This window comes from Alkalihalobacillus sp. BA299 (genome assembly GCF_017745675.1).
In the GTDB taxonomy this organism is placed as follows: Bacteria; Bacillota; Bacilli; order Bacillales; family Bacillaceae_F; genus Alkalihalobacterium.
In genome coordinates this window covers 173,014-288,356 of the sequence record NZ_JAFLJM010000004.1, presented here as the reverse complement: position 1 = coordinate 288,356, position 115,343 = coordinate 173,014, and the positions used below count along the sequence as shown (strand labels likewise).

The following is a 115,343-nucleotide window of genomic DNA, read 5'->3' as shown; positions in this document are numbered from 1 at the left end:
TCTCTGACGGAATACGTTGGGTACTTGGTGAACAATCAGCTAAATCACTACGCGGTTCAAAAATGGAAGACATTATATTTGCAGGTAGTGATACGAGAAAGCCTTTAAACTTTGCAGAGATTACATTAGTTCTTGATAATCAAGATCAACATTTAGCCATAGATTACACGGAAGTAAGTGTTACACGGCGTGTATACCGCTCAGGAGAAAGTGAATACCAACTTAATAAGCAAACATGTAGGCTAAAAGACATTGTTGATTTATTTATGGATTCTGGCCTAGGTAAGGAAGCTTTTTCTATTATTGGACAAGGAAAAGTAGAAGAAATCCTCAGCAGTAAAGCGGATGACCGCAGAGTCATTTTTGAAGAAGCTGCTGGTGTGCTTAAATATAAAAATCGAAAGCTCAAGGCTGAGAAAAAACTGTGGGAAACTCAAGAAAATTTAAACCGGGTTGAAGATATTCTTCATGAATTAGCAGGTCAAATTGAGCCACTACGCATTCAATCATCAATTGCAAAAGACTACTTAGAAAAGAAAGACGAATTAAAAGAAGTAGAAGTGGCTTTGATGGTTTATGAAATTACTGAACTTCATGAAAAATGGACAAAAGAAAAAGAAAAGCTACAAAGCTTAGAACAAAGTCGTGATGAACTTTCTCAAAAAATTAAGCAAAAAGAAGAGACTTCTGAAACAATACGCACTGAAATGCGTCAACTTGATAACTCCTTAAACCAACTTCAAGAAGAATTGCTTCAAGCAAGTGAGACGTTAGAAAAAAGTGAAGGGCAAAAAGAAGTATTAAAGGAACGAAAAAAGAATTTTCACTATAATCGTGACCAACTCATTAAAACGATCAATGATCTTAAGGAAAAAAAACAGCTCCTTGAAAAACAGCTTGCAGACGAAAAAGAATTACTCAGAAAAATGGAAAAAGAGTTTCAAGACAAAAAGAATGAGTTAAACGATAGAAAAGAAAGGCTTGCTGTAGCACAAGAAGATCTAGAAAGTGAACTGGATCGTTTGAAGTCAGACTACATAGAAATCGTAAATGAGCAAGCATCGATCCGAAATGAGATCCGCTACTTAGAAGAGCAAGTCGCTACATCGAAGCGGAAAAAGAAAAGATTAGTTGATGATAACGATCAGCTAATACAATTACGTAAACAAGTGTTGAGTAAGAAGGAAGATTACGAACTACTTGTTAATCAACGACAAGATGAACTACACGAAATCGTAGATCAATACCGAGCGTTAGAAGCAAAGCTTGAAAAGTTAAATAAAGAGTATGACACTCGTCAATCACAGCTGTATGAAGCATTTCGTTTAATACAACAAGTCCGGTCTAGGAAAGACGTAATTGAAGAAATGCAAGCTGATTTTTCGGGCTTCTTCCAAGGCGTTAAGGAGATATTAAAAGCTAGAAATAAACATTTACAAGGAATTGTTGGTGCGATAGCTGAGTTAATTAATGTTCCCAAGCCATATGAAACTGCGCTTGAAATTGCTTTAGGGGGAGCGACTCAACATATCGTTGTTGAAACGGAAGGTGCTGCGAGACAAGCGATTTCGTTTTTGAAAAAAAATGGATTTGGTCGAGCTACATTTTTACCGTTACCTGTCATTAAAGGAAGAGGTGTTAGAGCGGACATAATTCATCAAATTGAAAACGATGAAGCCTTTATTGGAGTCGCATCCCAACTAATCGAGTATGATAAACGCTATGAACAGGTGATGGGAAATCTATTAGGACATGTTATAATTGCAAAAAATTTAGAGGGTGCAAATAACTTGGCTCGAAAAATCGGCTTTAGTAATCGTATCGTTACGTTAGAGGGAGATGTTGTTAACCCAGGAGGCTCAATGACAGGAGGAGCGATTAAGCAAAAGACGACACCTCTACTTGGACGGCAACGAGAATTAGAAGACTTAACAGCAAAGCTTACTGGAATGGAAGAAAAAACATCCAAATTAGAAACATATGTAAAAGAGCTCAAGCAACAGTTACAGGAAAATGAACAAAAACTACTGCAATTGAGACAATCTGGAGAAGCTGCTCGAGAGTTTGAACGAGAAGCAAGAGACCTTCTGCGTGAAGTTGAATTAGAAGAGAAAAGTGTGAACGAACGGCTAGCTTTATTTGATAGAGAACAAGACATGCTTTCAAAAGACGAAGAAACAGCTGAACGTCGCTTAGAATCGCTATCGACTGAGCTTGAGCAATCCTCTGCAACAACCGCTCTTCTTGAAAGTCAAGTCAAAGAAATTGAAGCAAAAAAAAAGTTACAGCAAACATCAAAGGAAACGATGCAAGTTGAGTTGACCGACCTTAAAGTCAATATGGCAAAAGAAGAAGAGCGGCTGGTGAATCAGCGTGATACAGTCACCCGATTTATGGATGAAGTTGAGGAAGTAACTTCGGTGTTAAAAGATACAGAAGAGCAGTATTGGTTACTTGAGCATGAAATGAGTGATAATACGAGTGGTGAGGACCATCTTGAAACGAAAATAGAAGCAAGCCGCAAGAAAAAAGATCAAACCATTTCATTCATTAGTCAGATTCGAAATGAGCGTATTGAAAAACAACGTGTATTAGATGAAGTAGAAGAAAGTTTGAAAATCGAAAAAGGTCATTTGAAATTATTGCTTGATGAATTACATCAATGTGAAGTACTAACAAATCGCTACGATGTTCAACTTGATAATCGTTTAACACTACTGCGTGAAGAATATGAGTTAAGTTATGAGGCCGCACAAAACGAACATCCTCTAATGCTACCTGTTGAGGAAGCAAAGACGAAAGTGAAATTAATAAAACTCGCAATCGAAGAGCTTGGAACGGTAAACTTAGGAGCGATTGAAGAATATGAACGTGTCAGTGAACGTCATCAATTTCTTCATGAGCAAAAAGAAGATTTAGTGATGGCAAAAGAAAATTTATTTAATGTTATTATGGAAATGGATGAAGAAATGACAAAACGCTTTAAAGATACATTTGATCAAATTAGCGCTCATTTTAAAGTCGTCTTTAAACAGTTATTTGGCGGTGGGCATGCAGATTTAGTATTAACAAACCCAGAACAACTTTTAACAACAGGTGTTGACATTATGGCTAGACCACCAGGGAAAAAGCTTCAAAACCTTGCTTTATTGTCGGGTGGAGAGCGTGCATTAACAGCGATCGCACTCCTATTTTCCATTCTGAAGGTAAGGCCTGTACCATTTTGTGTACTAGACGAAGTAGAAGCAGCTTTAGACGAGGCTAATGTTAACCGTTTTGCTTCTTACTTAAAAGCATTTAGTGGACAAACTCAATTTATCGTCATTACCCATCGTAAAGGGACGATGGAGGAAGCCGATGTGTTATATGGTGTAACGATGCAAGAGTCAGGTGTGTCTAAGCTTGTTTCTGTTAAATTAGAAGATACGAAAGAATTGATTGAGAACTAAGGAGGAAATACCATGAGTTTTTTTAAAAAGTTAAAAGAAAAAATTACGGGGCAAACGGAATCTGTTACAGAAAAATTTAAAACGGGTTTAGAAAAGACACGGGATTCGTTCGTCGGTAAAATGAATGAACTTGTTGCTCGCTATCGTAAAGTAGACGAAGATTTTTTTGAAGAATTAGAAGAACTGTTAATTAGTTCAGATGTCGGCGTTGCAACGGTCATGGAATTGATTGATGACTTAAAAGATGAAGTTAGACTTCGTAATATTAAAGATACATCTGAAATACAACCTGTCATTTCAGAAAAGTTAGCTGAACTTCTGCAAAAAGAAGAAGAAGACACGTCGCTTAATATCCAAGAAGATACGATGACGGTTATATTATTTGTTGGCGTAAATGGAGTAGGAAAAACAACGACAATTGGAAAAATGGCCCATATGTTTAAAGAACAAGGAAAATCTGTGTTACTAGCTGCTGGGGATACATTCCGTGCTGGTGCGATCGAGCAGCTAGAAGTATGGGGGGAGCGAGTTGGCGTTGATGTTATTAAACAGCAAGCAGGAAGTGACCCTGCGGCCGTAATGTTTGATGCTGTTCAAGCAGCAAAATCAAGAAATGCTGACATCCTCTTATGTGATACTGCCGGTCGTCTGCAAAATAAAGTTAACCTCATGAAAGAGCTGGAAAAGGTAAAGCGAGTCATCGAACGAGAAGTACCAAATGCACCCCATGAAGTTCTTCTCGTATTAGATGCAACGACAGGACAAAATGCAATGAGCCAGGCGAAACAGTTTAGTGAAACAACGGATGTTAGTGGGATTGTATTAACGAAACTTGACGGAACAGCTAAAGGTGGAATTGTACTTGCAATTCGTCATGAATTAGATATTCCAGTAAAATACGTCGGTTTAGGTGAAAAAATGGATGACTTACAGCCATTTGATGCTGAACAATTTGTTTATGGACTTTTTAAAGACGTGCTTGAAGAAAAGCTTGAAGAAGAAGAAGAGGCAAATTCGTAAGAAAAAAGGTCTTTCAAGAAAAAAACTTGACACTCATTTTCTTTTCGTGTAGTATGTTCTCTTGTAAAGGGAATTCACTTAACAAGGGGATGGTCCGTTTGCTCGATAAAACCTTAAGGATGAACTATTTATTCGACTTCTATCAGTCCTTATTAACATCTAAGCAACGACAATATATGGAACTCTATTATTTAGATGACTTCTCCCTAGGTGAAATTGCCGAAGAATTTGAGATTAGCCGTCAAGCCGTCTATGATAACATCAAGCGGACTGAGGCAATGCTAGAGGAATACGAAGCAAAATTATCGCTCCTCGAAAAGTTCGAGCAGCGTTCCAACTATATTGCACAGTTAAAATCGGCAATCTTAAAACCAGAAGCGACTCCTGAAGAGATCATGAGCGTCATCGAAGCTCTTGAAAAACTAGAGTAGGAGGCGACGGCCAATGGCATTTGAAGGTTTAGCGGAACGACTGCAGAGTACGATGCAGAAAATCCGTGGTAAAGGGAAAGTAACAGAAGCTGATGTTAAAGAAATGATGCGAGAAGTTCGACTTGCATTATTAGAAGCGGATGTTAATTTTAAAGTCGTAAAAGAATTTATTGCACGTGTGAAAGAACGTGCCATCGGACAAGAAGTATTAAAGAGCTTAACTCCCGGTCAACAAGTTATTAAAGTCGTTAACGAAGAACTAACAGCTTTAATGGGCGGAGAACAGAGTAAAATTGTAGTCGCTAGCAAGCCACCGACAGTTGTCATGATGGTCGGTTTGCAAGGTGCTGGTAAAACGACAACGACCGCGAAATTAGCCAATCACTTACGGAAAAAACATAATCGTAATCCGATGCTCGTAGCTGCGGATATTTATCGGCCAGCAGCAATTAAGCAGCTAGAAACATTAGGGAAGCAGCTAAATATGCCTGTGTTTTCTCTTGGTGATCAAGTAAGCCCAGTGCAAATCGCTGAAGAAGCGATTAAAAAAGCAAAAGAAGACCATAATGATTATGTTATTATTGATACTGCAGGTCGATTGCATATTGATGAAGAGTTGATGGATGAGTTAAAACAGGTGAAAGAAATTGCAAAGCCTGATGAAATTTTACTCGTTGTTGATGCTATGACGGGGCAAGATGCAGTTAATGTGGCTGAGAGCTTTAACGAGCAGTTAGATATTACTGGTGTTGTATTAACTAAGCTTGATGGAGATACTCGTGGTGGTGCTGCATTATCGGTTAAATCGGTAACCAATACTCCCATTAAATTTGCGGGTATGGGTGAAAAAGTAGACCAACTTGAACCGTTCCATCCTGAGCGAATGGCATCAAGAATTCTTGGCATGGGTGATGTATTAACTTTAATTGAGAAAGCGCAAGCAAATGTTGATGAAGAAAAAGCGCGTGAGCTTGAGAGAAAAATGCGAACGATGGACTTTACGTTTGATGATTTTTTAGAGCAGCTTGATCAAGTTCGAAATATGGGCCCACTAGATGAAATTCTAGGTATGATGCCAGGAATGAATAAAATGAAGGGCATGAAAAACCTGCAGGTCGATGATAAACAAATCGGCCGTGTAGAAGCAATTGTCCGATCCATGACGAAGCAAGAAAAGCAAGACCCAAGTGTTATTAATGCGAGCCGTCGTCGTAGAATTGCAAAAGGAAGTGGGACGTCAATTCAAGATGTAAACCGTCTTTTAAAGCAATTTGAAGACATGAAGAAGATGATGAAGCAAATGACGAACATGGGGAAAGGGAAGAAAAAAGGAAAAATGCCTTTTAAATTCCCATTTTAAATTTAGTTTTTCATTTTTTCCTAGTTGCAAGCTAGTGAAAATTACTATAATATAAATTATTGTGTGAAATTATTTGGAGGTGTACAACGAATGGCAGTTAAAATTCGTTTAAAACGTATGGGTTCTAAAAAAGCCCCATTTTATCGTGTAGTTGTAGCAGATTCTCGCGCACCGCGTGATGGACGTTTCATTGAGGAAATCGGTACTTACAATCCGCTAACTCAACCAGCAAAAGTTGAAATTAAAGAAGAAAAAGCTTTAGACTGGATGTTAAAAGGTGCAAAGCCTTCTGACACAGTTCGTAACCTCTTCTCTAAAGCTGGTATTATGGAAAAGCTACACAACGAAAAAAACAGTAAGTAATCAGCATTATAATCGAGTTCAAAAAGGAGGACAAAAAGAGCCGAGAAGGTCGAGGCGACGAAGCTTCGAGTAGCACAGTGTATATTAATAAATACATGAGCAACGCAGAAGCGAGTCAACGAAGAGACTCGACAGCTATTTTTCCCGGACTTTTTGAACAACCTTATTATGTCTGAAAAGAAAGGGAATGCAATGAAAGAGTTAGTTGAACATATTGCAAAGGCTCTTGTTGACCATCCCGAAAGAGTTCATGTCACAGAAACGACTGATAACCAATCTGTTCACCTTGCATTGTCAGTTCATCCTGACGATATGGGCAAAATCATTGGAAAGCAAGGGCGCATAGCCAAAGCTATTCGCTCTGTCGTTCATGCGGCTGCGACCAATACAAATAAGCGTATCCGCATTGATATTGTTGACGAAGTAAAAGGGTAGGGGGAAACCTCACCCTTTTATTTTTGTATAAGCTTCTATAAAATAAAAGAAGACATAGTCAAATAGTGAAGAAATTGACCCTTTTGATAAATGAGGTGAAACATGAAGGTAATAAAAACAGTTGCTATAAAGCAAGTCTTAACGGAAAAAAGAAAAGATCAACTGTTAAATGAATTACACTTTGAAAAGGAACAAGTCGTAAAAGAATTAGAACAATTAAAGTTTCAACTACATAAAAAAATAAAGCAACATTCAAGTCATGAACAAAATCATAGCTTGAGAAATAGTTTTCAAAAAGAGATTAAACAGCGAGAAGAAAAATTGAGAGGAATCGATTTTAAAGTCCATCAACTGAATAAACTAGAAATTGGTACAGAATTGCGGGATGGTACAGTTCAATCGATCTGTGAAGTAAAGATTGGCGATAATTGGGATGATATTTTTTCAGAAGCAGAAATTATTATTAAGGATGGAATTGTTCACGAAATTAGAAAAGGATGAAACGAACATGACAAAGTGGTTTAAAGTAGGTAAAATCGTTAACACCCATGGTATTCGAGGGGAAGTACGCGTAATTTCGACGACGGACTTTGAAGAAGAACGTTATGCTAGTGGTGCAGAGCTTTACATTGAACATCCAGCACTGCCTGAAATGACACGAGTTATCGTTGAAACTCACCGTAAGCATAAAAACTTTGATTTATTAACGTTTGAAGGTTATTCAAACATTAGTGAAGTTGAAAAGTTCAAAGGTGGACTTTTAAAAGTATCTGAAGCAGCACTAGGTGAGCTTGAGGAAGGGGAATTTTATTATCATGAAATAATCGGGTGTCAGGTTTATACCGAGGAAGGTCGAGAACTCGGTAAAATAAAAGAAGTACTGTCGCCTGGGGCTAACGATGTTTGGGTTATACAATCAAAAGAAGGTGGAAAAGACATATTAATTCCATATATTGATGATGTTGTCAAAGATGTAAACATCACTGATAAAATAGTGACAATTGAATTACTTGAGGGGTTAATTTAAGTGAAGATAGATATCTTGACGTTATTTCCAGAGATGTTCACCGGTGTATTTGGAGCTTCTATTTTAAAGCATGCTGCTGAAAAAGGACATGTTTCATTTAATGTTGTCGACTTTCGGAATTACGCAGAAAACAAACATAAGAAGGTCGACGACTACCCTTATGGTGGGGGAGCAGGAATGGTATTAATGCCCCAACCAATTTTTGATGCAGTTGATGATTTAGTAGAGACGCAGCAAAAGTCAAAACCAAGAATTGTTTTATTGTGTCCACAGGGGGAACGCTATACGCAAAAAAAAGCAGAGCAGCTTGCTCAAGAAGATCATCTCATTTTAGTTTGTGGTCATTATGAAGGGTTTGATGAACGTATTCGTGAGCATTTAGTTACGGATGAAATATCGATCGGTGATTACGTATTAACGGGCGGAGAGCTTGGAGCGATGGTAATTACCGATAGTGTCACTCGACTTTTACCAGGTGTATTAGGAAATGAGACTAGCGCTGTTACTGACTCGTTTTCAACGGGATTGTTAGAACATCCGCACTACACGAGACCTGCTGATTTTCGCGGGCTGAAAGTGCCTGATGTTTTATTATCGGGTCATCATGAAAAGATAAAAGAATGGCGCTACGAACAGTCTTTAAAACGAACGAAACAACGCCGTCCGGACTTATTAAACGAATAGTTGGCATTACATTCGTTAATTTCTAAATAATTACTTGTTCTATAATGAAAAATATGTTATTATACTCGTTGTGGCTATGGCCCATGATTACGATGTTCCGCTGCAGGTAGAAAGACTGTTATGAGCATCTTGGATGGAAGGAGGGGAATAGGATGAGCAATATTATCCGTGAAATCGCTAAAGAACAACTACGCACTGATATTCCAGCGTTTCGTCCTGGAGACACTTTACGTGTACACGTAAAAGTTGTTGAGGGTAACCGTGAGCGTATTCAGGTGTTTGAAGGTGTAGTCATCAAGCGTCGTGGAACAAGTGTCAGTGAAACTTTTACTGTACGTAAAATTTCTTATGGCGTAGGTGTTGAGCGTACATTCCCATTACATTCACCGAAAATCGATAAGATTGAAGTGAAGCGTCGCGGTAAGGTACGTCGTGCTAAACTTTACTACTTACGTAACCTTCGTGGTAAAGCAGCGCGTATTAAAGAAATTCGATAATTGTATGACAAAAAGGAAGGGGCTTGATTATCAAGCTCCTTTTTACACTTTATGATAATTTTTGAACTAATAGATAAGACGTCATTTTGATTTTGTAACTTTGTCGAAAATCGTGTTTTCTAAATTAAGTTGTGATATGATCTAAGATAGGGAAGAAAAATTATTCCTCATAATAGATAATATATATTGTGGAGGATGGACTATGAATTTTGGGAGAAGCGAAACGTACGAGTGGATAAAAGCAGTTCTGATTGCTTTACTGTTAGCTGTGCTTATTCGCTATTTTTTGTTTGCACCAATTGTAGTTGAAGGAGAGTCAATGGTTCCTACCTTACATCATAGTGACCGTATGATTGTTAATAAAATAGGGTATACCATTGGGGAACCTGAACGATTTGATATTATTGTTTTCCATGCAAGTGAAGAAAGTGACTACATAAAACGAGTAATTGGCTTACCAGGAGATACTATAGAATTTATTAATGACACTTTATATATTAACGGTGAAATCTATGAAGAGCCTTATTTGGATGAATTAAAAGAAGAAATAAATGATGGTTCAACACTTACATACGACTTCACATTAGAAGAAGTTACGAATTCGGTAGTTGTTCCTGAAGGCTATTTATTTGTTATGGGTGATAATCGCAGAAGAAGCTTAGATAGTCGGGATATTGGTTTTATACCATATGATGAAGTAGTGGGAGAGGCTAATTTTGTATTTTGGCCGTTCTCTGATATTCGAATTGCAAAGTAGGTGTTAACTATGACGATACAGTGGTTCCCAGGGCATATGGCCAAAGCTCGCCGGGAAGTGACAGAAAAGCTAAAACTGATTGATGTCGTCATCGAGTTACTAGATGCACGTGTTCCAATGTCATCAAGAAACCCAATGATCGATGAGATTGTGACAAATAAGCCGCGACTTGTTTTATTAAATAAAGCTGATTTAGCTGACCCTAAAGTGACTGATCAATGGAAACATTATTTTACAAAGCAAGGTGTAAAAGTTCTAGCCATTGATAGCCAATCTGGTAAAGGAGTTTCAGCTATTAGCCCGAGCTGCAAAGAGCTTGCATCGCCATTACTAGAAAAGATGCAAGCTCGTGGGATGAAGCCAAGAGCGATACGAGCCATGATCCTCGGTATACCTAATGTTGGAAAAAGTACATTAATTAATCGCCTTGCGGTGAAAAAGATTGCTAAAACAGGAGATCGACCGGGTGTAACAAAACAGCAACAGTGGATTAAAGTTGGGAATGAAATGGAGCTTTTAGATACACCAGGAATTTTGTGGCCTAAATTTGAAGATCAAGCAATCGGTTTTCGTTTAGCGGCAACTGGCGCGATAAAAGATGAGTTACTTGATTTTCAAGATGTCGCATTATTTGTACTTAATTATTTAAAAGAGCGTTATGAAGGACAAGTGAAAGAACGCTTTAAACTTGATACAATTCCAGAGGATGGAGTACAACTTTTTGACGAAATTGGCAGAAAGCGTGGATTTTTACAAAGTGGTGGTTATATTGATTACGATAAAACTGCCGAGGTTATTTTACGCGAGCTTCGTTCTGGAAAATTAGGAAGAATTACGTTAGAAACACCAGATGAGTATCTATAATGTGGATTTACGCAGTGGTCTGCCATCATTGATCACTGCGTATTTTCTTTTTTTGTCGTAGAATAAAGGAATTTCACTTTTCATGGTTACTTAATAAAAATATGACAGTAACAAACCGATATAATAAGTAAGACTAAGAGGAGATAAATTAAATATGAACCAGTTTACAATTAAGCAAATCGAAAAATTATTGTTTCAAAATGAGAATGAACTATCCGATGAACTATATCAAAGTATTCAAAATGATGAGCGAAAAGGTGTTCAAAAGCTCATTGAAAAATATCAAAAACAAATAGAAAAAGAAGAATTATTGCGTGAAATGTTTGTTGAGATGAGTCAATACGAATATAAACTTCGTGACGAAGGAATAGAATGGATTGCAGGTATTGATGAGGTTGGTCGTGGTCCATTAGCAGGACCTGTTGTTTGCTGTGCGGTGATTTTGCCGAGGGACTTTTTTTTACCGGGTTTAACCGATTCTAAAAAACTATCAAAAGAAAAAAGAGAAGAATTTTTTCAAATTATTCAAAATGAAGCAATTACTTTAAATACATCTATTATTTCTGCCAAAATTATTGATAACGTCAATATTTATGAAGCGACAAAACAAGGGATGATAGAGGCTATAAAAGGGTTAGATAAACAGCCAGAGCATTTATTAATTGATGCTATGAAACTACCATTATCGATACCACAAACTTCAATTATTAAAGGAGATGCAAGAAGTGTCTCAATTGCTGCTAGTTCTGTTGTAGCAAAAGTAACAAGAGACCGTTATATGCAGCAGCTTGGTAATAGCTATCCAAAATATGGTTTCGAGCGTCACATGGGGTACGGAACGAAAGAACATTTACAGGCGATTGAAACATTAGGGATTATTCAAGGTGAGCATCGATTGAGTTTTAGTCCTGTAAAAGAAACTATAGCAAAGTAGTTAATGTAAGGGGGTGTCCTGTTGTTTAATAAGATTCAGCAATTAGGTCAGAGAGTATCTAATCTAAAACCACAAAAACTTCACCTTTCCCAAGGCCAATTGTTTCAAGGGAGGATTATGAAATTTTTCCCAAACAATATAGCGGCACTTCAATTAGGAAATATTACGGTTTCTGCGAAGCTTGAAGCACCATTAACAGCCGGACAAACGTACTGGTTAGAAGTTGTGCGAGCAGGAGGTGTTCCACAACTAAAAATTCTTGATCATAATGCTGTTCGTAGAGACGGACAACAAACACAAGCTCAAGTTCTACAACAGCTTGGTATTTCATGGAACAAAGTAAATGAAGTATTAATTCGTCACCTTGCTACAGAGCAAATCCCCTTTACGAAAGATGTATTTGAAAAAGCAGCTCACTTATTGCAACAATCTGGTTTAATAAATAAAGAAGGTCTTCAAATTTTAACGATATTATTCCAGAAAAATTTTCCGATGACACTAGAAAGCTTCTATGCCATAAGAGCGATGAACTATTCACAAACACCACTGCTCTCCCAAATAGTTGAACTTCATTCTTCGTTGCAGCATTTAGAGAAGGAAAATTCTGATTTACGACCTTATTTAAACGGATTACAAATGGTGATGAAAGAGATGCAAATACCTGAGGGGAAACATCCGTTTATTCAATTACTTTATTCAGCTTCTTCAGGAGGTACCTCAGGAGTTGATCGTGAAGGTGCAATTCAGCTTTTACATAGAACAGGTATAATGGCAACGAATATTACAGTCGATCAATTATTTGAGCAATTCAAGGCGCAATTGATTGATCCAGTAAATCAACAAAAGGTAGCGAAATTATGGCCAACATTGCTCCAAAATGAGGCTGGACCAACGTCTCTACATTCTTTAGACGGAAAGACGCTTTTCCAAGTTCTTCTTCCACGTTTAGAACAACCAGTTGCTAAAGTAGATCAACAACAACAACTTCAATTACTTTTGCAATTATTTCAAAGTAAAGTGAATGCAACCCAAATAACCGAGCAGTTATTACGTATACAACGTACATTACCTGAATTGTCGACTAAGGAAAGTGATGCGTTAACATTTATGTTGAATCAATCTGTTCATAATGAACACAAAGGTGAACGTTCCACGATAGCTAGTCAATTGTTACGAATGATAGCAAGTGTCGGCTATTTGCATGAAAGAGAACTTGCTCAATTTTTTCAAGCCCAAACAACTGCTAGTAATAATAATTATGGAGAACAGCTAAAAAGTCTATTGTTACAACTTAACCAATTACACCTTTCTACAGCGATGAAGGATAAGGTGGATTTAATGATCCAAAGAATAACAGGTCAGCAAATGCTAGCGCAAGAAATGCAAGGTCCTATTTTGCATACGTTTTTACAAATTCCGGTACAACTTGGTGAATGGCAAACTGAGCTTACCGTGCAATGGGAAGGGAAAAGGACACCTGAGGGAAAAGTCAATCCTAATCATTGTCGAATCCTTTTTTATCTAAATTTAGCGCATTTAAAAGAAACGATTGTTGACGTACAAATTCAGCAGAAAATAATTACCTTACAAGTGTTTAATGAGAATGAACGACCTGATATATTAATCAACACACTGCAACCTTTGTTAAAAAAACAGCTTGCTGAACTAGGATATACACTTTCTAATGTGAAGTGGATCCATTATAAAAAGCAACAATTAATGAATGGTCCGGCTCAAAAAGCATATACACAAAGATACGAATATGAAGGGGTGGATGTAAGAATATGAAAAATGGAAAAAAAACACAAGCAGCTATTGCGCTTACGTACAATGAATCATCAGACGATGCCCCGCGTGTCAAAGCAAAAGGAAAAGGTTTTGTTGCACAGGAAATTATTGCCCTAGCAAAGGAAAACCAAATCCCGATCCAAGAAGACACATCTTTAGTTGAGTTACTTAGTCAAATAGAGATAAATGAAACCATCCCAAGTGAATTATACGAAGTAGTAGCTGAAGTTTTTGCATTTATATATCGAATAGATAAAAATGTAGATTAACAATTAATGTAATCGAACGAGTAAACTTACGAAAAAAGTGTACATACGATTTTACAAGTACTAAAACGAAACTCCTTTCATTCTTTCAAACTCGTTGGACATACTACATGTAGATGCTAAAAAGGAGTGAGACGATGTCTAAAAGGAATTTATTAGTTGTTCCTGAATGTGAACAAATGCTCCAAAATTATCGTGAAGAAATCGCAATGGAATTTGGTGTTCACCGAAGTATTCAAGAAATGGATGCGATTAGTCGAAGTATGACAAAGAAAATCATGTCAAAGACAAACAAAAATAATGAAGTGGAGGAGTGTGAATAATGGGGAAGGATAGAGAGTTTAAACCTAACCCAAAAACACCTTTAGATTATTGGGATGAAAACGTTGACCCTGCTCAATTGTCAGGTGATCATTGGGTTCAAGAAGAGAATGCTCCATTAGAGAATAAAGGGTTTGCTGATTCATCTGAGTGTGAAGTAGTCGAAGAAAAAATGACACCCCCTGGTTCAATGTTTATGCATCCGTCGATTAATGTCACTTACGGTAACGATGGATTAACGGGAACTCGACCAAAAAAAAGAGAAAAAAACAGGAAATGAAGAGAATAACAGTGAAAAATGAAGAAAATGTGTCTATTTTTTAAATTTTTGGAGGGTTAATCCCTCCAAAAAAATTTAAAAAGTGTTAAAATAAAAAAGGAATTTGACAATTCATCACGAAATATCTGTATTGGACAGGCATGTAGTCAAGTGTCTATTCAAAATGGATACAATTGATAGGAGGATGGAGAGAGAATGAATATCCACGAGTATCAAGGTAAAGAGCTCCTTCGTAAATACGGAGTAGCAGTACCAAATGGAAAAGTGGCTTTTTCTGTGGAAGAAGCAGTTGAAGCTGCAAAAGAATTAGGTTCTAGCGTTAGTGTTGTAAAAGCACAAATCCACGCCGGTGGCCGTGGTAAAGCAGGCGGTGTCAAGGTTGCTAAAAGCCTTGATGAAGTTCGTACATACGCTCAAGAAATTTTAGGAAAAGTTCTCGTTACTCACCAAACAGGTCCAGAAGGAAAAGAAGTAAAGCGCTTACTTATTGAAGAAGGTTGCGATATTCAAAAAGAATATTACGTAGGACTTGTTTTAGACCGTGCAACTTCTCGTATTGTTATGATGGCTTCTGAAGAAGGTGGAACGGAAATCGAAGAAGTTGCAGAAGCAACTCCAGAAAAAATCTTCAAAGAGTATATTGATCCAGCTGTAGGATTACAAGGATTCCAAGCTCGTAGATTAGCTTTTAATATTAATATTCCTAAAGAACTAGTGAATCAAGCTGTTAAATTTATGATGGGTCTTTATCAAGTGTTCGCAGAAAAGGATTGCTCAATCGCAGAGATTAATCCGCTTGTTACTACTGGAGATGGGAAAGTAATGGCACTTGATGCAAAATTAAACTTTGACTCAAATGCTTTATATCGTCAAAAGGATATTTTAGAATATCGCGATTTAGACGAAGAAGACTTAAAAGAAATTGAAGCTTCAAAATATGACCTTAGCTACATCGCGTTAGATGGTAATATCGGTTGTATGGTTAATGGTGCTGGACTTGCGATGGCAACGATGGATATCATTAAACACTACAAAGGTGATCCTGCTAACTTCCTTGATGTTGGGGGCGGTGCTACTGCAGAAAAAGTTACAGAAGCATTCAAGATCATCCTTTCAGACGAAAATGTTAAAGGAATTTTCGTTAACATTTTCGGTGGTATTATGAAGTGTGACATCATTGCACAAGGTGTAATTGAAGCTACAAAACAAGTTGGCTTAGAATTGCCACTTGTTGTACGTCTTGAAGGAACAAACGTAGATAAAGGTAAGAAAATTCTTGAAGAGTCTGGTTTAAACATCACTTCAGCTGACTCTATGGCTGACGGTGCACAAAAAATCGTATCTCTAGTGAAATAGAAAGGCGGGACGTGGAGAATGAGTATCCTTATTAACAAAGATACAAAGGTTATTGTACAAGGGATTACTGGTGCTACAGGTTTATTCCATACGCAACAAGCGATTGAATATGGTACAAATATTGTAGGTGGAGTTACACCAGGAAAAGGTGGAACAGAAATCGAAGGTGTTCCTGTATTTGATACAGTTGAGCAAGCAGTTAAAGCAACAGGTGCGAATGCAACAGTTATTTACGTACCACCTGCATTTGCAGCAGATGCGATTATGGAAGCAGTCGATGCAGAGCTTGATTTAGCAATTTGTATCACTGAAGGTATTCCTGTAAACGATATGATTAAAGTTAAACGTTTTATGGAAGGCAAGAAAACTCGTCTAGTTGGACCAAACTGCCCTGGTGTTATTACACCTGAAGAATGTAAGATCGGTATTATGCCTGGTTATATCCATAATAAAGGACATGTAGGTGTAGTTTCTCGTTCTGGTACATTAACTTATGAAGCAGTTCACCAGCTTTCAACAAACGGCATTGGGCAATCGACTGCTGTTGGTATCGGTGGAGATCCTGTTAATGGAACAGACTTTATCGATGTATTAAAGCTGTTTAATGAAGATCCAGACACTTATGCAGTGATTATGATCGGTGAAATCGGTGGTACGGCAGAAGAAGAAGCTGCTGAATGGGTTAAAGCTAACATGACTAAACCTGTAGTTGGTTTCATTGGCGGACAAACAGCTCCTCCAGGTAAACGTATGGGACATGCTGGTGCAATTATTTCAGGCGGTAAAGGTACGGCTGCTGAAAAAATTAAAACAATGGAAAGCTGCGGTATTAAAGTAGCTGAAACTCCATCAGTTATGGGAGAAACTCTAATCTCTGTTCTTGAAGAGCAAGGTCTTCTTGAAAAGTGTGTTACGCATAAAAACTAAATGATAGTAAGAGGCTGTCCTGTCAAGAGTTAGGCATTATCTCCTATATTATGTTGGAGGTGCCTGTTACTCTTGGCTCAGCCTCTTTTTTGTAGTTTAAATATTTAATTTAAAATAAGGTGATCAAATGGAAGTTGTAAATAAACGATTAATTCATATGAACCACTGCCGCGGTGTAGGCTGGAAGACTATTCATTCATTTTATGAACACGATCCAACATTTGCTAAAGTATATCAGTTATCTCCTACTGAACTGATTACAAAATTTTCAATGAAGCGAACCCATGCTGAACTTTTTTACTTAGACCTCCATAACTTGAATATTGACAAAATAATTCAGAAATTGAACTTCCATCAAATTACTCCAATAACGAGATTTAATCCTCTATATCCTCCTCTGTTATTAAACATATTTGACCCTCCTTGGATCCTTTATTGCAAAGGAGATTTAAATTTTTTATCAACACAAAAAACTCTTGCTGTTGTTGGTACAAGAAATCCTTCGTCAAACGGACTTCATAGCATTGATAAACTATTACCCTCAATTATTTTGAACCAGTGGACGATTGTGAGTGGCCTTGCTGAAGGTATTGACACGAAAGCACATGAACTAACAATCGATTTAGGCGGTCAAACGGTTGCTGTTCTAGGCTCGGGTCTATTCCATATATACCCTAAAAAAAATGTTTATCTTGCCAAACGAATGGAAAAGTATCATTTGTTAATTTCCGAATATCCTCCTCATCAGAAGCCCCAAAGATGGCAATTTCCAGCTAGAAATCGAATCATTAGTGGTATGAGTAGAGCAATACTTGTCGTAGAAGCAAAAGCAAAAAGCGGAGCGCTAATTACTGCAGACCAAGGTCTTGAGCAAGGAAGGGAGATTTTTGCTGTTCCGGGTTCTATTTTGGAAGAGAGAGCGGAGGGAACAAATCAATTAATTCAAAATGGAGCGAAATTAATACAAAATGCAAGTGATATTTTAAGCGAATTAACTTATTAAAAGGCTGTTTTCGTAAACTTTGTTGCTTTTGGACCGTTTTTTGAAAATAAAATAGCCTTTTCAAGACAAATTCATTTGTCTGAACGGCTATTTTATTTTCAAAACCTTCACGCTATGCGTGAAGAGCCAAGCATCCGCATGGCTTACGGTCCAAAAGCTAAAAGCAACAATCTCTGAGGAAAGAGCCTATTAAAATTAGGAGAAAATGTTCAATATTTAAAAGAAAATTATAAGTAATGTTTGACAAATGCTAAAAATGTATTTAATAATAGGGAAGATTTATATTAATCCTCAAAGGGGGAGGAAACAGAACATGGCTGATTACTTAGTAATTGTTGAATCTCCCGCAAAAGCCAAGACGATTGGTAAATACTTAGGTAAAAAATACACAGTTAAAGCGTCCATGGGACATGTACGAGATTTACCGAAAAGTCAAATGGGAGTAGACGTAAATGAGGGCTTCAATCCTAAATATATAACTATACGGGGAAAAGGTCCTGTACTAAAGGAGTTAAAAGCAGCAGCTAAAAAGGTTAAGAAAATATATCTCGCAGCTGACCCCGATCGTGAAGGTGAAGCAATTGCTTGGCATTTAGCGCATAGTCTTGATATTGATGATACATCCGAGTGCCGAGTCGTATTTAACGAAATCACCAAACAAGCGATTAAGGATGCTTTTAAAACCCCCCGATCAATTAATATCGATCTTGTCGATGCCCAACAAGCACGACGAATCCTTGATCGATTAGTAGGTTATAATATTAGCCCAATTTTATGGAAGAAAGTAAAAAAAGGCTTAAGTGCGGGAAGAGTGCAATCGGTAGCTGTTAAAATGATTATCGATCGAGAAAATGAAATTAAGGCATTTATTCCAGAGGAATACTGGAGTATTCAAGCGAAATTTTCAATGAATAATGAAAGTTTTGAAGCTAAGTTTTATGGAGTAGGATCAAAGAAGGTCGAGTTAAAAACAGAGGCTGAAGTTAACGATGTTCTTGGCAAGTTGAAAGGTGACCTTTTTATAGTTGAATCGGTTAAAAAGAAAGAAAGAAAGCGGAATCCTGTTGCACCATTTACTACTTCTTCGTTACAGCAGGAGGCTGCACGTAAATTAAACTTTCGTGCGAAGAAAACGATGATGCTCGCCCAACAATTATATGAAGGAATCGATTTAGGAAAAGAAGGTACAGTCGGTTTAATTACATATATGCGTACGGACTCTACACGTATTTCTGAAACTGCAAGACAAGAAGTAAAGTCTTACATTGAAGAAACGTATGGTAAAGAGTATACTCGTCAAGGACAAAGAACTGTCAAGCAGGATAAGAAAGCACAGGATGCTCATGAAGCGATTAGACCAACTTCTGTATATAAAGACCCTAAAACAGTAAAAAGCTTCTTATCTCGAGACCAATTTCGCCTTTATAAGTTAATTTGGGATCGACTTGTAGCAAGTGAAATGGCACCTGCTATTATGGACACGATGACTGTCGATTTAAAAAATGAGGATGTCGTGTTTCGGGCAAATGGCTCGAAGGTAAAATTTGCTGGATTTATGAAAGTATACATTGAAGGCAATGATGATGGAAAAAATGAAGAAGACCGTTTTTTACCGAACTTAGAAGAAGGGAAGTCGGTGAAAAAGGAAGATATTACACCGAATCAACATTTTACACAGCCGCCACCAAGATACTCAGAAGCACGACTAGTTAAAACTTTAGAAGAGCTCGGCATTGGAAGGCCATCTACATTTGCCCCAACACTGGATACGATCCAACGTAGAGGCTATGTAGCTCTAGATGAAAAACGATTTGTACCAACTGAACTTGGTGAAATTGTCATCGAATTAATCCATGAATTTTTTCCGGAAATCTTAGATGTTGACTTTACAGCAAAAATGGAAAATGACTTAGATGCTGTCGAAGACGGGAAAGAAAATTGGGTTCAAGTCATAGATGGTTTTTATAGAGGGTTCGAAAAGCAAGTTAAGCATGCTGAAGAAGAAATGAAAGAAGTCGAGATTAAAGATGAGCCTGCTGGAGAAGATTGTGAGAAGTGTGGACATGAAATGGTTTATAAGATGGGGCGATTCGGGAAATTTATGGCTTGCTCTAATTTCCCAGATTGCCGAAACACAAAGGCCATTGTAAAAGAGATCGGCGTAAAGTGTCCTTCCTGCCATGAAGGGAATATTGTTGAGCGAAAGAGCAAAAAACGTAGAATATTTTACGGATGTGATCGCTTTCCAGAATGTGAGTTTGTTTCATGGGATAAGCCAATTGCTAGAAAGTGTCCAAAATGTGAGCAGATGCTTGTTGAGAAGAAAACGAAGAAAGGTGTACAAGTACAATGTACATCTTGTGATTATAAAGAAGAGACAAATTAGTGAAATGAATTGAAAGTAAGGCTTCTGTAGTATATGATATTAGAAGTCTGACATCTTTATTGTACACAATTCAATTAAATAGTGGCTTTATGATCATAATTAGGGTGGCTTTTTAGGAGATATCGATGTTCATTAAAGAGCCATCCTAAAAGGTATGAAAATATAGTTGCGATCAATAGCTTCATTAAAGTACGGAGGTTTAAAGATTGGAGACAATACATATTAACGTTATAGGTGCAGGTTTAGCGGGGAGTGAAGCTGCTTGGCAAATTGCAAATCGAGGAATTCTTGTGCATTTATATGAGATGCGTCCTGTTAAACAAACACCTGCACACCATACTGAAAAGTTTGCTGAACTCGTCTGCAGTAATTCTTTGCGTGCCAATACACTTACGAACGCAGTGGGTGTTCTAAAAGAGGAAATGAGGATATTGAATTCCGTGATTATTTCATCAGCTGATGCCTGCTCAGTTCCTGCTGGAGGTGCTTTAGCAGTAGACCGACATGAGTTTGCTGAACGAGTGACTAGCGAAGTTCGTAACCATCCACTTGTTACAGTTATGAATGAGGAAGTTAGTGATATTCCTGAAGGACCAACGATTATCGCAACAGGTCCATTAACATCTGAAAGCCTTTCTAAAAAGTTGAAAGACTTAACAGGTGAAGAATATTTATATTTTTATGATGCTGCAGCTCCAATTATTGAAAAAGACTCAATCGACATGGATAAAGTATACTTAAAATCGCGTTATGATAAAGGAGAAGCTGCTTACTTAAATTGTCCTATGACAGAAGAAGAGTTTGATCGTTTTTATGAAGCATTAATCGCAGCTGAAACTGTTCCTCTTAAAGAGTTTGAGAAAGAAATTTTTTTTGAAGGATGTATGCCCATAGAAGTAATGGCACAACGAGGAAAGAAAACAATGCTTTTTGGTCCGTTGAAACCGGTTGGTCTTGAACATCCAGAAACAGGGAAAAGACCTTATGCAGTTGTCCAACTTCGACAAGATAACCAATCAGGAACGTTGTATAACATCGTTGGTTTTCAAACGCATTTAAAATGGGGGCCTCAAAAAGAAGTGCTAAAGCTTATTCCAGGTCTTGAGAATGCAGAAATTGTACGTTATGGTGTTATGCATCGAAATACATTTATTAATTCACCAAGAGTATTACGGCCAACATACCAGTATAAAGAAAGAGATGATTTATTTTTTGCTGGTCAAATTACAGGTGTGGAAGGATATGTTGAGTCTGCAGCATCCGGTCTAATAGCAGGTATTAATGCAGCTAGGTTTGTAGAGAAGAAGGAATTATGTGTTTTTCCTGAAGAAACAACGATTGGAAGTATGGCCCAATATATTACAACAGCAAACCCGAAAAACTTCCAACCGATGAATGCAAACTTTGGATTGTTAAAACCATTAGATAATAGAATTAAGAATAAAAAAGAGCGAAATGAAACATTAGCTAACCGAGCATTAGAAACAATTCAGAATTTTGTGAAAAAAATGTAAATTTCCTTGAAAGAGCTACTAAGTTGTGGTACAATTTAGTAGCTTTTGTGAGGTGTTGATATGGAAGGTACATCGATTCAAAAATTGATTGATGATTTTGTGTTTTATCTTCAAGTCGAAAAAAATTGTTCCAAATATACAATCGATAATTACCTGTTAGACATTGAAGGCTTTGTAACGTTTATGAAGAAAAATAACGTGACGGTACTTTCTTCGGTTACCTATCATTTGGTGAGAAGTTATTTAACAGTTTTGCATGAACAAAAGTATGCCAGGTCTTCAATTGCAAGAAAAATATCGGCATTACGTAGTTTCTTTCGGTTTTTATTAAGAGAGAAAAGAGTGGATGAAAATCCATTCTCTGTCACTCATTCTCCTAAAATGGGAAAACGGTTGCCTACTTTTATGTACGAAAAAGAAATTGACCAGTTATTCTCTTCATTCGATGCCAATAAAGTCCTCGATCAACGGGATAAAGCGATACTGGAGTTGTTATATTCATCAGGTTTGCGAGTAAGTGAATGTTGTCAATTAAAGATAGAAGATATTGATTTTTCAATTGGAACTGTTTTTGTTATTGGGAAAGGTCGAAAAGAACGATATGTTCCGGTTGGTAGTTATGCACTTGATGCACTTCAACAATACATTGAAGACGGTAGAACGAAATTATTAAGTAAGTCAAAGTTAGGGCGACACGAAGCGTTATTTTTGAATTTTCGAGGCGGTCCACTAACAGACAGAAGTGTTCGAGATATACTCAAGAAACGAATTGAAAAAGCTTCACTATCAATGCATATGAGCCCTCATATGCTGCGACATACATTTGCAACACATTTATTGAATAATGGAGCGGACTTACGGGTAGTCCAAGAATTATTAGGGCATACACATTTATCTTCTACCCAGATATACACTCATGTTACAAAGGATAGACTAAAAGATGTATATATGAAACACCACCCAAGAGCATGATACATATCCAACTCAAGTATCCATATATTACAAGGCAGTCATCTTAAGGAACTATTGAATTTACTTATCTCTTATGAGGGGGGTTCAGCATGGCAGAAGCAAATTTTCATGCGACAACGATTTTTGCTATTCAACATAATGGACAATGTGCAATGACAGGTGACGGACAAGTAACATTTGGTAATGCAGTAGTTATGAAACACACCGCTAAAAAAGTAAGAAAGATTTATCAAGGAAAGGTGATTGCTGGGTTTGCAGGATCTGTAGCTGATGCATTTACATTATTTGAAAAATTCGAAGGGCGCTTAGAGGAATACAACGGAAATCTTCAGAGAGCAGCGGTTGAACTGGCAAAAGAATGGAGGAGTGATAAAGTTCTTCGAAGATTAGAGGCAATGTTAATTGTTATGAATAAAGAACATTTATTACTCGTTTCTGGTACTGGTGAAGTTATAGAACCAGATGACGGAATTTTGTCGATTGGTTCTGGTGGGAATTATGCACTTTCAGCAGGACGTGCATTAAAAAAACATGCACCCCAACTTTCTGCAAATGAAATTGCGATGGCTGCACTAGAAACAGCAGGCGATATTTGTGTATATACGAATAAACAAATTGTCATCGAAGAACTGTAAAAACTTTGAGAGCGGAGGATGTTGAGATGCAAAATAACTTAACGCCAAGACAAATTGTTGAACGTCTAAACCAGTATATTGTAGGTCAAGAGTCAGCAAAGAAATCAGTAGCTGTTGCGCTTAGAAATCGATACCGTCGGAGCTTACTTGATGAAAAGCTTCGTGATGAAGTTACACCTAAAAATATATTAATGATTGGCCCTACAGGTGTTGGGAAAACAGAAATTGCTCGTCGGCTTGCCAAGTTAGTAGGTGCTCCTTTTGTAAAAGTGGAAGCGACAAAGTTCACAGAAGTAGGATATGTTGGAAGAGATGTTGAATCGATGGTTAGAGACTTAGTGGACACGTCTATTCGTATCGTGAAAGAAGAAAAAATGAATAGTGTACGTGATAAAGCAGAAGATCAAGCGAATCAAAGAATTGTCGATTTACTTGTCCCATTAGCAAAAAAACAAACGCAATATAAAAATCCGCTTGAAATGCTCTTTGGAAATCAGGGACAACCTGTCCAGGAAGCAAATGAATCAAGCGAAAGTCAAGATATACAACAAAAAAGACGCCAAACAGCACATAAACTAGCATTAGGTGAGCTTGAAGATCATATTGTTACGATCGATGTTGAAGAACAAACATCTGGTTTCTTAGATATGTTTCAAGGTTCCGGTATGGAACAAATGGGAATCAACATGCAAGATATGCTCGGCAGTATGATGCCCAAAAAGAAAAAGAAACGTCGCCTAACGGTTAGAGATGCTCGTAAATATTTAATTGAAGAGGAAGCGCAAAAGCTCATTGATATGGATGAAGTAAATCAAGAAGCTGTTTCAAAGGCAGAACAACTGGGTATTATTTTTATTGATGAAATTGATAAAATTGCTGGGAAAAGTCAAAATAGCGCTGATGTTTCCCGTGAAGGGGTACAACGAGATATTCTTCCTATAGTAGAAGGATCGACAATCGTTACAAAATACGGTCCTGTAAAAACAGATCATATATTGTTTGTCGGTGCAGGTGCTTTTCATATGGCAAAACCATCAGATTTAATCCCAGAATTACAAGGGCGTTTTCCGATCCGGGTAGAACTATCTAATTTATCAATTGATGATTTCGTTAGGATTTTGGTAGAGCCTGATAATGCATTAATAAAACAATATATAGCTTTACTAGAAACAGAAGGTATAAAAGTAAAGTTTTCTGACGAAGCTATTCATAAGATTGCGACAATTGCAACGGATGTCAATCAAGATACAGAAAATATCGGTGCTAGGAGATTGCATACGCTTTTAGAAAAATTACTTGAAGATTTATCATATGAAGCTCCTGATATTACATTAGAAGAGATTGTAATTACACCAGCTTATGTTGAAGAAAAGTTAGCAACGATCGCAAAAAATAGAGATCTGAGCCAATATATATTATAGTATGGATTTTTAGGAGGAAAAGGAATGGATTTACTAACAAGAACTAGAAAAATTAATGAGATGCTACAAAAGTCTGGAGGCCAGCACGTTAACTTTAAAGATATGGCTGAAACATTGCGAGATGTAATTGAAGCGAATATCTTTGTTGTAAGTCGTCGTGGAAAATTACTTGGTTTTTCAATCAAACAGGAAATTGAAAACGAGCGAATGAAAAAAATGCTAGAAGAAAGACAATTCCCTGAAGAGTACACAACAAACTTATTTAGAATTGAAGAAACGAGTGCGAACTTGAATATTGAAAGTGAATATACTGCATTTCCAGTAGAAAACAAAGATCTTTTCGGGTCTGGTCTAACAACGATTGTACCGATTTTAGGTGGAGGTCAACGACTAGGTACGTTAGTTTTAGCTCGCTTAAATAAATCATTTGATGATGATGATTTAATTTTAGCTGAATATGGTGCGACTGTAGTAGGTATGGAGATTCTTCACGAAAAAACACAAGAAATTGAAGAAGAAGCACGTAGCAAAGCTGTCGTACAAATGGCGATTAGCTCATTATCGTACAGTGAATTAGAAGCTGTTGAGCATATCTTCGAAGAGCTAGAAGGTAAAGAAGGTTTACTGGTAGCAAGTAAAATTGCAGACCGAGTTGGTATAACAAGATCTGTAATTGTTAACGCATTACGCAAGCTTGAAAGTGCTGGTGTCATTGAATCTCGTTCGCTTGGCATGAAAGGCACATATATTAAAGTATTAAATGATAAGTTTTTAGCTGAGTTAGATAAAATTAAGCAAGGATAATCGCAGTAAATAAAAAAGAAGTCGACTCATTATATTTGAGTCGACTTCTTTTTACGTTTTGCTGTTTTAATAAAAAATACTGGGTTTGGCAAATTGTCATTATTTATTAAGTAGGCTATCTACAAGGTATAGTAATATAAACCTAAGTAAAAAAAGCAAAAATACATTAAAAGGAAATGAAAAATACACGTTTTTTTACGTATTTTATATTATAATATACACAGTATTACACAATCCGACACACTTACCCATATTCCTTTCGATTTATTAGGACTATTGTTTAGTTTTTTTTGTAGGTCTTTATGTTTGAATTATAGCCGTATTGAAATGATTATTAGACATTTAGTATAAGATCAATTACAATTTATTAGCAGGATTAGCCAATAAATGAGTAATTATGACAAGGAGCGACTAAAATGAATTTATTTTCAAGTCCTACTTTTAGTACGCTTGAAAGAGCGTTAGATGGTTCGGCTTTAAAGCAAAGAACAATTTCTCAAAATATCGCAAATGTGGATACACCGAATTATAAAACGAAAAAAGTAAATTTCCAACATACATTAGATCATGCAATTTCAAAACAATCCATAGAAGCTAATAGGACGGACGAACGTCATATGAATTTTAGCATAGGTAAACAGAGAGAAGCCTATGTTACTAGCGTAAACAATTCGATGTACAATCATAATTTAAATAATGTTGATATTGATAAGGAAATGGCAGATCTTGCGCAAAATCAAATCTACTATAACGCTTTAATCGACCGGTTGAACGGACGTTTTAATAGTCTTCAAACAGTAATAAAAGGTGGGAAGTAAAGGTGACGATATTTAATGGATTAAATATTTCTGCGTCTTCATTAACAGCTCAAAGGTTAAGAATGGATGTCATATCAGCGAATATGGCTAATGCAGAATCAACTCGAGCACACTTTGTAGATGGAGAATGGCAGCCGTATCGCCGTAAAATGGTTGTGATGCAACCGAACCAACAAAACTTTTCTTCATATTTAAATAAAGCAATGAATCATTCAGATAATCCGGGTGAGGGTGTAAAAGTATCACGGATTATTGAAGATCAAACACCCTTTAAAATGATGTACCAACCTGAACATCCAGATGCAGATGAAGATGGGTATGTGAAGCTACCAAATGTTGACCCGTTAAGAGAGATGGTAGACTTAATGAGTGCAACTCGCTCTTATGAAGCGAACGTAACAACTTTAAATGCGACGAAGAATATGCTAATGAAAGCATTAGAAATTGGTAGATAAGGACTGATGATTAAATGGATATGAATAAAATTACATCACCTTTTGCTGTACGAAAAGAGCCTTTTGAAACACAAATGGTAAAACGGACTCCAGCGGAAGCGCAAAATCAGTTTAAAACCGCCCTTAGCGATGCGATAAAAAACGTAAACAAAATCCAAAACGAATCTTCTGAAGCAACTTTACGACTTGCTCGTGGAGAAGCAGAAAATCTTCACGATGTTATGATTTTAGGACAAAAAGCGAGTATTACTTTACAGGCTACAGTAGAAGTCCGTAATAAAGTAATCGAAGCGTATCAAGAAATCATGCGCATGCAGGTATAAGAACATAATTAATGATAGTATTTGTCGCATAGGTAGGAGGGCACATGAACGATAAGTTAGTACAATATAAAGAAAAAAGTATTGTCTTCTGGAAGGAGCGAACTAGTGCCCAAAAGGGTATTATTATCGGCTCTATTTTATTGTTAATCACTATATTTATATTATTAACCATTTTTGGAACGAGATCAAATTTTGTTCCTTTATATAGTAATTTGACTGTACAAGAAACAGGACAAATTAAAGAAACTCTAGATGCAAGGGGTATTGCATCTGAAATATCAGCGAATGGAACAACGATTAGTGTTCCAGAAACGATGGTTGACACGTTAAAAGTAGAGCTCGCTGCAGAGGGAATACCGACAAGTGGTAGTATTGATTATGGCTTTTTTAAAGATCAAATGGGAATCGGTATGACTGAAAATGAATTTTCCCTTATGGAAAGAGCAGCAGTACAAACAGAATTAGGAAACTTAATTCGAAATATTGATGGTGTAAATAGCGCCAATGTAATGATCACATTACCAGAGGAAAGAATTTGGGTTTCTGATGAAATAATGACGGCTTCAGCATCAATTGTTATTAATACCGCCCCTGGATACCAGTTAGAACCGAAACAAGTTCGCGCTCTATATCATTTAGTATCCAAGAGTGTTCCAAATCTCCCTATAGAAAATATCGTCATTATGAACCAAATGTTTGAGCATTTTGAGTATAAAGATGAAAACTCCCAAGATTACTCAACAATGACCGCTTACGAACATCAAAGAAAAATTAAGCAGGATATTGAAAGAGATATACAACGTCAGCTTACACAAATGCTTGGAACGATGATGGGCCGTGATAGTGTATTAGTCTCTGTGACAACGGATATTGATTTCACTCAAGAAAATCGTCAAGAAGAGCTTGTTTCACCTGTTGATGGAGAAAATATGGAAGGCTTAGCTGTAAGTATTGAGCGCATTACAGAAACTTATGAAGGTGAAGAGGTACCTGAAGGTGGAGTAGCAGGTACGGGTGAAACGATACCAGGATATCCAGGTCTTGTTGGTGGCGGTGGCGGCTCCTATGAGAAAGTTGAAGAACGAGTAAACAATGATGTAAATCGCATTCGACGTGACATCGTGGAGAGTCCTTATAAAATTAGAGATTTAGGAATTCAGGTCATGGTTGAGCCTCCTGAAGGCCAAGAAGAACTACCAATTGAACGACTGAATGATATACAACAAATATTAAGTACAATAGTTCGGACAAGTATAGATAGTAATTTAGCAAATCAATTAACACCTGAAGAAATTAATGACAAGATCTTTGTTTCTTCTCAAAAGTTTGAAGGGAAAATCGAAATTGACCCAATTGCAGAACCAACAATACCTTCTTGGTTATATGTTGTTGGTGGTATTTTAATCACTATTATTATTCTATTAATCTTTTTATTGGTGAGAAAGAAAAAGCAACATGCAGTAGAAGAAGAAGCTATTGAAGAGCTTGTTAATGAAGAAGTACCTGACTTACCAAATGAGGAAGATAGTATTTCAGCTACTAAACGAAAACAACTTGAAAGAATGGCAAGAGAAAAGCCAGACGAATTCGCTAAGCTCATTAGAACGTGGCTTACAGATGACTAGGAGGGGGATTGTATGAGTGCGATAAAAAAAGGAAGCTTATCAGGACGTCAAAAAGCTGCTACCCTCCTTATATCACTAGGACCTGATGTGTCAGCACAAGTATATAAACATTTAACGGAAGAAGAAATTGAAAAATTAACGTTAGAGATTGCAAATGTACGAAAAGTTGATAGCTCATTAAAAGAAGAAATATTAGACCAATTCCACCAATTAGCAATTGCTCAAGATTATATTGCTCAAGGGGGGATTGGTTATGCGAAAAGTGTTCTTGAAAAAGCATTAGGCGAAGGTGAGGCAATGGAAATCATTAACCGCCTAACTTCAACACTGCAAGTTCGTCCATTTGACTTTGCTAGGAAAGCAGACCCTTCGCAAATATTAAATTTTATTCAAAACGAACATCCACAAACGATAGCTCTAATATTATCTTATTTAGAATCTGTACAAGCAGCACAAATACTGTCTGAATTACCTCAGGAAGTACAAGCAGATGTTGCAAAACGTATTGCGCTAATGGATAGTACATCACCAGAGATTGTAAATGAGGTTGAAAGTATATTAGAGCAAAAGTTATCAGCAACTGTGACACAAGATTATACAGATGCTGGTGGTATTGAGGCAGTAGTAGAAGTGCTAAACAGTGTTGACAGAAGTACAGAACGAACAATACTAGATGCACTTGAAATTCAAGATCCTGAACTTGCAGAAGAGATTAAAAAGAGAATGTTTGTGTTCGAAGATATTGTTACTCTTGACAATCGTTCCATTCAACGAGTTATACGTGATGTTGAAAATGAAGACTTACAGCTATCACTTAAAGTGGCAAGTGATGAGGTTAAGGATATTGTCTTTACGAATATGTCACAGCGTATGGCTGATACATTTAAAGAAGAAATGGAATTTATGGGGCCTGTCCGTTTACGTGATGTAGAAGAAGCACAATCTCGTATCGTCGCAGTTATTCGTCGACTTGAAGAAGCTGGTGAGATTGTCATTGCCCGTGGTGGAGGAGATGATATTATTGTCTAAAATCATCAAGTCTTCTTTTGCTACACCAGAAAATGGTGGATCAAAAACGATAGCGATAAAGAAAATCAATCGATTTAGTTCAATTGAGGATAATATTGAAGATGGAAACCATGTTAATAAAAACGTGGAAGATACTCACGTTCAAATGCAAGAACAAGCAATACAAATGTTACAACAAGCCGAACAACAAGCACAGCGTATCATCCAAAAGGCAGAAGAGGCTGCACGTCAAGTTCGTGAACAACTAGAGATAGAGCGTAAACATGTAAATAACGAGCTCGAACAATTGAAGGAACAGTCCAGGCAACAAGGATATGAAAATGGTTATGAGCAAGGTTTAGAGGCAGGTAGACTACAGTATGAAGAAGCAATAGCTCAAGCCCAAAATATTATAGAGGCTTCGAAAAAAGATTACCTTGAAGTGATTGAGCAAGCACAGCCTACGATTATTGAACTCGCATTTACAGTCTCACAAAAGTTAATAGGTAGTGTAGTAAATGCTGAAGATGAGGCTTGGATAAATCTTGTCCAAGAAGCGATCCAGGAAGTGAGAGACCAGGACGAAGTGAAAGTGTTTGTTCACCCAAGTTGGTACGAGCGGACACTTCAGCAAAAAAATGAATTATTGAATTTGTTAAGTCATGCCGAGCAGTTATTTATTTATCCTGATCCTCAGTTAAACGAATATGGGTGTGTTATTGAAACACCATTCGGTCGAATCGATGCAAGTATGGATAGCCAATTAACAGAGCTTAAACACTTACTTCTTGAGAAACTGAAGGAGGGGTAGCATGCAAGCATGTGATCTAATTAGTATCGTTCCCCAACTTAATCCATATAAATGGTATGGGAAAGTAACGAGAGTCGTCGGATTAATGATCGAATCTAAAGGTCCACAAGCTTCGATTGGTGACCTTTGTTATATCCATATTGGGAAAAACCAAAAAGCAAAAGTAATGGCTGAAGTTGTCGGCTTCCGCGAGGAACATGTCCTCCTTATGCCTATTAATGGCACAGGTGAGATTTCACCAGGAAGTTTAGTAGAAGCGACGAGACATCCTCTAGAAATTAAAGTTGGTTCAGGCTTAATTGGAAAAATTATCGATGGTTGTGGTCAAACAATCGACCACTCACAGTTGCCAGATGGGTTATCTACTTTTCCGACTGATAATGCCCCTCCCAATCCATTAGAACGGCCGAGGATTACAGAGCCTATGAGTATTGGCATTCGATCTATTGATAGTGTCCTCACGGTAGGAAAAGGTCAAAGGATCGGTATTTTCGCAGGTAGTGGTGTAGGTAAAAGTACATTGTTATCGATGATTATTAAAAATTCTGATGCTGATTTAAACGTCATAGCTCTGATTGGAGAACGAGGTAGAGAAGTTAGAGATTTTATTGAACGAGATTTAGGAGAAGAAGGACTTAAGAAAAGCATAATAGTCGTTGCGACTTCAGATCAACCTGCGTTAATGCGAGTTAAAGGAGCAATGACAGCAACTGCAATTGCGGAGTATTTCCGAAGCCAAGGCATGAATGTGAACTTAATGATGGATTCTGTAACAAGGTTTGCGATGGCTCAACGTGAAATTGGACTTGCTGTTGGTGAACCACCGACGACAAAAGGATACACTCCTTCCGTTTTTGCGATGTTGCCGAGGCTATTAGAGCGATCGGGAACGAGTGTAAACGGGTCAATTACAGCATTTTACACCGTACTTGTCGATGGTGATGATTTGAATGAACCGATTTCAGATGCAGTTCGCGGTATATTAGACGGACATTTTGTATTAGACCGAAAGTTAGCTAATAAAGGACAATTTCCAGCTATTAATGTATTAAAAAGTGTCAGTCGTGTTATGCATGATATCGTTCCACAGTCTCATCTGGTCGCAGCTGAACGATTACGAGCATTGCTCTCAACTTATTATGAGTCAGAAGATTTAATTAATATTGGTGCTTATAAACGGGGATCCTCAAGAGATGTTGACATGGCGATTCAGGCATTCCCAAAAATAATTGCATTTTTAAAGCAAGGGATTAACGAACAAAGTAATCTTGAAGAAGCGGTAACTATGTTACAAAAACAGTTTGCGAAAGGTGAATAGTGTATGTCATTCCGCTATACTCTCCAAAAGGTACTTGATATTAAAGAACGAGAAAAGCAAGCATCAGAAAATGAATTTAGTAAGGCGACAAAGCAATTTGAAGAAATGGCGATACGCCTATATGATTTATTGAAAAAAAAAGAAGACTTAGAATCTAGCTGCCAACGACAAATGAATGAAGGAATTCCAGTCCATCAACTTCAACAGCATCAAACTCTTTTGATGCGGTTAAATATGGATATTGAAAGACAACAACATTCAACGAATTTGGCACGAAATACAATGTACCAAAAGCAGAAAGACCTTGTTGACGCTTCAATTGAATTGAAAAAATATGAAAAAATGAAAGAAATAAAGCATGCAGAGTATATTGAAGAACAAAAACGGATCGATAATATGCGGATGGACGAAATATCTTTACAGCTATATGTAAACCGCTAAAAATAAGGTGAAGCTTATGAGTAATGATAAAGAGTATAGTAAGGTTCAGTGGTTCTTTTTTGTAATTTTCATCCCAACTATTTTTGCGATCGTTTTATTTGCGGTTATTCTTATGTTCTTAGGAGTTGATCTGAAAGAAAAAGCAAAAGAAGTTGGGGGAAACCTTCCTTTTTTAGATGAATATTTCAAAGAGGAAAAAGAAGAAGAGAACTTAATCAACATTGATGAACTACATGAACAAATTTCATCACAACAAGCCCAAATCGCTCAATTAGAACGACAGCTTTCTAATAAAGATGAAGAATTACTTCGACTTCAACAAGAAATAACGTCATTAGAGGAACAAGTTGAGTTACAAGAAGAAGCTACTGTTGAAGTGATGCAAGAATTGAAGGAAATTGCAAAAACTTATGAAGCTATGTCCACAAAAAATGCTGCTAATATTTTATCTGAACTTCCAACATCAGAAGCGCTGCTTCATATGTCGCAGATTTCAACACAGGCCAGAGCTGGGATACTTGCTAAAATGGAAGCAGAAAAAGCTGCAGAAATTATCTCATTGCTAGCTAATCAATAGTTTATTATGGTTTGAAAGGAGGTGAAACCATGAACATCGTAGGAGTCATAAATCCTAGTCTGTCAATGGGTGGAGTTGGATCAAATGAAGCTAGAGGTACATCAGATAGAAAATCTTCATTCTCCCAAATTCTAGGGAGTTTACCTGTTGATCATGATCGTGGAGACAAAGTGCATCAGCTCACAATAGAAACGGGAATAGATGATCAAGAAGATGCTGAAGAAAAGTTATTAGCTGTATTACAAAGTTTGGCTGCGGTAATTCCATTTGAAGAGGGATTTTTAACAAAGGATAAGCTTAACGATTCGGATGTGAGAGACTTACTCTTATTATTACCAGAGGAACTTAAGTTAGAAATTGAAAGCATCTTTCATAGTGAATTGCCAATTGAAGCTCTTTTACAATCCGTTGATGTATCTAAACAGCCTGCCAACATGCTTACTTTCTTAATTACATTAAAAAGATCATCATCAGACCGGTTATTTTCTACAAAACAAGACTTTACCCAATTTATGAAACATATAGAGCAACTGTTCAAAACAGTTGAAACTCTAAATACTGCTGAAATAAAAAATCCAAGAGATGTGATTCTACAATTAATACAAGCATTACAAAAGGAAGAACAACGTGTGAATCAAAGTCAATTTCTACAGTCTTTAATGCAAAGAATGCGTATTGGGGAGAACAAACAGGATGGTCCACAGGGAGTTACTATTAATACTGATGGCCAAAGTATGTCTCGTGTTCAACAATTGGTCATACATATTGGTGAGCAGCCGACAAGGGAAGCCGAGCAACGACAATTTCTTCGGCAATTTCAAGAAATACTAGGACGCGGAGTCTTTAAAAACTTAAATAATCAATCACAAATTTCAATTAAACTGTTTCCAGAACATTTAGGGCGTTTAGACATTCGTATTTCGCAAATAAATGGTGTAATTACGGCACGTATCCTTTCTAGTAGCAGTACTGCACGAGATTTAATTGAGTCTCAACTACAGCAGCTTAGGCATGCTTTTTCACAACAACAATTGAATGTTGAACGCATTGAAGTAGCCCAGCAACAACAGCAATTAGCAGGAGATTTAAATAGAGATGGTCAAGGAAGACAAGGAGATCGAGATCAAGACGAACAGCAAGAGAAAGAAAGTGAGATAGATAAAGAATCATTTTCTCAATTACTAGATGAACTTACAATAAATGAGAAAGTTTAGGTGTTAAGTATGTACAATACCGTAGACCCGAGTCTTTTTTATGATAACCGTCCTCGTGATGTCAAGAAAACGGGAGAAGGAAACTTAGGAAAAGATGATTTTTTAAAAATTTTAATTACTCAGTTACAGAATCAAGATCCGACTAATCCGATGGATGATCGTGAATTCATTTCGCAAATGGCTCAATTTTCATCGTTAGAGCAAATGACAAATATGAATAAAACGTTAGAGAAATTTATTGCAGCGCAAACTGAAAACAAGTTAATTCAAAATAGTCATTTAATAGGGAAAGAAGTTCAATGGCAAAAGCATGACTCATCATCTGAGAGCGAATTAAAAACAAATGTCGTTAAAGCCGTCCGTCAACGTGATGGAGAGGTTTCTGTTCAATTAGACAATGGAAATTGGATCGTTGTTGATCAAATTAAACAAATTAGTTCAGGTGCTAAAGAAACGAGTGAATAGGAGGTGAAGTGATGGACCCTCATATATATTCACAAAAACTAAGACCACTGCCTCAAGTACCTTATTCTAAAAAAAGCATATCGCAAATGAGGCAAGGAAATTTCCGTGACATTTTACAAACAGAGATCAACAGCAACAAAGGAATAAAACTTAGTAAACACGCTGAAAAGCGCTTGCATGAACGAGGAATTTCCATCGATGAAGACAAATGGACTGTTATCCAAGACAAATTAATCGAAGCTAAATCTAAAGGCATCAATGACTCTCTAGTTGTGTTAAATAATGCAGCTCTAATAATAAATGCAAAAAGTAATACCGTTATTACTGCATTAGACCGGGACGAAGCAAGCACACAAATTTTTACAAACATTAATGGAACGATTCTTATTGATTAGAGGCTGGACCGAAATGGAAGCCTGAGGTTGTGGAATGATAGAAACAACCATTGAATTATAACAATGAAGGGGACATACACATGCTACGATCAATGTATTCTAGTATTGGTGGATTAAAAAACTCACAAACAAAGTTAGATGTTATTGGGAATAATATTGCCAATGTAAACACATTTGGATTTAAAAAAGGTCGAACAACATTTCAAGATATCATGAGTCAGCAAATGCGTGGTGCAAGTACTCCAACTGAAAACCGTGGGGGAACAAATCCGATGCAGGTTGGACTAGGAGGAACGATTGCAACAATTGATACCATTCATACACAAGGAAGTATGCAAACGACAGGGCGATCACTTGATGTTGCTGTCTCAGGAGACGGTTTTTTCGTAGTTAATAATGGGAATTTAAATTCCTATACACGTGCAGGAAATTTTTATTTAGATGAAAACGGAACGCTTGTTAACGGAGACGGTCTTCGCGTAATGGGGTATGGTTTACAAGCAGGTACAACTGATCAAATTGATTTCACTCAAATTCAATCTTTGCAAATTCAAGCAGGAAGCCAAATGGCACCTGAAGCGACAACAAATATTTCATATAAAGGTAACTTTAATGCTGACCGACCGCCTGTTGGAAGTGCAGATGGTGGTACTGCATTAGTTAATGAAGCGGATGAGTTAACTCAGCAACAAATCAATGATGCAATGAAGAGTGGATTTATCATTACGCATGAAGTTGTTGATTCACTAGGAGCAACTCACAATGTAAAGCTAGCGTTTCAAAAAACAGCCACTGGAGAATGGACAGTCGGGCTGATTAGGCCTTCCATTGATCTTAACACGCGAGAACAAAACCAAGATCCTATGACAGGGCAGTTGTACTACACATATGAAAGATTAGATAGTGAGGATACTCCTTTTCCTGGTTTGACAGATGACTTCATTAAATTTGGAGCGAATGGATATGTGATCCAGGATGATCCAAACGCTGTTAATACTAATTCTATGAAAGAAGTAAACTTAACATTAAATTTAAATGACCGTCCACTCGGAGCAGGGGATTACAATGGTGCTGAAGATCTTCAGTTAACGTTTGACTTTTCAAAATTCACTCAATTTTCAGGCTCGAATACTGCTGATGTGGATAATGTCACAGGGAATATTGACGGCTTTTTAGATAGCTTTAATATTGGACAATCGGGTGAAATTGTTGGTGTTTATTCTAATGGCCGTGTACAACTTCTTGGCCAACTTGCGCTTGCAACATTTAATAACCCAGGTGGATTAAATAAATCAGGGAATAACACGTATCAAGCATCTAACAATTCTGGGCAGCCAAACATTGGTATACCAGGGGAAGGTCGTGGAGTGCTGATGGGAAGTTCATTAGAAATGTCTAACGTTGATATTTCAGAGGAATTCACAGAAATGATCGTCGCTCAACGGGGCTTTCAAGCAAACACTAGAATTATTACAACATCCGATGAAATCTTACAAGAGCTCGTTAACTTAAAACGTTAATATAGTATTTTTCCGTAATTGGAAAAGGGCTACTTTTGGTTCCAAAAGACATTGACGGATAGGAGGAAGGGGACTGGTCATGTGATTATGTTCAAGTTATTAGTACTGTTCATGAGCTGTTCTCCTAATTGTAATTATGATTAAGTTAACTAGATTAAATAATAGTACATTCTTATTAAATGCGTTATTAATTGAACAAGTTGAAGCTTTTCCTGATACGACCATTACACTTGTCAATGGAAAAAAGATAGTAGTGCTTGAGTCACTTAACGATGTTATGCTTAAGACAAATGAACTATATCAAACGATCGGTCTTGCTTCAATTTTTAGTAAAAAAGATTCGGAGGGTTCTTGATTGTTTAAAAATAAATTAGTGAATATCATGATGATTCTCCTCGTTTCTCTTACATTAATTGGAGTTGTTACATTAGTACTTATTAATTATTTATCAACAGAAACTAACGATTCTGGAGAACCGACTATTGATGAGATAATTGCTCTTTCTTATGATACACCTGAGTTAACGACAATGTTATTAAGTAATGAATTTGCGAAAGTCCAATTTAAAATTCAAGTTGATAACAAAAAGGCATTATCAGAGATTACTAAACGAGATTTTCAAATTGAAAATATTATTATTCGAGAGTTAGCTGGGATGAAGTCATCTCAACTTTCTGGCTCAGAAGGTATAACTCAATTAGAAAACCAGTTGAAATTTAAAATAAATGAGTTGATGACAGAAGGTATCGTCGTTGATATATATACTCGACGATTAATTGTTCAATAAACGTCTGTAATAGTTTGAGAGGTGAGGCTCTTGGCTGACATTTTGTCACAAGGTGAGATTGATGCACTTTTATCCGCGCTTTCTACTGGAGAAATGGATGCTGATGAACTGAAGAAAGAGGAAACAGAAAAGAAAGTTAAGGTATACGATTTTAAAAGGGCTTTGCGGTTCTCGAAAGATCAAATAAGAAGTTTATCGAGAATTCATGAAAACTTTGCTAGATTATTAACTACTTTTTTTTCTGCCCAGCTGAGGACATTTGTTCAAATTTCAGTTGCTTCGGTTGACCAGCTACCGTATGAAGAGTTTATACGTTCAATACCAAAAATGACGATATTAAACGTCTTTGAACCCTATCCGTTAGATGGTAGATTTTTAATGGAAGTGAATCCGAATATCGCTTATTCTATGCTTGATCGATTATTAGGTGGTAAAGGGGTTGCCGTCAATAAAATCGATAATTTAACAGAAATTGAAACTCGAATTATGTCACAATTATTTCAACGGACGTTAGAAAGCTTTACAGATGCGTGGTCTTCGGTTGTTGAATTAGATCCTGTAATGGAAGATATTGAGGTTAACCCTCAGTTTTTACAAATGGTTTCCCCTAATGAAACGGTTGTTGTTATTTCACTTTCGACAACGATTGGAGAAACATCAGGAATGATTAACTTGTGCTTGCCACACGTTACGTTAGAAGAAATTCTTCCGAAATTATCTGTCCATTATTGGATGCAAACGAAGAAAAAACAACGGCAGCCAGGTGAAGTTGAGGCATTAGAAGCTACAGTTCGTAAAGCACCATTACTGATCCAAGCAGAGCTTGGACGATCAGAAATTACAATTCAAGAATTTTTACAGCTCAGCACAGGTGATGTGATTGAGTTAGATCAAAATATTAATGAGTCTCTGTTAGTGACTGTAGGTGGGGAGCATAGATATAAAGCTCAACCTGGAAAGTCGAAAAATCAGCTGGCTATTCAAATAACAGAGGTTATGGAGGAGGCACTAGAAGATGAATGACGATATGCTTTCCCAAGAAGAGATTAATGAGCTCTTAAGGGGAGTTGGAATCGACGACGATGACCAAACCTCAGATGAAGATGTAAATAATCCTGATACCTTAAGAGTTGAAGATTATTTATCTGCTGTTGAACAAGATGCATTAGGAGAAATCGGGAATATTTCGTTTGGTAGTGCAGCTACAGCACTATCTACTTTACTTAATCAAAAAGTGGATATTACAACACCTCAAGTGTCGGTAATTAACAGAAACACATTAGATGAGGAGTTTCCACAACCCCACGTTGCGGTGTCTGTTCAATATACTGAAGGTTTTGAGGGAATGAATTTACTTGTTATTAAAACAACAGATGCTGCAATTATCGCTGACCTAATGCTTGGTGGTGACGGCTTAACCCCCTCTGAGGATTTAGGTGAAATGCAAGTTAGTGCAGTACAGGAAGCAATGAACCAAATGATGGGGTCTGCTTCTACTTCTATGTCGACGATTTTTAATAAGAAAGTGGATATTTCTCCGCCAGGAATTGATTTAATGAATATTCCTAGAGAAGAAGGTATGGAAAGTATTCCAAGTGATGATATATTAGTCAAGATTTCGTTTAGACTAAAAATTGGTGAGTTAATCGACTCTTCAATAATGCAATTAGTCACGGTAACTTTTGCAAAGCAGTTAGTTGAAGAACTGATGAATCCACCACAGCCTGTTCCGATGTCTGAACAGGCAAAAGTACAAACAATGCCTGAACGACCAGTACAAGAGTTTATACAACAAACACAACCTGTGCAACAGAAGCCAATGGAACAACCGATGCATGAACAATCAGTCGCACAATATGAACAGCCACAATATGATCATCGTGGTCAACAACATTTAGGCTCACAATTTCAACAACGGCAAGTTGATGTACAACCGGCTGCATTTTCAAGCTTTGAACCACCTGAACTAACGCAAAGTGAGTCAAACAATTTAAACATGTTACTTGATATTCCACTACAAGTGACAGTAGAGCTTGGCCGAACGAAAAGGTCAATTAAAGAAATTTTAGAATTTGGTCAAGGCTCAATTATTGAGTTAGATAAATTGGCAGGTGAACCAGTCGATATATTAGTGAATCAAAAATTAATTGCAAAAGGTGAAGTCGTTGTTATCGATGAGAATTTTGGTGTGCGCGTTACTGATATTGTGAGTCAACAAGATAGAATAAAAAATCTCCGTTAAAATACGCGCGAAAAGTTGAATGATTTCGATTGTTGAAATAATTACTATATGTTTGGACAAAGTGAAAGGATGAACGATCATGTCAGGGAAAATATTAATTGTAGATGATGCAGCTTTTATGAGAATGATGATTAAAGACATACTATCAAAAAATGGTTTTGAAGTCGTTGGTGAAGCAACAGATGGTGCACAAGCTGTCGAAAAATATAAAGAGCTTTCACCTGATTTAGTAACGATGGATATTACAATGCCTGAAATGGATGGAATTACTTCTTTAAAGGAAATTAAAAAAATTGACCCAAATGCAAAAGTAATTATGTGTTCCGCAATGGGACAACAAGCAATGGTAATTGACGCTATTCAAGCAGGTGCGAAGGATTTCATTGTAAAACCATTTCAAGCCGACCGTGTGTTAGAGGCAATTAAAAAGACATTAGGTTAAGGAAGGGTGATAGTCCCTTGTACCGTAATTATTTTTGGATTGTTTTTAGTTTATTTATCGTTTTAACTATGAACTTTAACGAGCCAGTTCTAGCTTCGCAAACTGGAACTGGCTCCGTATTTGATGCTTTACCAACCAATGACCATAAACAAACTGACGGTGAGGCAGTGGAACCGGCGCCAACTGACACTGAACCTGAGCTTAAAGATAATACGCCAATACAGGATACAGCTGAAACATCATTTGATAATGGGACAAGTTTCTTTATGTTATTATTACAAATGATTGCTGCTCTAGTTGTCATCATTGCATTAATTTATATCATGTTGCGGTTTGTAAGTAAACGGACGCGATCTTTTAGAGAGCACCAAACGATTCAAAGTATTGGAGGCGTACCATTAGGAACAAATCGATCATTGCAGATGATTAAACTAGGTAATCGTATTCTAGTCATTGGAGTTGGAGAAACGATCCAACTTATAAAAGAAATTGATGATAAGGCTGAAGTTGATAAAATATTAGCTCAACAAGAATCAGAGTTTGAACGAATCGAACAGCCATTAACTAAAGCTTCAACGTGGATTAACCAACTCGTAACAAAAAAAAGGCAGGATAGTAAGGAAAATACGCTCGACTTTAGTGAGTTATTAAATAAACAGTTAAAGGATGTTTCTAAGTCGCAAAAACAAATCCACGAGGCGATGAAGGAGCATAAGAAATGACAGAATTTTTCCCGATATTTACTGATGAACCAGAGAACTTAGCCACTACCATTCAAATATTATTATTGCTAACAGTATTATCTTTAGCACCGAGTATCCTTATTTTAATGACTTGTTTCACGAGAATTGTGATTGTCCTTTCTTTTGTACGAACGGGTCTAGCTACACAGCAGATGCCGCCTAATCAAGTTATTATTGCTTTAGCACTATTTATTACATTTTTTATCATGGCACCTGTATTTGCAGAAGTAAATGAACAAGCGCTATCACCGTTATTAGCTGAAGAAATTAATCAAGAGGAAGCATTTGATCGAGCCGTGGTACCTATGAAAGAGTTTATGTCAAAGCATACACGCGAGAAAGATTTAGCTTTATTTATGGGTTATGCAGGGATGGACAGACCACAAACACTTGAAGATATACCATTGACAGCGCTTGTACCTGCATTTGCTATAAGTGAATTAAAAACAGCCTTTCAAATTGGCTTCTTTATTTTTATTCCATTTCTTGTCATTGATATGATCGTTGCAAGTGTGTTAATGGCTATGGGGATGATGATGCTACCTCCAGTTATGATTGCCTTACCTTTTAAAATATTATTATTTGTGATGGTAGATGGATGGTATTTAATCGTTCAATCTTTATTACTAAGCTATAGCTAACCCAACTATAAAAGTAGGTGAATTCTTTGAGTGCTGAACAAGTTATTTCTCTAGCTGAAAACGGAGTATGGACGGTTTTAATGGTAGCAGGACCGCTACTGTTAATTGCATTATCCCTAGGGTTACTTGTAAGTATTTTTCAGGCGACAACACAAATTCAGGAACAGACGTTGGCTTTTATTCCTAAAATTGTAGGTGTATTTGTTGCCTTAGTATTTTTTGGTCCGTGGATGTTATCTCAATTGATCAATTTTACGTACCATATTTTCAATAACTTACATCGGGTTGTAGGGTAATGATTGATTGGATTAACTTTTTACCAGCTTTTTTATTAGTCTTTATTCGAGTATTGGCATTTTTTACAGTGATGCCAATATTCTCATATCGAACGATTCCAACTACGTTGAAAATTGGACTTGCCGTTTATTTAGCTTGGATTATGTTTTTTACAATTGATGCACCCGAGCTTGCACTAGATGAAAACTATTTTCTACTAATTATTAAAGAAATTCTAGTAGGGTTACTCGTTGGTTTAATTGCGACAATTCTTATTTATGCAATTCAAGTTGCTGGAGCATTTATGGATATGAATATGGGATTTATGATTGCAAATGTTGTTGATCCAGCAACAGGCGCTCAATCTCCATTAATCGGAGGGTATTTGTACACTTTTGCATTGTTACTACTCCTTGTAACTGATGCACATCACTTGTTAATAGATGGAGTTTACTATAGCTATCAGTTTATTCCTTTAGAGCAATTGTTCATACCACTAGGAAATGAAAATGTCATTGAGTTTATATTCCTAACTTTTAATAAAATGTTTATTATTGCTTTTCAAATGGCACTCCCAATTGTAGGCGCCTTATTTTTAGTTGATGTAGCACTTGGAATGATCTCGCGCTCGGTACCACAAATGAATGTATTTGTCGTAGGTATGCCACTAAAGATACTCGTAGGTCTTTTGTTATTAACTATATTTTTAAGCGTATTTTACATGATTGTCCAACAGCTATTTGAAACGATCGTGGTTACGATGAGAACGCTTATGCAATTACTGGGAGGTGTCTAAGGGATGCCTTATATCCAATTAAATCTACAGTTTTTCGCACAAGAAAAAACAGAAAAAGCGACACCGAAAAAGCGTCAAGACACGAGAAAGAAAGGACAAGTTCCTAAAAGTACCGACGTTAATACTGCAATTATCATGCTACTAGTCTTCTTATTCCTTTGGTTTATTGGACACATCGTAGGCGATCATTTATTAGGAATGTTAAAGCATACGTTCCAAGAATATATGTTGCTGGATTTAACAGAGCTGACACTACATGTGGTACTGAATGAGATTACAGTAACGTCAGCAACTGTATTATTACCGATTATGCTAGTTGCCTTAGTAGCGGGTGTGTTTAGTAGTTATTTACAAGTAGGTCCATTATTTGCACCGGAAGCGATTAAGCCTAAGTTATCTAAACTAGATCCAATCCAAGGCTTTAAAAGAATTTTCTCTGTACGAGCGATTGTAGAATTATTAAAATCACTTCTAAAAATTACATTTGTAGGGACAGTTGTCTTTTCGATTCTTTGGTTCAGCCTTGATTCTGTGATGATTTTATCTCAAAAGTCAGTTGCGGATGGGTTTTATCAAATCGCACAATTAACAATTATTATGGGAATAGCAGTAGCTATTTTATTACTTATTTTATCAATACCCGATTATTTGTATCAAAAATATGATCATGAAAAGCAAATAAAAATGTCTAAACAAGATATTAAAGATGAGCATAAAAACATGGAAGGTGACCCAAAAGTCAAGTCAAAACGAAAACAAAAGCAAATGGAAATGGCAATGTCACGGATGATGCAGGAAGTTCCAAAGGCTGATGTTGTTATTACGAACCCGACTCATTTTGCAATTGCCTTAAAATACGACGGTGAGAAAATGGATGCACCTGTTGTCGTTGCAAAAGGTGTTGATTATGTTGCTTTTAAAATTCGTTCCATAGCGAAAAATCACGATGTTACGATCGTTGAAAATAAACCTTTAGCAAGGGCGTTGTATGCACAAGCTAATATCGGTGATCCAGTTCCAGAGGATTTATTTAAAGCAGTTGCCGAGGTCCTCGCTTATGTATATCGTCTAAAAAGTAAAAAAGTTGAGTAGTTAATGTTGGAAGAAGAGGAGAGAGTTTCCATTGTCGATTAAAGATTTATCTGTATTACTAGGCGTAATCTTAATAATTATCATGCTTATCATCCCATTACCGCCTGCGATGCTCGATGTTCTCATTATTATTAATATCTCTCTTGCTCTTGTCATTATATTAGTCGCGATGAATACTCGGGAACCCCTCCAATTTTCAATATTCCCGACACTTTTGTTACTCGTTACATTGTTTCGCCTTGGACTAAATGTTTCAACGACACGATCGATCCTAGGAAATGCAGAAGCTGGAAATGTAATCGAGACGTTCGGATCATTCGTCGTCGGCGGGAATGCTCTTGTTGGCTTTGTCGTTTTCCTTATATTAATTATCATTCAATTTCTTGTCATTACAAAAGGGGCTGAACGAGTATCAGAGGTAGGTGCACGTTTTACTCTTGACGCAATGCCAGGGAAACAAATGAGTATAGACGCTGATTTAAATGCTGGAATGATCTCAGATATAGAAGCCAAAGAGCGTCGGCAAAAAATCGAACAAGAAGCAGACTTTTACGGGGCGATGGATGGTGCGAGTAAGTTCGTAAAAGGTGACGCGATTGCAGGTATTGTTATTGTCATTATTAACCTTATATTTGGCTTAATAATTGGTATGTCACAGCTAGGGATGGGAATTGGTGAAGCTGCGAATACATTCACATTGCTTACCGTTGGTGATGGACTTGTAAGTCAAATACCTGCGTTATTAATTTCAACCGCAACAGGGATTGTTGTAACCCGAGCTACTTCTGAGGGAAACTTAGGACACGATATAACAAAACAACTACTAGCTTACCCGACGATGCTTTATGTAGCCGGTGGGACAATCTTCTTATTAGGTGTTGTTACACCTATTACTCCATATGTCACGTTTCCAATTGCTGGACTTCTTGTTTATGGTGGTTGGTACTTATCGAAAGCACAGAAAAAAGTGCTGGAGGAAGAATCATCTAAATCTGAAGAAGCCTTAGACAGTAATGAAGATTTGAAGTCACCAGAAAGTGTTGTTAACCTTTTACAAATTGACCCCATTGAATTTGAATTTGGATATGGACTAATTCCGTTAGCTGATGCTAATCAAGGTGGAGACTTACTTGATCGTGTCGTAATGATTAGACGGCAGCTTGCTTTAGAGCTTGGAATGATTGTACCTGTTATTCGAATAAGAGATAATATTCAATTACAACCGAATGAATATGTCATTAAAATAAAAGGGAATGAAATTGCAAAAGGGGATCTTTTACTAGATCATTATATGGCTATGAGCCCAGGAATAGAGGATGAGTCGATTGTTGGTATAGATACAATTGAACCAGCATTCGGATTACCAGCTTTATGGATTGGGGAAGATATGAAAGAACAAGCTGAACTATCAGGCTATACAGTTGTTGACCCACCATCAGTCGTATCTACCCATTTAACAGAAGTCATCAAACGCCATGCTCATGAGTTAATTGGAAGGCAAGAAACAAAACAGTTGATTGACCATTTAAAAGAATCCTATCCAACTCTTGTAGAGGACGTTACACCAAATCCTTTAACAGTTGGTGAAATCCAAAAAGTACTTGCAAATCTTTTACGTGAGAATGTGTCGATACGAAATCTACCTGTTATATTTGAAGTGTTGGCGGATTACGGTCCGATGTCAAAAGATATGGATTTAATTACTGAATACGTACGACAAGGTTTATCAAGACAAATTTCTAAACAATATTCTACACCAGGAGAGCCTCTTTATGTTGTGACATTAAGTGGTTCTGTTGAAAAACGAATGGCTGAATCAGTTCAACAAACGGAACATGGAAATTTCTTATCGATGGATCCAAGTCAATCTCAACAAATCATTGAAATGGTATCGATCGAAGTTGAACGTCTATCGCAAATGGGACAAGTTCCAATTATTTTATGTTCTCCAGCTGTTAGGATGTATGTCAGACAATTGCTTGAACGGTATATGCCAAACGTTCCTGTTTTATCATATAACGAATTGGAACCAGAAGTTGAGGTACAAAGTGTTGGGGTGGTGAATATAGATTGAAGATTAAAAAGTTTATAGCTCCGTCGATGCCAGAAGCAATGAAAAAAATTCGTGAAGAGCTGGGGCATGATGCAGTGATTTTAAATTCAAGAGAAATCGTATCTGGTGGATTTTTAGGTTTCTTTACGAAAAAGAATATTGAGGTCATTGCAGCAATTGACCGTACTCCAACTATTAAACGACCTACCCCAAAAAAGCAGCAAATGAATGAAGGACGTATGGAATTACCAGGCGTCCTTCAACAAAAAAAGCAAATGGTCACACAAGAGCATAGCCAGGAAAAATTGATAAAAGAAATCGAACATCTAAAAACATTGGTGACTTCTATAGCTACGAATGAAGTAAACCCTGAACGTGAGTATCCTGAGCCTTTTCAAACGATTAATAATTTGCTTGAAGACCAAGAAGTAGCAAAGCAACTTCGCTTACAAACGATGAAGCATTTATTAAGAAAGTGGTACGAGAAAGATCAGGTGGAAACCAAAAAAGAAGAAGTTATTGAATGGTTAAAAGCGTATTTACTCGATTCTATTCGTGATATACCTATGGGAGGAATAACGTTTACGAAACGCTTTGTCAATATTGTAGGTCCTACTGGAGTGGGAAAAACTACGACAATTGCCAAGCTTGCTGCCCATAGTGTTTTAAAAAAACATAAAAAAGTTGCATTGATAACAACAGATACATATCGCATAGCCGCTGTTGAGCAATTAAAAACGTATGCCAAAATATTAAATATTCCATTAGAAGTCGCTTACTCTATTGAAGATTTTAAAAAGGCAAAAGATCAATTCTCCAAATATGACCTCGTTCTTGTTGATAGCGCAGGACGAAACTTTCGAAATCCACTATACGTGGAAGAACTACAAAATGTTATAGATTTTACGGATGAAGTGGAAACCTATTTAGTTCTAGCATTAACATCTAAATATCGTGACATGGAAGCTATTTATGAAAAGTTCTCACTTATTCATATAGATAAAGTTATTTTTACGAAAAAGGATGAAACGTCTTATTATGGCTCAATGCTTACTTTTGTTCAGAAAAATAAAGTTGGAATTGCTTATATTACTGACGGTCAAAATGTCCCAGATGACATTACAGAAGGTAGTGGACAGGCAATTGTTAATTCTATAGTTGAGGTAAAAAATGATGAATGACCAAGCTGAAAGCTTACGTAAGATAATGAATAATATAGATAATGGCAATGATACAAAGGTCATTTCAGTAGTTAGTGGAAAAGGAGGAGTTGGGAAATCTAACTTTTCTATTAATTTTTCAATCGGTTTATCACAAGCTGGAAAACGAGTACTATTATTTGATTTAGATATTGGTATGGCGAATGTCGATATCCTAATGGGAGTTTCTAGCAAATATAACGTTGTCGATATGATTGAAAATGAATTAACAATTTGGGATATTATTGAGACAGGACCAGAAAATGTATCCTTTGTCTCTGGTGGTTCGGGATTTACACAATTATTTAAATTAAATGAGAAAAAATTCCAACGTTTTATGACTCAACTCGAATCATTAGGACAGGAGTTTGATTATATTATTTTTGATATGGGAGCAGGTGTGTCAGAGGATAGCATGCAGTTTATCCTTTCTTCGAATGAAGTGATCGTTGTTACTACACCCGAGCCTACTGCGATAACAGATGCTTATGCAATGCTTAAATACATTAACTCAAAAATGGATTCCATCCAGTGTTCTATCATTGTTAACCGGACAGATACGAATAAAGAAGGCCTTTTGACAGCACAAAATTTTATGCGAGTCGTCAAGCAGTTTTTACAAAAAGATTTAACGTATCTAGGGAGTATTCCAAATGATAAGTCTGTATCAAAAGCTGTAAGATCTCAAAAGCCGGTTCTTGTATTAGATCCAAAAGCGAAATCGAGTCAGGCAATAGAGTTAATCGTCAAGCAGTTTTTAGGTGAACAAAAGATCGATCAGGATAAGCCTCAGTTTCATTCATTTTTACATCGCTTTAAGCGTTTTTTCAGGACATAGCTACTAAGTCAGTTGTTTAATGAAGGGGGGGTAATGTGAGAGCGAAAATCACAGTATTGGTTGTTGATGATTCTGCATTTATGAGAAAAGTCATCAGTGATCTATTACAACAAGATGAGCGAATTCACGTAATTGGGACTGCAAGAAATGGACAGGATGCTCTGCATAAACTAAAGACACTTAAGCCAACTGTTATTACTCTTGATGTTGAAATGCCGGTCATGAACGGGTTAGAAACGTTAAAAAAAATTATGGAAACTACTCCGATACCCGTTGTGATGATAAGCAGTACGACATTAGAAGGTGCTAAAAATACAATGTTAGCCATGGAATACGGAGCTGTAGATTTTATTGCAAAAACATCAGGGGCAATATCTCTAGATATACACAATATTAAGGATGAAATAATCGGCAAAGTTGTTTTAGCTGCTCAATCTCAAGTATCCAATTTTATTAACAATACTAAGAAAATTGTAACAAATACGTCAAATCAAATGATAATAAAAGATAAAGAAATTCGTTCATTTAAAAATAATGGGAAGAAAAAAGTGGTTGCCATTGGTACTTCTACAGGTGGCCCAAAAGCTCTCCAACAAGTTCTTACGAAAATTCCGCCGACGATTAATGCTCCAATATTAATCGTTCAACATATGCCACAAGGATTTACAAAGTCATTAGCTAACCGTTTAAACTCTTTATGCAATATTGAAGTAAAAGAAGCAGAAGATGGAGAGATCATCAAAAATGGGGTTGCTTATTTAGCACCTGGTGGTTCACATTTAACAGTAAAAAAAGTAGGGTCTGTATTAGCCGCTTGTCTAAATCAATTACCTCCTCGTAAAGGACATCGTCCATCTGTTGACGTGTTATTTGAGTCATTAGCAAAGGTGACGAATTATAGTGTTCTTTCGATCATTATGACTGGGATGGGAGCAGATGGAACAGAAGGATTACTAAAGTTGAAAGATCTTACTAACACTTATTCAATTGCAGAAGCTAAAGAATCTTGTATTGTATTTGGAATGCCACGTTCAGCTATTAAAACAAACAAAGTAAATGAGATTGTTCATCTTCAAAATATAAGTATGCGAGTCATGGAGCTAGTTTAGTACATAAGGTTTACCCTCAGAAATAATAAAAACAAGTTCTAGGGAGAGGTTGCTCAAATGAGTTATATTGAACGAATTAAATCGTACCATTTAGATGTATTAAAAGAAATAGGAAATATTGGTGCAGGAAATGCAGCAACTGCACTTTCAACTCTACTAAATAAAAGTATAGATATGAAAGTACCATCTGTTAGAATAGTTTCTTTTCAAGAAATAACAGATTTAGTTGGAGGAGCAGATAAAGTCGTTGCAGCCATATTTCTTCGTCTTGAAGGAGATGCACCTGGAAGTATGTTTTTATTAATTCCTGTTGCTGAGGCAGAGCAACTGATTCGGCGTTTAACAGGTGATGTCACCTTTCAGTTATCTGAACCACCATTTGATGAACTAGGTCTATCAGCATTACAAGAAATGGGCAATATTTTAGCGGGTTCTTATTTATCGGCACTTTCAGATTTTACACGACTGAACTTACAGCCCTCTGTCCCAGCATTAAGCATTGATTTAGCTGGAGCGATTTTAAGTTTTGGTCTAATTGAAGTGTCGCAAGTCAGTGACTATACTATTGTTATTGATACTGAAGTAAATGAGATGGACAACGAGTTATCACAGTCGAGTGGTCATTTCTTTTTACTCCCTGATCCAACTGCCTTTGAACAAATTTTTACAGCCTTAGGAGTAGAGATGGATGAATGATGTGGTTAAAGAGGTTGTTAAAGTTGGAATGGCAGATTTAAATATTGTTAAATCCCCTCACACGATTAGAACTTCGGGATTAGGGTCATGTGTAGGGATTGTATTATACGATGATTATTCAAATATATCAGGAATGGCACATGTCATGCTTCCAGATTCGAAACTTGGTAAATCTGGTACGTTAAATGTAGCTAAGTATGCGGATACTGCAATTACTGAACTTATTCAAAAGATGAAGAGTGCAGGGGCGAGAACTTATTCATTAAAAGCAAAAATAGCAGGTGGAGCTCAAATGTTTAATTTTTCAAGTTCAAATGAAATGATGAGAATTGGACCGAGAAATGTCGATGCTGTAAAAGAAAAGTTGAAGCAACTTCGGATCCCGGTCGTGGCAGAAGATATCGGTGGAAGTAGTGGACGTACGATTGAATTTAATCCTCTTACTAAAAAGCTGAATATACGAACAGTAAGTCAAGGAGTAAAGGAAATCTAATGCTTTATGGAACTTGGTTGGTTAATTTATATCTTGGTATTGTCGCTTTTTTTATCGTTTTTTTAGGGTCATTAGGGAATAATTTAATCAAAACCACTTGCTATAGAGCGGCTGTTGCTTTTGTTGTAACTTTTCTTATCACCTATTTTTTTCGTTGGCTCTGGTCGATTGCCTTCGCATCTTCAACGAACAAGGTTCAGGAGGATGAAGTGCTTTTTAAGCAGGAATTAAATAAGATTGAAGATCCAACAGAAGATCGTGAATATAGTGACGAAGACATTCAAAAGGCGAGTGAATATGTACGTGAACTTCTCGATGACAAGGAGGTATAGTCATGCCTGAAACACCATTATGCGAGGAACAAAAATTATGGGATAAGTGGATCGGTACAAAAGATAATGAGGCTTGCGACTCATTAATTCGCTTATATATGCCGCTTGTCCGGTACCATGTGAGTCGAGTTGCTTCAGGGCTCCCACGTAATGTGAATAAGGATGATTTAATGAGTCATGGGATGTTGGGCTTGTATGACGCACTTGAAAAGTTTGATTCACAGCGAGATTTAAAATTTGATACGTATGCTTCTTTTAGAATAAGAGGTGCAATTATAGATGGTTTAAGAAAAGAAGATTGGCTTCCTCGGTCCTTGAGAGAAAAATCAAAAAAAGTAGAAGCAACGATTGAGCGTTTGGAACAATCTTTAGGGCGTTATGTCAACGCTAATGAAGTGGCTAATGAATTAGGGACTTCAGAAGACGAAGTTACACATATCATGTCGGAAAGTTTTTACGCTAATATGCTCTCGATTGATGAAAGAACGAATGATTCTGATCGTGAAGAAACGTACAAATCTACTATTGAAGATAAACGTACATTAACTCCAGAACAATCTGTTATTGCAGAAGCAACCAAAAAAGAATTAGCTAGAGTGATTCAAAATTTAAATGAAAAAGAGCAGATTGTCATTAGTTTGTTTTACTTTGAAGAATTAACTCTAACTGAAATAGGACAAGTCTTAGATTTGTCTACTTCACGTATTTCTCAAATACATTCAAAGGCACTTTTTCGACTGCAGCAAGTATTAAAAAAGGCGATAAGCTAAAAAAAGCTAATCGAAAGCGATGTGATGAATAAACATGACCCCTTTAGATGATATTTTTGAAATTCAAATTAGTAGTAATAAGATGAAAGCAACCATTATACAAAATCAAAAAAACGATGAAAAAACTAAACTTACGTATGATGAGCTTATAACTTGGGTGAAAGAACATGGAGTTGTTTATGGCATTAATGATAACGGCTTGCAAAAGATCGTTGAAAATAATGGCCTATTAACCTCACCATTTGTCTTTGCTGAAGGCACTAATCCACTAAATGGGAATAATGCATATTTAAAAGCGACTAAATTTGTATCGGAAAAAAGTGATAGGCTAGATGTTGATCAAGTTGATTTGCGGCATGTAATCAATATTCCATCTGTTAGTCAAGGTCAAACTGTAGGGGAAAAAGTAGAAGCAACACTAGGTCAATCAGGAAGAAATGTATTGGGCGAAGAAATCCCTGCAAAACCAGGAAGGGACTTTATTTTACGACCAGGAAAAAATACATCGGTTTCCGAAGACAAATCAAAACTGATTGCTCAGGTTGATGGTCAACTGTGCATTGATAAGAAAACGATTCATGTTTACCCCGTATATGAAGTTCACGGGGACCTAGACATGAGGACTGGAAACATTGAATTTATCGGTAATGTTTCAATCCGAGGGAATGTTCCTGCAGGCTTTCAGGTGAAAGCAAAAGGAGATATTCGTATTCAAGGTACAGTTGAAGCAGCTACTATCATTTCAGAAGGTTCAATATTTGTTGCAGCAGGAATTGTCAGTCAAGGAAAAGGTTTTGTGAAAGCCAAAAAGGATATACATACAACCTTTATTAATCAAGGGAATGTTGAAGCAGAAGGGAACCTTCATGTCAATCAGTCAATATTACATAGTAAATGTCATGTTAATGGGAGTATTTATTGTCCAAAAGGAAATATTGTCGGTGGGAAATTATCTGCGGGGTATGAAATAAACTGTAAGGAATTAGGTAACTCAATGCATACACCAACAGACTTATTTATTGGAGTGCATCAACAGGTATTGGAAAAAATATCGACACATCAAAATCAATTAAAACAAGCAACTGAAGAGCTAGAAAAGCTTAATAAGCTTTTACTTGTAATTGAACTAAAAGAAAAAAAGGGACAAGTGCTGCAAACGAATGAAAGAATAATGAAACTACGCGTAAGAAATACTCTTTTACAAACAAAGGAGAAAAAAGCAATAGCAGAAGAAGAACTAATCGAATTGAACGAAGAAATGGACAAGAGTCATACCGGTGTTGTCAAAGTAGAGCGTCACTTGTATCCAAATGTAACATTAACATTTGGTAAGTATCGTCGGAAAATTACGTCTAACCATCAATATGTAAAAGTATCAATCATTGATAGTGAAATCCAAATCATTCCATTATAATTAAAGAAATGGTAAATCGATGGAGTGTGAATAAAGATGAGTATAAAACCAATTGAGATGCAAGGTTCTTTTCCACGCTCACAAGGTGTAGGAAAAATTCAAGAACAACTACAACAGCGAGCCCAAGTTGGGCAAGATATAATTAGTACACAGTATAAAAGAGATGAAGACCAAAAGAGAAAGCAAGTCAATAAGTCTAATGAATCGGATCTTAATAAGCTAGAACCTGATAAAGAAAAGGAAAAAGACCAGAAACACCAGGACCAAAACAGAAAAAATAAACATGATAAAAAACAAGACATAAGCGAGCACCCATATAAGGGGAAATTTATAGACTTTTCAGGCTAAGGGAGTACATGTATGATTCAATTTTTACTAACTACTAGTCTCGTATTACACTTACTTACTTTTTTGTGGATCATTACTTTACTCCAAAAAGTAAATAATCAACAAACAAGTCCAATAAATGAAGAAAAACTTAAACGTGATATAGAAGATTTGTTAGTTGCCTATACGACAGAAATGAAGGAAGAGAATGAATTTTTGCTCGAGCAAATTAAAAAGTATCAACAAACAAGTACTGCAACAAAAAATGGCGATGAAAAAGAAAACGGGCAACAGAAAACGATCTTAAAAACGGCTACAGTGAAGAGTAAAAAAGAACATAAGGGACGGGTTCAGGCTCAACCTAAAGAAAAGGTCAAATACGAAGAGTATCAGCCACCAGAGATTGAAGGAGAAAAACCAGATTTGTATGAACAGTCTAATACAGCAAAAGTCCTTTTATTATCAAAACAAGGCTTATCGTCTGAAGAAATCGCAAAAAAATTAAACCTTGGTAAAGGCGAAGTAGAGTTAATGATAAAATTTTATCATTAAAATATTCTAGGTAGCTTGCTATTACTTGCTCGTTGTGGTATATTAATCCACGGTGTTAATCACACACGCATTCTAATTTAAGTAGGGGTGCTGAATATATTTCAGTCTTACTTAAAGATGAGGATTGCGGAGGAAAACAAAAACCATTGAAGGAGGTGTTTGATGTGGCAGTAATTTCAATGAAACAATTACTAGAGGCAGGGGTACACTTCGGTCACCAAACTCGTCGTTGGAACCCAAAAATGTCTCGCTACATCTTCACAGAACGTAACGGAATTTACATCATCGATTTACAAAAGACTGTTAAAAAGGTTGAGGAAGCTTACAATTTCGTAAGAGACTTAGCAGCAGACGGAGGTAAAGTATTGTTTGTTGGTACTAAGAAACAAGCTCAAGATTCTGTTAAAGAAGAAGCTGAGCGTTGTGGAATGTACTACATCAACCAACGTTGGTTAGGTGGTACACTAACAAACTTCACTACAATCCAAAAACGTGTTGGACGTTTAAAAGAGCTTGAAAGAATGCAAGAAGATGGAACGTTTGAAGTACTTCCTAAGAAAGAAGTAATTCTTCTTAAGAAGGAAATGGAACGTCTTGAAAAGTTCTTAGGTGGAATTAAAGATATGAAAGCTGTACCAGATGCTTTATTCATTATTGATCCGCGAAAAGAGCGTATTGCTATTGCTGAAGCTCATAAATTAAACATCCCAGTTGTTGCTATTGTAGATACAAACTGTGATCCAGATGAGATTGACTATGTAATTCCTGGTAACGATGATGCGATTCGTGCCGTAAAACTTCTTACTGGTAAAATGGCTGATGCAATTATCGAAGCTACTTCAGCTACTGGTAATGAGAGTCAAGATTCTGAGCAAGTTGAAGTAGAAGAAACTGTTTAATTTCATTTGCTCTTCAAAAGGGTGGTAAAGGGGTTTGCCCTTTATCACCTTTTTTTCAAAAAGACTAGTAATTAAATAATGGGTTACTTTTCTTTAAAATGGACATGCATATAAGATGACTATTTCAAAATGATCAACATGAACATGAATATTGATTGATACTTTGAATGATCATTAAATATGCAAAAATATTACATACAACCATAAGGAGGAATTGATGATGGCAATTACTGCTAGCATGGTAAAAGAATTACGTGAAAAAACAGGTGCAGGGATGATGGACTGCAAAAAAGCATTAGTGGAAACTGATGGGGATATGGAAAAAGCAATTGATTTCCTTCGTGAAAAAGGGATTGCTAAGGCTGCTAAAAAAGCTGATCGTATTGCTGCAGAAGGTTTAGCATATGTTGCGAATGAAGGAAATAAAGCGGTAATCGTTGAAATTAACTCTGAAACAGACTTCGTTGCCAAAAATGAAAACTTCAAAAGTTTAGTTGAAGAATTAGCAAAACAAATTTTAACTAATAACCCAGCAAGTGTTGAAGAAGCACTTGCTCAAACAATGAACGGTGAAACGGTTGAAGCTTACATTAATAGCCAAATTGCTAAAATTGGGGAGAAAATCTCACTTCGTCGCTTTGAAATTGTAGAAAAAGCTGACTCAGCAGTATTCGGTTCTTATTTACATATGGGAGGACGCATCGGAGTTCTTACAGTTCTTGATGGAACGACTGACGAAGATTTAGCAAAAGACATTGCAATGCATATTGCTGCGATTAAGCCAATCTACGTTTCGCGTGATGAGGTTCCAGCTGAAGAAGTAAACCGTGAGCGCGAAGTATTAAAGCAACAAGCACTTAACGAAGGAAAACCAGAAAACATCGTTGAAAAAATGGTAGAAGGCCGTTTAAGTAAATATTTTGAAGATGTATGTTTACTTGACCAACCATTTGTTAAAGATAGTGACCATAAAGTTGGTAAGTATGTAGCGAACAAAGGTGCATCTGTTCAAACATTCATTCGCTATGAAGTAGGCGAAGGTATGGAGAAGCGTGAAGACAACTTCGCAGATGAAGTTATGTCTCAAGTTAAGAAATAATTTAAGCTAGGGTAGGGAGCACACTGTGTTCCCTATTTTTCAAAGTGCATAAATTGATACAAATGTAGTCGATGTACCTATTTGTCGCTAATGGAGGTAAACATGAGCAAATATAAACGCGTAGTCCTAAAACTAAGTGGCGAAGCATTAGCTGGGGATTTAGGATATGGGATTGACCCAGCAGTCATTCAATCAATTGCAAGTCAAGTTAGAGATATCGTTGAATTAGATGTTGAAGTTGCTGTAGTTGTAGGTGGAGGAAATATTTGGCGTGGTATGGCAGGGAGTGCAAAAGGAATGGACCGTGCAACTGCTGACTACATGGGAATGTTAGCAACGGTAATGAATTCTCTTGCGCTTCAAGATAGTCTAGAAAACATTGGAGTACAAACACGTGTACAAACATCCATCGAGATGAGACAAGTGGCAGAACCGTATATTCGTAGGAAAGCGATACGTCATCTAGAAAAAAAACGTGTAGTTATTTTTGCTGCAGGAACAGGTAATCCATATTTTTCTACAGATACTACTGCTGCTTTAAGAGCTGCTGAAATCGAAGCAGAAGTCATTCTAATGGCGAAAAATAAAGTCGATGGTGTATATAGTGCTGATCCAGCTGTGGATGCATCAGCTAAGAAATATCAATCAATTACTTATCTTGATCTCCTTAAAGAAGGTTTGACTGTAATGGATTCAACAGCATCTTCTTTATGTATGGATAATGATATTCCACTCATTGTTTTCTCAATTATGGAAGAAGGAAATATAAAACGAGCTGTTCTAGGTGAAGCAATAGGAACAGTAGTAAGGGGGAGTTAATATGTCAAAAGAACTTATGCAAGACGCACAAGGACGAATGAAAAAGGCATTAGATGCTTTAAACCGTGAATTAGCGACTTTACGAGCAGGGCGTGCAAATCCGAGTTTACTTGAAAAAGTAACAGTAGAATATTACGGTGCTCCTACACCACTCAATCAGTTAGCTACGATTTCTGTACCAGAAGCAAGGATGTTAGTTATCCAACCATTCGATAAAACCGTAATCGGTGATATTGAAAAAGCAATATTAAAATCTGATTTAGGCCTTACTCCTTCAAATGATGGAACGATCATTCGTATTACTATACCTGCGTTAACTGAAGAGCGTCGTAAAGATCTAGTTAAACTTGTAAAGAAATACGCGGAAGAAGGAAAAGTAGCTGTTCGTAATATCCGTCGAGATATTAATGATGATTTGAAAAAGCTACAAAAAGATGGGGAGCTAACAGAAGATGACCTTCGTCGTTCAACAGATGAAGTGCAAAAGCTCACTGATAAACACATCGCAGATATCGATCAAATTGCTACAAATAAAGAAAAAGAAATCATGGAAGTATAAGTCATTTCACGGTACAATAGAATAATGTAAATAGACCCTCTTGATACAGGGGGTTTTTTTACACTGTTCTATTGAAAAAGTAGACATATTCCTTGAAATTTGTATTATAGCTAATCCATATGGCAAAAATGGATGATGTTGTTTTGGAGGGCTAGAAATGCTTGAGAAATTTAAAAAGTGGAGATCATCTAACGAAATGGATAGACCCTCACTTGAAGTGGATTTAGAAAATATTCCAAATCATGTTGCTATCATAATGGATGGTAATGGACGATGGGCTAAAAATAAAGGTCTACCACGTGTAGCTGGCCATCGTGAAGGGATGAAAGTCGTTAATCGGATTGTAAGTCGAGCGAATGCTCTTGGTGTAAAGGTTTTAACTTTATATGCGTTTTCAACAGAAAACTGGAAAAGACCGAAGCCAGAAGTTGAGTTTTTAATGAAATTACCGGAGCGGTATTTAAGTCATGAACTTCCTAAGTTAAAAAAAGAAAATGTAAAAGTTAGGTTGATGGGGTGTCCTGATGAATTACCTCCACACACACTTCGTGCTGTAGAAACTGCGATTGATGAAACAAAGGATAATACAGGACTCATATTAAATTTTGCATTGAATTATGGGAGTAGAACTGAAATCGTCAAGGCAGTCCGTTCGTTAGCAACTGAAGTTGAACAAGGGGCATTATCAGCCGAGCAAATAACAGAAGAACAACTCGGAAAACACTTGATGACAAGTGATTTAAAGGATCCTGATTTATTAATCCGAACGAGTGGTGAACTACGTTTAAGTAACTTTATGCTTTGGCAGTTAGCATATAGTGAATTTTGGTTTACTGATGTTCTTTGGCCAGATTTTACAGAAGAGCATTTCGAGGAGGCTATACGTGTCTTTCAAAAAAGAGGCCGTAGGTACGGTGGCGTATAGAAAGGAGGAAGGAAATTGAAACAACGAATTATTACTGCGGTCATTGCTGCATCCATTTTTATCCCATTAACTGTGATGGGGGGATTGCCGTTTACTTTGACGATCATTTTTGTTGCGTCGGTTGCAATGATCGAACTATTAAAAATGAAAAAAATTCCTCCTTTCTCATTTATAGGCCTCGCAAGTTTAATCCTTATGTGGATTTTACTTGTCCCTACTAGCTGGCTAGACTTAACGATCCTTTCCCACGTGACAAAAGTTGAAACTTTTGTATTTATGATATTAATATTATTGATGACTACAGTCATAACAAAAAACAAATTTACTTTTGACGAGGTAGGATTTATTATTCTTTCTTCGGTTTATGTCGGGTTTGGATTTCACTATTTGATAATGACTCGTTTAGGTGCTGAAAATGGACTAGCTCTTGTTTTTTTCGTTTTGTTTATCATTTGGTCGACTGATTCAGGAGCATATTTTGTCGGTCGGAAATTAGGTCAACGAAAATTATGGCCGGATATTAGTCCAAAGAAAACGATTGAAGGGTCTTTAGGTGGAATTATATGTGCATTTGTTGTTGGTTTTGCCTTTCAACTCATATTCCCGATCTTTGACTCGTATATTATTTTAGGGCTTGTCGTTTTGGTTGCTTCTATATTTGGACAGATGGGCGACTTAGTCGAATCGGCATTGAAGCGCCATTATGCTGTTAAGGATTCTGGAAACGTATTACCAGGTCACGGTGGAATATTAGATCGATTTGATAGTCTTATTTATGTTATGCCAATTCTACATCTGTTACAATTAATATAAAATGTGTTTTGTAGTAAAGGGTGAAGTTGTTGAAGAAAATTAGTTTATTAGGTGCTACTGGTTCTATTGGCACACAGACATTGGATATTATTAGTCAACATCCTGACCGCTTTGAACTTGTTGCCATGTCTATTGGTAAAAATGTTGAGTTGGGAATGGAGTTTGTTCATCAATTTAAACCGAAGCTCTTATCTGTGCAATCGAAAGAAACTTTTGCACGAATTAAACATGATGTCCCGAGTGAAGTGAAGCTGTGCTATGGTGATGATGGTTTAATTGAAGTAGCTACATTTGCTGATGCAGATATTCTTGTAAATGCAGTTATAGGTAGTATTGGATTAGGACCGACATTGGCAGCAATTGAAGCTAAAAAAACAATAGCCATTGCGAATAAGGAGACATTAGTAACTGCGGGCCATATCGTGACACTTAAGGCGAGACAAAATGGTGTTTCTTTATTACCAGTTGACAGTGAGCATTCAGCTATTTTCCAATGCCTTCAAGGTGGAGATCTTAAAAAGATTAATAAATTGCTTGTTACAGCATCAGGAGGTAGCTTTAGGGATAAAGGACGAGATGAACTAGTTGATGTATCTGTAGAAGCTGCTTTAAATCACCCCAATTGGTCAATGGGTGCAAAGATAACCATTGACTCAGCAACGATGATGAATAAAGGGTTGGAGGTAATTGAAGCGCATTGGCTTTTTGGTATGCCGTATGATCAAATTGAAGTTCTTTTACATAAGGAAAGTATTATTCATTCTATGGTTGAGTATATTGATGGTAGTGTCATAGCACAATTAGGAACACCAGATATGAGGGTTCCTATACAATATGCACTAAGCTATCCAGATAGGCTTGATTTCAAGAAACAAGAGCGGTTAAACTTATGGGAAGTCGGTAAGCTTCACTTTGATAAACCTGATCTAGAACGGTATCGCTGTTTAAAATTTGCCTACGATGCTGGGAGAATGGGTGGAACGATGCCAACGGTTCTTAATGCTGCAAATGAAGTTGCAGTAGCTGCATTTCTTGAAAAGAAAATTATGTTTCTACAAATTGAAGAATATATTGAACAAGCACTAGAAAATCACCAAACGGTAAATGAACCTTCGTTAGAAACTATTATTGAAGTGGATCAACAGACTAGAAGGTTTGTTCACTCACTCATGTCATAAAGGTGGGGTAACGTTCATGAATACTTTAATCTCCATAATTATCATCTTCGGTTTACTTGTGTTTATCCATGAATGGGGTCATTTATATTTTGCAAAACGTGCAGGGATATTATGCCGTGAGTTTGCTATTGGATTTGGTCCTAAATTATTTTCATTTAAAAAAGATGAGACCCTATATACAATAAGGTTATTACCATTAGGCGGGTTCGTCCGTATGGCGGGTGAAGACCCGGAGTTAATCCAAATTAAACCAGGGTATGAAATTGGCTTAGTATTTAACAGAAGAAATAAAGTTGCAGAGATTATTGTAAATAATAAATCGAAGCATCCCGAAGCAAAAATTGTTACTGTTGAGCGTGCCGATTTAGAAAAAAATCTTTTTATTGAAGCCTATGATGATGGGGAACTTGTTTCGTATGCAGTTGATGAAAAAGCCAACTTAATCTATGACGAAGAGCCTACACAAATCGCACCGCTTGACCGGCAGTTTGGGTCAAAAACAATTCCTCAGCGAGCACTGGCAATTTTTGCAGGTCCATTAATGAACTTTGTGTTGGCCTTTATAATTTTAACAGTTTTCGCTTTAATGGCAGGGATGCCTGTTGACGAGTCTAGAATTGGAATGGTTTCTCCTGATGGGGCAGCTGCTAAAGCCGAGCTTGTTGAAAATGATCGGATAGTATCAATAAACGGTCAACCTCTTGAAACATGGGAAGACCTAACATCAATTATCCAGAAACATCCTAATCAAGACTTAGTCTTTGAGGTTGAACGCAACGGTCAAACGTTTGAAGCTGTGGTTACACCACAAGAGAGACCTGGCCCAACTGGGGAGCCAGAAGGGTTTATTGGGGTTGGCCAATCCACAACATTTACAGTTCTTGGTTCGATAAAATATGGTCTAACAGAAACGTACGTCTTTGCTAAACTCATTTTTGAAGCTCTAGGCATGTTAGTTACTGGACAGTTTTCATTGGACCAGCTTGCAGGGCCTGTAGGAATTTATAATTATACTGGCCAAGCAGCCGAAATGGGAATATTGGTTCTTATGAAATGGGCAGCAATTTTAAGTGTGAACCTCGGTATTATTAATTTGCTTCCACTTCCTGCTCTAGATGGTGGTCGTCTAATGTTTATTGGGGTAGAAGCCGTCCGTGGAAAGCCAATTGATCCTCAAAAAGAAGGATTAGTCCACTTCATAGGATTTGCATTACTTATGCTGCTCATGTTAGTGGTTACCTGGAATGATATAAATAAATTCTTCTTATAAAATGGTGATTAAATAGAGAATAACTTTTTGAATATCATCTATAAGTGTTGAAGGAAGGGACAAACAAATGAAACAAAGCTCATACTTCATCCCAACGATGCGCGATGTACCTGCTGACGCTGAGATTGCTAGTCATAAGCTAATGCTCCGTGCAGGTATGATCCGTCAAACTGCATCAGGGATTTATAGTTATTTACCGTTAGGCAAACGAGTGTTAAAGAAAGTAGAAGAAATTATTCGGGAAGAAATGGATGCTTCAGGAGCCATTGAAGTATTAATGCCAGCCATTCAACCTGCAGAACTGTGGGAGGAATCAGGCCGATTAGGCGATTATGGCCCTGAACTAATGCGCTTAAAAGATCGACATGAACGAGATTTCGTCCTTGGGGCTACTCATGAAGAGGTGATTACGAGTTTAGTTCGTGATGACATTAAATCATATAAAAAACTGCCATTAAACTTATATCAAATTCAAACGAAATATCGTGATGAGCGTAGACCACGTTTTGGAGTACTAAGGTCTAGAGAGTTTATCATGAAGGACGCCTATTCATTTGATACGTCAAAAGAAGGTTTAAATGTAAGCTACCAAAAAATGTATAATGCATATACACGGATATTTGAGCGATGTGGTCTTGAGTTTCGTGCTGTTGAAGCTGATAGTGGGGCTATTGGAGGTACAGATACGCACGAATTTATGGTGTTAACAGAAGTAGGTGAAGATACAATTGCTTACTCTGATCAATCCGAATTTGCAGCAAATATTGAAATTGCACCTGTTCATGTGGAATACTCTAAAAGTGATGAAGCACAAAATAATGTCGAGAAAGTAGAAACACCTAATGTTAGGACGATTGAAGAGTTAGAAAGCTTTTTTAAACAATCAGCAGATCGAATGATAAAAGCCGTACTTTTTGTAGTTAATGAAGAACCAGTACTCGTTCTTGTACGTGGTGATCATGAAGTTAATGAAATTAAAGTGAAAAACCTTTTTGAAAAAGGGGATGTTGAATTAGCAGCGCCTGAACAAGCGAAGCAATTTTTAGGCTGTGAAACAGGTTATATTGGGCCGATTGGCTTACCTTCCAATGTAAAAGTTGTGGCTGATGCTGCTATTCAATATGTTGTCAATGGAATTTGTGGAGCAAATGAACCAGGCTTCCACTATCAAAATGTCAATGCTGAGCGAGATTTTACTGTAATGACATATACAGATCTCAGGCTTATTCAAGAAGGAGACCCATCCCCAGATGGAAAGGGGACTATTCAATTTGCAAAAGGGATTGAAGTAGGGCATGTCTTTAAACTAGGAACAAAATATAGTAAAGCACTAGGTGCAAACTTCCTTGACGATCAAGGAAAGACACAACCGATGATCATGGGTTGTTATGGAATCGGGGTTTCACGAACAGTCGCTGCGATTGTCGAACAAAGTAATGATGAAAACGGTCTCGTTTGGCCGACAACAGTATCTCCTTTTGATATTCATCTCATTGCTATTAATGTAAAAGATGAAGCACAGTTAAACTTGGCGGACAAGCTCTATGATGAATTAAGAAAAACCCGTTATGATGTTTTATATGATGAGCGTCCTGAAAGAGCTGGAGTAAAATTCAAAGACGCAGATCTTATTGGATTACCTATTCGAATTGGTGTAGGTAAAAAAGCTGGAGAAGGTATAGTAGAAATAAAGGTGCGAAAAACTGGGGAAATGTTTGAAGTTTCTGTAGACGAACTAGATGAAAAATTACAAGAGCTAATGCACACGCTCTAATAATTTCAAACCAATTAGCTGAGGCTGACTCATAAGTGTTTACACGTTGTATTTTTTCTTCGTGAGATAGCACTTTGCTTTTGAGTTAGCCTCATTAGCTTTTACGTATAAAAGAGGAGTAGGAGGAGACGTATGAGTAACCAAGACGAGCAGACACGTAAAGAACGATTTCAGTTACTCCTTCAGCAATTATTAATACCTAAAGAACTCGTACAACAATATTTTCAAAATGGACAAATCTTAAAATTATCGATTCATAAGGAAATAAAAGCTTGGCACTTTCACTTTCACTTAGATACCATTTTACCTGCCAATGTTTATGTTGCATTCTCTGAAAGGCTTGTACAGACATTTCAACACATTGCAAAGATTACATTTTCCCTACAATACAACCAAGCGCATATTAATGAAGCAATGATGGTAGATTATTGGAAAGTAATCATTGCACAACTGAAATCTGTTTCGAATGGATTTATTCCATTATTAGAAAAGCAAACTCCTAAAATAAATAATCGTCAATTGGTCATACAAGCGAGAAATGAGGCAGAAAAAGAAGCATTACTTCGAAAATTAACAGAACCGCTCAAAGAAGCTTGTGAATCACTTGGCTTACCTCCTTTTCAATTAGAAGCTGAGGTCAAAGAATCTGTTGAAGAAATGAATAAATTTATGGAAGAACGAGCGAAAGAAGATCATTCAAAAGTGATCGAAGCGATGCTAGAAAAGAAAAAGATGGAAAAAGAAGCGGGAACTAAAACCGCTCAGTCTTCACTTGTTATTGGCTATCAAATAAAAGATGAGCCAAGGGCGATTAGTGAAATTGTCGATGAAGAGAGAAAAATTGCTGTACAAGGATATGTCTTTGATACAGACCTGCGTGAGTTGCGTTCAGGACGAACTCTTCTTACATTTAAAATAACAGATTACACCGATTCGATTATCGTTAAGATCTTTTCTCGTGATAAAGAAGACGTACCGTTATTACAAGGAATTAAAAAAGGAATGTGGTTAAAGGTTCAAGGTATGGTACAAAACGATACTTTCGTTCGTGATTTAGTAATGATAGCCAAGGATATCAATCAAGTGAAGCCGATTGAACGTCATGACACATGTCCTGAAGATGAAAAAAGAGTTGAATTACATTTGCATACGACAATGAGTCAAATGGACGGAATGGTTAGTGCAGGAAGATATGTCGAGCAAGCCGCGAAATGGGGTCATAAAGCGATTGCCATTACAGATCACGCGGTTGTTCAATCATTCCCAGAAGCATACTCTGCAAGTAAAAAGCATGGCGTCAAAGTATTATATGGCTTAGAAGCCAATGTGGTCGATGACGGTGTACCGATTGCTTATAATGAGGCAAACCGTCTATTACTTGAAGACACGTACGTCGTCTTTGACGTGGAGACGACCGGTTTATCTGCTGTATATAATACGATCATAGAATTAGCTGCTGTTAAGGTGAAAAATGGTGAAATTATTGACCGATTCGAGTCTTTCGCAGATCCACACGAACCATTAACACAAACGATTATTGATTTAACCGGAATAACAGATGATATGGTGAAAGGTGCTCCAGAGGTAGACGATGTTCTGGGTGATTTTCATGCGTTTGTAGGGGATGCGATATTAGTTGCTCACAATGCAAGTTTTGACATGGGGTTTCTTAATGTAGGTTACCGAAAAATTGGTTTAGGCGATGCACCGAATCCGGTTATTGATACACTTGAGTTAGCTCGCTTTTTATATCCAGAGATGAAAAACCACCGCTTAAATACACTTTGTAAAAAGTTTGATATTGAATTAGTTAGCCATCACCGGGCAATTTATGATGCAGAAGCAACAGGGTTTTTAATGTGGAAAATGGTAAAAGACGCGGTTGAAAAAGGGATCGAGTCACATGATCAACTGAACCAAAATATGGGTAAAGGTGAGTTTTTCAGACAAAGGCCGTTTCATTGCATTATCCTTGCGCAAAGCCAAGAAGGTTTGAAAAATTTATATGAGCTTGTTTCGATTTCACACGTAAATTATTTTTTCCGTACACCTCGTATACCTAGGTCTGAATTACAAAAACGACGAAAAGGGCTTTTAATTGGGGCCTCTGGTTGTGACATGGGAGAAGTTTTTGAAGCGATGATGCAAAAGTCGCCTGATGAAGTGGAGGAAATCGCTAAGTTCTATGATTATTTCGAAATTCAACCACCATCGAACTTCCCACAACTTCTTGAACGGGAAATTGTAAAAAGTGAGGCACATCTTGAACTAATTATTCGAAATATCGTTAAATTAGGTGAAAAATTAGAGAAGCCTGTCGTTGCAACAGGAAATGTTCACTATCTTGATGAAAATGATGCGATCTATCGAAAAATCTTAATCGGTTCGCAGGGTGGTGCTAATCCATTAAATAGAAATTCATTACCTGTCGTTCATTTTCGAACTACGAATGAAATGTTAGAATGCTTTGCTTTCTTAGGTGACGATAAAGCGAAACAAGTTGTCGTAACTAATCCGAATCATATTGCCGACAGAATTGATGCAATTCAGCCGATACCAGACGATCTTTATACACCGAATATTGAAGGTGCTGATGAAGAAGTTCGACAAATGAGTTACAACCGGGCAAGAAGCATTTACGGTGAAGACCTTCCAGAAATCGTTGAAGCAAGACTGGAAAAAGAGCTAAAAAGTATTATTGGACATGGGTTTGCCGTTATTTATTTAATTTCTCATAAACTCGTTAAAAAATCGTTAATTGATGGATATTTAGTAGGTTCGAGGGGTTCAGTAGGATCATCATTAGTGGCAACGATGACGGAGATTACAGAAGTAAACCCACTACCTCCTCACTATGTTTGTCCAAACTGCCACCATTCACATTTTTTTAATGATGGATCAGTCGGTTCAGGTTATGACTTACCTGATAAGGATTGTCCAGAGTGTGGTACAAAGTACGTGAAAGACGGACAAGATATCCCATTTGAAACGTTTCTTGGTTTTAAAGGAGATAAGGTTCCCGATATTGATTTGAACTTTTCAGGTGAATATCAACCACGGGCACATAACTATACGAAAGTATTATTTGGTGAGGATAATGTTTATCGAGCAGGTACGATTGGAACCGTAGCTGAAAAAACGGCTTATGGCTATGTTAAAGGTTATCAAAGTGATAACAATTTACAAATTCGTTCAGCAGAAATTGACCGATTAGTTTCAGGCTGTACAGGTGTAAAACGGACGACAGGACAGCACCCAGGTGGGATTATTGTTGTTCCTGATTATATGAATATTCATGATTTTTGTCCGATCCAATTTCCTGCTGATGATAAAACCTCAGAATGGAAAACGACACATTTTGACTTTCACTCTATTCATGATAATTTGTTAAAGTTAGATATACTAGGACACGATGATCCGACGGTGATCAGAATGTTACAAGATTTAAGTGGGATCGACCCTAAAACGATACCGACAGATGACACTGAAGTAATGAAAATATTTTCAGGGCCTGAAGTTTTAGGCGTAACGGAAGATCAAATTATGTGTAAGACGGGAACTCTGGGTATTCCGGAATTTGGAACTCGGTTTGTTAGACAGATGCTTGAAGAAACAAAACCAAGTACGTTCTCAGAACTTGTCCAAATTTCAGGATTATCTCACGGAACCGATGTATGGTTAAATAATGCCAATGAGCTAATTTACAGTGGGACGTGTGAATTAAAAGATGTAATTGGTTGTCGTGATGATATTATGGTGTATTTAATCTATGCTGGATTAGAGCCTTCACTAGCCTTTAAAATTATGGAGTCTGTTCGTAAAGGTAAAGGGCTTCAAGAAGAATGGATTGAAGAAATGAAAAAGAATAATGTACCTGATTGGTATATTGGCTCTTGCTTAAAAATAAAGTACATGTTCCCGAAAGCCCATGCTGCAGCGTATGTATTAATGGCTGTTCGAATTGCTTATTTCAAAGTGCATTTTCCACTTCTGTATTATGCAGCATATTTTACAGTTAGAGCCGATGACTTTGATCTTGACACGATGATTAAAGGATCAACGAGTATACGAGCAAAAATTGAAGAAATTAATGCTAAAGGGTTAGATGCTTCACCTAAAGAGAAGAGTTTATTAACCGTCTTAGAATTATCGCTTGAAATGTGTGAACGAGGTTTCTCATTCCAAAAGGTTGATTTATACCGCTCAAGTGCAACTGAATTTATTATTGATGGAAATACTCTTTTACCACCATTTAATGCACTTAACGGTGTTGGAACGAATGCAGCGATAAACATTGTTCGCGCAAGGGAAGAAAGAGAGTTTCTATCGATCGAAGACTTACAACAACGAAGTAAATCAACGAAAACAGTAATTGAACATTTACAGGATCATGGCTGTCTCGAAGGATTACCCGAGTCGAACCAGCTATCTTTATTCTAGCGTTGGAACAATGCACGTCTGTTGCAATTAGGAAAAGATTATGATATTGTTTTTATGGCAATACTTAGAATAGGAAGAGAGAAGAGTGGGGAAACCCACTCTTTCTTATTCCTCCTTAAAGTAAGGATTAGTGAAAAGGAAAAACTGGATAGCAATAAAGGAGGAGCCTATGAGCAAGAAGGTTACAGATATTACAGAAGAATTAGTTTTACCTATAGTAGACGAACTTAATTTAGAATTAGTCGACATAGAATTCAAAAAGGAAGGAAAGAACTGGTTTTTACGAGTTTTTATAGATTCAGAAAACGGTGTTGATATAGAAGACTGTGGTACAGTAAGTGAACGACTTAGTGAGCGTCTAGATGCATTAGATCCCATCCAACAGGCTTATTTCCTAGAGGTATCATCTCCTGGGGCTGAAAGACCACTTAAGAAAGAAAAGGATGTCTATAAAGCAGTAGGAAAGAATGTACATATAACTACATATGAACCGATAGATGGAGAAAAAGCTTTTGAAGGTAAGTTGTTAGATTTTGATGGTTCTGAATTGAAAATTGAAATGAAAATAAAAACTCGTACGAAGGAAATTACGCTTCCTTATTCAAAAGTAGCAAGCGCTAGGTTAGCGATTATTTTTTAAATTAAATTCGTAATATATGAATGAATCAACCGCTAGGAAATGGTAGTATTTTGAGGTTTTTATATTGAAAGGGGGAAAGATTTCCATGAACAGTGATTTTATGGAAGCACTATCTACTTTAGAAAAAGAAAAAGGTATAAGTAAAGAAGTTATTTTAGAAGCGATCGAAGCTGCTTTAATTTCTGGGTATAAGCGAAATTTTAATCAGGCACAAAATGTTCGTGTTGATATTAATCGCGAATCTGGTGATATACGAGTTTTTGCTAGAAAAACAGTAGTTGAAGAAGTTTTTGACACAAGATTAGAAATATCAGAAGAAGCAGCTAAAGAGCTAAACGCTAATTTTGAAGTTGATGATGTTGTTGAAATCGAAGTCACACCGAAAAACTTCGGGCGAATTGCTGCACAAACGGCAAAGCAAGTCGTGACTCAACGTGTGCGTGAAGCAGAACGTGGCATTATCTATTCTGACTTTATCGACCGTGAAGAAGATATTATGACAGGTATTGTACAACGACAAGATAGTCGTTTTATCTATGTGGATTTAGGTAAAGTGGAAGCGATTTTACCCGTCAATGAACAAATGCCCAACGAAAATTATCGCCACAATGACAGAATTAAAGCCTTTATAACAAAAGTTGAAAAAACAACAAAAGGTCCACAAATTATGATTTCACGGACACACCCTGGACTATTAAAGCGATTATTTGAACTAGAAGTACCTGAAATTTATGATGGTACAGTTGAAATTAAATCTGTTGCTCGTGAAGCAGGTGATCGTTCGAAAATTGCTGTACATGCAGACAACCCTGAAGTTGATCCTGTTGGAGCATGTGTAGGGCCAAAAGGGCAAAGAGTTCAAACGATTGTAAATGAGCTTAAAGGTGAAAAAATTGACATTGTTCGCTGGTCTGAAGATCCTGTTGAGTACGTTGCAAATGCATTAAGCCCTTCTAAAGTTGTTCAGGTACAAGTGAACGAAGAAGAGAAAATGACTCGAGTTATTGTACCAGATTATCAGTTATCACTAGCAATCGGTAAACGTGGACAAAATGCTCGTTTAGCTGCTAAATTAACAGGCTGGAAAATTGATATTAAAAGTGAATCTGAGGCAGAAGAACTTGGTTTATTAGATCCAGAAGAAGAGATGTTAGAACTTAATGTAGAAGACACGGCAACTGAAGGAAATGAAACAGTTGATGAGGAAGAAATTGAAATAGATAAATAAGGGAGATGGAGCCAATGAAGCAACGTAAAGTTCCACTTCGTAAGTGTGTCGTTACTAATGAAATGAAACCTAAGAAAGAACTTATTCGAGTTGTTCGCTCTCCAGAAGGTGAAGTTTCTATTGATAAGACGGGGAAAAAGAATGGACGTGGTGCATACATCTCTAACGGGAAAGAATTCTTTGAGCAAGCAAAGAAAAAGGATATTCTTTCTAGGCACCTTAACGTAAAAGTTAGTGAAGAAATTTATGATCAATTAATTGAACAGGTTGGGAAATAATGAACGAGAATAAGTGGTTGTCTCTTTTAGGTCTAGCAGCGAGAGCAAGAAAAATCGTTTCAGGTGAAGAGTTGGTTATAAAAGAAATTCGAAAAAGACAAGTTCAGCTTGTTATTGTTTCTACCGATGCATCAGAAGGAACAACTAAGAAAGTAAATGATAAGTGTAATTTTTATAATACGCCTATTCGAGTTACTGGAACGAGAGATGTACTTGGTCAAGCTATTGGGAAGAGAGAGAGAGTCGTATTAGGTGTTATCGACCAAGGTTTTGCGAACAAGTTGATCTCACTTATCGATCAATAAAGGTGGAGGTAAACATATGAGGAAGATGCGAATATATGAATATGCTAAAGAAAAAAATGTTACAAGTAAGGAAGTTATTGAACAGTTAAAGACATTAGGGTTTTCTGTCGCTAACCATATGTCAGTCATTGATGAAGAAGCGATGGTAAAGCTTGTTAAGGAAAATGCCGGTGATGCTACAGTAGAGACAAAAGCCCAAGTGGCAACAAAGAAAAAAGAAGACCGTCCAACAAAAATGAAAAAAAACCATAATGACCGTGATGATAAAGGAAATAATCCGCAAAGAAACAATAACAATAATAAAAAAGGAAACAATAAAAAACAAAAAGGTAAAAATACTCACCAACAGCATAATCAAGCTCAACAAAGACCTGTTAAACAAGCACTTCCTGAAAAAGTTACATACTCAGGCACATTGACAGTCGGTGAACTTGCAAAGAAACTTCATAAAGAACCGTCTGAAATTATTAAGAAGTTATTATTCTTAGGAGTAATGGCAACGATCAATCAAGAGTTAGATAAAGATTCGATCGAATTAATTGCAGGTGATTACGGCGTTGAAGTTGAAGAAGAAATTATTATCGATGAAACGAATTTTGAAGAGTTTGTTGAAGAAGAAAACGAAGCTGAACTTCAAGAACGTCCTCCGGTTGTAACGATTATGGGACATGTTGATCACGGTAAAACGACACTCCTTGACTCTATTCGACATACTAAAGTAACTGCTGGTGAGGCTGGTGGAATAACACAGCATATTGGAGCTTATCAAGTAGAGGTAAATGGCAAACGTATTACGTTCTTAGATACACCAGGTCATGCTGCGTTTACAACAATGCGTGCTCGTGGTGCTCAAGTTACGGATATAACTATTCTTGTTGTTGCAGCTGATGATGGTGTTATGCCGCAAACAAAAGAAGCGATTAGCCATGCTAAAGCGGCTGGTGTACCAATTATTGTTGCCGTTAATAAAATGGATAAGGAAGCAGCAAACCCTGATCGTGTCATGCAGGAGCTTACTGAATTTGAATTAGTCCCTGAAGCATGGGGCGGAGATACAATATTTGTACCTGTTTCTGCCTTACAAGGTGATGGAATTGATGAATTACTTGAGATGATTTTACTCGTTGCTGAAGTAGAAGAATATAAAGCAAATCCAAACAGTTTAGCAAGAGGTACAGTCATCGAAGCCCAATTAGATAAAGGACGTGGACCTGTAGCAACGCTATTAGTTCAATCAGGTACATTAAAGGTTGGAGATCCGATCGTAGTCGGAAACACATTTGGCCGTGTTCGTGCGATGACAAATGATTTAGGTCGTCGTGTAAAAGCTGTAGGACCAGCTGCACCAGTTGAAATTACGGGCTTAAATGATGTCCCTCAAGCTGGTGACCAATTTAAAGTATTTGCTGACGAAAAAACAGCACGTCAAATTGGGGAAACACGTATGATTCGCCAACGTGATGAGGAGCGTAATGAAACATCTAAAGTGAGCCTTGATGATTTGTTTAATCAAATCCAGCAAGGGGATATTAAAGAAATCAACGTTATTATTAAAGGGGACGTTCAAGGGTCTGTTGAAGCATTAAAAGGTTCATTAGAAAAAATTGAAGTTGCTGGTGTGAAGGTAAATATTATTCATACAGGAGTTGGAGCAATTACGGAATCTGATATTATTTTAGCTGCAGCTTCTAATGCAATTGTGATTGGATTTAATGTACGACCGGATGCCAATACAAAACGTGTAGCTGAATCAGAAAACGTTGATATTCGACTACATCGAATCATTTACAATGTTATTGAAGAAATAGAAAGTGCGATGAAAGGAATGCTTGATCCTGAATATGAAGAAAAAGTTATCGGTCAAGTAGAAGTTCGTCAAACATTCAAAGTATCAAAAATTGGCATGATTGCTGGTTCGTATGTAACGGATGGAAAAATTACTCGTGATTCTACTGTACGCTTAATTCGCGATGGTATTGTCATTTATGAAGGTGCCATTAATGCTCTTAAACGATTTAAAGATGATGTGAAGGAAGTTTCTGCTGGGTACGAATGTGGTATCACACTTGAAAACTTCAATGATGTTAAAGAAGGAGACATTATTGAAGCGTACATTATGGAGGAAATTAAACCTAAATGATTATAGGTGCAATTTACTGTGAGCTATTAATTTATGATGCCCAGTCATTAAAAGAGAAACGTTCAGTATTAAAAAGTTTAATTACAAGGTTAAAGCAACGATTTAATGTATCTGTTGCTGAAATTGGTCATCAAAATGTTTGGCAACGATCAGAAATTGCAGTAGTTACTGTATCCTCGGATCGAAAAGTAGCAGAGCAGGAACTGGAACGAGTTTTATCATTTATTGATCGTATGACTGAATTAGAACGAACAGTTACAAACTATGAATGGCTATAATCGCTATTAGTGAGGTGACTTTAATGAGTAATGTTAGAGCAAACCGTGTAGGGGAGCAAATGAAAAAAGAGTTAAGTGACATTATCATGCGTGAAATTAAAGATCCGAGAGTACGATTTGTTACAGTGACAGGTGTAGATGTAACAGGGGATCTTCAACAAGCGAAGGTATATATTACGGTACTTGGCGACGAAAAAGAAAAAGAAGACACGATACAAGGTCTTTCTAAAGCGACTGGCTTCATTCGTACAGAAATTGGCAAACGAATACGTCTTCGAAAAACACCAGAAATAGAGTTTGAATTTGATCAGTCCATTGAGTACGGAAACAGGATTGAAACACTCTTGACCGAAATAAACAAACAAAAGAATGATTAACAAGAAAGAGGCTGACTCATAAGTGTCTTAACACCTTACCATCTTTTGATAGAATTTCCTCTGTTTTAGGAGTCTTTCTATTAAAGGTAAGTGTTTGACTCTTTACCATTTGAGTCTGCCTCTTTATTTTAGAGTTAATACAGTAATAGGTTGCACTTAGATAAATGAGGTGACTAACTTGGAATATAACGGAATACTCCCATTATTAAAGCCAAAAGGTATGACATCACATGACTGTGTTTTTCGGTTACGTAAATTATTAAAAACGAAAAAAATTGGTCATACAGGAACACTTGATCCTGATGTAACGGGCGTTCTACCAATTTGTATTGGTAGAGCGACAAAAGTTGCTGAGTATATGACTGAATATCCTAAAGAATACATTGGTGAAGTGACACTCGGATGGTCAACGACGACTGAAGATCGTAGTGGTGATCCGGTAGAACACAAAGATGTGGAAACCGTACCAACTGTCGACCAAATAAACGAAGTATTAAAAATATTTACGGGTGAAATTGATCAAATACCACCAATGTATTCTGCAGTTAAAGTAAAAGGTAAGAAGTTATATGAATATGCAAGAGAAGGAAAAGAAGTGGAGCGACCTGTTAGACGAATAAAAATATATGCTTTAAAATTAGAGAGTGATAAAATTAAATTTCAAGATCATAAAGTGTCGTTTTCATTTCGAGTCAAATGTAGTAAGGGTACTTACGTTCGAACCCTTGCTGTTGATATTGGAAAGAAATTAGGATATCCAGCGCATATGTCATATTTGGAGCGCATTGCATCAGGACCATTTCAACTCTCTGAGTGTTATACATTCGAACAAATTGAAAGTCTAGTAAATAATAATGAATTACAAGGCTCCTTATTATCTATAGAAAAGGCAATTGAACATTTCCCTTCCGTAGTTGTTGATCCATATACAGAGGCAAAAATTAAAAACGGATCTGTATTACCAGTATTTAAATTAATAGCCGAAAAACGGTTTTCTGTATATAATGAAGACGGTGAGTGTTTAGCAATCTATCAGCAACACCCAACAAAGGAAGGCTTAATAAAGCCAGAGAAAATGTTAATATAAAAATTGACATACTCATCGTATAAAAAGAAGGTGAAAGACGTTGGACGTGATCTATTTAACCCATCCACAGCAGGTTAAAAATGATAAATCTACAGTGATGGCACTTGGTTATTTCGATGGTGTACATATTGGTCATCAAAAGGTAATTCAAACGGCAAAGACCTTAGCAGAGAAAAGGGGCTTACTAACTTCTGTCATGACTTTTAACCCTCATCCAAAAGAAGTATTAAGAAAGCCAGCTGAACCGATGAGGTATATTACACCGTTAGATAAAAAGATTGAAATCATCTCGAATTTAGGTGCTGATCAGTTATTTGTTGTCCATTTTGACCAGGCATTTTCAAAATTAACCCCTCAACAGTTTGTTGATCACTACTTAATTGATTTGAAGGTTAAGCATGTTGTTGCCGGTTTTGATTATAGTTACGGTCATTTAGGAAAAGGAACAATGGAAACATTACCATTTCACTCTCGAGGTGTATTTGAACAGACAACCGTCAATAAAGTTGAGTTGGATGAGCTAAAGGTTAGTTCAACTTTAATAAGAAGCAAAATTGTTAGTGGTGAAGTCGATCAAATTTTTAAACTTTTAGGAAGAAATTTTGAAGTAGAAGGAAAGGTCGTTCATGGGGATAAACGGGGACGAACGATTGGATTTCCAACGGCTAATATTAAATTAGTAGATCGATATATGATACCTAAGCTAGGAGTTTACGCTGTTACGTTAAAGGTAAAAGGAAAAACATTTGAAGGTGTTTGTAATATCGGGTATCGCCCCACTTTTAAAGATGGTGAAGAACTTCCGTCCATTGAAGTCTATTTATTTGATTTTAATGATGAAATATATAGGGAATCCGTTTCGCTTAGTTTCCTTCAATATTTGAGAAGTGAGAAAAAGTTTGGATCGATTGATGAACTAGTTCAACAAATTCATGCTGATAAAATAGCTGCAGAAAAGTTTTTTGAGGAAAAAAAGACGAAATAACTTGCATCCGACATAAAAAAAAGGTATTCTATTATTTGTATTAAAGTACAATAGTATTTTTTACATTTCTTAAGAAACCATTGCTTGGCAAAGCGATTCACCGACGTTCTGCTAGGTAACTGGTGATTAATTTAAAGGAGGTGGATAGGATGGCACTTACTCAAGAACGTAAAAACCAAATCATCAGTGAGTTCAAAACTCATGAAAGTGACACTGGTTCTCCAGAAGTTCAAATCGCTATCCTTACAGAGCAAATCAACACATTAAATGAGCACTTACGTACTCATAAAAAGGATCACCATTCTCGTCGTGGTCTTTTGAAAATGGTTGGACAACGTCGTAATCTTTTAACGTACCTACGTAATAAAGATGTTATACGTTACCGTAACCTTGTTGATAAGCTAGGATTACGTCGCTAATTACAAGTTAACACTTAATAAAAAGCGGGAGCATTCCCGCTTTTTTATTAGGAAAAATTAGTGGGTATTTTATCCATTTAGATGCACTTTTGCTTTATTCTTTTATTTTACGTATAAATAGGTAATAATAAAGACATATTGAATCATTTTGTTAAACGAGAGGAGTACAAACCTGTATGGAACAAGAAAACCAAGTTTTTTCTTTTGAATGGGCAGGGCGCGAATTGACAGTTGAAACAGGTCAATTAGCTAAACAAGCAAATGGTGCTGTCATGGTCCGATACGGTGACACTGCTGTACTGTCAACTGTAACTGCTTCAAAAGAACCAAAAGATTTACCTTTTTTCCCTCTTACAGTAAATTACGAAGAACGTCTTTATGCAGTGGGTAAAATTCCAGGTGGTTTTATTAAGCGAGAGGGACGTCCAAGTGAGAAAGCTATCCTTGCTAGTCGTTTAATTGACCGACCGATTCGTCCTCTTTTTGCTGAAGGCTTCCGCAACGAAGTTCAAGTTATTAGTATTGTCATGAGTGTCGATCAAGATTGCTCGTCAGAAATGGCAGCGATGATTGGTTCAAGTCTAGCTCTTAGTATCTCAGATATTCCATTTGATGGTCCAATTGCTGGGGTGACTGTCGGCAGAATTAACAATGAATTTGTCATTAATCCAACAACCGAACAATTAGAAAATAGTGATATTAATTTAGTTGTAGCAGGGACAAAAGAAGCGATTAATATGGTAGAAGCAGGTGCAGATGAAGTTCCTGAGGAAGTTATGTTAGAAGCGATTATGTATGGTCACGAAGAAATTAAACGTCTGATTGAGTTTCAAGAAAACGTTGTTGCAAAAGTGGGCAAGGAAAAGATGGAAATCGTTTTACGAGAGCTGAACCCAGATTTAGAGCAACGAGTCCGTAGTATAGCTGAGGCAGATATAAAGAAAGCTGTACAAGTCGTAGAGAAACACGCACGCCAAGATGCTATCGATACTGTTATGAGTGAAACAGTAGAAAAGTTCGAAGCAGAAGGTAATGAAGAAATTAGTCTTTCAGAAGTGAAAGAAATTTTACATAAGATTGTAAAAGAAGAAGTAAGACGTTTAATTACTAAAGAAAAAGTACGTCCAGATGGAAGAGCAATTGATGAAATTCGTTCTCTTTCTTCACAAGTTAAATTATTACCAAGAACTCACGGATCTGGTTTATTTACACGAGGTCAAACGCAAGCCCTTAGCATTTGTACTTTAGGTGCGTTAGGTGATGTTCAAATTCTTGATGGGTTAGGAATAGAAGAGTCTAAGCGTTTCATGCATCATTATAACTTCCCACAGTTTAGTGTTGGTGAAACTGGACCTATTCGAGGCCCAGGACGACGTGAAATTGGTCATGGTGCTCTAGGTGAGCGTGCATTAGAACCTGTTATACCGAGTGAAAATGAATTTCCTTATACTATTCGACTTGTTTCTGAAGTTCTTGAATCAAATGGTTCAACATCACAAGCTTCGATTTGTGCTAGTACGTTAGCGATGATGGATGCGGGTGTTCCTATTAAAGCTCCTGTAGCCGGAATAGCTATGGGCCTAGTTAAATCGGGTGATGATGTAACCGTCTTAACAGACATTCAAGGTATGGAAGATGCATTAGGTGATATGGACTTTAAAGTTGCTGGTACGAAAGATGGAGTAACGGCACTACAAATGGATATTAAAATTAGTGGAATTGACCGAAATATTCTTAAAGAAGCATTAGATCAAGCTAAACGAGGCCGTATGGTCATTTTAGATAGTATGTTAGCTGCAATTGGCGAAGCTCGTTCTGAGCTATCTGAATACGCTCCTAAGATTTTAACGATGAAAATTAATCCTGATAAAATCCGTGATGTCATTGGACCAAGTGGTAAGATGATTAATAAAATTATTGAAGATACTGGTGTTAAGATTGACATTGAGCAGGATGGTAAAGTGTACATTTCATCTGTAAATCACGAAATGAACTTAAAAGCTAAAGGAATTATCGAAGACATTGTTCGTGAAGTAGAAGTTGGTCAAACTTATTTAGGTAAAGTTAAACGAATTGAGAAGTTTGGTGCATTTGTTGAATTATTCAAAGGAAAAGATGGCCTAGTTCACATTTCGCAATTAGCTGAAGAGCGCGTAAATAAGGTAGAAGATATCGTAAAAATTGGTGATGAAATCTTAGTAAAAGTAACTGAAATTGATCCTCAAGGCCGTGTAAATTTATCACGTAAAGCTTTATTAAAGGAGCAAAAACAAGAAAGTTAATAAAAAGAGGCTGGACAATTACCAGTCTCTTTTTAGCACTACATAATCGACTGTACGTTACTTATTAGCAGTGCATGTTCTACCCTGTCCCAATAATGCATACGATTTAGTACAAGGGGGTAGAACGATGAAAAGTAAGTATGGGATTCATCTAATTATTTTTTTATTTATTGTTATAATTGCTTATGGGTCAATTCAAAACCCATTTACAGTAAATTACATAGACCAATTAAAGCAAGAGTCTATTATGGTATCTAAAATGCAAGATCCATTATATGAACAAATTGCTAAAGAAGCCCAAAAATATGAAAAGCCACCCATTGACGCAGTCGTTGATCGAGTGTGGAAAGCAGTTCCCGGATACAATGGCTTACAAGTAGATATTGAAGCCTCTTATGAAAAAATGATCAAGCAAGGACGATTTGAAAAGCAAAAACTGGTTTTTCGTGAAGTGAAGCCCAATGTTCATTTAGATGATTTGCCTCCTACGCCCATTTATAAAGGTAACCCAGAAAAGCCAATGGTGAGCCTTTTAGTAAATGTTGCCTGGGGAAATGAATATTTACCAGATATGCTAAAAATAATGAATAAGTATGATGTGAAATCGACTTTTTTTCTAGATGGTTCTTGGGTGAAAAATAATCCTAAATTGGCTAAAATGATATTTGAAGAAGGTCATGAAATAGGGAACCATGCCTATTCACACCCTGATATGAAGCAGCTTTCAGCTTCACGAATTAACGAGGAATTAAGTAAGACAAATGAAGTCATTTATGCAACATTAGAAGTTACACCAAAGTGGTTTGCTCCTCCAAGTGGTAGCTTTCGGCAAGAAGTAGTTGATATTGCTGCAAGTTTGAATATGAAAACTATTATGTGGAGTGTTGATACAGTCGATTGGAAACGCCCAAATCCATACTCCATGGTCCAAAGAGTATTAAATAATGTTCATCCAGGTGCCATGATTTTAATGCATCCGACGTCATCGACGGCAACTGGACTTGAACAAATGATAGTCGGTATTAAAAATAAAGGGTATCAAATTGGTAACGTTTCACACTTAATGGATGAGTCAAGGATAAGTTTTGGTGTAACCCTAGACTAAGTTAGGGGGATGTAGATTGATACAAAAAATTGAACTACCAAATGGATTGCGTATACTTGTTGAACAAATACCTCATGTTCGCTCAGTCTCTATTGGAATTTGGATTGGTACTGGTTCCAGGTTTGAACGAAAACGTGAGAATGGTGTATCTCATTTTTTAGAGCATATGTTTTTTAAAGGAACGACAACACGATCTGCTGCAGATATTGCAGAATCATTTGATTGTATTGGTGGCCAAGTCAACGCATTTACATCTAAAGAATATACGTGCTATTATTCTAAAGTTCTAGATGAACATGCGGATTATGCCGTTGAAGTATTAGCGGATATGTTTTTTAACTCGATTTTTGCACAGGATGAACTTGAAAAAGAAAAAAATGTCGTTTTTGAAGAAATTAAAATGGTTGATGATACTCCGGATGATATTGTTCATGATTTACTTTCAAAAGCGAGTTACGGTGAACATCCTCTTGGGTTACCGATTTTAGGTACAGTGGACACTTTAACTTCATTTGATGCTGATTTACTTCGGGACTATATGAAAAGATACTATACAGCTGAAAATGTAGTCGTTTCGATTGCGGGTAATGTAAATGAAAAGTTAATCGAAAAGATTAAAGAAACGTTTTCGACCGTGCATAAAAGTAATGGGGAAGGCGAAGTTGAAAAACCTGCCTTTTTAGCGAAACAAATTGCTAGGAAAAAAGAAACGGAACAAGCACATATTTGTATTGGTTATCAAGGCTTGCAAATCGGCCACCATGATATTTATAGTCTCGTTTTACTTAATAATATTTTAGGTGGGAGTATGAGTAGCAGACTCTTTCAAGAAATCCGTGAAAAACGAGGATTAGCATATTCTGTATTTTCCTATCACACTGCTTATCAAGATGATGGAGTTTTAACAGTATATTCTGGAACCGCACCGCATCAACTTGATGAATTATATGAATCCGTCATAGATACAGTGCAACAATTAAGTAACGAAGGAATAAAAGAAAAAGAAATTAATAATGGGAAAGAACAGCTTAAAGGCAACTTAATGCTTAGCCTTGAAAGTACAAATAGTCGAATGAGTCGTAACGGAAAAAATGAATTATTATTAAAGCGACATCGTTCTTTAGATGAAATAATTGATGAGATTAATAACGTTTCGATTGATTCAGTAAATGACTTAGCTAAGACGATTTTCACAAGCACTCCTGCGATTTCTCTAATAAGTCCAACGGGTGAATTACCAAAAGGATTACAGTGATATTGTACCGGGTTATATAAACCCGGTATTTTTTTGTCCAATTTTTCATATGAAATATTAAGGGTAAAAAAGAAGCCTGACAACAGGAGGGGACTTACGTGAGGTTGAGTGAGATTAGTGGAAAAGAAATCATTGACTATCAAAAAGGGGAACGTTTAGGAATACTAGGGCAAACCGATCTTGTCATCGATGAGAATACAGGACAAATTCAAGCATTTATAATTCCAACGATGAAGTGGTTTGGGTTTGGAAAAAAAGACAAAGAAGTTAGAGTGTATTGGAACCAAATTAAAAAGATTGGCACTGATATGATTATTATTGATATGGGTGAATTTTAAAATTGTAAAAAAGAGGCTGACATATTTAAAGATGTCAGTCTCTTTTTTTTATAGAATTAAAAAATATAAACTTCGAGGATGTCTAGCCCAAGCGCCCAGCGACTAGCGAGACTTCCCTCACCTTCGTACGATAAGTCAACATCGGATCACTAGCGCTTCTCCGTGTTTCCTTTATCTCCTACGGCCGAGGCTAGTCCGTACGTCGTAAACGGGCGCTTGCGCTTTTCTTATAACGATATAGCATAGCGACAACCTTAATTATTCGGTAAACATTCACCCATTTTACATTAAATACATATGCTAGTTGTGAAATAGCAAAGGTTATAAATCCCCTAAGTATAATGAATTCAATCGTATTAAACAAAGAGTAAGAGGAAGCATGTCCGAGAGTTAAATTTTAAGGGAAAGGGGAGGAAAAAGAAATGCTTACTGGTATGCATATTGTCATCATGGGCGGAGACGCTAGGCAATTGGAAATCATTCGCAAGCTTTCTACTCTTGATGCGAAAATTTCAATGGTTGGTTTTGAACAACTTGATGATGGATTTGTTGGTGCAACAAAAAAGCAAATCGATGAAGTAGAATTTCAAACCGTTGACGCTATCTTATTACCTGTTAGCGGAACTGGTCCACAAGGTGAAGTGGAAACGATCTTCTCCAATGAAGCTATAAAAATTACAAAAGAAGTTCTAAAAAGAACACCCGAGCATTGTGTTGTTTATACTGGAATTACAAATGAATATTTAAATCAAACTGTTAAAGCTGCTAATCGGAAGCTAGTAAAGTTACTAGAGCGAGATGATATTGCTATCTATAATTCAATACCTACAGTTGAAGGTACGATTATGATGGCAATCCAACATACAGACATTACGATTCATAGTTCTAAAGTAGTTGTTATTGGCTTTGGACGCGTCGGTATGTCAGTAGCTAGAACATTTGCTGCTTTAGGGGCAGAAGTCAAAGTGGGGGCAAGAAATTCTAGTCACTTAGCTCGAATTACAGAAATGGGTCTAAAGCCGTTTCATACATCGAAATTAATCGATCATGTGTCAGATGTTGACATTTGCATTAATACAATTCCTGCATTGGTTGTATCTGCGAATGTTATTGCTCAAATGCCTACCAATTCACTGATTATTGATCTTGCTTCTAAACCAGGTGGAACTGATTTCCGCTATGCTGAGAAAAGGGGTATCAAAGCATTACTTGCTCCAGGTCTACCCGGCATTGTCGCTCCAAAGACAGCAGGTCAAATATTAGCTAACGTACTTGCTACGTTACTAAAAGAACAAGAGGAATAATAAAAGGAGGACATGGTCATGTCTTTGAAAGGAAAGCATATTGGCTTTGGATTAACCGGTTCTCATTGTACGTATGATGAAGTGTTACCACAAATGAAGAGATTAGTCGAATTAGGTGCAAAAGTAACTCCTTTCGTAACCCATACAGTAGCAACAACAGATACGAAATTTGGAAATAGCGAGGACTGGATACGTAAAATCAAAGAAATAACTCAAGAAGAAATTGTAGATACGATGCCAAAAGCTGAACCATTTGGACCTAAGACACCACTTGATTGTATGGTCATTGCTCCATTGACGGGTAACTCAACGAGTAAATTTGCAAATGCAATGACTGATTCACCAGTACTAATGGGTGCAAAAGCTACGCTTCGAAATGGAAAGCCAGTCGTTTTAGCGATCTCAACAAATGATGCTCTCGGTTTAAATGGTATTAATATTATGCGATTAATGGCAACAAAAAATATTTATTTTGTTCCATTTGGTCAAGATAATCCAACGGTAAAACCAAACTCTCTTGTAGCGAGAATGGAAGCATTACCTGAAACAATTGAGTCTGCGATTGCTGGTAAACAATATCAACCAGTTTTAGTTGAAAAATTCAGAGACTAGTCCTATAGGGTTGTTGCTAAAAAAGTTGATTTCCCTTAAAGTTTAATAGAAGTGCTTGAATGACTACTGTCATTTAAGCTTGGGTATGTTAAAATAGATTTCATCAATATGAACTCTAAAAAGAATTGATGAGAAATTAAACATTACTATTAAACTACGGATCTTGAAGGGAGATAGGAAACATGGCAGTTGAAAAAGGATATCATATAGCAGTTGTAGGAGCTACTGGAGCGGTAGGACAGCAAATGTTAAAAACATTAGAGGAAAGAGATTTTCCAATTCAAACGGTTAAACTACTTTCTTCTAAGCGTTCTGCAGGAAAAAAGATTATTTTTAAAGGTGAAGAAATAACAGTTGAAGAAGCAACACCAGAAAGCTTTGAAGGCGTTCAACTTGCATTATTTAGCGCTGGTGGTTCAGTATCCAAAGAATTAGCTCCAGAAGCAGCGAAGCGAGGAGCGATTGTAGTTGATAATACTAGTGCATTCCGTATGGATGAAAATGTTCCTTTAGTTGTTCCTGAAGTAAATGAAGAGGATTTACGACTTCATAACGGAATTATTGCAAATCCAAATTGTTCAACGATTCAAATGGTTGTTGCTCTTGAACCATTACGTGAAAAGTATGGAATTAAAAAAGTTGTCGTTTCAACATATCAAGCTGTTTCAGGTGCAGGTCTTCATGCAATAAATGAAATGAAAGATCAAACTAAAGCGGTACTCGAAGGAAAAGAAGTAAATCCAGAAATCCTACCTGTAGGTGGAGATAAAAAGCATTACCAGATCGCATTCAATGCCATTCCTCAAATTGATAAATTCCAAGAAAATGGCTATACGTTTGAAGAAATGAAAATGATCAATGAAACGAAAAAAATTATGCACTTACCTGAACTAGAGGTTGCTGCAACTTGCGTTCGTTTGCCAGTAGAAACAGGTCACTCCGAATCGGTTTATATTGAGACAGAAAAAGGTGGAGCAACAGCTGAGGAAATTAAGCAACTATTAGCTTCTTCACCAGGTATAACATTACAAGATGACCCAGCAAATCAAGTGTATCCTATGGCAATTGACTCAGTTGGAAAGACCGATGTGTTTGTTGGAAGAATTAGAAAAGATTTAGATCGAGAAAATGGCTTCCATATGTGGATTGTATCAGATAACCTTCTTAAGGGAGCGGCATGGAACTCAGTACAAATCGCAGAGAGTTTAGTGAAGTTACAATTATTGAAATAAGAGTAGGTGTCGTATGAAGGTAATTGTTCAAAAATTTGGTGGCACGTCTGTAAAGAATGATGAAGTGCGCCGAATGGCTGCACGTCATGTTCAGAAATCCGTTAATGATGGTTATAAAGTCGTAGTTGTCGTATCAGCAATGGGTCGTAGTGGAGACCCATATGCTACTGACACACTACTAAATCTTATTAATACAAAAACAGTACCGAAAAGAGAGCAAGATCTTCTTCTATCATGTGGAGAAATCATTTCTTCAGTTGTATTTACGGATTTATTAAGTAGCTATGGAGTTCATGCAAAAGCGATGACTGGAGCCCAAGCAGGCTTTAGAACGAATGAAGATTTTTCTAATGCAAAAATTATCGAGATGAAATGTGAGAAACTTTTAAAAACACTGGAGAAAGTAGATGCAGTTGTCGTTGCAGGGTTTCAAGGCCAATCCAAAACAGGGGAAATTACAACACTAGGTCGTGGTGGTAGCGACACTTCTGCTACGGCTATCGGAGCAGCAATCGGAGCAGAATGGGTTGATATTTTTACAGATGTAGAAGGTGTAATGACAGCAGACCCTCGAATTGTTGAGGGGGCAAGGCCATTATCTGTTGTTACGTATAATGAGATATGCAATATGGCCTACCAAGGTGCTAAAGTTATTCATCCACGTGCGGTTGAAATTGCGATGCAAGCCAAGATACCAATTCATATACGGTCTACTTACTCAGACAGTAAGGGTACCCTAGTAACCGCAATGGTAGGTGACCAACAAGGTCAAGATGTGCAAGATCGATTAATTACAGGTATCGCTCATTTAGCAAAAGTAACACAGATCAAAGTTCTTGCTAAAGAAGGCCAGTATGACCTTCAAGAAAAAGTGTTTAAAGCGATGGCCAATGAAAAAATTAGTGTAGATTTTATAAATATTAATCCATTAGGAGTAGTTTACACTGTAATGGAAGAAGTCGCTGATCGTGCGATAGAAGTTTTACAAGAAATGGGATATGAACCACAAGTCACACGCGAATGTGCAAAAATCTCAGCTGTTGGGGCAGGGATGACAGGAGTTCCAGGAGTAACCGCAAAAATTGTAGCTGCGCTATCAAAAGAAAACATTCAAATTTTACAGTCAGCAGATTCGCATACGACCATTTGGGTTCTTGTTAAAGGTGATGACATGGTAAAAGCAGTGAATGCTTTACATGACATGTTTCAACTAGAAAAGGAAAGTATGTTTGCACCGAGTCGTTCAATGGAAGAATGATACTGTATGGTAGCTACAGTTTAAGGAGTTGAACAAAGTGAACTTTGGTCGGGTCATAACAGCGATGGTTACTCCTTTTGATCAAAAGGGTAATATAGATTATCACAAAACAGAATTACTCGTTCGGCATCTTATCAATAATGGATCCGATGGGCTTGTTGTTGCTGGTACAACGGGTGAGTCACCGACATTGACGACAGAAGAAAAGCTTGCTCTTTTTCAAACTGTCGTTAAAGCAGTAAATGGGAGAGTTCCAGTCATTGCTGGAACAGGAACAAACAATACCCATGCTTCAATCGAATTGACAAAAAAAGCAGCGATGCTTGGTATAAATGGAATTATGGCAGTTACTCCTTATTATAATAAACCATCACAGCAAGGCATGATCGAACACTTTAAGGCGATAGCGAGTTCAACAACTTTGCCAGTAATGCTTTATAATATTCCAGGTCGTTCTATAGTAAATATGACAGTTGATACAATTGTAGAACTTTCAAAGGTAAATAATATTGTGTCGATTAAAGAAGCTAGCGGTGATTTAGAGCAAATGGCTGCGATTATCGAAAAAACCGAAGACAATTTTACGTTGTATAGTGGAGATGATAGTTTAACGTTACCTTCATTAGCGATTGGGGGAAATGGGGTTGTTTCAGTTGCATCTCATATTATTGGCAATGAGTTGCAAGAAATGGTTCGATCCTATCAGGCTGGTAATATTAGCAAAGCTGCAATGTTACATCGTAAGTTACTCCCAGTAATGAAAGGGTTATTTTTAACTCCAAATCCATCTAGTGTAAAAGAGGCTCTACTAATAAAAGGGATTGACGTTGGAAGTGTAAGACTACCACTTGTTCCCCTATCCCAAGTAGAACGAGAAATTTTATACGAAATTATAAACAGCTGAACCATTGGTTCAGCTGTTTTATTATACCAATTTTTCTAGATACATCTTGTTTTCTAATTGATGTTTAAGTTATACTACAAACAAGTGAGTAGTTCGGGTAAATTTTAATGGCAAATGGAATAACCGTATTTATGGCAGATGGCACGCCAATAATTTATAGGACACTAAGAAATGGACATGTATGAAAGCATTGCAGGTTAATTAGTTTAATTCACTAAAAAGCATAGAAAAAAGACTACCTCTACAAATAGAGATGCTGAATGCATATAGGGACACGCTGTTTCCCTATAGTCTATTTAGTGTCTAATAAAAGGGAAATCTGCCGAGTCTACGACGAGTTATCATTGCAGTAAGGTAGAAAAAAGTATCAAATTTTGTTGAGTTAGTCAGTGTATTTGTATCATTTAATTTATTTCATTGTAGCATTTAGGAGGAACGTGAATTGTCAAAAGTAAATACAGAAAAGATACGAGTTTTTGCCTTAGGGGGAGTCGGCGAAATAGGCAAAAATATGTACGTGGTGGAAGTGGATGACGATATTATCGTTATTGACTCTGGTTTAATGTTTCCAGATGATGATATGTTGGGTGTCGATATTGTCATCCCGGATATCTCCTACCTAGTTGAAAACGCTGACCGTGTCCGTGCCATTATTCTAACTCATGGTCATGAAGATCATATTGGTGGATTGCCATATATTTTACAAAAGTTAAAAGTACCCGTGCATGGAACGAAATTAACACTTGGATTAGTAGAGGCGAAACTTCGTGAAGCTGGAATATATACTTCAACTACACTTAAGTTAATCGATAGTAATTCAGAAATAAAGGTCGGCTCAACACCGGTATCTTTTTTTAGAACTAATCACAGCATCCCAGATTCAGTAGGAGTTATCATACAAACAAACTATGGAGCAATCGTACACACAGGAGATTTTAAGTTCGATCAAACACCTGTTGATGGGAAGCATGCAGAAATTGGTAAAATGGCTGCAGTTGGTAATCAAGGTGTGCTTTGTTTGTTATCCGATAGTACAAATGCTGAACGGCCTGGACATACTCTTTCAGAAACTGTTGTCGGACAAGGAATTGCAGATGTTTTTCAAAATACAATGAACAGAATTATTGTCACAACATTTGCATCAAACGTGCATAGAATTCAACAAGTCGTTCAAGCAGCTGCCAAAGCAAACCGAAAAGTAGCGATTGTTGGTAAAAGTATGGAGAAAGTAATCGGGATAGCCAATGATATAGGATATTTAAACGCTCCAGATGATCTTTTTATTGAGATAGACGAAGTAAAAAAGTATCGTCCTGAACAAGTGGCAATCATTACTACAGGGAGCCAAGGTGAGCCTATGAGTGCACTTACTCGAATGGCAAAAGGAGCTCATCGACAAATTACTCTTTCTAGTGAGGATACAGTTATGATTGCAGCTTCACCAATTCCAGGTAATGAAAAATCAGTGTCCAAGATTATTGATCAACTTTATCGAATTGGAGCTGAAGTGGTATACGGACATACAAAAGTACATGCTTCTGGACATGGGAGTGCAGAAGAGTTGAAGTTAATGCTCAACCTCATGAAACCAAAATACTTTATACCTATTCACGGCGAATTTCGAATGCAAATTGCCCATCGTGATCTCGCATTAGAAGTAGGTATGAATAGCGGGAACATTTTCCTTATTGAAAAAGGTGAAGTAGTTGAATTTCACAATGGTACAGGAAGAAAAGCTGGTAAAGTTCCTTCTGGAAATGTGTTAATCGATGGATTAGGTATTGGAGATGTTGGGAATATCGTACTTAGAGACCGTCGCTTACTTTCAAAGGATGGAATACTAGTTGTTGTTGTTACGTTAAATAAAGTAAACGGGGAAATTATTTCAGGTCCTGACATTATTTCAAGAGGGTTTGTATATGTTAGAGAATCAGAGAAGCTTCTTGAAGAAGCAACTAACATGGTGCAACAAACCTTAATAAAATGTGTTACTGAAAATGTAAACGAGTGGTCGTCACTAAAAAGCAATATTAGAGAAGTGTTAAGTCGTTATTTATTTGAAAAAACGAAACGTAGACCAATGATTTTGCCGATCATTATGGAAGTATAAAAGGAAGAAGCGGAGGATCCGCTTCTTTTTTATAGGCTCTTTTCTCAAAGATTGTTGCTTTTAGCTTTTGGACCGTAAGCCAAGCGGATGCTTGGCTCTTCACGCATAGCGTGAAGGTTTTGAAAATAAAATAGCCGATCAGACAAATGAATTTGTCTTGAAAAGGCTATTTTATTTTCAAAAAAACGGTCCAAAAGCAACAAAGTTTACGAAAACAGCCTTTTTATAAGAAAAAAAGTATAATTTTTCAGATGATGTCTAGCTGCAGGTGTCATCGGCTCGAGGTCGCTTCGGTCCATCAAACGTGTCCAAAAGTCAAGACACTAATTGCTGGCCAGCGCTTGTCGCCGATAAGCAGACACCTTCCGCTTTTCTTATAAGGAATTTATCCTTCATTATGATTTTCTAATGGGAATTATTCGTGAGGATCACGACATACTAACATTAGTTACATATAAAGGAGGACGAAAATATGACTGAAACGAACGAAACCCAACAACAGTCACAAGGTGATGAAAAGCCTGCTGTTGATCCGAAGTCGAGTATTGTTAATAAAATTCAAGAATTAGGTCAAACGAATGTTCCTGATATGGATGCTTCAAACATACATTGCATAACAATTGTCGGTCAAATTGAAGGACATATGCAGTTACCACCACAAAATAAGACTACAAAATATGAACACATTATTCCTCAGCTTGTTGCAGCAGAGCAAAATGCAAAAATTGAAGGACTACTCATTATTTTGAATACTGTCGGCGGTGATGTAGAAGCAGGATTAGCTATTTCAGAAATGATTGCTTCGATGTCCAAGCCGACCGTAACACTAGTATTAGGTGGAGGGCATTCCATTGGGGTACCGATTGCAACAGCCTCTGATTATAGTTATATTGCAGAAACGGCGACAATGACGATTCATCCAGTTCGATTGACAGGTCTTGTAATAGGTGTACCGCAAACCTTTGAATATTTAGATAAAATGCAGGAACGGGTTATTCGCTTTGTGACAAAACATTCAACTATTGATGAAGAGAAATTTAAAGAGCTTATGTTTTCAAAAGGTAACTTAACTCGAGATATTGGTACAAATGTTGTTGGAACAGACGCTGTAGAATATGGGCTTATTAATGAAGTAGGCGGAATAGGTCAGGCATTAAAGAAATTAAATGCATTAATTGATGAACGTCGATCTGAACATACAGACGGTGGTGAAATCGTCCAATGATATTGTATACAATGCTCCCTGAAGAAATGATATTTCCGCAAGATGAAAGTAGCTTTGCAAACCAACAAACAATACCGGTGGAAGGAGGACTATTAGTCGTAGAAGATATCGGCCAGTCACAATATAAAGTCATTAGACTTATTAGTAGTAATCCTCACCATTATTTAAACGAAAACTATACACCAGGGCGAGTTATTATGGGAAAACCACAACTTTAATTATGTAGACAAGTTTTGTATTATGTTATAATCTTAGTACACAACTTGGTTGAAGCAGCCAAATTTGGCTGCTTTTCTTCTCTTAAGGAAAAGATTTGCAGTAGTTTTTTGAGGAAAGTGAATTTATAAAACAACTTTCACTTCATGAGACAAGCACCAGTGTAATTTCATATAATAAGTCGCTATAGAGGGTGAAATGATGTCTAAAAAAAGAAAAAAGAAAAAAACAGAGTGGAAAATGCAATTAACGTATGAACTCATAGGTTTATCCTTATTTATTTTGTCAATAATTACTTTTGCAAGGTTAGGCAGTGTCGGTGATGTATTCGTATATCTATTTCGCTTTTTTATAGGTGAATGGCATGTCGTTCTGACGATTAGTCTATTTATTTTTTCACTTTATATTATTATTAAGAGAAAAGTACCTTCATTTTGGACAAGAAGATTAGCAGGACTATATTTACTTTTATTTTCATTTATTTTATTAAGCCATGTGCGTTTATTTGAAGTATTGGCCAGTAAAGAAGGGTTTGAAGACCCTTCAGTATTACGAAATACATGGGAATTATTTTGGATGCAAGTTCAACAAGCAGCCCCAGTTAATGATCTAGGTGGTGGAATGGTAGGTGCACTTGGTTATGCTGCTACTCACTTTTTGTTTGATGCACCGGGAACGTATTTAATTTCATTTTGTTGTATGATTGTAGCTATATTGTTAATTACGAATCAATCACTTTCAGAAATAATTAATCGTATCCTTAACCTCGGAAAGCACATGAGTGGAGCTGTCTTTCGATTCTTTCTAGGACTATTTCAAAGTTGGAAAAAAGAATTTATAGGAAAATTAGCTGAGCGACGTGAAAGACAAAAAGAGAAAAACGAACAAAAGGTAGAAGAAAATGATGGACAGATTGCAGCTCCTTCAGAGCCTGTCATTCATGATTTTACAAGTCAATCTTATGACCGGAAAGAAGAACCAGATTTAACTTTACCTTTATCAAATGAAGTGAGAACACAAATAGAAGTAAAAGAAAAGAAAAATGAAAAATCAGATCAAATTCCACAACAACCGTTAATTATGACGGAAATGGCGAATGAACATTATCAATTACCGAGTTTAGAATTACTTCATTTACCGAATAATAATGGTCAACATATGGAAAAGAGACAAATTTCTGCAAATGCAAAGAAATTAGAGCAGACGCTTGAAAGTTTTGGAGTTAAGGCAAAAGTAACAGATGTCCACCTTGGACCAGCTGTTACAAAATATGAAGTTCATCCAAGTGTCGGTGTTAAAGTTAGTAAAATCGTTAATTTAGCAGATGACTTAGCACTTGCTTTGGCCGCAAAAGATATTCGAATAGAAGCACCTATACCTGGAAAATCTGCTATTGGAATTGAAGTCCCGAATAAAGAAGTGGCTATTGTTACATTAAGAGAAGTGTTAGATTCTTCAAAAAATCGTCAAGAAGTTCACCCACTTTCGGTTGCTTTAGGTAGAGATATTTCAGGGGAACCAGTTTTAGCAGGTATTAATAAGATGCCGCATCTACTCGTAGCCGGTGCTACAGGTAGCGGTAAAAGTGTTTGTATTAACGGGATTATAACAAGCATACTTATGAGAGCAAAGCCCCATGAAGTAAAATTAATGATGATCGATCCAAAAATGGTTGAATTAAATGTATATAATGGGATCCCACATTTACTAACACCCGTTGTCACTGAACCGAAAAAAGCTTCTCAAGCATTAAAAAAAGTCGTTAGTGAAATGGAACGTCGCTATGACTTATTTTCACATTCTGGAACGAGAAATATTGAAGGATATAACGATTTAATAAAGAAACAAAATGATAATGGCGATGCAAAACAGCCGTTATTACCCTATATCGTTGTGATTGTAGATGAGTTAGCGGATTTAATGATGGTTGCATCTGGAGATGTTGAAGATTGCATTACTCGATTAGCGCAAATGGCACGTGCAGCAGGTATTCATATGATTATAGCAACACAGCGTCCATCTGTTGATGTAATTACTGGTGTGATTAAAGCAAATATTCCTTCTAGGATCGCTTTTGGAGTATCTTCACAGACTGATTCTAGAACAATCCTTGATAGTGGGGGGGCTGAGAAGCTTCTCGGGCGAGGAGATATGCTGTATCTGCCGGTAGGAGCAACTAAACCAACTCGAGTACAAGGTGCATTTTTATCCGATGATGAAGTGGAAACAATTGTAGATTTTGTTATTAGTCAACAAAAAGCACAGTATCAAGAAGAAATGACACCTTCGGAAGAGCCAGAGGTAGCTGAAGAAGTAGAAGATGAATTGTATCAGTCGGCAGTTGAGTTAGTAATGGAAATGAACACAGCATCCGTTTCTATGCTTCAGCGTAGATTTAGAATAGGGTATACAAGAGCAGCTAGACTTATTGATGAAATGGAAGCAAGAGGGATCGTTGGTCCGTACGAGGGTAGTAAACCGCGAGAAGTGTTAGTATCAAAATCACCAGAAGAAGCTTCTGCACAATAATAGCTTTGGTTAAGGAGTGGGGAGAATGATTAAATCCGATAATCGTCCATTATATTTACAAGTCATAGATAGAATTAAAGATGATATAGATCAACAAGTATTTAAAGAAGGTGAAAAATTACCATCTGAATTTGAATTATCAAAGCAGTTAGGTATTAGTAGAGCAACATTAAGAGAGGCACTACGAATCCTTGAAGATGAAGGAATAGTTCTACGAAGACATGGTGTAGGTACATTTGTCCATTCAAAGCCATTGTTCTCTTCGGGTATTGAAGAGTTATATAGTGTTTCTGATATGATTGTAAATGCTAAGAAATCACCTGGAACAATATTTTTATCATCTCATGTTGAGGAAGCAACAGATGATGATAGAAACCGGTTTAGTAATGAAGAAATGAAGAACTGTGTTGTTATTGAAAGAGTACGAACAGCTGACGATGAACCTGTCGTCTACTGTTTAGACCGAATTCCAGAAGAGATACTTGGGAAACATTCGATTCATGAAATTGGATCCATTTTTAACTTTCTAGAAAGTATCGGTCATAATATTTCTTACGCAGTAACAACAATCGTTCCTGTTGGTTATCATGAAACGATCTCACCCATATTAAACTGTGAGCCAGAAACATCATTATTATTATTAAAGCAAATGCATTACGACGAGACTGATCACCCTATTTTGTTTTCGCTTAATTATTTTCGGGCGGATAAATTTAAGTTTAAAGTAGTAAGAAAACGGATAAAAGCATAACATAAGGCTAGGTAGAGAGTGTAATCTCAAGCAGGGAGTGATAAAATGAACGAGCTTCAAGAAATTCATAGTGAGTTGAATGGGTTACATTTACATATGGTAAATACACCGAAGTATAAAACGACCACACTTGTTTTACTATTAAAGGCACCATTACAGGCTGGTACTGTTACAAAAAGGGCACTAATCCCACATATATTACAAAGTGGAACAGCTCATTCACCAACAAGAAAAGAGCTTAGAAATCGGTTAGATGAACTTTACGGAGCGAGTTTGTCTGTTGATGTTCAAAAGAAGGGCGAAGAGCATGTCATTGGTTTTCGCATGGATATAGCGAATGAAAAGTTTTTAAAAGAATCTACTCCTTTATTTGAAAAAGGAGTTCAACTGTTAGCTGAAGTTTTACTTCAACCAAAACAAGAGAATGAGAAGTTTGCAACGTCAATTGTTGAAAGTGAAAAGCGTTCATTAAAACAGAGAATTAAATCTGTCTTCGATGATAAAATGCGGTATGCGAATATGAGAATTACAGAAGAGATGTGTAAAGGAGAGCCGTTTGCTTTATCGGTTCATGGTGATGAAAAACAGATCGATGCCTTATCTGAACAAGATCTGTTTGCTTATTATCAACAGCTATTAAAAGAAGATAAAATGGATTTGTATATTATCGGTGATATTAATACAGATGCTGTAAAAGATACGGTTCAAAAATATTTCACACTTCCCGAAGGACGATCAAATTCTGGGATTGAAGTACAAACGACACAAAAGGAAATTAAAGAAGTCAATACGGTATTTGATGAACAAGATGTTAAGCAAGGAAAGCTCCATATGGGGTATCGCACCTACACAACATTTAAAGATGATGCGTACTATGCACTTCAAGTTTTTAACGGGCTATTTGGTGGATTTTCTCACTCAAAGCTATTTATTAATGTTCGTGAAAAGGCGAGTTTAGCTTATTATGCTGCTTCTCGTTATGAAAGCCATAAAGGAATAATTATGGTTATGTCTGGTATTGAGTTTGAGAATTATGATAAAGCGGTTTCTATAATAAACGAACAAATGGAAAACATGAAAAAAGGTGAATTCTCTGATGGGGAGTTAGATCAAACGAAAGCTATGATTAATAATCAGATACTTGAAACAGCTGATACAGCGAGAGGCTTTGCTGAGCTCTTGTACCACAACGTCGTTGCTAATAAAGAACGTTCACTCGAAGATTGGATCTCTGGAATTAATAGTGTAACAAAAGAAGATGTTGTAAAAATTGCTAATCAAATTCAGTTAGATACCATCTATTTCCTAAAAGGAAAGGAGGGGGCGACAGCATGAAGGAAATCCAATTTGAGCAACTAAGAGAGAAGCTTTACTATGAAAAATTAGATAATGGTCTTGATGTGTACGTCCTTCCGAAAACAGGATTTAATAAAACCTATGCAACATTTACAACTAAATATGGTTCTATTGACAACCATTTTATTCCACTTGATCAAAAAGAAGCGCTCGTAGTCCCTGATGGAATTGCTCACTTTTTAGAACATAAAATGTTTGAAGATGAACATGGGGATGTATTTCAAGATTTTAGTAAGCAAGGTGCACAGGCAAATGCATTCACAAGTTTTACAAGGACTGCCTATTTGTTTTCAAGTACTGCAAATGTTAACAAAAATATTGAAACCTTACTTAACTTTGTCCAACATCCATATTTTACTGAAGAAAGTGTTGAGAAAGAAAAAGGAATTATTGGACAAGAAATTAACATGTACGATGATAATCCTGATTGGCGCGTGTACTTTGGTGTGATTGAAAACATGTATGAGCATCATCCGGTGAAGATCGATATTGCTGGAACGATCCCTTCAATCTCAAAAATTACGAAAGATTTATTATATCAATGCTACGAGACGTTTTATCACCCGAGTAATATGCTGATGTTTGTTGTTGGACCAGTTGAACCTAATGAAATTTTACAGCTTATAAAAGAAAACCAGCAGGCGAAAACTTTTAAAGAACCAGAGCAAATTCAACGATTCTTCCCAGCTGAAGGAGAAGAGGTCGCAAAGAAGAAACATGTTATTAAGATGAGTGTACAAACACCAAAATGCCTCGTCGGATTTAAAGAAGGAAAGCCGACAAAACAAGGGGTGGAATTGCTAGAGCATGAACTTGGAATGAATATTTTGCTTGATTTAATGTTTGGTCAAAGTTCTACGAATTATCAGGAATTGTATGATTCAGGGTTAATCGATGAGACGTTTTCATTTGATTATTCAGCAGAATATGGATTTGGCTTTACTATACTTGGAGGAGACACGAAATATCCAGACCGCTTAGCTGATAAAATAAAAACACTGGTCGAGGATTTTATTTCTAATCCGTTGAATGAAGTAGAAGTTGAACGTGCAAAGAAAAAGAAGATCGGATCTTTCTTAAGGTCACTAAATTCTCCTGAATACATTGCAAACCAATTTACTCGCTATCAGTTTAATGATATGAACCTATTCGATGTCGTGCCGATGTTAGAAAAAATAAACGTGGATACATTAACAACAATAATGAAAGACCATTTTAACTTTGAACGATTTACAGTATGTCAAGTAAAATCTGAAGGATATACGGAGGAAGAGTAATTGAATCAAACTTGCTTAATTACTGGGGCAAGTGGAGATATCGGGGCAGCCATTGCTGAAAAAATGGCTGCCCGTGGTTTTTCACTTTACTTACACTATTATAAGAATGAGCAAAACATTCAAAAAGTCGCTCATAATTGTAAGGCTTATGGTGTTGACGTTCATCTTATTCAAGCAGATTTGTCACAAAAAGCATCAGCAACTCGACTAGTAAAGCAGCTACATGAACCAATTGATGTTATTATTCATAATAGTGGTTCAACCTACTATGGCTTATTAACAGACATGAAAGATGAGGAAATCGAGAAAAGCATCCAGCTTCATTTGGCATCACCTATTCAAATCACAAAAGCGTTATTACCATCCATGATTAAAAAGCAAAGTGGTAATATCATGGTCATTTCCTCAATTTGGGGATTAACTGGAGCTTCGTGTGAGGTAGTTTATTCTGCAGTAAAGGGAGGGCTAAATTCATTTGTTAAAGCATTAGCTAAAGAAGTTGGTTTATCTAATGTTCGTGTCAATGGTGTTGCACCAGGAGCAATAGAAACAAATATGCTATCACAATTTAATAAAGAAGAAATACATATGCTTAAAGAAGAAATTCCCATGGGTAGACTAGGTAAGTCTGTGGAGGTAGCTAATGTCGTGTCTTTTTTGACATCAAATGAAGCTAGTTATATTAATGGCCAAATTATATCGGTAAATGGTGCATGGTATTGTTAACGTCAATTTTTTGCCATATTCATTTTGCATAATATCCCTTCTTTCATGAAAAACTATGTTTGAACTTAATATTAAGGAGGGATAAATATGTCAGTTTTAGATAATTGGGATCAGTGGAAGGACTTTCTAGGAGATCGTCTTAACCAAGCACAAAATGAGGGAATGAACCAAGCCGTTATTTCCGATGTAGCTTATCAAGTAGGAGAATACTTAGCACAACAAGTTGAACCTAAAAATGAACAAGAGCGTATTTTAGCTGATTTATGGAAAGTAGCAGATGTGCAAGAACAACACGCTATTGCCAATATGATGGTGAAGCTTATACAAAACAATCAATAATCGAAGGTGCTGCAATGATTTGCAGCACTTTTTCGTTGTAAAGAGAAATAAAAAATAGAACATGACAAACAGCATCTCAAGTGATGTTAGAAAAATGTTTGAAAATTAATTGTGATGTGAAAAACTATGAGAAGTCAATAGAAATGACTTGTTTATTCGACAAGTATTAGCGTAAAATGATATTATAGAAGTTCAAATGGCAAATGATTCATACTGATTAATTTATTGATAATTCAAAACAATTTTATTTATTAATAAAAATAAATGTTTGGAATAAATAATACATATACAAAGTTCTCAAACAAGATGAGCTCAAATGGGATAACCTTTAATCAAAGGAGGGAGGGTACAAAATATGAAAGAATGGTATTTAGAGTATCAAATACATAAAAATCGACCTGGATTATTGGGGGATATTGCATCACTCCTTGGAATGTTATCCATTAATATTGTTACAATAAATGGAGTTGAAGACAGACGGCGTGGTATGCTCATTCGTAGTACTTGTGATGACCAAATTGAAAGGTTTCATTCAATACTTAATACAATTGACAATATAACAGTCATAAAGCTACGTGAACCTCATTTAAGAGATCGAATGGCGATCCGTCATGGACGTTATATTGAACGTGACGCAGATGATAAAAAAACATTTCGTTTCGTACGTAATGAATTGGGTTTACTAGTTGATTTTATGGCAGAGCTAATGAAAAAGAATGAACATTCGTTAATTGGAATTCGTGGTATGCCTCGTGTTGGAAAAACCGAATCGGTTGTAGCAGCTAGTGTTTGTGCAAATAAAAGGTGGTCTTTTATTTCATCGACATTACTTAGACAAACTGTAAGAAGTCAGTTAGCCGATGATGAATTGGGCGGAAATCATATTTATATTATTGATGGAATTGTGTCTACGATGAGAGCAACTGAAAAACACAGAATATTAGTAAATGATGTGATGAGACTTCCGGCAGTCAAGGTTATTGAACACCCTGATATTTTTGTAAGGGAAACTGAATTTACATTAGACGATTTCGATACAATCATTGAGTTGCGAAACGATGAGTCAGAGGAGATTTCATATGATGTCGTTGAATCTGGTTTTTCATCTTTCGATATTAGTTAAGTTGGTAGGTGTTTTCATTGTCTGAATTAGGCCAAAGATTAAAAGAAGCAAGAGAACAAAAAGAAATAAACCTAGATGATTTACAGAAGACAACGAAGATTCAAAAACGGTATCTTCTCGCAATTGAAGAAGGTAATTTTGATGCGCTACCAGGAAAGTTTTATGCACGTGCATTTGTTAAAAATTACGCCGAAGCTGTTGGGTTAGACGCTGAACAAATTCTTCAAGAGTTTGGTAATGAACTACCTAACCCTCATAAAGAAGGACCTGAATTACCTTCTAGACGAACTGTCCGCGCCAAAAAAACACCAACTAATTCTAAGAAAAAAACAAAAGGCTATTCAATAATTCCTGCGTTAATCGCTGGGATCATTATTATAGTAGTTTTTGGTGTTATTTGGGTTTTTGCCCAAATGAACACCAAAGATGGTGCAGATGGAGTTATCACAGAGGAACAAGATGATGCTTTTGAAGGAGAAATTAGTGAAGAAATCCCTTCTGGAGAAGGAATACCAAATGAAGAAGATGAAGCGCAAGATCAAACAGATGAGGATCAGGCAGTCCCAGCTGAAGAAGTGGTTGAAGAACCAACACAAGAGCAACAGCTTACTCAAACAAATATATCTGGTAACCAGAGCTTTTATACATTAGATGGGGTCGATACATTTGAAGTTAAGCTCTCCTTTACTGGGCGAAGCTACGTTGGAATTCAAAATGCAAAAGGGAACTCTTTTTATGCATCTGAAGCAAAAGGAGGAGATGAATTAGAATATGATTTTAGTTCAGAAGAAGAAATCACTTTCAACCTTGGTGCTTCGCAAAATGTAACTATGGAAATTAATGATGAACCATTTGAACTTCCACTTGATGTTGTTCACCAAAAAATAACGATTGTTTTTCAACCTGCAAATCAATAATCAATAAGCGAAGAGTACAGTCATCCTCTTCGCTCTTCTTATGTGTTAATATTGTAGGTTATAACAATGTTACAACAATTTCTCAATTTGGTATAACCTATGGTACAATAGTTATTAAGTTGACATGGGTATATACTTTTTAAAGTAAGGAAGGATGTAAAATTATGGCTAAAGAACATTCTTTTGATATTGTTTCTGAAATTAATTTACAAGAAGTAGATAATGCTATACAACAAGCTGTAAAAGAAATCCAAACAAGATACGACTTTAAAGGGTCTAAGAGTTCCATAGAACGTACAGATAATGACAAAATAACGTTGATTTCTGATGATGAATACAAGTTAGAAAGTGTTATTGATGTGTTAAAGGGTAAATTTATTAGACGTGGCCTTTCACAAAAGTCAATGGATTTTGGTAAAATTGAAAAAGCATCAGGTGGGACTATTCGTCAAGTGATTACACTTGTTTCCGGCATTAGTACAGAACGGGCGAAAGAGGTAACAAAATTAATAAGAGACTCTAAGGTAAAGGTAAAAGCGCAAATTCAAAATGAGCAAATTCGAGTGACTGCAAAAAACATCGATGACTTACAGGATGTTATTCAACTAATAAAATCAAAAGATTTGGAGTTCCCTGTTCAATTTGTCAATATGCGTTAAATAAGTTGAAAAGTTAAAGTTAGGGAGGATCTTTGTGAACGTTCCAAATCAAATTACAATTTCTAGAATTTGTCTTATTCCCATCTTTATGATATTTTTAATTGTTCCAATGGACCTAGGAACCATTAAAATACTTGGTACAATTATTCCAGTTTCCCATTTTATAGCAGCGTTAATTTTTATTATCGCTGCAGCAACAGATTGGTTAGATGGCTATTATGCTAGGAAATATAAGCTTGTAACAAATCTAGGGAAGTTTTTAGACCCTTTAGCGGATAAGCTATTAATTACAGCTGCTCTGATTTCTCTAGTTGAATTACAATTGGCTCCTGCATGGATGGTTATCGTCATTTTAAGCCGTGAATTTGCTGTTACTGGTGTAAGACTCGTCGCAGCTGCTGATGGTTCAGTTATTGCTGCTAGCCCTTTAGGTAAGCTCAAAACGGTATTTCAAATTATTGCTATCTCTACGTTGATGTTACATAATTTTCCGTTCGCACCATTAGGATTCCCGTTTGCTAAGCTTATGTTATGGATAGCAACCATATTAACGATTATTTCGGGCATCGATTATTTTATGAAAAATAAACATATTTTCTTAAAGGCATAATTCAGCCATATATTGGTATTTTCATGTCAACAATTCTGTATGTGAGGTGCATGAATGAACAGTGAAATAATTGCTGTAGGTTCGGAGCTCTTATTAGGTCAAATTGCTAACACAAATGGTCAATTTCTATCTCAACAACTAGCTCCACTCGGCATTAACGTCTATTACCATACAGTTGTAGGCGATAATAAGACCCGTCTACAAGAAGCCATTAAACAAGCCAAAAAGAGAGCGAATCTTATTATCATTACAGGAGGCCTAGGGCCGACTAAAGATGATTTAACAAAAGAAGCGGTTGCGGAACTATTAAATTGCTCGTTGAATTACGATATGCCTTCATTGCAACGTATCGAAGCTTACTTTGTTAATAGTAAGAGAACTATGACAGAAAATAATAAAAAACAAGCTCTAGTTTTTGAAGAAGCTACCGTTTTAAATAATGATCATGGTATGGCCCCTGGAATGGCAATATGTAAAGATGGCATTCATTATATGTTATTACCTGGTCCTCCAAAGGAATTAAAGCCAATGTTTACTACTTATGGACAGTCCTATTTATTAGCGCACTTGCATGAACAGTCTATTATTCATTCAAGAGTCCTTCGGTTCTTTGGCATTGGTGAGGCTAAACTTGAAGAAGTTCTAATAGATTTAATTGAAGCACAAAGTAACCCAACCATTGCACCGCTAGCAGGCGATGGGGATGTGACGTTACGCTTAACTGTGAAGCATAATGAAAAAGTAGAAGCGCTCTCATTATTAGATGAATTAGAGGCTAAAATACTAGCTCGAGTTGGGTCGTTTTTTTATGGCTATGATGATACATCGCTTATGCAAGAGTTAGTGAATAGGTTATTAACAAAAAAAATCAAAATAGCAACCGCTGAAAGTTTAACAGGTGGATTGTTTAGTCAACAACTTACAAATTATGCGGGTGTTTCTGAAGTTTTTTCTAGTGGTGTCGTAAGTTATTCTAACGAAATGAAGGAGAAAATCCTTTCGGTGTCAAAAAATACATTAGCAGAGTATGGTGCGGTCAGTAACGAATGTGCTATTGAAATGGCAGAAGGTATTAGGAGGTTATGTAAAGCTGATGTTGGGATTAGTTTTACAGGTGTAGCAGGACCGAATCAAGTTGAGGGTAAGGGTGTAGGTACTGTATTTATTGGTGTTGCTTTACCAAATGGCGAGTCAAAAGCATTTTCATTAAATCTATCTGGTACTCGCGGACAAATTAGAGAACGATCTGTAAAATATGGCTGCTATTACTTGCTGAAAGAATTATAAAGGTGGAATTATAGAGCATGAGTTATTTTAAAGATTTTAATATTACAGACCAAGTGAAAAAAGCAATTCATGATATGGGATTTGAAGAGCCATCTCCTATCCAAGAAAAGGCAATCCCTGTCATCTTATCTGGGGATGATGTAATTGGACAAGCTCAAACAGGAACAGGAAAAACTGCCGCGTTTGGTATTCCTGTTGTAGACAAAGTAACAGAGGACCGCTATGTTCAAGCACTTATTTTAACGCCGACACGTGAATTAGCGATTCAAGTTTCAGGAGAACTGCAAAAGTTAACGAAGTACAAAAAAATACGAACATTACCTATTTATGGAGGTCAATCGATTTCACACCAAATTCGAGCATTGAAACAAGGGGTGCAAGTTGTTATAGGTACTCCTGGTCGAATTACAGATCATATTAGAAGACAGACATTAACTCTTGATAGAGTACATACGGTAGTACTTGACGAAGCAGATGAAATGTTAGATATGGGTTTTATTGAAGACATTGAAGCCATTTTAAAGCAGGTAAACCGTGAACGACAAACTTTATTGTTCTCAGCGACAATGCCTCCTCCAATAAAAAAACTTTCATACAAATATATGAAAAAGCCGAAGCTGGTTGCAATCAGTAAAGGAGAGGTTACTGCACCATCAATTGATCAAGTCTACTATAAAGTGCTGGAACGTAATAAATTAGACTCACTTTGTCGTATTATTGATAGTGAGGAAATTGATCTTGGAATTATTTTTTGTCGTACGAAAAAAGGGGTTTCGGAATTAACCGAAGCACTTCAGGCGAGAGGATATATTGCTGATGGTTTACATGGGGATTTAACGCAATCACAACGTGACAACGTCATGAAGAAATTCCGAGACTCAACAATCGAATTTTTAATTGCAACCGATGTCGCAGCCCGTGGAATAGATGTTGATAATGTAACCCACGTCATTAACTACGATATCCCGCAAGATCCTGAGAGCTACGTACATCGAATTGGAAGAACAGGACGTGCGGGTAGAAAAGGGCTAGCGCTGACATTAGTAACACCACGAGAAATGAAACATTTGCGTTCGATAGAAGATGAGATAAAGATGCCGATTCCTTCAGAAAACGTGCCAACCTTTGCTGAAGTGATAGAGAAACAACAAGAAACATGGAAGAAGCAAATTGAAGAAGCAATGAATGAAGATAAAGATAGCGAATGGTTTGCGCCACTAGTTCATGAACTTCTTAACACATACCCAGCAGAAAGAGTTGTTACTGCTTTGCTTAAGAGAAACTTCCTTAATGATAATACGATGGATGATGATGGCTATAACTTCGGTGAGACCGGTGGTGCTAAAGGGATGGTTCGCTTCTTTATCAATGTTGGTAAAAATGTAAATATGAGTCCAAAAATTCTGATTGAGGAAATTTCTGAACTCGTTGGCATACCAGGTAAAGCTGTTGGACGAATCGATATTTTTGATAAGTTTACATTTGTTGAAGTTCCTGAAGAAGTTGCACCGTTTGTTTATGAAGCCCTTCGATATTCACGGATTAATGGTGCTCGAGTAAATTTAGAGCCAGCTAAACCACGTCCAAAACGTGAAAAACGCCCATTAAAATGATAATATAAGACTTATTAGTGTCTGTGCCCCTCAATTGAAGATCTTAGCTGTTAAGCTTATATCATGGTTGAGGTGCCTGACACTTTGTTTATATGTTATCTCACTCTTCTAATTTCCCTTCTCATTACTTAATTCCATTTATATACATTAAATAAAAAACGAATAAATGTTCGTAAAATCTATTGGCAAAATAAAAAAAACAAGTTATCATAAGTAGAGACATATGAGATATGTTGCTACGTACTTGGTTGATATAAAAATTCAATGTGCGTATTAAAAATATGGCCTTTGAAGTGGTAAAAAATATTTTCATATATTTGAGGAGATGACATAATGAGTGACAGAAAAGCCGCATTAGAGATGGCGTTAAGACAAATTGAGAAGCAATTTGGTAAAGGTTCTATTATGAAGATGGGGGAGCAGGCTGAAACAAGAGTATCAACGATTTCAAGTGGTGCATTAGCATTAGATATTGCTCTTGGTGTAGGTGGGTATCCACGTGGGAGAATTATTGAAGTGTATGGACCTGAATCTTCAGGTAAAACGACAGTTGCACTGCATGCAATTGCAGAAGTGCAACGCCAGGGTGGACAAGCTGCTTTTATCGATGCAGAGCATGCTCTTGACCCGGTTTACGCTAAAAAATTAGGTGTAAATATTGATGAGTTATTGCTATCACAACCTGATACAGGTGAGCAAGCGCTAGAAATAGCTGAAGCACTAGTTCGCAGTGGGGCTGTTGATATCGTTGTTATCGATAGCGTGGCAGCTCTTGTTCCAAAAGCGGAAATTGAAGGAGAAATGGGTGATAGTCATGTTGGATTGCAAGCACGACTTATGTCTCAAGCCCTTCGTAAACTAGGTGGAGCAATAAATAAATCAAAGACACTTGCAATCTTTATTAATCAGATTCGTGAAAAAGTAGGCGTAATGTTTGGAAATCCAGAAACTACTCCAGGTGGTCGAGCACTGAAATTCTATTCTTCTGTTCGTTTAGAAGTTAGACGTGCTGAAACATTAAAGCAAGGTAACGACATGGTAGGAAATAAGACAAAAATTAAAGTCGTAAAAAATAAAGTAGCTCCTCCTTTCAAAACAGCTGAAGTAGATATTATGTACGGAGAAGGTATTTCAAGAGAAGGATCTATTTTAGATATTGCAGCAGATCTCGATATCGTTCAAAAGAGTGGGGCATGGTACTCCTTCAATGACGAACGTCTAGGTCAAGGACGTGAAAATGCAAAGCAATTTTTAAAAGAGAATGTAGATTTAACTGCTGAAATCGAGAAATTAATTCGTACGCATCATGGACTTGACGGTGAGATTACAGTAGAAGCTCCTAGTGAAAGTGAGTTTGAAGACTTACCATTAGATTTAAAGTAATAGAGTTATAATAGGATAGTGCAGAATGACGTCTAATAAAACGACACTTTTATTAGGCGTATTCTGCTTTCAAAAAGGAACAACAATCAGAACAATTTACCGCACCTTTAGGGGTGCTTATTCTTTTTAAGAGAGCGAGGGGTGCTGTTTGAAGTTTCTTTACTTTACTGATACGCACATTCGTGGGACGACGCCTAAAAATCGACTGGATACGTTTGTTGATACTCTAAAAGCAAAACTAGTAGAAATTATGGAGATTAGTCAAAGTGAAAACGTAGATGTTCTGCTTCATGGAGGGGATGTGTTTGATCGTCCAGACTTATCACCAAACGTTGTTGGACAATTTGCTCAAATTTTTCGTCAAGCGAAAGCCCCTATTTATGCCATATCAGGTAACCACGACACGTACGGTCATAATCCTGAAACAATTTCAAGGACGATGCTTGGCCTATTACATGCTTTTGGTATTATTACAGTGATTTCTCCAGATACCCCTTTATTGATTGAAAAAAATGGTATTAAGGTTCAAGTATCAGGGCAACCGTACCATTATGATATTGATCAACGGGATGCAAAGCTTGATTATTACCCTGAGAATCAATGTGGTGCAGACATACTAATCCATCTCGTTCATAGTATGCTTGTGGAAAAGGCCCTTCCAGATGGAATTCCTTTTACGATAATCGACCACATTTGGGGGACTACGGCGGATATCATTTTAACAGGCCATTTTCATGGTGGGTTTGGAATTAAAGAAAGAGATGGAAAGTATATATGTAACCCCGGTGCAATTGCAAGGGTGAATAATCATTGGTCTGAAATTAGCCGTATTCCAAAGGTGATTATTGGCGATGTTTCACAGGATGGAATTAAGTTAACTGAAGTGCCTCTACAAACTGCACTAAAGGGTGAAGAGGTATTAGATCGTAGTTTTCTTGAAAAAGCTGTTCATCAAGAAGAAAAGCTAAACTCATTTATTCAGCAAGTGAAAGAGCAGTCTGAATTCCAAACGATAAATATGAAGCAGATCATTACTCAAATAGCCTCTATGTCAAATGTAGATGATAAGGTAAAATCAGAAGCTTTACGAAGAATTGAAGTTATTGAAGAGTTGTGGAAGGGTGGAGACCATGAATTGGATTAAAGAGGTTCGTCTTGAAAATTTTCAGTCCCACCTCGATACGTCCATCTCGTTTACAAACGGACTCAACGTCATTGTAGGGCAGTCAGATAGTGGGAAAACAGCTATTTTGAGAGGGATACGCTGGGTTTTATTTAATCAACCTCGAGGTACCGATTTTATGAGAGTTGGTGGAGATTTTGTCCGTGTCACATTAACGTTTGCTAGCGAGTGTAGTATTGTAAGAGAGAGAACTAATTCAAAGAATCGTTATATTATTAAGGAACCTGGAAAAGACGAACTCGTTTTAGAAGGATTCGGTATCCATGTTCCTCAAGAAGTACTAGATGCTCATGAAATCTATCCACTGCGAATTGATCGAGATATGGAATTATTACTAAATGTTTCTCAGCAATTAGACGGTCCATTTTTACTTGAACAGACAGCCTCAGTAAGGGCTAAGACGATTGGAAGAATTAGTGGAGCACATTATATTGATATGGCTGTAAGAGACACAACTAAGGATGTGGCGAAGCTCCAACAACAAACGAGACACGTCGAAACAGAAGTAGAAGTATTGAAAGAGAAAATCACTCCGTATCAATTTTTAGACAAAGCAAAGGAACAGCTGGACGTATCAGAACGTAAATTTCATCTTCTAAAAGAAAAAGATGCTAAACGATCAAGGCTAGAACTTTTAAAAAGGCAGTTACAGGAATTTGTGAAAGAAAAAGAAAAAGTTGAAAAGCGTCTAACCATTCTGAAGGAGATAGAAGAATGGAAACGAAATTTAGAAAGATTGCAATTTATCAATGAAAAAAAGAGATCCTTCCAAATAAAGCACGATCAACTAATTGAAGTAAACAAAGCAATGAATACGTGTAAACATTGGATTAAAAAAACGAATAATGTAGATTTCGCAAAGAAGAATGCAACAACGATAACGCAAAAATATGATCGTCTTAACCAAGTCAAACAAATAAATGATATGTATAATCACTTAAATCGTAGTTTAGTAGATGTAAAGGTAATAATCAATCAGACAGGGTTTGCAACCCATTCTGAAGAACAAAAGGTCCAAGAATTATTTAACAAAGTAAGGGTGACTATCGAACTACGCCATCTACAACTCCGATATCAGTCAAATATCGACCAGGCCAATACATTGAGAAAAACGATCAATCGTTTAAAGCTAACAAAGCAATGTGAAGTAAGACATGACAATTTACAAATTAATATTCAACAATTAGAGAAATATAAACTAATACAAGATAAGTTAGTAGATGTAAAGAAACGACTCCAGGATGGTGTTACCTTTATTTCACAAAAGCAACAAGAAGAACAACAGTTACGACAAGAGTATGAGCAGCGATTACTCGAAAAGGGAAAGTGCCCAACTTGTGGTGGTCACTTAAGTAGTACAGCGATAAAAAAATTATTAACATAACGGTGGTGGGCAAAATTGAAGCATGTTGAACATGAACTTACAAAAATAAAAGAAGCAATTGATAAAGCAAAAGATATGCGGTACCGTGCAGAGGCAAAACTAGAGGAGTTAGAAAACCAACAAAGAAGACTTTTAAATGAACTAGAAGAGCTCGGTGTAAAGCCTGAAAACCTAGAAGAAGAAATTCAAAAGTTAGAAGAGGCAATTGTGAAAGGGTTAGCAGAAACAAAAGCCATGATTCCAAAAGAATTGATGGGAAAGCATGAGTAAATTTCAACAGTCTATTCATGACTTAGAAAAGGTGTTACAACAGTCAAAAAATGAATGGCTTCGATTGGATGCAAACCGAAAATTGTTAACAGAACAGTTAGAAGAAAAGTTGAGTACATTAGAACAATATTATGAAACAAAGGACACCTATGAAAAAGCAAGAATTCTATTACAGCAGTCTGCTGAGTACGCACGTGAACAAGCTAAGCAGCAAATTGAAAGTTTAGTAACAAATGCATTACAGTTTATTTTTGGTCCATTATTTGAATTTCAAATTGAAATTGATGAACAAGGTAATAAACCCGTTGCTGAATTTTACGTCGTATCTGATTATGAAGGGATCAAAGTAAAGACGAAACCACAAGAAGCACGTGGTGGTGGTGTAGTAGATATTGTTACATTAGCCTTACGTGTTGCACTCATTGAAACCATTCAACCGAAGATGGAGGGACCTCTTCTACTTGATGAGCCTGGGAAACATGTTTCAGGAGAATACGTTCTTTATTTATATGAATTTCTTAAATCAATAAGTACGATGTTTAATCGGCAAATTATTATGATCACACATAACCAACTTTTGGCACAATCAGGTGATCGTGCTTATTACGTAGACATTCGTGATGGCATGAGTGAAGTGAATCGAACTGACAATGCTTGACAACAAAATTATCCAACTATACAATTAAAAAGAATACGGCATTTTAAAATGTCATGTTTCCTTCATGAGGTGTGTAAGTTAACGCACAATAATTAACGAATGATAATATGACTTTTGGAACCAACAATTAGATAGCAAGAGGAGGTGACTACATGGAAAACGTCTTACTCATCTCCATTTTGCTTGTTGTCTCTGCAGGTGTTGGTGCAGTTGTTGGATATCTTGTTCGAAAATCCATTGCCGAAGCGAAAATTTCTAGTGCGGAACAAGCTGCTAAACAGATTGTTGAAGATGGGAAACGAGAAGCTGAAGCTAGTAAGAAGGAAGCCGTTCTTGAAGCTAAGGACGAGGTTCATAAACTTCGCATAGAAGCTGAACGTGAGATTCGTGAACGTAGAAATGAGATTCAAAAACAAGAGAATCGTTTGGTTCAGAAAGAAGAGATCCTTGACCGTAAAAGTGAAACTCTAGATAAGAAAGAGGAATCATTAGAAAAGAGAGAGGAGTCTCTCGCCAAAAAACAACGACATATTGAAGAGATGGATAGCAAAGTGGAGGAAATCTTGAACAAGCAGAAGACGGAGCTCGAACGGATTTCTGGACTTTCCAGAGAAGAAGCGAAAGAAGCTATTCGAAGCGAAGTTGAGCAAGATCTTACTCATGAAATGGCTGTGTTAGTGAAAGACCGACTAACGCAAGCGAAAGAAGAAGCTGATAAGAAAGCTAGAGAAATTCTTTCGTTAGCTATACAAAGATGCTCAGCGGACCATGTGGCGGAAACAACTGTTTCTGTTGTAAGTTTACCTAATGATGAGATGAAAGGTCGCATCATTGGTAGAGAAGGTCGTAATATTCGCGCCTTGGAGACACTTACAGGGATAGATCTGATTATTGATGATACCCCTGAGGCAGTGATCTTATCAGGCTTTGATCCAATCCGAAGGGAAATTGCACGTACAGCTTTAGAAAAGCTCGTTCAAGATGGACGAATTCATCCAGCTCGTATTGAAGAAATGGTAGATAAATCTCGTCGCGAAGTTGATGAAACGATCCGTGAATACGGGGAGCAAGCAACTTTTGAGATGGGAATTCATGGCTTACATCCAGACCTTATTAAAATATTAGGTCGATTAAAGTTTAGAACCAGTTATGGTCAAAATGTCTTGAAGCACTCGATGGAAGTCGCTTACTTGGCAGGACTAATGGCTGCTGAACTTGGTGAAGATGTTCAACTTGCTCGTCGTGCAGGCTTACTCCATGATATTGGAAAAGCGATTGATCACGAAGTAGAAGGAAGCCACGTTGAAATAGGTGTAGAACTTGCTACAAAATACAAAGAGCATCCAGTTGTGATCAATAGTATAGCATCACACCATGGTGATACCGAACCAACTTCAATAATAGCCACACTCGTTGCTGCTGCTGATGCATTAAGTGCAGCACGACCTGGTGCTAGACGAGAAACTCTAGAAACGTATATACGTCGATTAGAGAAACTTGAAGAGATTTCCGAGTCTTTTGAAGGTGTTGAAAAGACTTATGCAATTCAAGCTGGACGAGAAGTTCGTATTATGGTAAAACCGGATATTGTTGATGATGCACAAGCCTATAAACTGGCTCGTGATATCACGAAAAAAATTGAAGAAGATCTTGATTACCCAGGTCATATTCGTGTTACAGTTATACGCGAAACTAGGGCAGTTGAGTATGCAAAATAAAGTGGTGAAAACCACTTTATTTTTTTCATCATAGGAGATATCATATATGACTTGAAAAAAAACATAATTTATATTTATGATTGAAGTAGTGATATACATAACGTTAGTATGATTGTAGAAAAGAGGCTTTAAATGAAAATATTATTTGTTGGAGACGTAGTAGGCTCATCAGGTAGAGCAATGGTAAAAGAATTCTTACCGAAATTGAAAAAAAAATACCGACCACAGCTTTCAATTGTAAACGGTGAAAATGCTGCTGGAGGAAAAGGTATTACCCAGAAAATATATAAAGGTTTTCTCGATGCGGGTGCTCAAGCAGTGACTCTTGGGAACCACACATGGGATAATCGTGAAATCTTTGAATTTATTGATGATGCAGGGTCGCTAGTTCGACCAGCCAATTACCCAGAAGGAACACCAGGCCGAGGCTACACAATTATTAAGATAAATAGTATAGAAGTTGCTGTTATTAACGTCATGGGAAGAACTTTTCTCCCGCCAAATGATTGTCCATTTCGAAAAGTAGATGAAATTTTAGAACAAGTTCAAGATAGAACCCCATTTATATTTGTTGACTTTCATGCAGAGGCAACAAGTGAAAAACAAGCGATGGGTTGGTATTTAGATGGTAGAGTTTCAGCTGTTGTTGGAACACATACACATGTTCAAACAGCTGATCAACGAGTATTACCTAAGGGAACAGCCTATCTTACTGACGTTGGGATGACAGGCCCTTACGACGGTATATTAGGAATGGAACGATCCGCTGTATTAAATAAGTTTTTGACCAATTTACCAGTAAGGTTTGAAGTTGCAAATGGACGAGAGCAATTAAATGCTGTTGTCATTACAATTGATGATAAGAATGGGCGTGCTCAATCGATAGAGCGTGTATTAATTAACGAGGATTCTCCATTTTTCGAATGATAAATGCTAGAATATTTTGAAAATACCTTCTTAAAAGCAGGAATATAAGAAAATATCGTGAATATATTTAATAAGCGGCAATATTCATCATTAAGGAGGTACAAGAAATGGAAATATTAAAAGTTTCAGCAAAATCTACACCCAATTCAGTAGCAGGAGCACTTGCAGGTGTCATAAGAGAAAGAGGCGCAGCAGAAATTCAAGCTATTGGCGCGGGTGCTTTAAATCAATCCATTAAGGCCATTGCAATTGCGAGAGGGTTTGTTGCCCCAAGTGGGATTGATCTCGTTTGTATTCCTGCTTTTACGGATATTGAGATTGATGGTGAAGAAAGAACGGCGATAAAATTAATTGTAGAGCCACGATAAGTGCTCATAACACAAAGGCTAACTTTAGAGCGCACCTCTCAAGCTTTTAAGGGAGAAAATGCGCTTAAGTTAGTCTTATTTTTGTGTATTTTTAATGTTTTATTAAAAAAAAGTAAAAAAAATAATAAAAACCTTTGAAGTATGTAGTCATCTTTTGTTAAAATTATGACAAGATCGTGAACAAATTTTTAGTTCCGATTATTTTTCAACAAATTTCAACGTTTTCACTATTTCGTAATATTTTCCTTATAAGTCTTGCTTTTTCTTGTGGATAGATTTATTATTGTAATCGTTTAGTACATAATTATTCATCATGAGCATGACACGTAGAAGACCCATTCAATTCGCCTAGTGAATTTACTAAGGGATTTACTATGCATATAGTGGAAACAGTCATTCTCATTTAATACGCCAAAGGGGTGGAGAAAATGATCAATCAACTTTCTTGGAAAGTTGGAGGACAGCAAGGGGAAGGTATTGAAAGTACCGGAGAAATCTTTGCTATTGCACTTAATCGTTTAGGGTACTATTTGTACGGGTATAGACACTTTTCTTCTCGTATCAAAGGTGGACACACGAACAATAAAATCAGGGTAAGTACAAAGTCACTTAATGCAATTTCAGACGATTTAGATATTCTTGTAGCATTTGACCAAGAGACTATTGATGTAAACTACCATGAACTTCGTGAAGGTGGAGTTGTTGTTGCTGATGCAAAGTTTAAACCTACACTTGCAGAGGACTCTAAAGCGACATTGTATGCGGTTCCATTCACAGAAATTGCAAATGACCTAGGCACTTCACTTATGAAGAACATGGTAGCAGTTGGTGCATCAAGCGCAATTCTTGGTTTACCTGTAGAAGCATACCGTGAAGTTGTAGAAGAAATTTTTAAGAAAAAAGGTATGTCAGTTGTTGAAAAAAATATGGATGCTATTCAAGCTGGTGCTGATTTCTTTAATAAAGAAGCCGGTGGTCAAATTGAATCTCTACAGTTGGAAAAAGCAGACGGAAAGAAACGTATGTTCTTAATTGGTAACGATGCAATCGCAATGGGTGCAGTTGCTGGTGGATGCCGTTTCATGCCTGCATATCCTATTACTCCAGCATCCGAAATTATGGAGTACTTAATTAAAAAACTTCCTGAATTTGGCGGAACTGTTATTCAAACGGAAGATGAAATTGCTGCATGTACAATGGCTATTGGTGCCAATTATGCAGGGGTTCGTGCGCTAACTGCATCAGCTGGACCTGGATTATCATTAATGGCAGAAGCAATCGGTCTTTCAGGTATTACTGAAGTCCCATTGGTAATCGTTGATACTCAACGTGGGGGACCAAGTACTGGTTTACCAACAAAACAAGAACAATCAGATTTAATGGCAATGGTTTATAACACTCATGGTGATATTCCGAAAGTAGTAATTACGCCAAGTACTGTAGAAGAGGCGTTCTACGATACAATTGAAGCGTTCAATATTGCTGAAGAATATCAATGCCCAGTAATCATTGTAACTGACCTTGCTTTATCGTTAGGAAAACAAACTGTTGAACCACTAGATTTCAATAAGATTGAAATTCGCCGTGGTAAGTATAATTTTAATGAAGAGTTACCAGAGCGTGTAGATGGAGAGTACTTTAAACGTTTTGCAGTAACGGAAGACGGAGTATCTCCTCGTGTAGCACCGGGAATGAAAAATGGTGTTCATCACGTAACAGGTGTTGAGCATGATGAAACAGGTAAACCATCTGAAAGTCCTGAAAATCGTGTAGCTCAAATGGACAAGCGCTTACGTAAATTAAATTCATTAGCGGATCGTTTTGATACACCTGTATATGCCAATGCAGAGCATGATGAAGCAGACCTGTTAATCATTGGTATTAACTCTACACGTGGTACAATTAATGAAGCAATGCCACGTCTTGAAGCAGATGGAATAAAAGTAAACCATGCACACGTTCGTTTACTACATCCATTCCCAACAGAACAACTAAGACCGTTAATGGAACGTGCTAAAAAAGTTGTAGTTGTAGAAAATAACGCAACCGCACAATTAGCAAGTATTATTAAAATGAATGTTGGCGGAACTAATGTTGAAAGCATGCTTAAATATGACGGTAATCCATTCCTGCCATCAGACATCTACAAACAATGCAAGGAGTTGGTCTAAATGGCAACATTTAAAGACTTTCGTAATAAAGTAAAGCCTAACTGGTGCCCAGGTTGTGGTGATTTCTCGGTACAAGCAGCTATCCAACGTGCCTCTGCAAATGCTGGATTAGAGCCAGATAATCTTGCTGTTGTGTCTGGTATCGGATGTTCAGGACGTATTTCAGGTTATATTAACTCATATGGTTTCCACGGTGTTCATGGCCGTGCTTTACCAATTGCCCAAGGTGTTAAAATGGCAAACCGTGAATTAACAGTTATCGCTTCTGGTGGTGACGGTGATGGGTTTGCGATTGGTATGGGTCATACAGTCCACGCGATCCGTCGTAACATCGACATTACGTATATCGTAATGGATAACCAAATTTACGGTTTAACAAAAGGTCAAACATCACCACGTAGTGAAATGGGCTTTAAAACAAAAAGTACTCCAGGTGGTTCAATTGAGTCTGCGTTAAACGTAATGGAGACAGCTTTAACTGCAGGAGCAACATTTGTAGCACAAAGCTTTTCAAGTGACCTTAAAGAACTAACATCTTTAATCGAACAAGGGATTAACCATAAAGGTTTCTCACTAATTAATGTATTCAGTCCTTGTGTTACATTTAATAAAGTGAACACGTATGACTGGTTTAAAGAAAACTTAACTAGTCTTTCTGCAATCGAAGGTTACGACCCATCAAATCGTATGCAAGCGATGCAAACGTTAATGGAGAACAACGGTCTAGTTACAGGACTTATCTACCAAGATAAAGAAAAGAAATCGTACCAAGAATTAGTTAATGGTTACGACGAAAAAGGTCTTTCTAAACAAGACTTAAAGCTTGACGAAGAGAAATTTAATCAGCTAATGGCAGAGTTTATGTGATTAAGCAATGCTAAGTATAGAAGAGACGTTCATGATACTGTGGACGTCTCTTTTAATATATCATATTTAAACGCTAACATAAAGAAAATTCTGAAAAATGTAACTATTTAAAAAATTTTATTTCTGGTGATAAAACTTAAATATATGTATTAGGAAGTGTTAGCCACAATGTTGTACAACATGCACATTGCCCCGTACTAGTAGCTAATTAGTTATCACATGGTGCTAGGCGCTTTTATCACTTTAATGTAGTAAAGGTGCCTGGCACCATTTTGTTTGTTTTTTCGATAAATGTCATTAGATCTTCAATGGTTATTCTTATCAAATGTTGTGTACAATGGTAGAAGCGTATATAATATAAATTTGTACGTCTACATTCTATTTCTATGATAACAACAAGAAAGGAGATAAAAATGATGAATGAAAAAAACAACAAAAGCGAAAAGGTTTCCGCTCAGGACGTAAAATCCTCTAGTGGAAATCGTGCTAAAGATTACGGCAAATATTTTGATTTCTCAAATGCCAAAGTAACAGAAACAGAAGATGGTAAAAAGGTAATGAAAATTAGTGGTCGTAGTATTTTAATTAGTGAACAACCTGATTATGCCAAAGGAAAGCGCCGTGGTAAAGAAGATGTTCAAGTTCATTATGACTTTAATATTCCCGAGGATATGAAAGAAATTGGGAAAGAGAAGTCTTTCTTAATCCGTACTTATGGCTGTCAAATGAATTATCATGATACAGAAAACATGGCAGGAATGTTGCTTGAATTAGGCTTTTCTGAAACAGATGATACGAATAAAGCAGATATCATTATTCTAAATACATGTGCAATTCGTGAAAATGCAGAAAACAAAGTGTTTGGTGAGATTGGGAATTTAAAACCGTTAAAGAGAGAAAGACCAGAGTTAATCTTAGCTGTATGTGGCTGTATGTCTCAAGAAGAGGGCGTTGTAAATCGTATAATGCAAAAACATCAGCATATCGATTTAATTTTCGGTACTCACAATATTCACCGCTTACCTCACTTATTGAAAGATGCAATTTTCGGGAAAGAAATGGTCGTTGAAGTTTGGTCAAAAGAAGGCGACATCGTTGAAAATATGCCTCGTAAACGTCAAGGGAACACGCAAGCGTGGGTAAACATCATGTATGGCTGTGATAAGTTTTGTACGTATTGTATTGTACCTTACACACGTGGTAAAGAGCGTAGTCGTCTCCCAGAAGATATTATTGCTGAAGTACGTGAACTTGCGCGACTTGGCTATAAAGAAGTAACACTTCTCGGTCAAAACGTAAATGCCTATGGTAAAGACATCGAGGGAAGAGAGTATGGTCTTGGTGACTTAATGGATGAACTACGAAAAATAGATATTCCAAGAATTCGTTTTACGACAAGTCATCCAAGAGATTTCGATGATCACTTAATCGAAGTTCTTGCTAAGGGCGGTAATTTAGTTGAGCACATCCATTTACCTGTTCAGCATGGTAACACAGAAATATTAAAACTAATGGCTCGTAAGTATTCTCGTGAGCAATATTTGGAGTTAGCTGGTAAAATTAAAAAGGCTATCCCAAATGCTTCATTTACGACAGATTTGATTGTCGGGTTCCCAAATGAAACGGAAGAACAGTTTGAAGATACACTTTCATTAGTGCGTGAAATTGAATTCGATAGTGCGTATACGTATATTTATTCTCCTCGTGAAGGTACGCCTGCAGCAAAAATGGTTGATAATGTACCAATGGAAGTTAAAAAGAAACGTCTTGCTCGCTTAAATGCTTTAATTAATGAAATTTCAGCAAAGAAAAATCTGGACTATCAAGACCAAATTGTTGAGGTTTTAGTTGAAGGAGAAAGTAAGAAAAATCCAGAAATCCTATCTGGACGCACACGTACAAATCGTCTTGTGAACTTTAAGGCACCTAAATCTGTTATTGGAGAAATAGTGTATGTAAAAGTAACGGATGCAAAAACGTGGTCGTTAGATGGAGAAATGGTTGAACTAGCAGAGGTGAATAAATAATGGAGAAAGTGTACACGAAAGATGAAATCGTTGCGAAAGCAAAAGAACTAGCAAAAATGATTGCGGAAACCGAAGAAGTAGATTTTTTTAAAAAAGCGGAAAAGCAAATTAATGAAAATATAAAAATTCAAGAGTTAATGGCGAAAATTAAAAGTACACAAAAAGAAGCTGTTAACCTTCAACATTATGGTAAAACAGAAGCATTAAAAAAAGCAGAAGAAAAAATTGATGCATACCAAGATGAGATTGATCAAATTCCTTTAGTTCAGGAATTTAAAAATAGCCAAATGGAAGTAAATGGTATACTTCAACTCGTGTCAACGACGATTTCTAATACAGTAACAGATGAAATTATTAAGTCGATGGATGGAGATCTACTGAAAGGAACGACAACCAAAAGTCCATTTAGCTCTGGTGGTTGCCATAGCTAAGGCTAAGAAACTTCGAAGCTGACTCTTTTTTATAGAGTTAGCTTCTTTTTGTTATATGCTTTCATGATTGCTAAATAAAACTGTGCATTGCTTTGCTAATATATAAAGATTTTTTGATACTATTCATGTATTTACTATTCTGTGAATAT

General features: G+C 36.8%; 117 protein-coding genes (1 of these 117 running past the window's edge). All 117 read left to right on the top strand.

Annotated features, from left to right (window positions below; all coding sequences use genetic code 11):
- Nucleotides 1–3,449: the 3' portion of a chromosome segregation protein SMC gene (gene smc / locus J0N78_RS07525; protein WP_209122416.1), read on the top strand. Its footprint begins 118 nt before the window's first position; the window shows 3,449 of its 3,567 coding nt (coding positions 119–3,567); its start codon lies off the left edge, out of view; its stop codon occupies nucleotides 3,447–3,449.
- A 12-nt stretch (nucleotides 3,450–3,461) separates the two neighbouring features.
- A complete protein-coding gene (ftsY, locus tag J0N78_RS07520; RefSeq protein ID WP_209122415.1) occupies nucleotides 3,462–4,469 on the top strand; it encodes a signal recognition particle-docking protein FtsY in 1,008 nt (335 codons plus the stop codon).
- A 98-nt stretch (nucleotides 4,470–4,567) separates the two neighbouring features.
- Nucleotides 4,568–4,900, top strand: a complete 333-nt coding sequence (locus J0N78_RS07515; RefSeq protein WP_209122414.1) for a putative DNA-binding protein — start codon at nucleotides 4,568–4,570, stop codon at nucleotides 4,898–4,900.
- A gap of 13 nt (nucleotides 4,901–4,913) precedes the next feature.
- Nucleotides 4,914–6,260 (top strand): signal recognition particle protein, encoded by a 1,347-nt coding sequence (gene ffh, locus J0N78_RS07510; protein ID WP_209122413.1) that lies wholly within the window; start codon nucleotides 4,914–4,916, stop codon nucleotides 6,258–6,260.
- 90 nt (nucleotides 6,261–6,350) lie between these two features.
- A complete protein-coding gene (gene rpsP / locus J0N78_RS07505) occupies nucleotides 6,351–6,623 on the top strand; it encodes a 30S ribosomal protein S16 (protein WP_209122412.1) in 273 nt (90 codons plus the stop codon).
- Nucleotides 6,624–6,815: 192 nt separating this feature from the next.
- The gene (locus J0N78_RS07500) at nucleotides 6,816–7,058 is read left to right on the top strand and encodes a KH domain-containing protein (RefSeq protein ID WP_209122411.1); all 243 of its coding nucleotides are present in this window, start codon (nucleotides 6,816–6,818) and stop codon (nucleotides 7,056–7,058) included.
- Between the two features lie 102 nt (nucleotides 7,059–7,160).
- The gene (locus J0N78_RS07495; RefSeq protein WP_209122410.1) at nucleotides 7,161–7,559 is read left to right on the top strand and encodes a YlqD family protein; all 399 of its coding nucleotides are present in this window, start codon (nucleotides 7,161–7,163) and stop codon (nucleotides 7,557–7,559) included.
- A 7-nt stretch (nucleotides 7,560–7,566) separates the two neighbouring features.
- On the top strand, nucleotides 7,567–8,085 hold the full coding sequence (gene rimM, locus J0N78_RS07490) for a ribosome maturation factor RimM (RefSeq protein WP_209122409.1): 519 nt from the start codon (nucleotides 7,567–7,569) through the stop codon (nucleotides 8,083–8,085).
- Nucleotides 8,086–8,769, top strand: coding sequence for a tRNA (guanosine(37)-N1)-methyltransferase TrmD (gene trmD, locus J0N78_RS07485; protein ID WP_209122408.1), 684 nt, complete (start codon nucleotides 8,086–8,088; stop codon nucleotides 8,767–8,769). It begins immediately after the preceding gene.
- A gap of 152 nt (nucleotides 8,770–8,921) precedes the next feature.
- Complete coding sequence (rplS, locus tag J0N78_RS07480; RefSeq protein ID WP_209122407.1) at nucleotides 8,922–9,266, top strand: 50S ribosomal protein L19; 345 nt, start codon at nucleotides 8,922–8,924, stop codon at nucleotides 9,264–9,266.
- 202 nt (nucleotides 9,267–9,468) lie between these two features.
- Nucleotides 9,469–10,023, top strand: a complete 555-nt coding sequence (gene lepB, locus J0N78_RS07475; RefSeq protein ID WP_209122406.1) for a signal peptidase I — start codon at nucleotides 9,469–9,471, stop codon at nucleotides 10,021–10,023.
- A gap of 9 nt (nucleotides 10,024–10,032) precedes the next feature.
- Complete coding sequence (gene ylqF / locus J0N78_RS07470; protein ID WP_209122405.1) at nucleotides 10,033–10,887, top strand: ribosome biogenesis GTPase YlqF; 855 nt, start codon at nucleotides 10,033–10,035, stop codon at nucleotides 10,885–10,887.
- A gap of 154 nt (nucleotides 10,888–11,041) precedes the next feature.
- Nucleotides 11,042–11,821, top strand: a complete 780-nt coding sequence (locus J0N78_RS07465) for a ribonuclease HII (protein WP_209122404.1) — start codon at nucleotides 11,042–11,044, stop codon at nucleotides 11,819–11,821.
- 21 nt (nucleotides 11,822–11,842) lie between these two features.
- The gene (locus J0N78_RS07460) at nucleotides 11,843–13,609 is read left to right on the top strand and encodes a hypothetical protein (protein WP_209122403.1); all 1,767 of its coding nucleotides are present in this window, start codon (nucleotides 11,843–11,845) and stop codon (nucleotides 13,607–13,609) included.
- The gene (locus J0N78_RS07455) at nucleotides 13,606–13,878 is read left to right on the top strand and encodes an EscU/YscU/HrcU family type III secretion system export apparatus switch protein (RefSeq protein WP_209122402.1); all 273 of its coding nucleotides are present in this window, start codon (nucleotides 13,606–13,608) and stop codon (nucleotides 13,876–13,878) included. Before J0N78_RS07460 ends, J0N78_RS07455 begins: the two co-directional genes overlap by 4 nt.
- A 134-nt stretch (nucleotides 13,879–14,012) precedes the next feature.
- On the top strand, nucleotides 14,013–14,198 hold the full coding sequence (locus J0N78_RS07450) for an alpha/beta-type small acid-soluble spore protein (RefSeq protein WP_209122401.1): 186 nt from the start codon (nucleotides 14,013–14,015) through the stop codon (nucleotides 14,196–14,198).
- Entirely contained in the window at nucleotides 14,198–14,476 is a 279-nt protein-coding gene (locus J0N78_RS07445; protein WP_209122400.1) for a DUF3905 domain-containing protein, read from the top strand. The genes J0N78_RS07450 and J0N78_RS07445 overlap by 1 nt, the downstream gene beginning before the upstream one ends.
- A gap of 195 nt (nucleotides 14,477–14,671) precedes the next feature.
- The gene (sucC, locus tag J0N78_RS07440; protein WP_209122399.1) at nucleotides 14,672–15,832 is read left to right on the top strand and encodes an ADP-forming succinate--CoA ligase subunit beta; all 1,161 of its coding nucleotides are present in this window, start codon (nucleotides 14,672–14,674) and stop codon (nucleotides 15,830–15,832) included.
- Between the two features lie 18 nt (nucleotides 15,833–15,850).
- Nucleotides 15,851–16,759 (top strand): succinate--CoA ligase subunit alpha, encoded by a 909-nt coding sequence (sucD, locus tag J0N78_RS07435; RefSeq protein ID WP_209122398.1) that lies wholly within the window; start codon nucleotides 15,851–15,853, stop codon nucleotides 16,757–16,759.
- 127 nt (nucleotides 16,760–16,886) lie between these two features.
- On the top strand, nucleotides 16,887–17,762 hold the full coding sequence (gene dprA / locus J0N78_RS07430; protein ID WP_209122397.1) for a DNA-processing protein DprA: 876 nt from the start codon (nucleotides 16,887–16,889) through the stop codon (nucleotides 17,760–17,762).
- Between the two features lie 313 nt (nucleotides 17,763–18,075).
- Nucleotides 18,076–20,148: a type I DNA topoisomerase gene (gene topA / locus J0N78_RS07425; RefSeq protein ID WP_209122396.1), complete on the top strand. Its 2,073-nt coding sequence runs from the start codon at nucleotides 18,076–18,078 to the stop codon at nucleotides 20,146–20,148.
- A 206-nt stretch (nucleotides 20,149–20,354) separates the two neighbouring features.
- Nucleotides 20,355–21,662, top strand: coding sequence for an FADH(2)-oxidizing methylenetetrahydrofolate--tRNA-(uracil(54)-C(5))-methyltransferase TrmFO (gene trmFO, locus J0N78_RS07420; protein WP_209122395.1), 1,308 nt, complete (start codon nucleotides 20,355–20,357; stop codon nucleotides 21,660–21,662).
- 60 nt (nucleotides 21,663–21,722) lie between these two features.
- Nucleotides 21,723–22,634: a tyrosine recombinase XerC gene (gene xerC / locus J0N78_RS07415; protein ID WP_209122394.1), complete on the top strand. Its 912-nt coding sequence runs from the start codon at nucleotides 21,723–21,725 to the stop codon at nucleotides 22,632–22,634.
- An 89-nt stretch (nucleotides 22,635–22,723) separates the two neighbouring features.
- Nucleotides 22,724–23,269 (top strand): ATP-dependent protease subunit HslV, encoded by a 546-nt coding sequence (hslV, locus tag J0N78_RS07410; RefSeq protein ID WP_209122393.1) that lies wholly within the window; start codon nucleotides 22,724–22,726, stop codon nucleotides 23,267–23,269.
- A gap of 26 nt (nucleotides 23,270–23,295) precedes the next feature.
- Complete coding sequence (hslU, locus tag J0N78_RS07405) at nucleotides 23,296–24,690, top strand: ATP-dependent protease ATPase subunit HslU (RefSeq protein ID WP_209122392.1); 1,395 nt, start codon at nucleotides 23,296–23,298, stop codon at nucleotides 24,688–24,690.
- Between the two features lie 24 nt (nucleotides 24,691–24,714).
- Nucleotides 24,715–25,494 (top strand): GTP-sensing pleiotropic transcriptional regulator CodY, encoded by a 780-nt coding sequence (gene codY, locus J0N78_RS07400; RefSeq protein WP_209122391.1) that lies wholly within the window; start codon nucleotides 24,715–24,717, stop codon nucleotides 25,492–25,494.
- 416 nt (nucleotides 25,495–25,910) lie between these two features.
- Nucleotides 25,911–26,312 carry a flagellar basal body rod protein FlgB gene (flgB, locus tag J0N78_RS07395; protein WP_209122390.1) on the top strand — a complete coding sequence of 134 codons (402 nt, stop codon included), beginning with the start codon at nucleotides 25,911–25,913 and terminating at the stop codon, nucleotides 26,310–26,312.
- Nucleotides 26,313–26,314: 2 nt separating this feature from the next.
- Nucleotides 26,315–26,767, top strand: a complete 453-nt coding sequence (flgC, locus tag J0N78_RS07390) for a flagellar basal body rod protein FlgC (RefSeq protein WP_374193887.1) — start codon at nucleotides 26,315–26,317, stop codon at nucleotides 26,765–26,767.
- A gap of 74 nt (nucleotides 26,768–26,841) precedes the next feature.
- Nucleotides 26,842–27,090 (top strand): flagellar hook-basal body complex protein FliE, encoded by a 249-nt coding sequence (gene fliE / locus J0N78_RS07385; RefSeq protein ID WP_483860597.1) that lies wholly within the window; start codon nucleotides 26,842–26,844, stop codon nucleotides 27,088–27,090.
- 44 nt (nucleotides 27,091–27,134) lie between these two features.
- On the top strand, nucleotides 27,135–28,715 hold the full coding sequence (gene fliF, locus J0N78_RS07380) for a flagellar basal-body MS-ring/collar protein FliF (RefSeq protein ID WP_209122388.1): 1,581 nt from the start codon (nucleotides 27,135–27,137) through the stop codon (nucleotides 28,713–28,715).
- A gap of 12 nt (nucleotides 28,716–28,727) precedes the next feature.
- The gene (gene fliG / locus J0N78_RS07375; protein WP_209122387.1) at nucleotides 28,728–29,744 is read left to right on the top strand and encodes a flagellar motor switch protein FliG; all 1,017 of its coding nucleotides are present in this window, start codon (nucleotides 28,728–28,730) and stop codon (nucleotides 29,742–29,744) included.
- Nucleotides 29,737–30,534: a flagellar assembly protein FliH gene (fliH, locus tag J0N78_RS07370; protein WP_209122386.1), complete on the top strand. Its 798-nt coding sequence runs from the start codon at nucleotides 29,737–29,739 to the stop codon at nucleotides 30,532–30,534. The genes fliG and fliH overlap by 8 nt, the downstream gene beginning before the upstream one ends.
- 1 nt (nucleotide 30,535) lies before the next feature.
- A complete protein-coding gene (gene fliI, locus J0N78_RS07365; RefSeq protein WP_209122385.1) occupies nucleotides 30,536–31,852 on the top strand; it encodes a flagellar protein export ATPase FliI in 1,317 nt (438 codons plus the stop codon).
- Between the two features lie 3 nt (nucleotides 31,853–31,855).
- A complete protein-coding gene (gene fliJ / locus J0N78_RS07360; RefSeq protein ID WP_209122384.1) occupies nucleotides 31,856–32,293 on the top strand; it encodes a flagellar export protein FliJ in 438 nt (145 codons plus the stop codon).
- Between the two features lie 16 nt (nucleotides 32,294–32,309).
- The gene (locus J0N78_RS07355) at nucleotides 32,310–32,870 is read left to right on the top strand and encodes a MotE family protein (protein WP_209122383.1); all 561 of its coding nucleotides are present in this window, start codon (nucleotides 32,310–32,312) and stop codon (nucleotides 32,868–32,870) included.
- Between the two features lie 29 nt (nucleotides 32,871–32,899).
- Nucleotides 32,900–34,084 (top strand): flagellar hook-length control protein FliK, encoded by a 1,185-nt coding sequence (locus J0N78_RS07350; protein WP_209122382.1) that lies wholly within the window; start codon nucleotides 32,900–32,902, stop codon nucleotides 34,082–34,084.
- Nucleotides 34,085–34,093: 9 nt separating this feature from the next.
- Nucleotides 34,094–34,549 (top strand): flagellar hook assembly protein FlgD, encoded by a 456-nt coding sequence (gene flgD, locus J0N78_RS07345; protein ID WP_209122381.1) that lies wholly within the window; start codon nucleotides 34,094–34,096, stop codon nucleotides 34,547–34,549.
- 11 nt (nucleotides 34,550–34,560) lie between these two features.
- A complete protein-coding gene (locus J0N78_RS07340; RefSeq protein ID WP_209122380.1) occupies nucleotides 34,561–34,944 on the top strand; it encodes a TIGR02530 family flagellar biosynthesis protein in 384 nt (127 codons plus the stop codon).
- Between the two features lie 80 nt (nucleotides 34,945–35,024).
- Nucleotides 35,025–36,464 carry a flagellar hook protein FlgE gene (locus J0N78_RS07335; protein ID WP_209122379.1) on the top strand — a complete coding sequence of 480 codons (1,440 nt, stop codon included), beginning with the start codon at nucleotides 35,025–35,027 and terminating at the stop codon, nucleotides 36,462–36,464.
- Nucleotides 36,465–36,600: 136 nt separating this feature from the next.
- Nucleotides 36,601–36,819, top strand: a complete 219-nt coding sequence (locus tag J0N78_RS07330) for a flagellar FlbD family protein (protein ID WP_209122378.1) — start codon at nucleotides 36,601–36,603, stop codon at nucleotides 36,817–36,819.
- Complete coding sequence (fliL, locus tag J0N78_RS07325; protein WP_209122377.1) at nucleotides 36,820–37,251, top strand: flagellar basal body-associated protein FliL; 432 nt, start codon at nucleotides 36,820–36,822, stop codon at nucleotides 37,249–37,251.
- A gap of 30 nt (nucleotides 37,252–37,281) precedes the next feature.
- A complete protein-coding gene (gene fliM / locus J0N78_RS07320; RefSeq protein ID WP_209122376.1) occupies nucleotides 37,282–38,274 on the top strand; it encodes a flagellar motor switch protein FliM in 993 nt (330 codons plus the stop codon).
- The gene (gene fliY / locus J0N78_RS07315) at nucleotides 38,267–39,493 is read left to right on the top strand and encodes a flagellar motor switch phosphatase FliY (RefSeq protein ID WP_209122375.1); all 1,227 of its coding nucleotides are present in this window, start codon (nucleotides 38,267–38,269) and stop codon (nucleotides 39,491–39,493) included. The genes fliM and fliY overlap by 8 nt, the downstream gene beginning before the upstream one ends.
- 79 nt (nucleotides 39,494–39,572) lie before the next feature.
- Complete coding sequence (gene cheY, locus J0N78_RS07310) at nucleotides 39,573–39,935, top strand: chemotaxis protein CheY (protein WP_075385659.1); 363 nt, start codon at nucleotides 39,573–39,575, stop codon at nucleotides 39,933–39,935.
- 17 nt (nucleotides 39,936–39,952) lie between these two features.
- Entirely contained in the window at nucleotides 39,953–40,657 is a 705-nt protein-coding gene (locus J0N78_RS07305; RefSeq protein WP_209122374.1) for a flagellar biosynthetic protein FliO, read from the top strand.
- Nucleotides 40,654–41,319 (top strand): flagellar type III secretion system pore protein FliP, encoded by a 666-nt coding sequence (gene fliP / locus J0N78_RS07300; protein WP_209122373.1) that lies wholly within the window; start codon nucleotides 40,654–40,656, stop codon nucleotides 41,317–41,319. Before J0N78_RS07305 ends, fliP begins: the two co-directional genes overlap by 4 nt.
- A gap of 26 nt (nucleotides 41,320–41,345) precedes the next feature.
- Entirely contained in the window at nucleotides 41,346–41,615 is a 270-nt protein-coding gene (fliQ, locus tag J0N78_RS07295) for a flagellar biosynthesis protein FliQ (RefSeq protein WP_209122372.1), read from the top strand.
- Complete coding sequence (gene fliR / locus J0N78_RS07290) at nucleotides 41,615–42,391, top strand: flagellar biosynthetic protein FliR (protein WP_209122371.1); 777 nt, start codon at nucleotides 41,615–41,617, stop codon at nucleotides 42,389–42,391. The genes fliQ and fliR overlap by 1 nt, the downstream gene beginning before the upstream one ends.
- 3 nt (nucleotides 42,392–42,394) lie before the next feature.
- Nucleotides 42,395–43,483, top strand: coding sequence for a flagellar biosynthesis protein FlhB (gene flhB, locus J0N78_RS07285; RefSeq protein ID WP_209122370.1), 1,089 nt, complete (start codon nucleotides 42,395–42,397; stop codon nucleotides 43,481–43,483).
- A gap of 31 nt (nucleotides 43,484–43,514) precedes the next feature.
- Complete coding sequence (gene flhA, locus J0N78_RS07280; RefSeq protein ID WP_209122369.1) at nucleotides 43,515–45,557, top strand: flagellar biosynthesis protein FlhA; 2,043 nt, start codon at nucleotides 43,515–43,517, stop codon at nucleotides 45,555–45,557.
- Nucleotides 45,554–46,717 carry a flagellar biosynthesis GTPase FlhF gene (flhF, locus tag J0N78_RS07275; RefSeq protein ID WP_209122368.1) on the top strand — a complete coding sequence of 388 codons (1,164 nt, stop codon included), beginning with the start codon at nucleotides 45,554–45,556 and terminating at the stop codon, nucleotides 46,715–46,717. Before flhA ends, flhF begins: the two co-directional genes overlap by 4 nt.
- Nucleotides 46,707–47,573 carry a MinD/ParA family protein gene (locus J0N78_RS07270; RefSeq protein ID WP_247747173.1) on the top strand — a complete coding sequence of 289 codons (867 nt, stop codon included), beginning with the start codon at nucleotides 46,707–46,709 and terminating at the stop codon, nucleotides 47,571–47,573. The genes flhF and J0N78_RS07270 overlap by 11 nt, the downstream gene beginning before the upstream one ends.
- A gap of 35 nt (nucleotides 47,574–47,608) precedes the next feature.
- The gene (locus tag J0N78_RS07265) at nucleotides 47,609–48,682 is read left to right on the top strand and encodes a protein-glutamate methylesterase/protein-glutamine glutaminase (protein WP_209122367.1); all 1,074 of its coding nucleotides are present in this window, start codon (nucleotides 47,609–47,611) and stop codon (nucleotides 48,680–48,682) included.
- 57 nt (nucleotides 48,683–48,739) lie between these two features.
- A complete protein-coding gene (locus J0N78_RS07260) occupies nucleotides 48,740–49,378 on the top strand; it encodes a chemotaxis protein CheC (RefSeq protein ID WP_209122366.1) in 639 nt (212 codons plus the stop codon).
- Nucleotides 49,371–49,871, top strand: coding sequence for a chemotaxis protein CheD (locus tag J0N78_RS07255; protein WP_209122365.1), 501 nt, complete (start codon nucleotides 49,371–49,373; stop codon nucleotides 49,869–49,871). Before J0N78_RS07260 ends, J0N78_RS07255 begins: the two co-directional genes overlap by 8 nt.
- Nucleotides 49,871–50,203, top strand: a complete 333-nt coding sequence (locus J0N78_RS07250) for a hypothetical protein (protein WP_209122364.1) — start codon at nucleotides 49,871–49,873, stop codon at nucleotides 50,201–50,203. Before J0N78_RS07255 ends, J0N78_RS07250 begins: the two co-directional genes overlap by 1 nt.
- Before the next feature lie 2 nt (nucleotides 50,204–50,205).
- Nucleotides 50,206–50,973: a FliA/WhiG family RNA polymerase sigma factor gene (locus J0N78_RS07245; protein ID WP_209122363.1), complete on the top strand. Its 768-nt coding sequence runs from the start codon at nucleotides 50,206–50,208 to the stop codon at nucleotides 50,971–50,973.
- A 34-nt stretch (nucleotides 50,974–51,007) separates the two neighbouring features.
- Nucleotides 51,008–52,387 carry a flagellar assembly protein A gene (locus tag J0N78_RS07240; RefSeq protein ID WP_209122362.1) on the top strand — a complete coding sequence of 460 codons (1,380 nt, stop codon included), beginning with the start codon at nucleotides 51,008–51,010 and terminating at the stop codon, nucleotides 52,385–52,387.
- A 36-nt stretch (nucleotides 52,388–52,423) separates the two neighbouring features.
- Nucleotides 52,424–52,735, top strand: coding sequence for a hypothetical protein (locus tag J0N78_RS07235; protein WP_209122361.1), 312 nt, complete (start codon nucleotides 52,424–52,426; stop codon nucleotides 52,733–52,735).
- Between the two features lie 12 nt (nucleotides 52,736–52,747).
- Nucleotides 52,748–53,266: a DUF6115 domain-containing protein gene (locus tag J0N78_RS07230; RefSeq protein ID WP_209122360.1), complete on the top strand. Its 519-nt coding sequence runs from the start codon at nucleotides 52,748–52,750 to the stop codon at nucleotides 53,264–53,266.
- 164 nt (nucleotides 53,267–53,430) lie between these two features.
- Nucleotides 53,431–54,165, top strand: a complete 735-nt coding sequence (gene rpsB / locus J0N78_RS07225; protein ID WP_209122359.1) for a 30S ribosomal protein S2 — start codon at nucleotides 53,431–53,433, stop codon at nucleotides 54,163–54,165.
- A gap of 220 nt (nucleotides 54,166–54,385) precedes the next feature.
- Nucleotides 54,386–55,264: a translation elongation factor Ts gene (tsf, locus tag J0N78_RS07220; RefSeq protein ID WP_209122358.1), complete on the top strand. Its 879-nt coding sequence runs from the start codon at nucleotides 54,386–54,388 to the stop codon at nucleotides 55,262–55,264.
- 102 nt (nucleotides 55,265–55,366) lie between these two features.
- A complete protein-coding gene (gene pyrH, locus J0N78_RS07215; RefSeq protein ID WP_247747172.1) occupies nucleotides 55,367–56,083 on the top strand; it encodes a UMP kinase in 717 nt (238 codons plus the stop codon).
- A 1-nt stretch (nucleotide 56,084) separates the two neighbouring features.
- Entirely contained in the window at nucleotides 56,085–56,642 is a 558-nt protein-coding gene (gene frr / locus J0N78_RS07210; protein WP_209122357.1) for a ribosome recycling factor, read from the top strand.
- A gap of 157 nt (nucleotides 56,643–56,799) precedes the next feature.
- Complete coding sequence (locus J0N78_RS07205; RefSeq protein WP_209122356.1) at nucleotides 56,800–57,567, top strand: undecaprenyl pyrophosphate synthase; 768 nt, start codon at nucleotides 56,800–56,802, stop codon at nucleotides 57,565–57,567.
- A 15-nt stretch (nucleotides 57,568–57,582) separates the two neighbouring features.
- Nucleotides 57,583–58,380 carry a phosphatidate cytidylyltransferase gene (locus J0N78_RS07200; RefSeq protein ID WP_209122355.1) on the top strand — a complete coding sequence of 266 codons (798 nt, stop codon included), beginning with the start codon at nucleotides 57,583–57,585 and terminating at the stop codon, nucleotides 58,378–58,380.
- A gap of 29 nt (nucleotides 58,381–58,409) precedes the next feature.
- On the top strand, nucleotides 58,410–59,558 hold the full coding sequence (locus J0N78_RS07195; RefSeq protein ID WP_209122354.1) for a 1-deoxy-D-xylulose-5-phosphate reductoisomerase: 1,149 nt from the start codon (nucleotides 58,410–58,412) through the stop codon (nucleotides 59,556–59,558).
- Nucleotides 59,559–59,574: 16 nt separating this feature from the next.
- Complete coding sequence (gene rseP, locus J0N78_RS07190; RefSeq protein ID WP_209122353.1) at nucleotides 59,575–60,828, top strand: RIP metalloprotease RseP; 1,254 nt, start codon at nucleotides 59,575–59,577, stop codon at nucleotides 60,826–60,828.
- Between the two features lie 67 nt (nucleotides 60,829–60,895).
- Complete coding sequence (locus J0N78_RS07185; RefSeq protein WP_209122352.1) at nucleotides 60,896–62,602, top strand: proline--tRNA ligase; 1,707 nt, start codon at nucleotides 60,896–60,898, stop codon at nucleotides 62,600–62,602.
- Between the two features lie 132 nt (nucleotides 62,603–62,734).
- Entirely contained in the window at nucleotides 62,735–67,042 is a 4,308-nt protein-coding gene (locus J0N78_RS07180; protein ID WP_209122351.1) for a PolC-type DNA polymerase III, read from the top strand.
- 169 nt (nucleotides 67,043–67,211) lie between these two features.
- The gene (gene rimP, locus J0N78_RS07175) at nucleotides 67,212–67,682 is read left to right on the top strand and encodes a ribosome maturation factor RimP (RefSeq protein WP_209122350.1); all 471 of its coding nucleotides are present in this window, start codon (nucleotides 67,212–67,214) and stop codon (nucleotides 67,680–67,682) included.
- Between the two features lie 85 nt (nucleotides 67,683–67,767).
- Nucleotides 67,768–68,910, top strand: coding sequence for a transcription termination factor NusA (gene nusA, locus J0N78_RS07170; RefSeq protein ID WP_209122349.1), 1,143 nt, complete (start codon nucleotides 67,768–67,770; stop codon nucleotides 68,908–68,910).
- A 14-nt stretch (nucleotides 68,911–68,924) separates the two neighbouring features.
- Nucleotides 68,925–69,188, top strand: a complete 264-nt coding sequence (rnpM, locus tag J0N78_RS07165; protein ID WP_209122348.1) for an RNase P modulator RnpM — start codon at nucleotides 68,925–68,927, stop codon at nucleotides 69,186–69,188.
- A complete protein-coding gene (locus tag J0N78_RS07160; RefSeq protein ID WP_209122347.1) occupies nucleotides 69,188–69,493 on the top strand; it encodes a YlxQ family RNA-binding protein in 306 nt (101 codons plus the stop codon). The genes rnpM and J0N78_RS07160 overlap by 1 nt, the downstream gene beginning before the upstream one ends.
- Nucleotides 69,494–69,509: 16 nt before the next feature.
- Nucleotides 69,510–71,633 (top strand): translation initiation factor IF-2, encoded by a 2,124-nt coding sequence (infB, locus tag J0N78_RS07155; RefSeq protein WP_209122346.1) that lies wholly within the window; start codon nucleotides 69,510–69,512, stop codon nucleotides 71,631–71,633.
- Complete coding sequence (locus tag J0N78_RS07150; protein ID WP_209122345.1) at nucleotides 71,630–71,911, top strand: DUF503 domain-containing protein; 282 nt, start codon at nucleotides 71,630–71,632, stop codon at nucleotides 71,909–71,911. Before infB ends, J0N78_RS07150 begins: the two co-directional genes overlap by 4 nt.
- Before the next feature lie 23 nt (nucleotides 71,912–71,934).
- The gene (rbfA, locus tag J0N78_RS07145; RefSeq protein WP_209122344.1) at nucleotides 71,935–72,288 is read left to right on the top strand and encodes a 30S ribosome-binding factor RbfA; all 354 of its coding nucleotides are present in this window, start codon (nucleotides 71,935–71,937) and stop codon (nucleotides 72,286–72,288) included.
- 178 nt (nucleotides 72,289–72,466) lie between these two features.
- On the top strand, nucleotides 72,467–73,375 hold the full coding sequence (truB, locus tag J0N78_RS07140) for a tRNA pseudouridine(55) synthase TruB (RefSeq protein ID WP_209122343.1): 909 nt from the start codon (nucleotides 72,467–72,469) through the stop codon (nucleotides 73,373–73,375).
- A 40-nt stretch (nucleotides 73,376–73,415) separates the two neighbouring features.
- Nucleotides 73,416–74,360: a bifunctional riboflavin kinase/FAD synthetase gene (ribF, locus tag J0N78_RS07135; protein ID WP_209122342.1), complete on the top strand. Its 945-nt coding sequence runs from the start codon at nucleotides 73,416–73,418 to the stop codon at nucleotides 74,358–74,360.
- A 149-nt stretch (nucleotides 74,361–74,509) separates the two neighbouring features.
- Complete coding sequence (gene rpsO, locus J0N78_RS07130) at nucleotides 74,510–74,779, top strand: 30S ribosomal protein S15 (protein WP_209122341.1); 270 nt, start codon at nucleotides 74,510–74,512, stop codon at nucleotides 74,777–74,779.
- A 176-nt stretch (nucleotides 74,780–74,955) separates the two neighbouring features.
- A complete protein-coding gene (gene pnp / locus J0N78_RS07125) occupies nucleotides 74,956–77,061 on the top strand; it encodes a polyribonucleotide nucleotidyltransferase (RefSeq protein WP_209122340.1) in 2,106 nt (701 codons plus the stop codon).
- Nucleotides 77,062–77,188: 127 nt separating this feature from the next.
- Nucleotides 77,189–78,166: a polysaccharide deacetylase family protein gene (locus tag J0N78_RS07120; protein ID WP_209122339.1), complete on the top strand. Its 978-nt coding sequence runs from the start codon at nucleotides 77,189–77,191 to the stop codon at nucleotides 78,164–78,166.
- Between the two features lie 16 nt (nucleotides 78,167–78,182).
- Nucleotides 78,183–79,421 (top strand): M16 family metallopeptidase, encoded by a 1,239-nt coding sequence (locus J0N78_RS07115; protein ID WP_209122338.1) that lies wholly within the window; start codon nucleotides 78,183–78,185, stop codon nucleotides 79,419–79,421.
- Nucleotides 79,422–79,519: 98 nt separating this feature from the next.
- Nucleotides 79,520–79,759, top strand: a complete 240-nt coding sequence (locus J0N78_RS07110) for a YlmC/YmxH family sporulation protein (RefSeq protein ID WP_209122337.1) — start codon at nucleotides 79,520–79,522, stop codon at nucleotides 79,757–79,759.
- Nucleotides 79,760–80,181: 422 nt separating this feature from the next.
- Nucleotides 80,182–81,063, top strand: coding sequence for a dipicolinic acid synthetase subunit A (dpaA, locus tag J0N78_RS07105; protein WP_209122336.1), 882 nt, complete (start codon nucleotides 80,182–80,184; stop codon nucleotides 81,061–81,063).
- Nucleotides 81,064–81,081: 18 nt separating this feature from the next.
- The gene (locus tag J0N78_RS07100) at nucleotides 81,082–81,675 is read left to right on the top strand and encodes a dipicolinate synthase subunit B (RefSeq protein WP_209122335.1); all 594 of its coding nucleotides are present in this window, start codon (nucleotides 81,082–81,084) and stop codon (nucleotides 81,673–81,675) included.
- Nucleotides 81,676–81,857: 182 nt separating this feature from the next.
- Nucleotides 81,858–82,907, top strand: a complete 1,050-nt coding sequence (asd, locus tag J0N78_RS07095) for an aspartate-semialdehyde dehydrogenase (RefSeq protein ID WP_209122334.1) — start codon at nucleotides 81,858–81,860, stop codon at nucleotides 82,905–82,907.
- A gap of 13 nt (nucleotides 82,908–82,920) precedes the next feature.
- Nucleotides 82,921–84,165, top strand: a complete 1,245-nt coding sequence (gene dapG, locus J0N78_RS07090; RefSeq protein ID WP_209122333.1) for an aspartate kinase — start codon at nucleotides 82,921–82,923, stop codon at nucleotides 84,163–84,165.
- Nucleotides 84,166–84,202: 37 nt separating this feature from the next.
- Nucleotides 84,203–85,069, top strand: coding sequence for a 4-hydroxy-tetrahydrodipicolinate synthase (gene dapA / locus J0N78_RS07085; RefSeq protein WP_209122332.1), 867 nt, complete (start codon nucleotides 84,203–84,205; stop codon nucleotides 85,067–85,069).
- A 442-nt stretch (nucleotides 85,070–85,511) separates the two neighbouring features.
- Nucleotides 85,512–87,179, top strand: coding sequence for a ribonuclease J (locus J0N78_RS07080; RefSeq protein ID WP_209122331.1), 1,668 nt, complete (start codon nucleotides 85,512–85,514; stop codon nucleotides 87,177–87,179).
- A gap of 472 nt (nucleotides 87,180–87,651) precedes the next feature.
- A complete protein-coding gene (locus J0N78_RS07075) occupies nucleotides 87,652–88,404 on the top strand; it encodes a ClpP family protease (protein WP_209122330.1) in 753 nt (250 codons plus the stop codon).
- Nucleotides 88,401–88,622, top strand: coding sequence for a YlzJ-like family protein (locus J0N78_RS07070; protein WP_209122329.1), 222 nt, complete (start codon nucleotides 88,401–88,403; stop codon nucleotides 88,620–88,622). Before J0N78_RS07075 ends, J0N78_RS07070 begins: the two co-directional genes overlap by 4 nt.
- A 199-nt stretch (nucleotides 88,623–88,821) precedes the next feature.
- The gene (locus tag J0N78_RS07065; RefSeq protein ID WP_280637184.1) at nucleotides 88,822–91,149 is read left to right on the top strand and encodes a DNA translocase FtsK; all 2,328 of its coding nucleotides are present in this window, start codon (nucleotides 88,822–88,824) and stop codon (nucleotides 91,147–91,149) included.
- Between the two features lie 25 nt (nucleotides 91,150–91,174).
- On the top strand, nucleotides 91,175–91,900 hold the full coding sequence (locus J0N78_RS07060) for a GntR family transcriptional regulator (protein ID WP_209122327.1): 726 nt from the start codon (nucleotides 91,175–91,177) through the stop codon (nucleotides 91,898–91,900).
- Between the two features lie 45 nt (nucleotides 91,901–91,945).
- On the top strand, nucleotides 91,946–93,235 hold the full coding sequence (gene yfmF / locus J0N78_RS07055; RefSeq protein ID WP_209122326.1) for an EF-P 5-aminopentanol modification-associated protein YfmF: 1,290 nt from the start codon (nucleotides 91,946–91,948) through the stop codon (nucleotides 93,233–93,235).
- Nucleotides 93,232–94,533, top strand: a complete 1,302-nt coding sequence (yfmH, locus tag J0N78_RS07050) for an EF-P 5-aminopentanol modification-associated protein YfmH (RefSeq protein ID WP_209122325.1) — start codon at nucleotides 93,232–93,234, stop codon at nucleotides 94,531–94,533. Before yfmF ends, yfmH begins: the two co-directional genes overlap by 4 nt.
- Nucleotides 94,534–95,259, top strand: a complete 726-nt coding sequence (ymfI, locus tag J0N78_RS07045) for an elongation factor P 5-aminopentanone reductase (RefSeq protein ID WP_209122324.1) — start codon at nucleotides 94,534–94,536, stop codon at nucleotides 95,257–95,259.
- An 87-nt stretch (nucleotides 95,260–95,346) separates the two neighbouring features.
- Nucleotides 95,347–95,598 carry a DUF3243 domain-containing protein gene (locus J0N78_RS07040; RefSeq protein ID WP_209122323.1) on the top strand — a complete coding sequence of 84 codons (252 nt, stop codon included), beginning with the start codon at nucleotides 95,347–95,349 and terminating at the stop codon, nucleotides 95,596–95,598.
- A 355-nt stretch (nucleotides 95,599–95,953) separates the two neighbouring features.
- Nucleotides 95,954–96,721: a YmfK family protein gene (locus J0N78_RS07035; protein ID WP_209122322.1), complete on the top strand. Its 768-nt coding sequence runs from the start codon at nucleotides 95,954–95,956 to the stop codon at nucleotides 96,719–96,721.
- An 8-nt stretch (nucleotides 96,722–96,729) separates the two neighbouring features.
- Nucleotides 96,730–97,638, top strand: a complete 909-nt coding sequence (locus J0N78_RS07030) for a helix-turn-helix domain-containing protein (protein ID WP_374193886.1) — start codon at nucleotides 96,730–96,732, stop codon at nucleotides 97,636–97,638.
- Nucleotides 97,639–97,802: 164 nt separating this feature from the next.
- On the top strand, nucleotides 97,803–98,297 hold the full coding sequence (locus J0N78_RS07025; RefSeq protein WP_209122320.1) for a YajQ family cyclic di-GMP-binding protein: 495 nt from the start codon (nucleotides 97,803–97,805) through the stop codon (nucleotides 98,295–98,297).
- A 34-nt stretch (nucleotides 98,298–98,331) separates the two neighbouring features.
- Nucleotides 98,332–98,907, top strand: coding sequence for a CDP-diacylglycerol--glycerol-3-phosphate 3-phosphatidyltransferase (gene pgsA, locus J0N78_RS07020; protein ID WP_209122319.1), 576 nt, complete (start codon nucleotides 98,332–98,334; stop codon nucleotides 98,905–98,907).
- A gap of 54 nt (nucleotides 98,908–98,961) precedes the next feature.
- Nucleotides 98,962–100,194, top strand: coding sequence for a competence/damage-inducible protein A (locus tag J0N78_RS07015; RefSeq protein ID WP_209122318.1), 1,233 nt, complete (start codon nucleotides 98,962–98,964; stop codon nucleotides 100,192–100,194).
- Between the two features lie 17 nt (nucleotides 100,195–100,211).
- Nucleotides 100,212–101,807: a DEAD/DEAH box helicase gene (locus J0N78_RS07010; protein WP_209122317.1), complete on the top strand. Its 1,596-nt coding sequence runs from the start codon at nucleotides 100,212–100,214 to the stop codon at nucleotides 101,805–101,807.
- Nucleotides 101,808–102,140: 333 nt separating this feature from the next.
- Nucleotides 102,141–103,190 carry a recombinase RecA gene (gene recA, locus J0N78_RS07005; RefSeq protein WP_209122316.1) on the top strand — a complete coding sequence of 350 codons (1,050 nt, stop codon included), beginning with the start codon at nucleotides 102,141–102,143 and terminating at the stop codon, nucleotides 103,188–103,190.
- Nucleotides 103,191–103,338: 148 nt separating this feature from the next.
- Nucleotides 103,339–104,334 (top strand): metallophosphoesterase family protein, encoded by a 996-nt coding sequence (locus J0N78_RS07000; RefSeq protein WP_209122315.1) that lies wholly within the window; start codon nucleotides 103,339–103,341, stop codon nucleotides 104,332–104,334.
- Nucleotides 104,321–105,757: an AAA family ATPase gene (locus tag J0N78_RS06995; protein WP_209122314.1), complete on the top strand. Its 1,437-nt coding sequence runs from the start codon at nucleotides 104,321–104,323 to the stop codon at nucleotides 105,755–105,757. Before J0N78_RS07000 ends, J0N78_RS06995 begins: the two co-directional genes overlap by 14 nt.
- A 15-nt stretch (nucleotides 105,758–105,772) precedes the next feature.
- Entirely contained in the window at nucleotides 105,773–106,027 is a 255-nt protein-coding gene (locus J0N78_RS06990; RefSeq protein WP_209122313.1) for a hypothetical protein, read from the top strand.
- The gene (locus J0N78_RS06985; RefSeq protein ID WP_209122312.1) at nucleotides 106,020–106,685 is read left to right on the top strand and encodes an ATP-binding protein; all 666 of its coding nucleotides are present in this window, start codon (nucleotides 106,020–106,022) and stop codon (nucleotides 106,683–106,685) included. The genes J0N78_RS06990 and J0N78_RS06985 overlap by 8 nt, the downstream gene beginning before the upstream one ends.
- Nucleotides 106,686–106,837: 152 nt before the next feature.
- Nucleotides 106,838–108,403: a ribonuclease Y gene (rny, locus tag J0N78_RS06980; protein ID WP_209122311.1), complete on the top strand. Its 1,566-nt coding sequence runs from the start codon at nucleotides 106,838–106,840 to the stop codon at nucleotides 108,401–108,403.
- A gap of 132 nt (nucleotides 108,404–108,535) precedes the next feature.
- Nucleotides 108,536–109,330, top strand: coding sequence for a TIGR00282 family metallophosphoesterase (locus tag J0N78_RS06975; RefSeq protein ID WP_209122310.1), 795 nt, complete (start codon nucleotides 108,536–108,538; stop codon nucleotides 109,328–109,330).
- A gap of 107 nt (nucleotides 109,331–109,437) precedes the next feature.
- A complete protein-coding gene (locus tag J0N78_RS06970; protein ID WP_017727398.1) occupies nucleotides 109,438–109,698 on the top strand; it encodes a stage V sporulation protein S in 261 nt (86 codons plus the stop codon).
- Nucleotides 109,699–110,126: 428 nt separating this feature from the next.
- Nucleotides 110,127–111,869 carry a 2-oxoacid:acceptor oxidoreductase subunit alpha gene (locus tag J0N78_RS06965; RefSeq protein ID WP_209122309.1) on the top strand — a complete coding sequence of 581 codons (1,743 nt, stop codon included), beginning with the start codon at nucleotides 110,127–110,129 and terminating at the stop codon, nucleotides 111,867–111,869.
- Complete coding sequence (locus J0N78_RS06960) at nucleotides 111,870–112,736, top strand: 2-oxoacid:ferredoxin oxidoreductase subunit beta (protein ID WP_209122308.1); 867 nt, start codon at nucleotides 111,870–111,872, stop codon at nucleotides 112,734–112,736.
- Nucleotides 112,737–112,876: 140 nt separating this feature from the next.
- Nucleotides 112,877–112,948 (top strand): universal stress protein, encoded by a 72-nt coding sequence (locus J0N78_RS26485; protein WP_209122465.1) that lies wholly within the window; start codon nucleotides 112,877–112,879, stop codon nucleotides 112,946–112,948.
- Nucleotides 112,949–113,152: 204 nt separating this feature from the next.
- Nucleotides 113,153–114,763 (top strand): tRNA (N6-isopentenyl adenosine(37)-C2)-methylthiotransferase MiaB, encoded by a 1,611-nt coding sequence (gene miaB, locus J0N78_RS06950; protein ID WP_209122307.1) that lies wholly within the window; start codon nucleotides 113,153–113,155, stop codon nucleotides 114,761–114,763.
- Nucleotides 114,763–115,194, top strand: a complete 432-nt coding sequence (locus J0N78_RS06945) for a YlbF/YmcA family competence regulator (protein WP_209122306.1) — start codon at nucleotides 114,763–114,765, stop codon at nucleotides 115,192–115,194. Before miaB ends, J0N78_RS06945 begins: the two co-directional genes overlap by 1 nt.
- Nucleotides 115,195–115,343: the final 149 nt, after the last annotated feature.

Coding starts and splice junctions, on each gene's coding strand:
- ftsY (WP_209122415.1), top strand. CDS start 3,462: ATGAGTTTTTTTAAAAAGTTAAAAGAAAAAATTACGGGGCAAACGGAA.
- ffh (WP_209122413.1), top strand. CDS start 4,914: ATGGCATTTGAAGGTTTAGCGGAACGACTGCAGAGTACGATGCAGAAA.
- rpsP (WP_209122412.1), top strand. CDS start 6,351: ATGGCAGTTAAAATTCGTTTAAAACGTATGGGTTCTAAAAAAGCCCCA.
- J0N78_RS07500 (WP_209122411.1), top strand. CDS start 6,816: ATGAAAGAGTTAGTTGAACATATTGCAAAGGCTCTTGTTGACCATCCC.
- J0N78_RS07495 (WP_209122410.1), top strand. CDS start 7,161: ATGAAGGTAATAAAAACAGTTGCTATAAAGCAAGTCTTAACGGAAAAA.
- rimM (WP_209122409.1), top strand. CDS start 7,567: ATGACAAAGTGGTTTAAAGTAGGTAAAATCGTTAACACCCATGGTATT.
- rplS (WP_209122407.1), top strand. CDS start 8,922: ATGAGCAATATTATCCGTGAAATCGCTAAAGAACAACTACGCACTGAT.
- lepB (WP_209122406.1), top strand. CDS start 9,469: ATGAATTTTGGGAGAAGCGAAACGTACGAGTGGATAAAAGCAGTTCTG.
- ylqF (WP_209122405.1), top strand. CDS start 10,033: ATGACGATACAGTGGTTCCCAGGGCATATGGCCAAAGCTCGCCGGGAA.
- J0N78_RS07465 (WP_209122404.1), top strand. CDS start 11,042: ATGAACCAGTTTACAATTAAGCAAATCGAAAAATTATTGTTTCAAAAT.
- J0N78_RS07455 (WP_209122402.1), top strand. CDS start 13,606: ATGAAAAATGGAAAAAAAACACAAGCAGCTATTGCGCTTACGTACAAT.
- J0N78_RS07450 (WP_209122401.1), top strand. CDS start 14,013: ATGTCTAAAAGGAATTTATTAGTTGTTCCTGAATGTGAACAAATGCTC.
- J0N78_RS07445 (WP_209122400.1), top strand. CDS start 14,198: ATGGGGAAGGATAGAGAGTTTAAACCTAACCCAAAAACACCTTTAGAT.
- sucC (WP_209122399.1), top strand. CDS start 14,672: ATGAATATCCACGAGTATCAAGGTAAAGAGCTCCTTCGTAAATACGGA.
- sucD (WP_209122398.1), top strand. CDS start 15,851: ATGAGTATCCTTATTAACAAAGATACAAAGGTTATTGTACAAGGGATT.
- dprA (WP_209122397.1), top strand. CDS start 16,887: ATGGAAGTTGTAAATAAACGATTAATTCATATGAACCACTGCCGCGGT.
- topA (WP_209122396.1), top strand. CDS start 18,076: ATGGCTGATTACTTAGTAATTGTTGAATCTCCCGCAAAAGCCAAGACG.
- xerC (WP_209122394.1), top strand. CDS start 21,723: ATGGAAGGTACATCGATTCAAAAATTGATTGATGATTTTGTGTTTTAT.
- hslV (WP_209122393.1), top strand. CDS start 22,724: ATGGCAGAAGCAAATTTTCATGCGACAACGATTTTTGCTATTCAACAT.
- hslU (WP_209122392.1), top strand. CDS start 23,296: ATGCAAAATAACTTAACGCCAAGACAAATTGTTGAACGTCTAAACCAG.
- codY (WP_209122391.1), top strand. CDS start 24,715: ATGGATTTACTAACAAGAACTAGAAAAATTAATGAGATGCTACAAAAG.
- flgB (WP_209122390.1), top strand. CDS start 25,911: ATGAATTTATTTTCAAGTCCTACTTTTAGTACGCTTGAAAGAGCGTTA.
- fliE (WP_483860597.1), top strand. CDS start 26,842: ATGGTAAAACGGACTCCAGCGGAAGCGCAAAATCAGTTTAAAACCGCC.
- fliF (WP_209122388.1), top strand. CDS start 27,135: ATGAACGATAAGTTAGTACAATATAAAGAAAAAAGTATTGTCTTCTGG.
- fliG (WP_209122387.1), top strand. CDS start 28,728: ATGAGTGCGATAAAAAAAGGAAGCTTATCAGGACGTCAAAAAGCTGCT.
- fliI (WP_209122385.1), top strand. CDS start 30,536: ATGCAAGCATGTGATCTAATTAGTATCGTTCCCCAACTTAATCCATAT.
- fliJ (WP_209122384.1), top strand. CDS start 31,856: ATGTCATTCCGCTATACTCTCCAAAAGGTACTTGATATTAAAGAACGA.
- J0N78_RS07355 (WP_209122383.1), top strand. CDS start 32,310: ATGAGTAATGATAAAGAGTATAGTAAGGTTCAGTGGTTCTTTTTTGTA.
- J0N78_RS07350 (WP_209122382.1), top strand. CDS start 32,900: ATGAACATCGTAGGAGTCATAAATCCTAGTCTGTCAATGGGTGGAGTT.
- flgD (WP_209122381.1), top strand. CDS start 34,094: ATGTACAATACCGTAGACCCGAGTCTTTTTTATGATAACCGTCCTCGT.
- J0N78_RS07340 (WP_209122380.1), top strand. CDS start 34,561: ATGGACCCTCATATATATTCACAAAAACTAAGACCACTGCCTCAAGTA.
- J0N78_RS07335 (WP_209122379.1), top strand. CDS start 35,025: ATGCTACGATCAATGTATTCTAGTATTGGTGGATTAAAAAACTCACAA.
- J0N78_RS07330 (WP_209122378.1), top strand. CDS start 36,601: ATGATTAAGTTAACTAGATTAAATAATAGTACATTCTTATTAAATGCG.
- fliY (WP_209122375.1), top strand. CDS start 38,267: ATGAATGACGATATGCTTTCCCAAGAAGAGATTAATGAGCTCTTAAGG.
- cheY (WP_075385659.1), top strand. CDS start 39,573: ATGTCAGGGAAAATATTAATTGTAGATGATGCAGCTTTTATGAGAATG.
- fliP (WP_209122373.1), top strand. CDS start 40,654: ATGACAGAATTTTTCCCGATATTTACTGATGAACCAGAGAACTTAGCC.
- fliR (WP_209122371.1), top strand. CDS start 41,615: ATGATTGATTGGATTAACTTTTTACCAGCTTTTTTATTAGTCTTTATT.
- flhB (WP_209122370.1), top strand. CDS start 42,395: ATGCCTTATATCCAATTAAATCTACAGTTTTTCGCACAAGAAAAAACA.
- J0N78_RS07270 (WP_247747173.1), top strand. CDS start 46,707: ATGATGAATGACCAAGCTGAAAGCTTACGTAAGATAATGAATAATATA.
- J0N78_RS07260 (WP_209122366.1), top strand. CDS start 48,740: ATGAGTTATATTGAACGAATTAAATCGTACCATTTAGATGTATTAAAA.
- J0N78_RS07255 (WP_209122365.1), top strand. CDS start 49,371: ATGAATGATGTGGTTAAAGAGGTTGTTAAAGTTGGAATGGCAGATTTA.
- J0N78_RS07250 (WP_209122364.1), top strand. CDS start 49,871: ATGCTTTATGGAACTTGGTTGGTTAATTTATATCTTGGTATTGTCGCT.
- J0N78_RS07245 (WP_209122363.1), top strand. CDS start 50,206: ATGCCTGAAACACCATTATGCGAGGAACAAAAATTATGGGATAAGTGG.
- J0N78_RS07240 (WP_209122362.1), top strand. CDS start 51,008: ATGACCCCTTTAGATGATATTTTTGAAATTCAAATTAGTAGTAATAAG.
- J0N78_RS07235 (WP_209122361.1), top strand. CDS start 52,424: ATGAGTATAAAACCAATTGAGATGCAAGGTTCTTTTCCACGCTCACAA.
- J0N78_RS07230 (WP_209122360.1), top strand. CDS start 52,748: ATGATTCAATTTTTACTAACTACTAGTCTCGTATTACACTTACTTACT.
- tsf (WP_209122358.1), top strand. CDS start 54,386: ATGGCAATTACTGCTAGCATGGTAAAAGAATTACGTGAAAAAACAGGT.
- pyrH (WP_247747172.1), top strand. CDS start 55,367: ATGAGCAAATATAAACGCGTAGTCCTAAAACTAAGTGGCGAAGCATTA.
- frr (WP_209122357.1), top strand. CDS start 56,085: ATGTCAAAAGAACTTATGCAAGACGCACAAGGACGAATGAAAAAGGCA.
- J0N78_RS07205 (WP_209122356.1), top strand. CDS start 56,800: ATGCTTGAGAAATTTAAAAAGTGGAGATCATCTAACGAAATGGATAGA.
- rseP (WP_209122353.1), top strand. CDS start 59,575: ATGAATACTTTAATCTCCATAATTATCATCTTCGGTTTACTTGTGTTT.
- J0N78_RS07185 (WP_209122352.1), top strand. CDS start 60,896: ATGAAACAAAGCTCATACTTCATCCCAACGATGCGCGATGTACCTGCT.
- J0N78_RS07180 (WP_209122351.1), top strand. CDS start 62,735: ATGAGTAACCAAGACGAGCAGACACGTAAAGAACGATTTCAGTTACTC.
- rimP (WP_209122350.1), top strand. CDS start 67,212: ATGAGCAAGAAGGTTACAGATATTACAGAAGAATTAGTTTTACCTATA.
- nusA (WP_209122349.1), top strand. CDS start 67,768: ATGAACAGTGATTTTATGGAAGCACTATCTACTTTAGAAAAAGAAAAA.
- rnpM (WP_209122348.1), top strand. CDS start 68,925: ATGAAGCAACGTAAAGTTCCACTTCGTAAGTGTGTCGTTACTAATGAA.
- J0N78_RS07160 (WP_209122347.1), top strand. CDS start 69,188: ATGAACGAGAATAAGTGGTTGTCTCTTTTAGGTCTAGCAGCGAGAGCA.
- infB (WP_209122346.1), top strand. CDS start 69,510: ATGAGGAAGATGCGAATATATGAATATGCTAAAGAAAAAAATGTTACA.
- J0N78_RS07150 (WP_209122345.1), top strand. CDS start 71,630: ATGATTATAGGTGCAATTTACTGTGAGCTATTAATTTATGATGCCCAG.
- rbfA (WP_209122344.1), top strand. CDS start 71,935: ATGAGTAATGTTAGAGCAAACCGTGTAGGGGAGCAAATGAAAAAAGAG.
- rpsO (WP_209122341.1), top strand. CDS start 74,510: ATGGCACTTACTCAAGAACGTAAAAACCAAATCATCAGTGAGTTCAAA.
- pnp (WP_209122340.1), top strand. CDS start 74,956: ATGGAACAAGAAAACCAAGTTTTTTCTTTTGAATGGGCAGGGCGCGAA.
- J0N78_RS07120 (WP_209122339.1), top strand. CDS start 77,189: ATGAAAAGTAAGTATGGGATTCATCTAATTATTTTTTTATTTATTGTT.
- dpaA (WP_209122336.1), top strand. CDS start 80,182: ATGCTTACTGGTATGCATATTGTCATCATGGGCGGAGACGCTAGGCAA.
- J0N78_RS07100 (WP_209122335.1), top strand. CDS start 81,082: ATGTCTTTGAAAGGAAAGCATATTGGCTTTGGATTAACCGGTTCTCAT.
- asd (WP_209122334.1), top strand. CDS start 81,858: ATGGCAGTTGAAAAAGGATATCATATAGCAGTTGTAGGAGCTACTGGA.
- dapG (WP_209122333.1), top strand. CDS start 82,921: ATGAAGGTAATTGTTCAAAAATTTGGTGGCACGTCTGTAAAGAATGAT.
- J0N78_RS07075 (WP_209122330.1), top strand. CDS start 87,652: ATGACTGAAACGAACGAAACCCAACAACAGTCACAAGGTGATGAAAAG.
- J0N78_RS07070 (WP_209122329.1), top strand. CDS start 88,401: ATGATATTGTATACAATGCTCCCTGAAGAAATGATATTTCCGCAAGAT.
- J0N78_RS07065 (WP_280637184.1), top strand. CDS start 88,822: ATGTCTAAAAAAAGAAAAAAGAAAAAAACAGAGTGGAAAATGCAATTA.
- J0N78_RS07060 (WP_209122327.1), top strand. CDS start 91,175: ATGATTAAATCCGATAATCGTCCATTATATTTACAAGTCATAGATAGA.
- yfmF (WP_209122326.1), top strand. CDS start 91,946: ATGAACGAGCTTCAAGAAATTCATAGTGAGTTGAATGGGTTACATTTA.
- yfmH (WP_209122325.1), top strand. CDS start 93,232: ATGAAGGAAATCCAATTTGAGCAACTAAGAGAGAAGCTTTACTATGAA.
- J0N78_RS07040 (WP_209122323.1), top strand. CDS start 95,347: ATGTCAGTTTTAGATAATTGGGATCAGTGGAAGGACTTTCTAGGAGAT.
- J0N78_RS07035 (WP_209122322.1), top strand. CDS start 95,954: ATGAAAGAATGGTATTTAGAGTATCAAATACATAAAAATCGACCTGGA.
- J0N78_RS07025 (WP_209122320.1), top strand. CDS start 97,803: ATGGCTAAAGAACATTCTTTTGATATTGTTTCTGAAATTAATTTACAA.
- J0N78_RS07015 (WP_209122318.1), top strand. CDS start 98,962: ATGAACAGTGAAATAATTGCTGTAGGTTCGGAGCTCTTATTAGGTCAA.
- J0N78_RS07010 (WP_209122317.1), top strand. CDS start 100,212: ATGAGTTATTTTAAAGATTTTAATATTACAGACCAAGTGAAAAAAGCA.
- recA (WP_209122316.1), top strand. CDS start 102,141: ATGAGTGACAGAAAAGCCGCATTAGAGATGGCGTTAAGACAAATTGAG.
- J0N78_RS06995 (WP_209122314.1), top strand. CDS start 104,321: ATGAATTGGATTAAAGAGGTTCGTCTTGAAAATTTTCAGTCCCACCTC.
- J0N78_RS06985 (WP_209122312.1), top strand. CDS start 106,020: ATGAGTAAATTTCAACAGTCTATTCATGACTTAGAAAAGGTGTTACAA.
- rny (WP_209122311.1), top strand. CDS start 106,838: ATGGAAAACGTCTTACTCATCTCCATTTTGCTTGTTGTCTCTGCAGGT.
- J0N78_RS06975 (WP_209122310.1), top strand. CDS start 108,536: ATGAAAATATTATTTGTTGGAGACGTAGTAGGCTCATCAGGTAGAGCA.
- J0N78_RS06970 (WP_017727398.1), top strand. CDS start 109,438: ATGGAAATATTAAAAGTTTCAGCAAAATCTACACCCAATTCAGTAGCA.
- J0N78_RS06965 (WP_209122309.1), top strand. CDS start 110,127: ATGATCAATCAACTTTCTTGGAAAGTTGGAGGACAGCAAGGGGAAGGT.
- J0N78_RS06960 (WP_209122308.1), top strand. CDS start 111,870: ATGGCAACATTTAAAGACTTTCGTAATAAAGTAAAGCCTAACTGGTGC.
- miaB (WP_209122307.1), top strand. CDS start 113,153: ATGAATGAAAAAAACAACAAAAGCGAAAAGGTTTCCGCTCAGGACGTA.
- J0N78_RS06945 (WP_209122306.1), top strand. CDS start 114,763: ATGGAGAAAGTGTACACGAAAGATGAAATCGTTGCGAAAGCAAAAGAA.